Source organism: Cohnella sp. GCM10020058 (assembly GCF_042683485.1).
Classification (GTDB): Bacteria; Bacillota; Bacilli; order Paenibacillales; family Paenibacillaceae; genus Cohnella.
Genome location: NZ_JBHUJV010000010.1, coordinates 1 through 115343, shown reverse-complemented (window position 1 = coordinate 115343; position 115343 = coordinate 1). Strand labels below are relative to the sequence as shown.

Annotated in this window: 85 protein-coding genes and 1 pseudogene (1 of these 86 running past the window's edge); 24 read left to right on the top strand and 62 right to left on the bottom strand. The window is 57.8% G+C overall.

Annotation, left to right across the window (positions count from 1 at the left end):
- The 3 genes from ACFSR7_RS20500 to ACFSR7_RS20490 all read right to left on the bottom strand — a co-directional run.
- On the bottom strand, window positions 1-247 hold the beginning of the coding sequence (locus tag ACFSR7_RS20500) for a carbohydrate ABC transporter permease (RefSeq protein WP_378164813.1). It extends 650 nt beyond the left edge of the window; 247 of the gene's 897 nt are visible here — the first part of the coding sequence; its start codon is at window positions 245-247; its stop codon lies beyond the left edge, outside the window.
- Between the two features lie 4 nt (window positions 248-251).
- The gene (locus ACFSR7_RS20495; RefSeq protein ID WP_378164811.1) at window positions 252-1142 is read right to left on the bottom strand and encodes an ABC transporter permease; all 891 of its coding nucleotides are present in this window, start codon (window positions 1140-1142) and stop codon (window positions 252-254) included.
- 217 nt (window positions 1143-1359) lie between these two features.
- Complete coding sequence (locus tag ACFSR7_RS20490) at window positions 1360-3345, bottom strand: beta-galactosidase (protein ID WP_378164809.1); 1986 nt, start codon at window positions 3343-3345, stop codon at window positions 1360-1362.
- A gap of 117 nt (window positions 3346-3462) precedes the next feature.
- Here ACFSR7_RS20490 and ACFSR7_RS20485 point away from each other — a divergent pair, with 117 nt between their 5' ends.
- The gene (locus ACFSR7_RS20485) at window positions 3463-4305 is read left to right on the top strand and encodes an AraC family transcriptional regulator (RefSeq protein ID WP_378164807.1); all 843 of its coding nucleotides are present in this window, start codon (window positions 3463-3465) and stop codon (window positions 4303-4305) included.
- A gap of 156 nt (window positions 4306-4461) precedes the next feature.
- Window positions 4462-5607, top strand: a complete 1146-nt coding sequence (locus ACFSR7_RS20480; RefSeq protein ID WP_378164806.1) for a Gfo/Idh/MocA family protein — start codon at window positions 4462-4464, stop codon at window positions 5605-5607.
- Window positions 5608-5644: 37 nt separating this feature from the next.
- Here the strand turns inward: ACFSR7_RS20480 and ACFSR7_RS20475 are convergent, their stop codons facing one another.
- From ACFSR7_RS20475 to ACFSR7_RS20445, 7 genes are all read right to left on the bottom strand, one after another.
- Window positions 5645-6550: a helix-turn-helix transcriptional regulator gene (locus tag ACFSR7_RS20475; protein WP_378164805.1), complete on the bottom strand. Its 906-nt coding sequence runs from the start codon at window positions 6548-6550 to the stop codon at window positions 5645-5647.
- A complete protein-coding gene (locus ACFSR7_RS20470) occupies window positions 6547-7554 on the bottom strand; it encodes a zinc-dependent alcohol dehydrogenase (protein ID WP_378164804.1) in 1008 nt (335 codons plus the stop codon). The genes ACFSR7_RS20475 and ACFSR7_RS20470 overlap by 4 nt, the downstream gene beginning before the upstream one ends.
- Window positions 7555-7795: 241 nt before the next feature.
- Window positions 7796-11926 (bottom strand): RICIN domain-containing protein, encoded by a 4131-nt coding sequence (locus tag ACFSR7_RS20465; protein WP_378164803.1) that lies wholly within the window; start codon window positions 11924-11926, stop codon window positions 7796-7798.
- Between the two features lie 128 nt (window positions 11927-12054).
- A complete protein-coding gene (locus tag ACFSR7_RS20460; protein WP_378164802.1) occupies window positions 12055-16617 on the bottom strand; it encodes an S-layer homology domain-containing protein in 4563 nt (1520 codons plus the stop codon).
- A gap of 157 nt (window positions 16618-16774) precedes the next feature.
- Window positions 16775-22396 (bottom strand): carbohydrate-binding protein, encoded by a 5622-nt coding sequence (locus ACFSR7_RS20455; protein WP_378164801.1) that lies wholly within the window; start codon window positions 22394-22396, stop codon window positions 16775-16777.
- 118 nt (window positions 22397-22514) lie between these two features.
- Window positions 22515-23588, bottom strand: a complete 1074-nt coding sequence (locus ACFSR7_RS20450; RefSeq protein ID WP_378164800.1) for a glycoside hydrolase family 130 protein — start codon at window positions 23586-23588, stop codon at window positions 22515-22517.
- 207 nt (window positions 23589-23795) lie between these two features.
- A complete protein-coding gene (locus ACFSR7_RS20445) occupies window positions 23796-24944 on the bottom strand; it encodes a GntR family transcriptional regulator (protein ID WP_378164799.1) in 1149 nt (382 codons plus the stop codon).
- Between the two features lie 181 nt (window positions 24945-25125).
- On the opposite strand from ACFSR7_RS20445, the gene ACFSR7_RS20440 reads away from it, so the two are divergent.
- The 10 genes from ACFSR7_RS20440 to ACFSR7_RS20395 all read left to right on the top strand — a co-directional run bounded on the left by ACFSR7_RS20440 (window position 25126) and on the right by ACFSR7_RS20395 (window position 37524).
- Window positions 25126-26937: a cache domain-containing sensor histidine kinase gene (locus ACFSR7_RS20440; protein ID WP_378164798.1), complete on the top strand. Its 1812-nt coding sequence runs from the start codon at window positions 25126-25128 to the stop codon at window positions 26935-26937.
- Window positions 26930-28264, top strand: coding sequence for a response regulator (locus ACFSR7_RS20435; RefSeq protein ID WP_378164797.1), 1335 nt, complete (start codon window positions 26930-26932; stop codon window positions 28262-28264). The genes ACFSR7_RS20440 and ACFSR7_RS20435 overlap by 8 nt, the downstream gene beginning before the upstream one ends.
- A 103-nt stretch (window positions 28265-28367) precedes the next feature.
- Window positions 28368-29240: a carbohydrate ABC transporter permease gene (locus ACFSR7_RS20430; RefSeq protein ID WP_378164796.1), complete on the top strand. Its 873-nt coding sequence runs from the start codon at window positions 28368-28370 to the stop codon at window positions 29238-29240.
- Complete coding sequence (locus ACFSR7_RS20425) at window positions 29237-30115, top strand: carbohydrate ABC transporter permease (protein WP_378164795.1); 879 nt, start codon at window positions 29237-29239, stop codon at window positions 30113-30115. The genes ACFSR7_RS20430 and ACFSR7_RS20425 overlap by 4 nt, the downstream gene beginning before the upstream one ends.
- A gap of 56 nt (window positions 30116-30171) precedes the next feature.
- Entirely contained in the window at window positions 30172-31569 is a 1398-nt protein-coding gene (locus tag ACFSR7_RS20420; RefSeq protein ID WP_378164794.1) for an ABC transporter substrate-binding protein, read from the top strand.
- Between the two features lie 321 nt (window positions 31570-31890).
- Window positions 31891-33351, top strand: coding sequence for an ABC transporter substrate-binding protein (locus ACFSR7_RS20415; protein ID WP_378164793.1), 1461 nt, complete (start codon window positions 31891-31893; stop codon window positions 33349-33351).
- A gap of 73 nt (window positions 33352-33424) precedes the next feature.
- On the top strand, window positions 33425-34243 hold the full coding sequence (locus ACFSR7_RS20410) for an SDR family NAD(P)-dependent oxidoreductase (protein WP_378164791.1): 819 nt from the start codon (window positions 33425-33427) through the stop codon (window positions 34241-34243).
- Window positions 34240-35439: an enolase C-terminal domain-like protein gene (locus ACFSR7_RS20405; protein ID WP_378164789.1), complete on the top strand. Its 1200-nt coding sequence runs from the start codon at window positions 34240-34242 to the stop codon at window positions 35437-35439. The genes ACFSR7_RS20410 and ACFSR7_RS20405 overlap by 4 nt, the downstream gene beginning before the upstream one ends.
- A 255-nt stretch (window positions 35440-35694) precedes the next feature.
- Window positions 35695-36678, top strand: coding sequence for a ketoacyl-ACP synthase III (locus ACFSR7_RS20400; protein ID WP_378164787.1), 984 nt, complete (start codon window positions 35695-35697; stop codon window positions 36676-36678).
- A 126-nt stretch (window positions 36679-36804) separates the two neighbouring features.
- A complete protein-coding gene (locus ACFSR7_RS20395; protein WP_282907411.1) occupies window positions 36805-37524 on the top strand; it encodes a glycosyltransferase in 720 nt (239 codons plus the stop codon).
- Window positions 37525-37675: 151 nt separating this feature from the next.
- Here ACFSR7_RS20395 and ACFSR7_RS20390 read toward each other — a convergent pair whose 3' ends face one another.
- The 21 genes from ACFSR7_RS20390 to ACFSR7_RS20290 form a co-directional block, all read right to left on the bottom strand.
- Window positions 37676-38458 carry a glycosyltransferase family 2 protein gene (locus tag ACFSR7_RS20390; protein ID WP_378164785.1) on the bottom strand — a complete coding sequence of 261 codons (783 nt, stop codon included), beginning with the start codon at window positions 38456-38458 and terminating at the stop codon, window positions 37676-37678.
- A 75-nt stretch (window positions 38459-38533) separates the two neighbouring features.
- Window positions 38534-39487, bottom strand: coding sequence for an SDR family oxidoreductase (locus ACFSR7_RS20385; protein ID WP_378164783.1), 954 nt, complete (start codon window positions 39485-39487; stop codon window positions 38534-38536).
- Complete coding sequence (locus ACFSR7_RS20380; protein ID WP_378164781.1) at window positions 39463-40380, bottom strand: dTDP-4-dehydrorhamnose reductase family protein; 918 nt, start codon at window positions 40378-40380, stop codon at window positions 39463-39465. The genes ACFSR7_RS20385 and ACFSR7_RS20380 overlap by 25 nt, the downstream gene beginning before the upstream one ends.
- Window positions 40377-41360 (bottom strand): SDR family NAD(P)-dependent oxidoreductase, encoded by a 984-nt coding sequence (locus ACFSR7_RS20375; protein WP_378164780.1) that lies wholly within the window; start codon window positions 41358-41360, stop codon window positions 40377-40379. The genes ACFSR7_RS20380 and ACFSR7_RS20375 overlap by 4 nt, the downstream gene beginning before the upstream one ends.
- On the bottom strand, window positions 41353-42444 hold the full coding sequence (gene wecB, locus ACFSR7_RS20370; protein ID WP_378164778.1) for a non-hydrolyzing UDP-N-acetylglucosamine 2-epimerase: 1092 nt from the start codon (window positions 42442-42444) through the stop codon (window positions 41353-41355). Before wecB ends, ACFSR7_RS20375 begins: the two co-directional genes overlap by 8 nt.
- A gap of 4 nt (window positions 42445-42448) precedes the next feature.
- A complete protein-coding gene (locus ACFSR7_RS20365) occupies window positions 42449-44038 on the bottom strand; it encodes a glycosyltransferase family 4 protein (RefSeq protein WP_378164777.1) in 1590 nt (529 codons plus the stop codon).
- A 26-nt stretch (window positions 44039-44064) separates the two neighbouring features.
- Window positions 44065-45210 (bottom strand): CgeB family protein, encoded by a 1146-nt coding sequence (locus ACFSR7_RS20360; RefSeq protein ID WP_378164775.1) that lies wholly within the window; start codon window positions 45208-45210, stop codon window positions 44065-44067.
- Window positions 45203-46321, bottom strand: coding sequence for a CgeB family protein (locus tag ACFSR7_RS20355; protein WP_378164774.1), 1119 nt, complete (start codon window positions 46319-46321; stop codon window positions 45203-45205). Before ACFSR7_RS20355 ends, ACFSR7_RS20360 begins: the two co-directional genes overlap by 8 nt.
- A 235-nt stretch (window positions 46322-46556) precedes the next feature.
- Window positions 46557-51491 carry a glycoside hydrolase family 78 protein gene (locus tag ACFSR7_RS20350; RefSeq protein WP_378164773.1) on the bottom strand — a complete coding sequence of 1645 codons (4935 nt, stop codon included), beginning with the start codon at window positions 51489-51491 and terminating at the stop codon, window positions 46557-46559.
- A gap of 1085 nt (window positions 51492-52576) precedes the next feature.
- A complete protein-coding gene (locus tag ACFSR7_RS20345; protein ID WP_378164771.1) occupies window positions 52577-53776 on the bottom strand; it encodes an S-layer homology domain-containing protein in 1200 nt (399 codons plus the stop codon).
- A gap of 389 nt (window positions 53777-54165) precedes the next feature.
- Entirely contained in the window at window positions 54166-54450 is a 285-nt protein-coding gene (locus ACFSR7_RS20340) for a hypothetical protein (protein WP_378164769.1), read from the bottom strand.
- Window positions 54451-54610: 160 nt separating this feature from the next.
- The gene (locus tag ACFSR7_RS20335) at window positions 54611-54901 is read right to left on the bottom strand and encodes a hypothetical protein (protein WP_282907399.1); all 291 of its coding nucleotides are present in this window, start codon (window positions 54899-54901) and stop codon (window positions 54611-54613) included.
- The gene (locus ACFSR7_RS20330) at window positions 54898-55236 is read right to left on the bottom strand and encodes an alpha-helical endospore appendage domain-containing protein (RefSeq protein ID WP_378164767.1); all 339 of its coding nucleotides are present in this window, start codon (window positions 55234-55236) and stop codon (window positions 54898-54900) included. Before ACFSR7_RS20330 ends, ACFSR7_RS20335 begins: the two co-directional genes overlap by 4 nt.
- Window positions 55237-55266: 30 nt before the next feature.
- Window positions 55267-55554 (bottom strand): nucleoside-diphosphate sugar epimerase, encoded by a 288-nt coding sequence (locus ACFSR7_RS20325; RefSeq protein ID WP_282907397.1) that lies wholly within the window; start codon window positions 55552-55554, stop codon window positions 55267-55269.
- Window positions 55555-55917: 363 nt separating this feature from the next.
- Window positions 55918-57291 carry a glycosyltransferase family 2 protein gene (locus ACFSR7_RS20320; protein ID WP_378164765.1) on the bottom strand — a complete coding sequence of 458 codons (1374 nt, stop codon included), beginning with the start codon at window positions 57289-57291 and terminating at the stop codon, window positions 55918-55920.
- 37 nt (window positions 57292-57328) lie between these two features.
- The gene (locus ACFSR7_RS20315) at window positions 57329-58333 is read right to left on the bottom strand and encodes a GT-D fold domain-containing protein (RefSeq protein WP_378164763.1); all 1005 of its coding nucleotides are present in this window, start codon (window positions 58331-58333) and stop codon (window positions 57329-57331) included.
- The gene (locus ACFSR7_RS20310) at window positions 58330-59055 is read right to left on the bottom strand and encodes a sugar phosphate nucleotidyltransferase (protein WP_378164761.1); all 726 of its coding nucleotides are present in this window, start codon (window positions 59053-59055) and stop codon (window positions 58330-58332) included. Before ACFSR7_RS20310 ends, ACFSR7_RS20315 begins: the two co-directional genes overlap by 4 nt.
- Window positions 59056-59068: 13 nt before the next feature.
- Window positions 59069-59728: a glycosyltransferase family 2 protein gene (locus ACFSR7_RS20305; protein ID WP_378164759.1), complete on the bottom strand. Its 660-nt coding sequence runs from the start codon at window positions 59726-59728 to the stop codon at window positions 59069-59071.
- On the bottom strand, window positions 59694-60815 hold the full coding sequence (locus ACFSR7_RS20300) for a hypothetical protein (protein ID WP_378164757.1): 1122 nt from the start codon (window positions 60813-60815) through the stop codon (window positions 59694-59696). Before ACFSR7_RS20300 ends, ACFSR7_RS20305 begins: the two co-directional genes overlap by 35 nt.
- Window positions 60812-61735 (bottom strand): glycosyltransferase family 2 protein, encoded by a 924-nt coding sequence (locus ACFSR7_RS20295; protein ID WP_378164755.1) that lies wholly within the window; start codon window positions 61733-61735, stop codon window positions 60812-60814. The genes ACFSR7_RS20300 and ACFSR7_RS20295 overlap by 4 nt, the downstream gene beginning before the upstream one ends.
- Window positions 61736-61906: 171 nt before the next feature.
- Window positions 61907-68560: a WIAG-tail domain gene (locus ACFSR7_RS20290; protein WP_378164753.1), complete on the bottom strand. Its 6654-nt coding sequence runs from the start codon at window positions 68558-68560 to the stop codon at window positions 61907-61909.
- A gap of 220 nt (window positions 68561-68780) precedes the next feature.
- On the opposite strand from ACFSR7_RS20290, the gene ACFSR7_RS20285 reads away from it, so the two are divergent.
- Window positions 68781-70130 (top strand): Nramp family divalent metal transporter, encoded by a 1350-nt coding sequence (locus ACFSR7_RS20285; protein ID WP_378164751.1) that lies wholly within the window; start codon window positions 68781-68783, stop codon window positions 70128-70130.
- A gap of 78 nt (window positions 70131-70208) precedes the next feature.
- Here the strand turns inward: ACFSR7_RS20285 and ACFSR7_RS20280 are convergent, their stop codons facing one another.
- Window positions 70209-71342 carry a glycosyltransferase family 4 protein gene (locus ACFSR7_RS20280; protein WP_378164749.1) on the bottom strand — a complete coding sequence of 378 codons (1134 nt, stop codon included), beginning with the start codon at window positions 71340-71342 and terminating at the stop codon, window positions 70209-70211.
- A gap of 243 nt (window positions 71343-71585) precedes the next feature.
- Between ACFSR7_RS20280 and asd the strand changes: the two genes are divergently transcribed.
- Complete coding sequence (asd, locus tag ACFSR7_RS20275) at window positions 71586-72386, top strand: archaetidylserine decarboxylase (RefSeq protein ID WP_378164747.1); 801 nt, start codon at window positions 71586-71588, stop codon at window positions 72384-72386.
- 286 nt (window positions 72387-72672) lie between these two features.
- Here the strand turns inward: asd and ACFSR7_RS20270 are convergent, their stop codons facing one another.
- The 4 genes and pseudogenes from ACFSR7_RS20270 to ACFSR7_RS20255 all read right to left on the bottom strand — a co-directional run bounded on the left by ACFSR7_RS20270 (window position 72673) and on the right by ACFSR7_RS20255 (window position 76418).
- Window positions 72673-73353 (bottom strand): hypothetical protein, encoded by a 681-nt coding sequence (locus ACFSR7_RS20270; protein WP_378164978.1) that lies wholly within the window; start codon window positions 73351-73353, stop codon window positions 72673-72675.
- A gap of 87 nt (window positions 73354-73440) precedes the next feature.
- Window positions 73441-73611: pseudogene (locus ACFSR7_RS20265) on the bottom strand (transposase); the annotation flags it as partial.
- Between the two features lie 331 nt (window positions 73612-73942).
- Window positions 73943-74728, bottom strand: a complete 786-nt coding sequence (locus ACFSR7_RS20260; RefSeq protein WP_378164745.1) for a helix-turn-helix domain-containing protein — start codon at window positions 74726-74728, stop codon at window positions 73943-73945.
- Window positions 74721-76418, bottom strand: a complete 1698-nt coding sequence (locus ACFSR7_RS20255) for an aminotransferase-like domain-containing protein (protein WP_378164743.1) — start codon at window positions 76416-76418, stop codon at window positions 74721-74723. Before ACFSR7_RS20255 ends, ACFSR7_RS20260 begins: the two co-directional genes overlap by 8 nt.
- A gap of 112 nt (window positions 76419-76530) precedes the next feature.
- Here ACFSR7_RS20255 and ACFSR7_RS20250 point away from each other — a divergent pair, with 112 nt between their 5' ends.
- Both ACFSR7_RS20250 and ACFSR7_RS20245 read left to right on the top strand, forming a co-directional pair.
- Window positions 76531-77145 (top strand): pyridoxamine 5'-phosphate oxidase family protein, encoded by a 615-nt coding sequence (locus ACFSR7_RS20250; protein ID WP_378164741.1) that lies wholly within the window; start codon window positions 76531-76533, stop codon window positions 77143-77145.
- Between the two features lie 150 nt (window positions 77146-77295).
- Window positions 77296-78609: an aminotransferase class I/II-fold pyridoxal phosphate-dependent enzyme gene (locus ACFSR7_RS20245; RefSeq protein ID WP_378164739.1), complete on the top strand. Its 1314-nt coding sequence runs from the start codon at window positions 77296-77298 to the stop codon at window positions 78607-78609.
- A gap of 81 nt (window positions 78610-78690) precedes the next feature.
- On the opposite strand, the gene ACFSR7_RS20240 is transcribed toward ACFSR7_RS20245, so the two are convergent.
- The 6 genes from ACFSR7_RS20240 to ACFSR7_RS20215 form a co-directional block, all read right to left on the bottom strand.
- On the bottom strand, window positions 78691-80247 hold the full coding sequence (locus tag ACFSR7_RS20240) for a diguanylate cyclase domain-containing protein (RefSeq protein WP_378164737.1): 1557 nt from the start codon (window positions 80245-80247) through the stop codon (window positions 78691-78693).
- A gap of 196 nt (window positions 80248-80443) precedes the next feature.
- Window positions 80444-81712, bottom strand: coding sequence for an ABC transporter permease (locus ACFSR7_RS20235; RefSeq protein WP_378164735.1), 1269 nt, complete (start codon window positions 81710-81712; stop codon window positions 80444-80446).
- On the bottom strand, window positions 81705-82490 hold the full coding sequence (locus ACFSR7_RS20230; protein WP_378164733.1) for an ABC transporter ATP-binding protein: 786 nt from the start codon (window positions 82488-82490) through the stop codon (window positions 81705-81707). Before ACFSR7_RS20230 ends, ACFSR7_RS20235 begins: the two co-directional genes overlap by 8 nt.
- A gap of 225 nt (window positions 82491-82715) precedes the next feature.
- Window positions 82716-84563, bottom strand: a complete 1848-nt coding sequence (locus ACFSR7_RS20225) for a DEAD/DEAH box helicase (RefSeq protein WP_378164732.1) — start codon at window positions 84561-84563, stop codon at window positions 82716-82718.
- A gap of 40 nt (window positions 84564-84603) precedes the next feature.
- Complete coding sequence (locus ACFSR7_RS20220; RefSeq protein WP_378164971.1) at window positions 84604-85380, bottom strand: SDR family NAD(P)-dependent oxidoreductase; 777 nt, start codon at window positions 85378-85380, stop codon at window positions 84604-84606.
- Between the two features lie 203 nt (window positions 85381-85583).
- Window positions 85584-86042, bottom strand: a complete 459-nt coding sequence (locus tag ACFSR7_RS20215; protein ID WP_378164730.1) for a chemotaxis protein CheX — start codon at window positions 86040-86042, stop codon at window positions 85584-85586.
- Between the two features lie 244 nt (window positions 86043-86286).
- Here ACFSR7_RS20215 and ACFSR7_RS20210 point away from each other — a divergent pair, with 244 nt between their 5' ends.
- Window positions 86287-87228: a zinc dependent phospholipase C family protein gene (locus ACFSR7_RS20210; RefSeq protein WP_378164728.1), complete on the top strand. Its 942-nt coding sequence runs from the start codon at window positions 86287-86289 to the stop codon at window positions 87226-87228.
- A 27-nt stretch (window positions 87229-87255) separates the two neighbouring features.
- On the opposite strand, the gene ACFSR7_RS20205 is transcribed toward ACFSR7_RS20210, so the two are convergent.
- The 4 genes from ACFSR7_RS20205 to ACFSR7_RS20190 all read right to left on the bottom strand — a co-directional run bounded on the left by ACFSR7_RS20205 (window position 87256) and on the right by ACFSR7_RS20190 (window position 93151).
- Window positions 87256-88521, bottom strand: coding sequence for an MFS transporter (locus ACFSR7_RS20205; RefSeq protein WP_378164726.1), 1266 nt, complete (start codon window positions 88519-88521; stop codon window positions 87256-87258).
- Window positions 88522-88601: 80 nt separating this feature from the next.
- Window positions 88602-90341, bottom strand: a complete 1740-nt coding sequence (locus ACFSR7_RS20200) for a methyl-accepting chemotaxis protein (RefSeq protein ID WP_378164725.1) — start codon at window positions 90339-90341, stop codon at window positions 88602-88604.
- 634 nt (window positions 90342-90975) lie between these two features.
- Window positions 90976-91593 (bottom strand): PadR family transcriptional regulator, encoded by a 618-nt coding sequence (locus tag ACFSR7_RS20195; RefSeq protein WP_378164723.1) that lies wholly within the window; start codon window positions 91591-91593, stop codon window positions 90976-90978.
- 4 nt (window positions 91594-91597) lie between these two features.
- Window positions 91598-93151 carry an MDR family MFS transporter gene (locus ACFSR7_RS20190; protein ID WP_378164721.1) on the bottom strand — a complete coding sequence of 518 codons (1554 nt, stop codon included), beginning with the start codon at window positions 93149-93151 and terminating at the stop codon, window positions 91598-91600.
- 204 nt (window positions 93152-93355) lie between these two features.
- On the opposite strand from ACFSR7_RS20190, the gene ACFSR7_RS20185 reads away from it, so the two are divergent.
- From ACFSR7_RS20185 to ACFSR7_RS20170, 4 genes are all read left to right on the top strand, one after another.
- Complete coding sequence (locus ACFSR7_RS20185) at window positions 93356-94258, top strand: LysR family transcriptional regulator (RefSeq protein WP_378164719.1); 903 nt, start codon at window positions 93356-93358, stop codon at window positions 94256-94258.
- Window positions 94259-94301: 43 nt separating this feature from the next.
- Entirely contained in the window at window positions 94302-95117 is an 816-nt protein-coding gene (locus tag ACFSR7_RS20180; protein WP_378164717.1) for a histidinol-phosphatase, read from the top strand.
- 181 nt (window positions 95118-95298) lie between these two features.
- Window positions 95299-96237: an EamA family transporter gene (locus tag ACFSR7_RS20175; protein ID WP_378164715.1), complete on the top strand. Its 939-nt coding sequence runs from the start codon at window positions 95299-95301 to the stop codon at window positions 96235-96237.
- A gap of 110 nt (window positions 96238-96347) precedes the next feature.
- Window positions 96348-96656: a winged helix-turn-helix transcriptional regulator gene (locus ACFSR7_RS20170; protein ID WP_378164713.1), complete on the top strand. Its 309-nt coding sequence runs from the start codon at window positions 96348-96350 to the stop codon at window positions 96654-96656.
- 97 nt (window positions 96657-96753) lie between these two features.
- Here the strand turns inward: ACFSR7_RS20170 and ACFSR7_RS20165 are convergent, their stop codons facing one another.
- From ACFSR7_RS20165 to ACFSR7_RS20125, 9 genes are all read right to left on the bottom strand, one after another.
- Window positions 96754-97554 carry a sensor domain-containing protein gene (locus tag ACFSR7_RS20165; RefSeq protein WP_378164711.1) on the bottom strand — a complete coding sequence of 267 codons (801 nt, stop codon included), beginning with the start codon at window positions 97552-97554 and terminating at the stop codon, window positions 96754-96756.
- Between the two features lie 33 nt (window positions 97555-97587).
- A complete protein-coding gene (locus ACFSR7_RS20160) occupies window positions 97588-98082 on the bottom strand; it encodes a hypothetical protein (protein ID WP_378164709.1) in 495 nt (164 codons plus the stop codon).
- On the bottom strand, window positions 98063-98623 hold the full coding sequence (locus ACFSR7_RS20155) for a MauE/DoxX family redox-associated membrane protein (protein ID WP_378164707.1): 561 nt from the start codon (window positions 98621-98623) through the stop codon (window positions 98063-98065). Before ACFSR7_RS20155 ends, ACFSR7_RS20160 begins: the two co-directional genes overlap by 20 nt.
- A 77-nt stretch (window positions 98624-98700) precedes the next feature.
- Entirely contained in the window at window positions 98701-98904 is a 204-nt protein-coding gene (locus tag ACFSR7_RS20150) for a hypothetical protein (protein ID WP_378164705.1), read from the bottom strand.
- Window positions 98870-99346, bottom strand: a complete 477-nt coding sequence (locus ACFSR7_RS20145; protein WP_378164703.1) for a TlpA family protein disulfide reductase — start codon at window positions 99344-99346, stop codon at window positions 98870-98872. The genes ACFSR7_RS20150 and ACFSR7_RS20145 overlap by 35 nt, the downstream gene beginning before the upstream one ends.
- A 15-nt stretch (window positions 99347-99361) precedes the next feature.
- Entirely contained in the window at window positions 99362-101161 is a 1800-nt protein-coding gene (locus ACFSR7_RS20140) for an ATP-binding cassette domain-containing protein (RefSeq protein ID WP_378164701.1), read from the bottom strand.
- Window positions 101161-101637 (bottom strand): hypothetical protein, encoded by a 477-nt coding sequence (locus ACFSR7_RS20135; RefSeq protein WP_378164699.1) that lies wholly within the window; start codon window positions 101635-101637, stop codon window positions 101161-101163. The genes ACFSR7_RS20140 and ACFSR7_RS20135 overlap by 1 nt, the downstream gene beginning before the upstream one ends.
- Window positions 101638-101652: 15 nt before the next feature.
- Complete coding sequence (locus ACFSR7_RS20130) at window positions 101653-101937, bottom strand: helix-turn-helix domain-containing protein (protein ID WP_378164697.1); 285 nt, start codon at window positions 101935-101937, stop codon at window positions 101653-101655.
- On the bottom strand, window positions 101880-102233 hold the full coding sequence (locus tag ACFSR7_RS20125) for a sigma-70 RNA polymerase sigma factor region 4 domain-containing protein (RefSeq protein ID WP_378120050.1): 354 nt from the start codon (window positions 102231-102233) through the stop codon (window positions 101880-101882). The genes ACFSR7_RS20130 and ACFSR7_RS20125 overlap by 58 nt, the downstream gene beginning before the upstream one ends.
- Before the next feature lie 208 nt (window positions 102234-102441).
- Between ACFSR7_RS20125 and ACFSR7_RS20120 the strand changes: the two genes are divergently transcribed.
- Complete coding sequence (locus tag ACFSR7_RS20120) at window positions 102442-103440, top strand: M15 family metallopeptidase (RefSeq protein ID WP_378164695.1); 999 nt, start codon at window positions 102442-102444, stop codon at window positions 103438-103440.
- Window positions 103441-103915: 475 nt separating this feature from the next.
- On the opposite strand, the gene odhB is transcribed toward ACFSR7_RS20120, so the two are convergent.
- The 5 genes from odhB to ACFSR7_RS20095 all read right to left on the bottom strand — a co-directional run bounded on the left by odhB (window position 103916) and on the right by ACFSR7_RS20095 (window position 111706).
- Complete coding sequence (gene odhB, locus ACFSR7_RS20115; RefSeq protein ID WP_378164693.1) at window positions 103916-105181, bottom strand: 2-oxoglutarate dehydrogenase complex dihydrolipoyllysine-residue succinyltransferase; 1266 nt, start codon at window positions 105179-105181, stop codon at window positions 103916-103918.
- 6 nt (window positions 105182-105187) lie between these two features.
- On the bottom strand, window positions 105188-108061 hold the full coding sequence (locus tag ACFSR7_RS20110) for a 2-oxoglutarate dehydrogenase E1 component (RefSeq protein WP_378164692.1): 2874 nt from the start codon (window positions 108059-108061) through the stop codon (window positions 105188-105190).
- A gap of 426 nt (window positions 108062-108487) precedes the next feature.
- Entirely contained in the window at window positions 108488-109261 is a 774-nt protein-coding gene (gene sdhB / locus ACFSR7_RS20105) for a succinate dehydrogenase iron-sulfur subunit (protein ID WP_378164690.1), read from the bottom strand.
- A 3-nt stretch (window positions 109262-109264) separates the two neighbouring features.
- Window positions 109265-111022 carry a succinate dehydrogenase flavoprotein subunit gene (gene sdhA, locus ACFSR7_RS20100; protein ID WP_378164689.1) on the bottom strand — a complete coding sequence of 586 codons (1758 nt, stop codon included), beginning with the start codon at window positions 111020-111022 and terminating at the stop codon, window positions 109265-109267.
- A gap of 18 nt (window positions 111023-111040) precedes the next feature.
- Complete coding sequence (locus ACFSR7_RS20095) at window positions 111041-111706, bottom strand: succinate dehydrogenase cytochrome b558 subunit (protein ID WP_378164687.1); 666 nt, start codon at window positions 111704-111706, stop codon at window positions 111041-111043.
- A gap of 144 nt (window positions 111707-111850) precedes the next feature.
- Here ACFSR7_RS20095 and ACFSR7_RS20090 point away from each other — a divergent pair, with 144 nt between their 5' ends.
- Both ACFSR7_RS20090 and ACFSR7_RS20085 read left to right on the top strand, forming a co-directional pair.
- Window positions 111851-112759 carry a LysR family transcriptional regulator gene (locus tag ACFSR7_RS20090; RefSeq protein WP_378164685.1) on the top strand — a complete coding sequence of 303 codons (909 nt, stop codon included), beginning with the start codon at window positions 111851-111853 and terminating at the stop codon, window positions 112757-112759.
- A gap of 180 nt (window positions 112760-112939) precedes the next feature.
- Window positions 112940-113578: a 3D domain-containing protein gene (locus ACFSR7_RS20085; protein ID WP_378164684.1), complete on the top strand. Its 639-nt coding sequence runs from the start codon at window positions 112940-112942 to the stop codon at window positions 113576-113578.
- A gap of 87 nt (window positions 113579-113665) precedes the next feature.
- Here ACFSR7_RS20085 and ACFSR7_RS20080 read toward each other — a convergent pair whose 3' ends face one another.
- Together ACFSR7_RS20080 and ACFSR7_RS20075 are read right to left on the bottom strand one after the other, a co-directional pair.
- Window positions 113666-114505, bottom strand: a complete 840-nt coding sequence (locus tag ACFSR7_RS20080) for a polysaccharide deacetylase family protein (protein ID WP_378164682.1) — start codon at window positions 114503-114505, stop codon at window positions 113666-113668.
- Window positions 114506-114585: 80 nt separating this feature from the next.
- Window positions 114586-115242 (bottom strand): potassium channel family protein, encoded by a 657-nt coding sequence (locus ACFSR7_RS20075; protein ID WP_378164680.1) that lies wholly within the window; start codon window positions 115240-115242, stop codon window positions 114586-114588.
- Window positions 115243-115343: the final 101 nt, after the last annotated feature.

Sequence of the window (115343 nt, the reverse complement as noted above, 5' to 3'; positions counted from 1 at the left end):
CCAGGATCGTTCGGCCGATCGTAATGAGGTAGGAATTTCTTATTACCTCGTTGCCGAGCACGATCTCGTAATTGATGAGCGTGAACGATCTCGGCCATAGATAGACGCCGCCCTTCGCCGCATCGGCGCCTTCATTGAGCGAGATCGCCAGCATATAGAAGAACGGATAGAGCACCGAGAGACAGAGCAATGACAGCAAGGCAACGATGACGACTTGGATGACCTTTTCGATACGCGAGACTCTCATCCGATCACCACAGCCCTTCGCCGTTGATTCGCCTGGATAGCTGATTCGTTGTGAGCACCAGGATCAACGCCAGGATCGATGATAGCAGTCCTACGGCGGTCGCCATGCCGAAGTAGCCTTGCTGCAAGCCGCTGCGGAGCACGTAAGTGTCCAATACGTCCGCAACTGCCATGTTCGCCGGGTTCATCAGGGGATAGATCTGGTCCATTCCGACCGAAATTAAGCTTGGGATGCTGAGGATTAGAACGATCGTAATCGTCGGCATGATGCTGGGCAGCGTAATATGGCGAATCTGCGCCAGCTTGCCAGCCCCTTCAACCTTCGCCGCTTCATAGAGCTGCGGGTCGATCGTCGTGATTGCGGCCAGATAAAGAATCGTATTCCAGCCTACTTCCTTCCACAATCCGCTTCCGACGATCATCGGCCGGAACCATTGTTCCGACCCCAGGAAGAAGATCGGTTCGCCGCCGGCCTTGGCGATCAGGTCGTTGACCAATCCGCCATCCAGCGTCAAGAACGACTGAAGAATGTAGGCCACTACGATCCACGAGAAAAAGTGCGGCAAGTAGCTGATCGATTGCACGAAACGCTTGAATCCCGAATGGGTGACCTCGTTGATGAGAATCGCCAGCAGGATCGGAGCCGGAAATCCGAAGATGAATTTCAATACGGAAATAAACAGCGTGTTGACGACGACAACCCGGAACTGCGGCTCCTGCAAGAATGCAAAGTTGTCGAAGCCGACCCAAGGGCTGCTCCAAATCGAAGCGCCGATCTGAAAGTCCCGAAACGCGATCTGAATGCCCGCCATCGGGACATAGTTGAACAGAAACAACAGCAGCACGGCCGGCGCAATCATGAGATACTGCCAACGGTATTTATAAAGTCTGCCCACCAGGCTCCCCCCTCTGAGCTCTATTTTACGGGGCTGAACCGAAGGGAACCATACAACAAACGTTGGTTATCTATCGTGAATATTAGATATATCAAAGCATGTCGCCAAGCGAACAAGCAGCTGACACGCCGCCATCGAGACTTCTGCCGACAGAGGTAAAAAGCCGTCCCTCAAGGTATTCCGCCTTGTGAGACAGCCCTTTGAATGGCCGCTGAACTTATAAAGCTAGAATATCTACGCCCAGAGCTGGCAGGGTTATCTTCTGCTCCGATCTCTCGCCCGTCAACAAGCTGCGATAGGGAACCTCAAGCGCAACCTCTCGTTGCTCATTCGTCAAATTAATCAGGAACAGAAAGCTTTCCTCACCCTTCGTTCGAATCGACAGCTCGACACCATCCGGCAGTTGGAGCCCGGGCGCCAGGTCCTTTTCATTCAATATGCCTTCGAATAGCCGATAAAAATACGATGGTTCCGGCCAAGTACCAACATAATACACTTCCCCTTCACCAAGCTTATTGAGCGTAACCGCCGGTACACCTTCGTAAAAGTCGCTGTCATACCATGCAATTGGTTCTGCTCCTCGCAGTTCCAGCAGATCGCACCATTGTTTCACTGCGAATGTCTGGCCCTCCGCATTCCGAATCCGATGCTCACTGTCGCCGATTGCATCATATTCACTAACGACAACACCCGCTGCTTCCGCCAGCAGTCCTGGCAGAGGCAGCATCTCGCATACATTTCTCATGTTCTTGACACCTGTCCGGTTGGTGAGGACGACCGTGCCGCCCCCGGCTGCGAACCGCTCCAGGCGCTGCGCGACTTCTTCATTTAACAGAAAGAGAGAAGGGACAATGACCAGCTTGTAGCCATCGAGCTCCTCGGTCCAGTTAATTACGTCCGTACCGACACCCATTTTTAAAAATGCATGATGCATAGCGGACAAGTTATCTATATAATGCATTCCCCCCTCCGCCTGCGCCTGAAGGGAAAGCGCCGTATGCTGATCATGCGAATGCAGAATCGCAACCTGTGTAACGACTGTCGAGCCTGCTAATCGTTCTCCTACCTGATTTACCTCGCGAGTAAGCTCCGCGAACTCCCTGAACCTGCGTCCGGGAACATTGCTATGGTCGATAAGCCCGTGCCAGAACTGTTCGGCTCCGACGGCAGCGCTCCGCCAGCGGAAATGGACGACCATATCGGCGCCGCGGGCAATTGTCTGCCAGGAACGAGCTCGAATCAGTCCGGGATACGGGGTGCGTTGAACCGGCATCCAGCCGCCCTGCGCGCCGCTAAGCTGCTCCATTACCCAGAAGTTGCGGCGCTTGATGCCGCGAACCAAGTCTAACGACAGTGCTCCGTTGCGCGGAAACCGATCGCCATAATCTCGGTACAGCTCGTTCGGATAATAATCGATAGAGGCGAAGTCCAGCTCTTTGTAAAGCTCATAATAGTCCAGGCTATTCGGATATTGCCACATGTTATGCGTCACGAATTGACCTGGACAGTTGCTGCGCAGAATTTCAAGCTGCCATCCCAGCAGATAGCCTACGCTGTCCGAGCAGAACCGCTTGTACTCCAGAAGATAGGAAGGATTCATCATTTTGCTGGTACCTATCGGCGTCGTTATCTCTGCCCAACTGCTGTACCCCCCGCCCCAGACGACCGTGCCCCATTCCCGGTTCAACTCTTCCAGCGTGGAATAACGCTTCTGCAGCCAAGAGACAAACGCACGATTGCACGTATCGCAATGACATTCCTGGTAGTGCATCTCATTATCGATTTGCCATCCAATGACGGCGGGATGCTTCGCGTATCGCCGTGACATCGCTTCAATAAATTTGGAGCCCAACATTCTCAGGGAATAGCTGTTGTTGCAACGATGTCCTCGCACGCCTGGCCGGATTATTCGACGTTGCTCATCCATTGGCAGTACATCCGGATAACGGGTTGTCATCCAGTTCGGCGGCGTATTGGTAGGTGTGCATAACACGATCTCCATGCCACGCGCGGCGAAAACTTCTATCGCCGCATCCAACCATTCAAAGCGGTAATCCCCCTCGGTCGGCTCCATTCGACTCCATGCAAACTCCGCCATTCGCACAAGAGCAACACCGGTCTCTTGCATAAGCGCTGCATCCTTCTCCCATAGGTCAGGCGTCCATTGCTCTGGATAATAATCGATTCCGATCTTGATCGCCATCTTCCGTCCCTCCATTATCCATCAATATATTGCGATTATATGCTATAGTAATTACAGTGAATATCTTAAATAATTAAGAAGATATAACGATATTAAGATAACTGGAGAGTTGGACGAATGCCTCATCCCAACCGCGCTTTTCCGGTCCTATCCGGCCGAGACAAGCTGCTCCCTTTTTATTTGCTTGGCATTGGTCTGCATCATGAACAGGAGCACATCCGCCGAGACATGGGCATTCAGGATTATCAGTGGATTCAATGCCGCAGCGGAGAGGGCAAGCTCAAGCTGGGCGAATCGGAACATATCGTCAAGCAAGGCATGGGCATGTTGCTTTTCCCCGGCCAAAAGCATGAATACTATGCTTTATCGGGGAGTTGGGAAGTCGACTGGGTCATCTTCGATGGCAGCGGGTCAGCGAGCTTGTTTGAGACAGTCGGCATTGCAGAAACATGCGTATTCACGCTCGCATCGCCCGAATACCTGCAAGCCCGAATGCAAGAACTGCTGCAAGCAGCCCTTACGCCGCAAGAGCGAACGTTAAGCAATTACGCCTGCTCCGCTATCCTCTATACTTTGTTGACAGAGATTATTCAGCGCGTCTCTGTCGAGGGCAGCGATACGGTCGGACAACAGTATGAGCGGTTAAAGCCAGTCCTGGACTATATCGACGAGCATTATGCCGAAGAGATTACTTTGCAGACGCTCGCCGGACTGTTGTGCGTCACACCGGAATACTTTTGCCATTTGTTCAAGAACACGACGGGCATTCGTCCCATCAGCTATGTCAATCAGGTAAGGATCAATAAGAGCAAGGAACTGCTGCTCGACAATGTGCAGCTTGGGATGCAGCATATTGCTCATCAAGTCGGCTTCGAATCTGCCAGCTATTATGGAACGGTCTTCAAGAAGATGGAACGGCTCACACCCGGCGCCTTCCGCCGCAGCTATCAAAAGTCGTAACCTATACGCATTACTGTCAGCAATAGAAGCGCATGGGCGAAAACCTGATCAAAGTACAGGTTTTCTAATCGAATGTGTATTCAATTGTCCTGCCTGTATTTTCATAATGAATAGTGAAAGGTGAAAGGCACTTATCACGCAAAGGAGTATAACCCGATGTCCGAACCAAACAAGAAAATTCGCGTTGCCGTCGTTGGATTGCGGTTTGGCGGCGCATTCGCGCCGATCTATCATGCCCATCCCGATGTGGAGTATGTTGGAATCTGTGATCCCGACGCGGAATTGTTAAACCAATACGGAGATAAATTCGGATTTGAACGGAGACATACCGACTTGAAGGAGATCCTCAGGTCCGACGACTATGATGCCGTTCATCTGGTCACCCCTATTCCCCAGCACGCCAAACAAGCAGTCGAGGTTCTTCGTTCCGGCAAGCACTGCGCTTGCACGGTTCCGGCCGCCACAACCATCGAAGAACTGCATGCCATCGTCCAGGCGCAGCAGGAAAGCGGCAAAAACTATATGATGATGGAAACGGCCGTCTATACTTATCCGTTTCTCCATGCCAAACGACTGCTGGAGCAAGGCGAATTCGGCCGTCTGCAATTTCTGCGAGGAGCCCATTATCAGGATATGGAGAATTGGCCGGTCTACTGGAAGGGCCTTCCGCCGATGCATTACGCGACACATGCGGTCGCTCCGCTTCTTTCCATTGCCGGCGCTCGAGCGACGAAGGTCCATTGCTTCGGTTCGGGCGTCATGAGAGATGAACTGCAGCAGCAATACGGGAATCCGTTCCCTGTCGAAACGGCCATCTTCCAGCTTGACAAGCCCAATCTCAGCGCGGAAGTGACGCGCACCTTATTCCATACTGCCAGAAGCTATATGGAGAGCTTCAATATTTACGGCGAACGATCATCCATGGAATGGCATATGGAGGACGAAGATCAAGTCCTGTTCCGCATGGGACCTCTGGAGGAGAACCGCGGGCGATCCATGTCCGCCGAACGGATTCGGCCCGCCGCGAGACCCGATCTGCTGCCGCCCGAGTTGGCGCGCTACATTACGGACCAAATCGATCTCAACCCGGACGATCCCCATCAATCCGTGCTGCAAGGCAACGGCCATCACGGCTCCCATCCGCATCTTGTGCATGAATTCGTGCGCAGCATCGTCGAGGGACGAACGCCGGCTATCGATGCGGTGACCGCTGCCGATTGGACGGCTGCTGGCATTTGCGCCCACGAATCCGCCATGAAAGGCGGACAGGAAGTCGCGATCCCATCGTTCGTCCAACAATAACGCAAACCTCCTTCCACACAGACTCGCCGCAGGCGAGTCAATGCAGATGGCGATCAAGCTCGTTGTTCATCCTGTAAACGTTCCTGAGATATTCGGAAGGCGACTCTCCCATTACCTTCTTGAATACGCGACTGAAATAATAGGGACTTTCGAATTGAACCTCATAGCTGACCTCGGTGATGTTCATCGAGGTTTTTTTCAATAATTCGGCCGCCTTTTGAATCCGCAGTCTCTCGTGGTACTTGGATAGGGCCATGCCGTATTTGGCCTTGAACAAGGTCGTCAAATACCGGTAATTATGTTGGAAATGTGCTTGAATTCGTTCCGTATCCAACTTCTCCCCGCAGTGTGCTTCCAAGAAAACAGCAAGCTTCTGTGCGAGTGCCTCCGACTTATTACGCGGATTTCCAGGCTGGGAATCACGATGCAATCCAAGCAGCAAAGCCATTAGTTCCATGCTCAAATAAAGGTGCTTCAACGATTGAGGAGCATAGTTCAGCGCATTGATCTCGGTTAACCGCTTCATCGACTGCGGCATACCGCCGACCCTGATCGTCTTGGGCAGCAGGATTGTAAAATCATAGTCTCCTGGCGTCAGGATGCCTGGAGCAGGCATCTTCGGCAGCGGCCGCGGAGCGTCCCCCTGCTCCCGCGATTCGGCCCCCCCGCAAGAGTCGTAGAAATGAACCCATACCGTAGACGTGCCGGGCATCGTTCCTTCCCCACCCCAATGATGCTTACCTCTCTTTAGAAAGAGGATTTGGTTATCCCTCAGCAGGTATTCCGTATCTGCTTCGAAGACTTGCAATTGTCCTTGAATACAATAGATCAGCACATTATAATCCGCTACGCGATTAGGATGAATCCATCCCGGCTCTGTCAGCGTCGTTCCGATATCACGGATATATGGATAGTGCATGGCGGATATACGGACTTCGTTCACGAAGACGCACTCAACTGAGTCCAGTCGAAGAGTACGCCCATCGCGGCGGTTCGGTTGGCGGTTAACGATTCGTACGCTTGAACCGCGTCTAATGGAGAGTAGCGATGCGTAACGAGATTCGATGTGTCCATTCGTCCCTGGCCGGCAAAGGTTAAGAATAGCTCCGCCATCTTGGGATGATTCCAGGACTTGTAGTCCATGCCGGCATGAATGCCCTGAATGGATAAAGAGTCGGATACGACGTTTCGTCCCATTTCCTGCAGGGAAGGCGTCGCAGTATCTCCCAACAAAATAATTCTTCCCATAGGCTTCACCAGCCGGGTCGCTTGCGCGAGAACGGTCGGAAAGCCGGTAACGTCGAACACGACGTCGAGCATCTCGCCATTCGTAGCCTTTCCGATCTCTTCCCGTGCCGATAAGGCGTCCATATGCAACGGGCGAATGCCGGGATATGGCGGCACGAATCGCAGACGATCCGCCGCAGGATCGATCGCGTAGATGGTCTTCGCCCCGGACAAATACATGTATCTCGTCACAAGCTGACCCAACAACCCGAGACCGATTATTCCTACCGATTCTCCAAGCTTCAATTCCGCTCTTCTGGCGCCCAACTGCGTTGTTTTGGCTAGATTGATCCATACGCCTTGTTCGTTACTGATTTCTTTAGGCAAAAGGATTGCGTGCGACTCTTCGATCTTGTGATATTGCCTGTGCGGAACCTCCGCGAACACGCGATCGCCTTTGCGAAAGGCTTGAACATCGGATCCGACCTCGATCACTTCCGCGACCATGCTATACCCGGGGCTAAAAGGATATTGAACCCAATCCGCCCAATTCGTATCCTTATCGAATACGCCTCGCAAGCATTGCAGCTCCGTTCCCGTACTTATAAGAGAGTAGACTGACCTGCATAGCAATTCATGGGCTCCGAGCGTCGAATCGATTTGTTTCTTCTTGACTTCGACTTGCTGTTTGTCTGAAAAAACAATATTTAGCGATTCCATCATGCCAGCCTCCCGACTTAGGGGCTCATGTCCCCTCGACCCCATCTTACTGCCATTGGACTAAATAACGTAGCGCATTAATTGGCGTAAAATGAACACTTCTACAGGCTTTTCTGTAATTCATTGCACGAAGAATATGGATGTCGAACATCTGAAGATGGATAAAGCCTGCGACTCGATTGTTTTGAGCACAGACTTTATTCGACGTTTGGGTTACCGTCTTACAGCTCCATGCGCGATCTTAGGAAAGGGAATAAAAGTTGAATTTCCATTTTTGCGCATTCGATCCGTTGATTGTATAGACTTGTACGGGCGTACCGTTCGCAGTACCGGAGCCGCTAACATCCAATGCCAGACCTGCGGCATTTTTCGGCGAGAGTTGGTAATACCCTTCTTGCGTTAGTTTCAATTTCCACAAAACCGCGTCGCTGCCGTCGTCCGTCCCGATTTGCGTTTGCGTTCCCGAAGCGGCCCCGCCTTTGTCGTTTAACGCGAAGTTCGTCGAGCTTTGCGGGTAAAACTTCCAATACCCGGAGCCTGCGTTTACCGCTTTCCACTTCATCGTGTTCGCCGATCCCCACCATGCGCCTTCGTTCGTGAGGGATGTTTTACTGCCATCGGCGGTTCCGCCCACGTTCAATAGCAATCCCGGCGAACTCAGGGCTTCGATGGTGTAGATGGCGTTGTTGACTAGACTTGGCGCATGGAAAGTAGCGTAGAGCGACGGTTTGCCCGCAACGGCCGCGCTGGTCGGGAATGCGGCAGGAAGCGCGCCGTAAGTTCGCGTCGCGTTGCGGGTGATGCCCGTCGACGCGGTTTCATAGGCAACAGCAAGAGAGTTGCTGCTTGGCTGGTAGGCGAGCCAGTAAGTACCGCCGGATAGCAGCGCCGGAGACGATACGGCGACGGTATTCCATCCTGCTGCCGGCGCGAATTCCGGCGTGGAGGCGACCAATGCACCCGGAGCGCCGCCGTTGTCCGCGTAAACGCCCATCCGCACGTTCCCTGCAGCCGTCTTTACGTATAGGCTCAGGCTTCTCACGAATGCGTCGCCCGCCAAGAATACTTTCTCCGCGAACAGCTTGCCGGAATTGGCGCTGCTCGAACCGCTTTCCACCGCCGTATCTCCCAGGATTGTCGAATTGGACGCGGCAACCTCTTCCGGATTAAACGATCCTAGAGCGCCTACCAGATAGACGGGCGCATACGTTAGCGTGCTTGGTATCCCGATCGCATTGCCGAACATATCGTAGGCTTGCATATTAGCCGCCGTTGCGCCGCGAATGCCGATCGGCACGCTGGCATCGTCCAGATTGAACAGTACGACGATATCCTTGTTGTCGGCTGCTCTCGTAAATTTGATCATTCGAACCCTGTCGATATTGGTGGTACTTTGGTAAACCGCCCCCTTCAGCATGGCGGTTGTCGCAGCATACGAGACATAAGATTGTTTAGCCGAGTACGGCACCTCAGTGAACGCCCAATTCCTGATCAGACCCCAATGCAGCTCTTTATCGTTCGGATCCGTACCGTCGTCCTGGAAGTCGTACTCAAACATTTTCGAGATGCCGCCGACGGCCTGGCTGTTGGCCATCCCGGTTACAAACGCTCTGGCTTCGTAAGCGGCCTGGTGAGGCTCGTCGATATTATAGCCGTTGACGGAAAAGGTGGACCATCCGTACTCGGACAGCCAAATCTTTTTCGGCGTATAGCCTTGATCCGTAAAGGTTTTGTTTACGCTTGCGACGGAGCTGGGAATAGAGTACCAGCCCGCATTGCCGACTTCGGCGCTTTTGGGGTCCGCATACGGATGATAGGAAACGGAGTCCATGTAATTATATCCGCCGCTCGACAAGATGCCGCCGATGAAGCTCTCGTCGACCGTGCTGTTCACGCCGCCGATGATGATCGCGTTCGGGTTAGCGCCTTTGACCGCGGTATACGTGGCCTTGAGCAGGTCCGTATAATATGACGGGCCGTACCGTTCCGGATTGCCCATGCCCCCGTTCCACTCGTTCCACACCTCGAAATGGTTAACTCTCCCCGCGAAGTGCTGCGCCACCGCCGCCGCGTAATTCGCGAACGCGGTGTACTGCGCCGCCGTGTGCGGCGTTGCCGTTCCGTCCGCTTGATAGAGGCCGTTGCTGTAACACAAAACAAGCAGCACCTGCATGCCGGCACTTTTAGCCTGGTTGACTTCGTCTTCCAAATTGGCCGGAAACGTGTAGACGCCCTGGACCTGCTCCACGTTCCTCCATTCGATCGTGTCCCGGATCCATTGAACGCCGGCCTTTTTCGCCAGGGCGATATTGATGGTGTTATCTCCCTTGTTGCTTTGATCGGCGTGCATGTTCACCCCGAACAGTCCGTCTCCGACGCTGCCGCTTAGAGGAGCGACGACGCTGAAAGGAATCGATTTGGTCAGGGTCAGCGACGGATTAGTCGACACAGCCGTCACTTCAAGCGAATAGGTTCCCTTTAACGAAACGGAAGGAGCGATCGTTTGTGTCGCTGTCCCGTGGGCCGCAATCGTCTTCGCGAAACTGCCGCTATTGGAGGTCTGTCCGTTCCAATCCTTGACGGCGTATGTCGCGTTAAGGGTATAGGAGGATGACGTGTCGTTCTTAAATACGAGCGGGATGGAAACCGACTCGTTCGCGGCAAATATGTTGCCCGGATTCGTCTTGCTGATCCCGGATAAGTTTACGGGGCCCGTCGTCAGCAGTGTATTCACCGTCGCGTCGAGCGTAGCCGGTTCCCACCAATACTGGTGATCGCTGCTGACGAACAGGATGTCCTGCCCGGCATACACCGTGACGTTCAAATCGAAATCTTTGCTCGTTCCGGTGTAATCCAATAACGTATCGTACGGACCGTTCACGGCGTTCGGGTTATATTCTTTGGAGAGCAGGATTTTGAGATGACCGGAGCCGACCGCACGATAGGCACCGTGAACGCGCAGCGTTTTCCCGGCCTGATCGTTGCTCGGCGTGTAATTATAGGCAATCTGATTGTAGTCCGTGCCCATTTGGCCGTTCGCCTTGACGAACCCGACGTGGTTGGTGTTATTGATATCTTTCGCCCACTCGTCCGCGGCGAATTTCGTGCCGTCCCCTTTGCTCAAGAGACCCGGAGCGCCGCTCGCGGGAACTTGCAAGTAGGACCACCTTCCCGCCTGTATCGCGTTCGTTGCCGAATTGTAATCGGCGATGTTATTCGTCGACAGATTGATCAGCGTATCCACCGTCGCGTTGAGCGTAGCCGGTTCCCACCAATACTGGTGATTGCTGCTGACGAACAGGATATCTTGCCCGGCTGTCAAAGTGACATTGAAATCGAAATCGGTGCTCGCGCCGGTGTAATCCAGTAACGTATCGTATGGACCGTTCACGGCGTTCGGGTTCGCGTCTTTGGAGAGCAGGATTTGGAAGCGGCCGGAACCGACAGCCTGATAGGTGCCATGCACGCGCAGCATTTCTCCGACCTGGTCGTTGCTTGCCGTGTAATTGTAGGCAATCTGATTGTAGTCCGTGCCGATTTGGCCGTTCGCCTTCACGAACCAGACGTGGTTGGCGTTATTGATATCCTGCGCCCACTCGTCCGTGGCGAATTTCGTGCCGTTCCCTTTGTTCAGGAGCCCCGGCGTGCCGCTTCCTGGAACCTGGAGGTAGGACCAGCTTCCGGGCTTTATCGCGTTCGTCGCGGAATTGTAATCGGTTACATTGTTTGTCGAAACTTTGACCAGAGAATCCACCGTCGCGTTGAGCGCAGCCGGTTCCCACCAATACTGGTGATCGCTGCTGACGAACAGCAGATCTTGCCCGGCTTCCACCGTGACGTTCAAGTCGAAATCTTTGCTCGTACCGGTGTAATCCAATAACGTCACGTACGGTCCGTTCACGGCGTTCGGGGACGTGTCTTGAGAAAGGAGGATTTGGAAATGGCCGGAGCCGACGGCATTATACGCACCGTGAACGCGCTGTGTTCTCCCTGCTTGATCGTCGCCCATCGTAAAATTATAGGCAATCTGTTTGTTGTCCGTGCCGATTTGGCCGTTCGCCTTGACGAACCACACGTGATTCGAATTATTGATATCCTGCGCCCACTCGTTCGTGGCGAATTTTGTGCCGTCCCCTTTGCTCAGAAGTGTCGGAGAGCCGCTCGCCGGAAGCTGAAGATATGACCATCTACCCGGCTGGATCGCGTTCGTTGCCGAATTATAATTGGTCACGTTATTCGTCGTAGCCTTGATCCCCGAGGACGCCGACGCTTCCCCGATGCCGATCGAGCGCCAGCCGAGCCCCAATCCCCCAAGCATAACGATGACAGCCAGCAATATCCTCCACACGCGCAGCTTTACGATACGTTTCATAAACAACGCTCCTTCGATTCTCAAATGGTTTCTTGCCCCGGAGTGAAAGAGGATGACCGTCGCTTGCCATCTGACGGTCATCCTCTGTCTCCTAATCGGTATTGACATAAGCCGCTCTTAGACCGATTCTATAACCCCAATAACTTGGCAATCACTTGCGCGGTTTCCGCTCGCGTGGCAAGTCCCTTCGGCGCGAATTGATTATCGCCGCGTCCGTTAATGAAACCAAGCGACTGAGCTGCCGAGACTGCCGCTTGCGCCCACGGACTAATCCGGTCGCGATCGGCAAACGTATGGACTGCTTCATTCGAAGATACGACGCCTTTGCCGTAATCGTAAGCATGAATGAGCATAACGGCCATTTCTTCGCGAGTGATCGAAGCGTTCGGATTAAACAAGAACTCCCCGACCCCGTTCACGATGCCCGCTTCGTTCGCCGCCGCAATATCGCTTGCAAACCAATCGGAAGCATTTACATCGCTGAATGGCGCGGCTCCCTTGGCTTTGAGATTCAGGGCACGAACGATGAGAGCCGTGAACTCCGCACGCGTAATATTTCGTCCGGGAGCAAACTCGGTATCGCTTATCCCTTGTATAATGTGCTTGGCTGCCATCTGCTTAATGACATGCGAGGCCCAATAAGTCGCCCCGACATCGACGAACGATTTGTCGTAGCTCAGAATCGCATATTTGCTAAAATGCGTAACTTGAGCAACCAGATTGCCGTCGACCCGTTTGCCGCCTACATAAGTAAGCGAACCATCGTTCGCGATGTAATAGATGCCTAGCAGATCCGTCGATGCCGTTGGATCTACTTGGAGCGTTAGTGTAATCGGCTCGTCAAACTGAGTCAGGCTTCGTTCCTGTCCGTCTTTAGAACGAATAGAAAGCGAGAAATCATAGATTTCTCCGGCAGCCGTTACGGCGGCGTTGCTCGACTCGCTTGCATGAGCCAACAAGGAAGAGCGATCGGATGCGGGAATCGGCACCATAGAGAAAGTAATCGTAGCATCCTTCAATTCGTTCGCTGTTAACAGACCTTGAAGCTTCTTCATGACGCTGCCGGGAACCTCCAACGTACCCGTTGCATTGCCAACCTTAATCTTGCGATCGTCATTCACGGTCAGATTGGCCGGGATGGACGCCGTATGGGCTCCGTTGGCGATTTCCACCGTAAAATTACCGTCTTGATCGACTTTCGGATCGGTTACCCCCTCCGTCGTCGGCGCCCCGGTAGAGGTATTCGGAGTTGGATTATTGTTTCCCGGGGTTTCATTGCCCTCGTTACCGCTAGTGGCTTCCAACGTACGAACGATCGCGCTCGGACCCGAATTGCTCCGATTGCCTGCTGCATCCACAGCCTTCACCGTAAACGTAAATTCGGTTGCCGCAGTCAAGCCCGTGATCGTTGTCGTAAGCTCTGCGCTCGTCACGGATTTCATATGGCCTGTGCCCCAGCTAATCTCATAGTTTGCAACGCCGACATTGTCTTCCGCAGGCGTCCAAGTTAACGTAAGCTCCGTTTGCTTCACGTTGGAAGACGTCACGTGGCTATTAGCCGGCCAACTTGGTTTCACCGTATCCATCGGCGCAGTAGAATTCGGATTCTCTGCAACGATATAAAAGATCGTTTCGTTACCGGTCGCATTAATCGCGCCTACTTCAGGATCCGTATCCTTGATTGGTACAATAACCTGCATGCTTCCTGCGGAACTGGCGTCGTTCCAAGCCAATGGCTTCTCGTTGCCGAACAGATCGACCCGTTTCACCGTCCAATTCTCGTCGATGCCACTGAATTCGGCGGAAATGGTTGACGTATCCAAGCCCAAGTGAATCGTGTCTCCCGTGCCGTTCCAATCCGTAAATATATTGGCATCGCCTTGGTTCTTGAGATGAACGGCCACGACCACTCGTTTGCCGTCAAGCATAAAACCTTCCGCGGAAGATAAATTCTCGTTAAGTTCCGGTTTCAGGTACGGTGCCGTCGTGAAGTTCGAATAAGTTGTAACTTCTGTGCCTCTGAATAACTTGCTTAGGATATCAAGCGTCTTCCCCTTGGGCGATAGGCCATCGCCGCTATGCAAGGAACGGTTGTAGCCGTACGCGGCAGGATCGTTCGGAGCCCAGTTGGCGAAATAAAAGAGCTTGAATTGATCGGGGTTCGAAGACTGATGATCTAACGCCCAATAAAAAGCCCGCGGATACGTATCGGCGACGAATTTGTCATTCAGAGAGAACCCGAGTTCCGTTTGCCACACGGCCGGATTCGCGATCCCGCGCTGAACCGCCGCACGATACAACTGATCAATCGCCTCGAGCGGCATGTAATGCATATCGAAGACATCGACGGTTTGCCATGCGTCCTTGCGATCAAGCAAGCTAATATAATCGTAGATCGGAGCGCCGCAGATCCAACCGCCGTAGACGACCTTCTTGCCTGCATCATGAATGACTTGAGCTGCCGGAAGATGGATGAGATCCATATACTGGTCTAGTCCGCCCCACCAGAATCCGGATTCGGGATGAGCCTCGTTCCATACTTGGAAATATTCCAGATTATACGGCGCCGCACCGAAAGTCGTTACGATAAGCTGAACGAATTTCTTCCAATCTTCCACATTCTCGGGTGGCGTTTTCGAGATTTCAAAATCCCTCGTTGTCGTACTGACGACTGCGCCTTTTGCGTTTTTTTGTACGACTTGACGTCTGAAGTTGTTATTTTGCTCGGATAGTACAGGGCCCACCTCATACGTATAACCGTTATATTCATAGGTATATCCCGACCGGTTAGCCGCCCAGCCGGCCGTATAGGCAAGCACGGGAATAATCGTAATTCCGTTGTTTTTCGCTTCCAGAACCCGGCGTTTTAGCTCGTTCAATTCGTTCTGATTGATCTGCCCTTTGGCGGGCTCGATGCCTCCCCACGAGAAATCAAAGCGATTCCAAGCCATATTTCCGATCAAATCCGCATCGGGTCCTTGATTGATTCCATTGAAATTGCGGAACTGCTCTTTGACAATAAACTTGTGCGCGGAAATATCGCTTGGCTCCATTCCGTCCTTGACCGCAACCGCTTTAATGACGGTATCTTGGTTGATTCGAATAGCGTCCGTATATTCCTTCTTCGTCTCGGAGTTCAGAGGATCGGTATTGTCCGTCGTATAGTAGATGGTGGCCCCCTCCGTAGAAGAGGACAGACTGATCGGCGTCTGAACGCCGGCAGGGATAGAGCCGGCACCCGGATCGCTGGTTACTCCCTGAACTTGAGGCACGTTTTCCGTGACGATCGTTGCATCCAATTTACTTGGCTCCCACCAATATTGATGGTTGTCGCTCACGAATACGATATCGTTGCCGCTCGCTACTACCGTTTCTAGTCTGAACGTTGTATTGTTGCCGGTATATTCGAACAAGGTCTCATACGGTCCGCTCACTGCATTGGGATTCGTGTCCTTGGATAGCAGAATTCTGAAATGTCCGGATGGGTTGGCCGAATATTTCCCCTGCAGCCTAAGCGGCTTCCCGAGCTGATCGTCGCTAACCGTGTAGTTAAACGCGATCGGCTTCCAGTCCGTGCCGATTTGGCCATTGGATTTGACGAACCATACGTGGTTTGAATTGTTGATGTCCGCAGCCCATTCGTCCGAAGCAAATTTATCGCCATTTCCTTTACTCAGCAACCCAGGAGATCCTGTTTCTGTTGTTGGCATCTGCAGATAGGACCACTTTCCGGGCTTCACGACATTCGGTCCTGAATTGAAATCGGTTACATTATTCGTGGACGGATTCACGCCAGTCGGTGGATTCTCATCCACGATAAGGGTGTAGGTGAGCGTGATCGGATCGCTAGGCAGCCAGCCGTCTTTGACGGCAACGGCTTTAATCACCGTATCCTCGGTGATTTGAATCGGGCTAGCATATTGCAATTTCGTCGCGGAAGTCAGCGGGTCGGTGTTATCGTTCGTGTAATAAATCGTGGCTCCCTGGGTTGTTGAACTCAGAGAAACAGACGCGTTCTTGGCGATCTCTCCGGAAGGAACATCCGCCGCAACTTGCGCCACTTGCTCCTCCTGCACCTCGTCGATGGTTGCATTAAGCGTAGAGGGTTCCCACCAATACTGATGTTCACGGCTGACGAATACAATATCGTTGCCTTCTTCGGCCGTTACCTTCAGATCAAAATCCGTACCGCTCCCCTCATATTCAAACAAGGTCTCGTAGGGCCCTTCCACTGCATCGGAATTCGTATCTTTGGAAAGTAGAATGCTAAACTGACCCGAGCCTGCAGCGGAATAATGTCCGTGAACATTTAGCGTTTTCCCTGCTTGATCTGCGCTGACCGTGTAGTTGAACGCGATCGGCTTCCAATCCGAACCGATTTGGCCATTTGCTTTGACGAACCATACGTGGTTTGAATTGTTTATATCCGCAGCCCATTCGTCAGAAGCAAATTTATCGCCATTTCCTTTATTCAACAGTACGGGAGATTCCGTTTCCGTTGTCGGCATCTGCAAATAGGACCAAGTTCCAGGCGCTACTACATTGGAATTCTGATCGTAATCCGTAATATTATTGGTCGTGAATCCGGCGTTTCCCGACTCCTCGGCGCTCGCGGAACGGACGAATGACGATCCGATTCCCGAGTACCCCAATAAAATAGCTGCAATGATGACCGTCTTGAGCCACTTCATTTCTAATTCCCTCCAATTTTTATGTTATAAAACGTGGTACGCATGAATCATATCAAGAAGACTTCTGGACAACGATGTGCATTCCGGGGAGAAGTGTGCTCTAAACGACTAAAATGAAATCGCTTTTATTGTTAAATAATAAAATAAAAGGGTTTTCTTAATTAAAGGCCGTCATAATCTCGTAAAGGATCTTGGCAAATTCAGCTCTGCTTGCGGCGTGCGTCGGCAGAAGCTTACCGTCGGTTCCGGAGATGACGCCCGACTTTACAAACGCCGTCGCGGCTGGATTGGCAAAGCTCGATACCTCTGCCGCGTCCGCAAAGTCATTCAGATCCTTTGCCGCATTTTCGGCCGGCAGTTCTCCAAGGCTGTTCAGCGTGTTATAAACCAGGGTGAACATTTCCTGCCTGGTCACCTGCCGATCCGGCGCAAACCGGTTGCCTCCCAAGCCATTGGCAAGTCCCAATCGTTTGGCTGCCGCAAGGTAACCTGTGTAGTAGGCGCTGCCTGCATCGCTGAAGTTGTCTGCCGCCCCCTCATCGGCATCGATACCGAAAGCCCTCATGATCATGACCAGGCTTTGCGCTCTGGTTAGATTTTCGTTTGCTCCGAAAAGATCGTTGCCTGTGCCGTTGGTGATGCCTCTTGCCGCCACAAAGGTTATTGCATCGTAATACCATGCCCCGCTTGCCACATCCTTGAAGTCCACCGGATTGTACCCCACGGCATAATTCGAGAAGTGAGGCGTCTTGAAGGACAGCGTCCCGTTTGCAGCATGATACTTGCCGTTCTTAACGGTTTCGAGGCTGCCTGCAGCATCGATATCGTATGAAACGATCGCATCGGGCTTTTCGCCGGCCTGCAAGGTATACGGAATGGTTAACGTTGCATTCGATCCAAAGCCGGAAATCGCGCCGTGATTGATCTCGAAGCTTACGACAGGTCTGTCCCCGACCTTCTGCCGAACTTCCGCCGACAGTGTGGATGCGTCCACTTTAGCAGCCGTAATGGTAATGGCTCCTGTTGCCTGCTTGGAAATGCGCGATACGGCGTTTTTATCGAACGTGATCGTGCCCAGCGGCGTTGCAATCACCAAAGAATCGAATTTGCTTTCCACAAGCTTGTTCAGCGATTGTTGCGTTAATTCCAGTTCGACGGCTTTCGCTGTCGCCGGCGCCGTCAAATCAAGCTTGATCGTAAAACCGGCAGCGCCATTCAGTTGACCGGCTCCTGCAGCCGCTTTTCCGATGGCATCCTCGATTACCGCGTAGCCGACCGCAATCGTTGCCGTCCCCTTGTCGTTTACAACCGCTTCAGCGCTTATGGTCGAAGTGACGCGCTTACCTGTAACCGTTGTAATCGTAACATTGTCCGGATCTTTGGCAGGCCCGGTCGTAACCGCAGGCGTAGGTGTCGGTGAACCCGTCGGCGTCGGTGTACCCGTAGGTGTCGGCGTTGGCGTCGAATTTGACGGAATCGACTCAAACTCCAGGTAAGTGGGCTGCTCGGTGATGGTTAGCGTGACGTGCCCGTCCGTCACCGGCAGTTCTTCGCTGTTGCCGTACATGTCGTATCGGATGACTTTGTCGCTTGCAGCGGCCAGCTTTATTTCCTGCGTAGGCGGCGCTTGCAGCTCGCCCGACTTCCATTGGTCGTCGTTCGTCCACAGCATCAGCAGTGGGTTGCCGTTCGGACGCATGAATTCATATACATTTGCGCTTGGAATATCGTTTGCGAGCGTGCCGTTATCGTAATCGCCGGAGCGATCCGCTACAAACTCGCCAGGCGTAACTAGCGCGTTATAAGCGCTGAGCGCGACATACCCCGATTTTGCCGACCACGGTACGGTTTGGGATATCTCATCGTATTGATAGGAATTAATCATGCCGAATTCTTCTTCGTCATTATTCGGATTCGTGCCGTCGTCCATGAAATCGTATAAGGTGATTCCGCCGATTCGTCCGGTATTTCCCGGTGCGGCATTCGCTTTTCCATAAGCGATCGTCCTCGAGAGGTAGGCGGCTGATCTTTCTTGCGTGGAGCCCTTATAATTCAAGCTTGTCGGCCAGCCTATTTCGGTGAACCATACGGGTTTTACTGCTCTGTCCTTTCCGTCCTGCGCCTTGAGTTCAGTCACGATCGCCTGCATGACGCCGATTGCCCGATCCTCGTTGTCGACGACACTTCCAAAATCCGAAGTGTGGAATTCGGGGCTCATCGGATAAGAGTACGGATGCATGGATACTGCGTCAACCAGGTCGTAGACCTGAGCCATGGTATATTTGGCGTTGCCTCTCAGCATGCCGTTCAGCCACGACCAGTCGCCGCCCACCGTCGCTCCGGCGACGATTTTTGCGTCCGGATTGACGGCTTTAATAGCTTCTGCGGTCGGAACAAGCAGGTTGACGTAATATTCCGGGTACTTCAGCTCCGCGGGCTGACCTGAAGCCGACCCCAAGCTGCCGCCGCTCCACTCGTTCCAAACCTCGAAGTATTGGATATCGTCCTTGAACGTTTGTGCGATATTGGCTGCGTATCTTGTATAGGCGGCAATCCCCTCGTCCGTACGCGGATAACCGGCATCGTAGAGGCTGTTGCCGTAACCGAGAACGAGCAGGATGTTAATCCCTCTGTCCTTCGCCGCTTTTACGTACCTTTTCCATAGGTCCTCGATAATCAGGTTGCCTTTTGGATTTTCGGACCAGTACATTTCGTCGCGAATCCATTTGATGCCCGCTTTTTGCAAGATGTCCAGATTGTTATTGATGATTTGGTCCTGCTGTTCTTTACTCATCCAGCCAATCTGCGCAAAGTGGGTGCATACGCCCATGATGCTGTCGCTGGAGATCGTGTCGGACGTTACCGATAAAGAGCGGCTGAACGGGAATGAAGTTTCCTGCACGATGCCGTCATATTCGAGCTTTAAGTCCACATCAAAATTGCCGTATTTGATGATGGACGAAAGATCCAGATCCATTTTGATTTTGCCTTCGTCTCCCGGCAGTACGGTTTTATTTTCGTCGTCGATCAGCGTTACCGGATCCATCCAATTCGGATCCTGTGATTTTACCGTTGCCGTGATGTTGACGTCTTTCTGCGCGGCAGTGCGGTTTTGCAATTCAAGCGACAAATCGTAGGCTTCGGCGTTGACAAAGATGTTGCCGACTTTTCCGCTTGCGCTTTCGATCGTTGCGACGAAAGGCCTTTGTTCTACGGTAATATCGGACGTTGCCGCAAAGACCTGGTCGTCGTATCTGCCTTTATCGGCGGCCGTAGCGGTAATCGTCGCATGGCCGGGGCTTACGGCGTAGACTTTTCCGGATGGGTCAACGGTAGCGACGCTCGTGTCCGAGCTTTTCCAGACAACCGACTGATTGGTTGCGTCGGCGGGAGCGAGCTCAGCTTCGAGTTGAAGGTTGAATCCCACCATCATATTGGCATGGTCCTGATTAAGCTGTATGCCGCTGACCCATTTTGGTTCGGGAACGGGCGTGAATATTAAGGAGTGCGCATTTAATCCCCAATGTAAAAACGCCACTTTTAATAGATAGGAACCTTTCTGCGCATAGATGATATGCGTATTGGCAGGGTCAAAGGAGCCGACAATTCCCCAGCCGGCTGTGGTCTGGTTCCCGGTAAAGCTCGTTTTGAGCGCGTCGCTCAAATAAATATTCGTTTGCTTCAGCCGCGCATCGCCGGAATCGTACAAGAACCCCAGATCAAACCAGCCCGATTCCTGAATCTCAACGTTATACAGCGCATAACGATCTCCAAACTCGGGGATTCCGATATATGTATCGTAAGGCGCGGTTCCGTCCGATTTGACCTGAACGACACTAAGGGTCTCATAATCCTTGGCCAAATGGATCTCGGTAGGCGCGCTGCCGCTTATCGGATGCTCTCCGATACCGACGCGGGTGAATTCCAAACTTCTAGCATTAAACGCATCCGTCGACCCATTGAACGCCAGTACGAAGCTATAGGTTCCGGCCGTTAAGCCGATCGTGCTGTCCTTGGCGGCGACAGGACGGAAAGTCGTCGATCCGCCCGTGACTGCGCTTGTCTCGAACGCCGTTGCCGATTCGCCGAGATCGGCAAAGTCTATATCTGCAGAACTACCGCTTAAAATGTAGATCTGCGCCTTCAAGTCCGGTTTCACACCGTTATAGGCGTAATAAAGCGTTGGCGAATAGTTGCCTCCTTCTGCGACTTCGACTTCGTAAACGGCATAATTCCCGGGTTTTGCAGAAATATGACTGCCCGGCGTTACGTCAATATCGTTTGTTTTCGACTTCAAATCATCGGCCAGCTGTACGACGGAAGTGCCGTAAGGCTTGATTTTCACGCTTTGTCTGATGGGTTCGAATTTCAAATGCTTTGTGTTAAACTGACCGGATTCATATTTTAATTGGAGTACATAATAACCTGCTTTTAATTCGACGTCTTTGGATTCCATCGGTTGGAAATCGAGCCAGCTCGGATCGGTTGCTTCATGGTTGGAAAAGGTGCCGATCTGCGCGGAATCCAAATACAGACTGAGCTTGGGTGCATCATTAGCAACGCTGGTGGCGTAATCCGGGGTTATTCTGTATACGCCGTCTTGCTCGACTTTGATGTCATATAACGCATAGTCGCCCGAATCGCCGTTATTTAAGAAGGTAGGATCGCCGGACCAAAGGTCAAGTCCCTGCCAATCGCTGAATTGATCCCATAGTCTGATCTCCGTCGTGCTGTGTTGATTAATCAAAATATCGGGTTCGGCATTCAGACGGGTGAATTTCAGCGTTCCGGCATTATAGCCTTCCGTCGGTCCAAAATTCACCTTGATTTCATGGGTGCCTTTTGTCAAGGAGATCGTTTTCGTAGTCGATAATGGTACAAAATCATCCCAGTTCCCCGTACTGTCGTGGCTGCCGGAAAACGCGGCGAGCGGGTTCGTATCTCCATCCATGTAGACTTTTACGTCCAACGAACCGGTTTGAGCGGTCGCAATCCCGAATGACAATTGATAATCGCCATCCGCCAACACATCGATACGGTAAAGCCCCCAGTCTCCCGATTGCGCCCAGAAATAGGGTTCGCCGTTCGCGGTTTTACCGATTATATTTTTCGTATAGATGTCGCTGTAATCCCCCGCCAGGAAGATCGTGGACGATCCGTACTTGTTAATGGTATTGGTTTTACCTTCATCGGGATCTCCGCTGCCGTCGGCGATCGGGGCGAGCGTAAGGGAACGCGCATTAAAGTAGTAGTTGTTGAACACGTATTTGATCTGATGGGCGCCCGCGGTCAGCGTCACCGGAACCGGTTGACCGGGGAAGGCCGTGAAGTTCACCCAACGATCGTCGGTATCGGCGTTGCTCGTAAAGACGGCAGCGGCGGTCGGACTGCCGTCCAGGTAGATGCTGGCTCCGTAAGGGGCGGACTTGTTCCCGGAGGCGTAGTCGGCGGACAGGTTATAGGTACCCGCTTGGTCCACGTTGATATCGAAAAGCAGATAGTCATTGGGTGCGACATTGCCGACAAACGTCTGGCTTTCAACGGTTTGGACGCCTAAGTGCGACGTACCCCAAGGACGATCCGAGCCGCCTTCCGTCATCCCGGAATTTTGCGTAGCCAGATTAATGACGGTAGGACTGTCGCCCGATATTGCGATTGGCGTCGCTTCCCCAGCTGCCGCGCTAATAGGCGCAACGGCCAGAGCGGATATGATCATGGCGAATGAAAGAAGAAGCGATATTGCCCTTTTTCTATTCCTCTGCTTAATCATGCGTCCCATCTTAATACCAACCCCTTCCATGTGCGTATTGGATAAAATGCGATACGTTTGCATCATATCAAGTAATTTTCCCGACAACTCTTCGTGACGATGAAGGATGAATGGACGATCCGTCCGACTACAGATCGGCCAGGCAGCGGGCGACTGCGATTTTCGAATCCGCGGTTCCATAATAGAGCAGCCAATGGCCTTGATGATAAACCAGGCCTTCCGCGAAGCACACATGATTCACCTGGCCGTCGATCTCGTAATCCTTGTCCGGCACCAAGAACGGGTCCTCGGCTCTATCCAGCATCGATAGCGGATTTGCCGGATCCAGTAACGCCTGTCCGGCGCAATAGGCATGAACCGCATACCCGGGATCGCCGCCATCCGCATGGTTTTTGCTATTGTAAATGAGCACGATGCCGCGGTCGGTCAAGATCGACGGCGGTCCCGGCTCGATCAGAAGGCTGTCAAACCGGTGCGGGCGAGGCTTCATGACCGAGAGTAGACCTTGACCCTCCCCGTTCTCCCCGGGCTCTTCCGTCTCTACGGGCGTCCAATGTATAAGATCCTCGGACGTCGCGGCGAAAATATCGGACTCGCCCCAATACATCCAGTACTTGCCTTGGAGCTTAGCGGCAACGAGGCGATCGCCGTCCCGACGGGTAATGATCGAGCCGGATTTGGACCACCAATTCGCGTATTTCCCGTCTATCGCCCGACCGAATACCGGACCGTGCTTGGTCCAACGCCTCAGGTCGGTTGAGGTTGCGATGCACAATATCGCAATGGTTCCGTTGTAGGCCGTGTAAGTGATGTAATAGGTTCCCGACTCGTCCATCACGATGCGCGGATCCTCGCAGCCGCCTTCCCATTCCAGCGCCTCTAGCCCGTCGGGTCCGGGATAGAGCACCGGCTCCGCGCCTTTGGTGAAGTGCAGCCCGTCCTCGCTCTCGGCTAGGCCGATACGCGAGGTACCGGCATGCTGGCCGACGGTGTCTTCCGCCCTGTACAGCAGACAAACACGTCCGTCATGGACGATCGCAGCCGGGTTGAATACGTCCTTCTCTTCCCACCAAACTTCTTCCCCGCGCATCGTACAGCGGAAGAAGCTGTCCGTGGTCGGCTCCAGGCAAGGATTGGCCGCGTCCGCCTTCACGAAAGGACCGAGCTCCCAGCTTGATAATGTTTTCAGTTCGGTTCGCATCCTATGATTACTCCCTTATCCAAATTATGTTTGCAGGTCATCCTATTTTTCCTGTTTATCGACGTGCTTCAGAAGATACTAAGCGTATAACGAACGAACAGGATACGCCATGTGCGATCCACGCATAATGATGTGCGCAAACAACAATCGAGAACGAAAAACGACGCCAGCCGAATTAAGATTCGGAGCAGGCGTCGCTTTTTTATGTTATTGGCGGGGTATACCGAGAAGCCGTTCGTTATGCATCCGACTTCTGTGCGGCACAGGGCCCGTAGAAGCGCGAACGACCAGCTTGGTCGGAAGTACGATTCGAGTGCGAGAGGATCCCTTGCCTCGACACATGGAAATCACAAGCTCGGCAGCTTTCTTCCCGATTTCCTCCTCTTGCTGGATCACGCAGGTCGGCGGCACACGCGACAGCTCGGAGTTCTCGAAGTCGTCGAAGAATACGACCGAGAGATCCTCCGGCACTTGAACGCCAGTCCCTTCGAAGGCCCGAAGAATACGAGTACCGATCGAATAGTGGCTTGCGAAGAAGGCGGTGATGTCCGGTCGGTCCGCCAAGAAGGAACGGATCGTCTCCTCGGCTTCCTCCGTATCCGTAGTCGTCAGTTCATAAATGCGGGCCGAAGGCGTCCCTCCCATCGCTCTCAAGTAGCCATTCTTCCGATCTTCAAGGCTTGTGGTGCCCGGAATGACCGCGGAAGCATACGCGATGTTGCGATGTCCTGAATCCAGCAAGTAGCTGACCGCCTCATAGGCGCCTCCTTCATGGTCGGACAGAACGCAATTCGTCTCCACGCCTCGTATATAACGGTCAATAACGACGATCGGGAAGCCTGACAACGTCAGTCGAAGGATTTCCTCGTTATAGTTTTCGCAATTAGACGGATAAATAATAATACCTGACGCGCCCCATTCCAATGCTTCGGAGATAAGCTGAGATTCCTTCTCGGGATCATCGTTGGCCGTTCCGAACAGCAGCTTGGCTCCCGCTGCTTGTACGGCTGCCTCGATCCCCATCAGCAGATTTCCGGTATACTGGTTGTTCACTCGCGGCATCACAAGGGCGATGATCGGCTTCGCCGCGTTCGTACGATTCTGCTGCTCGTATAAGACCGGCTTTCCGTCAGCCGATACGAAGGAACCTTTGCCTTGAATCCGATATACGATACCCTCTTCCACAAGCAGATCCATGGCCTTCTTGATCGTGATTCTGCTTACGCCGAATTGAGACGATAATTCATTCTCCGAAGGCAGGGCTTCATTTGCCTTCCATCTCCCTGCCTGTATGCCATCCAGCAAATACGATTGAATTTGCATGTATAGCGAATCCGCTTTTCGCTTTTTAGCCATCTTTAGCTCCATCTTCCATTTAATGATTACAAGTATACATGTCAACATTACGAAACTCAATTATTCCTTTACTTATCGGCATTCGTGATGTAAATTTTACTCAAAGTTATACATTACAACCATCAACAGATTGCATACTTGTAACATAAATAAGCAGATGCTTGAAACGGGGTCCTCGCGAATGTTCAACTGGTTTAGCGGACTCAGTCTGCGAACGAAGACTTTGCTCTACTTAATCATGATCATCACGCCGATTCTCGTCACCAGCTGGGTTGCGAACATGTTATCGGCGCAGGAGACGAAGGCCCAGGTCGGTCGTACGATGCTGCAGCTTGCGAAGCAAACGCATACGACGCTCGACCGGGATTTACTCGGCATCGACGAGAGCACGATCAAGCTGATCCAGGAGCCTCTCGTGCAAGATATGGGCGAAGTGCAAGAGGGAACGACCGACGACTTCGTCAAACGCTACATCGCATTAGGGAAAGTCGTCGAGAAATATAGCGTCGGCGAAGCGTTCTACAAGGGCTTGAAATACTCCTTGTTTTTCCCGATGCAGCATCCTGAAAACTTTCAGTTCGCTCCGAGCTACCAACAGCTTGAAAGCGGTATCTTTTTTATCGATCCAAAAGAGAGCGATTGGTATCAGCAAGCGGTATCGCTCAAGGGCAAAGGGTTCTTGCAAGTGCTCGATCATTTCGGCGTCGCGCAGCCGGGCAAAACGCTGACGTTCCTCCGTATCGTGAAGGATCTGCAGAACGGGCCGGACATCGGCTTGATTGCCGTCGCGGATTTACAGAAGACGTTAACGAACGAGTTGAACGAGATCCAGCTGCCGTCCAATAGCGAAATCTATTTAACGGACGACGCCAACCATATTCTTACGAGCGTAACCAACCAGAGTCTCGGTACGCCGGTGCGGATTCCCGACGACTTGCTCATAGGAAACGGCGGCAATTCCATCGTGCGTCTGGACCATGTCAATTACTTGCTGGCGTATCACTATAGCTCTAATTACAATACAAAGCTGATTATACTGACGCCGCTTGCGGACATTACATCCCAAGGGAATCTATCGCAGCGGGTCATTCTCTATCTGACTCTCATTTATTTGTTCATCGTCGCGATGACGGTCGCCCTCTTCCTGCGTTCGATCCTGTCGCCGCTGCGCAAGCTGAGCGCATTGGTCGGATCGTACGTACCGGGCAAGGAAACGGCGTTCAAAGTGATTAACCCAAGCCGACGTCTGGACGAAATCGGAAGTCTGACGTTCTCCTTCTCCAAAATGATGCGGCGTTTAAATGAAATGGTCCAGACGCAATACGTACTGGAGATCAAGCAGAAGGAAACGGAGCTTTCCATGCTTCACCAGCAGATCAACCCGCACATGCTGTACAACACGCTGGAGTCGATTTATTGGCATGGCGTCGCCATTGGCGAAAACGAAGTCGCCGAAATGGTCAAGGACCTGTCGAAACTGATGCGGATCGGACTCAGCTCGGGCAGGAATCTCATCGCCATCGCGGAGGAAATCGAGCATGCCGAAGCGTATATTCGCTTGCAGGAGAAACGCGACAAGCAGCGGTTCCGCGTGAAATGGGAGATCGACGAGACCGTTAAAGCCGTGCTCATTCCGAAGATCACGCTGCAGCCGCTGTTGGAAAACGCCATTCTGCACGGGATCGCCAAAATGGGGGACGACGGAGAGATCGTCGTGCAAATTCATGGCGATCACGAAGGCCATGTCATCCTTAGGGTATCCGACAACGGTTATAAATTCGTCGATATCCGACGGCTAAACGAAATCGTTGCTGGCCAAACCGGTAAACCTGTCGGTTACGGCATTCGCAACGTACGACAACGGATCCAACTGCACTTCGGCGACGCCTACGGTCTTTCCTACGAGGCGCGTCCAGGAGGCGGCGTGATCGCCCGGCTTATCATTCCGAGTCAAGCCCCATACACGGAGAACGGAGGAGAACAACATGAGTAACGTACTGGTCGTCGATGACGAATTGAACATTTGCGAGGGGATTCGCACCATCTTGCTCCAATCCGATTTGGGCATCGACAACGTGTTTACGGCGCACAACGGCTACGAAGCGCTCGACTACCTGCGAATGGAGCCGATCGATCTGATGATCTCGGATATTCGGATGGATGAGATGACCGGGCTTGAGCTGCTCGCTGCCAACTATATCGAAAAACCGGATTTGCCGATCATTTTGATCTCCGCGTACGAGCGCTTCTCTTACGCGCAGGAAGCCATGCGGCTGGGCGCCAAGGATTATTTGGTGAAGCCGCTCGACGTGCCGCAGCTGCTGCAATCGGTGAAGGTTTGGCTAAATGCAAGCGATCGGTCGATGCAAGAGCTGACGCGCGTCTCGCTCGCGAAGCCGTTCGCGTCGTCCGAGTCGACCCTGCAGGAGAACTATTTGCTCAACGAAGTGTTGGACACGCCGAACTTGCGCGAGGAAGAAGTGCGCGCGGCGCTGGACGAAGCGCATGTGAGCCTGGAAGGGCCGTATTACTGCTTGATGCGTGTCCAGCTGGACCTGAACGCGGGCGGCAATCAGCAGGGCGCCATCACGAAGCTGAAGGACAAAAACTTGTTTAAATTCGCCGCGGCGAACGTCATTTCCGAGACGCTCGTCGATTGGAGCCACCTCGTCATTCCGCAGTTTGGCGGAGAGCTGGCCGTCCTCCTGCAGCTGAACGAAGCGGAACACGCTTCGCTGCTTTCCCATCATGGCGTGAAGCTTGGCATTGTCAGCCAGCTCATTCACGAGAACATCCGCCATTACTTGCACATCGGCAACCTTATCGGCATCAGCGGCTTCAAGCGCGGCCTCGATTCGTTATACTCGCTCAAATGCGAGGCCGTTAAGGCGTTATCCTGGAGCGAGATGATGCCGGATCAATCGGTCTTCTTCGCGCAGGATTTCGAGTCTTATGCCGCGGAACCCGACAACTCGGATAAGGGACAGGAGCAATTCGGCAAGGTCAACCATAGCATCCTGCTCGAGATCGAGGCGTTTTTACAGCAATCGTATAGCCTTAAGGGGCTCAAGCTGCAGAACATAGCGAACAAGGTGCATCTCAGTACGAACCATATCAGCTATTTGTTTCGCAAATTCAAGAAAATGACGGTCTGGGATTACGTGCTTAAACTGCGGATGGAACAGGCAAAGCACCTCTTGATGACAACCGATATGAAGCGATACGAGATATCGGAAGCCATCGGCTACGAAACGCCGGAGCATTTCAGCAAAATATTTAAAAAATACTACGGAGTCAGCCCTTCGGAAATTCGAGGCTGATCAAATCCCCGGATAGACCACAGAACGCCTCGCAACGCACATCGTTCTTTTGCGTCGGCGCCTCTATAATACAAGCATTCATTCGTATTGGAGGTGCCGAAACATGAAAAAATGGATTTACAAGTATCGCTGGGGGTTGCTGTTTCTGCTCCCCGAAGTCATCGTATTCTTGTTGTTCTTGTGGGTCCCGATCGTAAAAGGCTTCTTTTACAGCTTCCAGAGCGTGGACTTCGTCAAGGGCATGCACTACGTCGGACTGGCCAACTACAAAGATATTCTGCATCGTACGGAGATCGGGATATCCGTTCGCAACACCGTCTATTACATGGCGTTATGCCTCCTGCTCGGCTACTGGGTACCTTGCTTCTTCGCCATCGTCGTATCCGAGCTGCGGAAGTTCCAGGGCCTTGCGCGTACCGTTATGTATCTGCCCATGCTGATTCCTTCTACGGCGTTGTACAGCATGTGGCTCTGGTTCTACGACGGTACCGGTCCGTTCAACTCGCTCATGACCAAGCTGGGGATGAACCCGATCGGATTCCTGACCGATACGAAGTGGGCGATGCCCTCCATCGTGCTGATGGAGACCTGGCAACAATTCGGCGGCGCGTTCATCATTTACATCGCGGGTCTTGCCGGCATTCCGCGCGACTTGTACGAAGCGGCGGAAATCGACGGCGCCGGCGTATGGGCGCGCGTACGCTTCATCACGCTGCCGGGCATCCGCCATCTGCTCATGCTGATGCTCCTGCTCCAGCTGATCGGGACCTCGCAAGGCTACCAATCGCAAAAAGTGCTTACCGACGGCGGTCCGGTGAACTCGACGTTGACTTACGGTCTCATGATCATTCGCGAAGCCTTCACGTACCAAAACTACGGCACGGCTTCCGCGATGGGCGTTATGATGCTGATCGTGCTAGGCATCCTCTCGTTCTTCTACATGAAATGGGATAAGAACGGGGTGTTCGCCAAATGAAAAAAAATCCTTTCGAGCGCGGGATTTTCTCCCGTTACGATTTCAGAAAACCGTCCATCGTCGTTAGCTACGCTTTAATGATTGTGCTTATCGCGATCTTCGGGCTATTCACGCTCATTCCGTTCGCAGTGACCTTGTTGAACTCGCTCAAGACGCGCCAGGAGGTTTTTGTTTTTCCCGTACAATATATTCCGCATAAGTTGATGTGGCATAACTATGCGGAGGCTTGGAAATTCCTTGATATCTGGCATTACCTTAAAAATACGTTGGCGATCATGATAGGCAATCTCGGGTTTTCCATGGTCATCATGGGCTTTGCGGCATATGCCTTGTCCCACTTGGAAGTACCGAGACGCCGCTTCTTCGTTCTGTTCTTCATGACGACGCTGCTCATTCCGCCGACGACTTATATCATTCCGAACTTCTTGAACCTGAAGAGCTTGCATTTGATCAACACGTTTTGGGCTTTCTGGTTGCCTTCGGCGGCCAACGCGTTTAATCTACTTTTATTACGCAGTTTTTTCAATACGATTCACAAAGAATTGTTTGAATCGGTTCGTATGGACGGCGCTTCGGAATTCCGCGCGTATTTTCAAATCGCGGTGCCGCTGTCCATACCGGTATACATCACGCTGCTGATCTTCAGCTTCAATTCGTCGTGGAACGATTGGTTCTGGCCATGGATGGTCTTGCAGAAACAAGACATGTGGCCGCTTGCGACCGCCGTGTACAGATATGTAATAGGTTCGCAAGTTATCACTTGGAACGTTAAATTCGCGGTATCGTTTTTATTGGTCATTCCGCCGATTTTGTTCTTCGTTTTCTTTCAGAAATATATCGTGAAAGGCACGAATTTGGGCAGCGTGAAAGGCTGATATCCGCCTCGGCCATGCAAACGTACGCTCACTGAAATGTTTCGGAGGGGTTATACATGAAGCTGCGCAATGTAATGGCTTACGGCTTGGTTTCGTTGACCGTCGTATTCGCAGGCTGCGACACGAATTCGGGAAATTCTTCGATCTCCGCCCCGGGCGCATCCGAATCCGGTGCCGGACCGGTCGAAATTCTCATTCAAGCCGCAAACCCGAACAATCCGACGCAAATCGCTTCTTTCAACGACAAGCTGGCTCGTTACAAAGCCGCATATCCGAATGTAACGGTCAATACGACCGACTGGCAGTATAACCCCAACGAAATCGGTATAAAGATGGCTTCCGGCCAAGCGCCGTCCGTTTACGCGGCATTCGCGACGGACGGCAACTTCCTCGCGGGCAAAGGCTGGATCGCCGACCTGACGAACATCCTTAAAAGTTACACGCACAAAGACGACTTCAACCCGATTCTTACCTCTGCTTACACGATCGGAGACAAGGTTTACGGGATTCCGGACTACGGATACGTGATCGGCGTAACGATCAACAAAAAGCTGCTCGCCGACAAAGGAATTGCGCTTCCTTCGATGGACTGGACTTGGGACGACTTCGCGAACATCGCGAAACAAGTCAGCGACAAGGCCAAAGGAATCGCGGGAATTGCCGTACTGGGTAAAGGCAACGAAGCCGGCTGGGGCTTCACGAACTTCCTCTACGAAGCAGGCGGCGACGTACAAGCCGTAGCGGACGGCAAAGTAACGGCAACGTTTAACGGCGCCGCCGGCAAGCAAGCGCTCGACTTCTTCAAAAAGCTGCAGTGGGACGACCGTGCGTTCCCGATTTCTTGGACCCTCGACTGGGCAGGCGCAACGGGCGCGTTCACGCAAGGCCGTGCGGCTATGGTCTACGTAGGGCCTACCGACGCTGTCACTGCCGCTCTGAACAACGGCAACTGGAAAGTCGATGACTTTGCAGCCTATCCGATGCCTGCCGCGCAGGCCGGCGGCCAACACGTCGGCATTCTCGGCGGCAACTCCTACGTTATCAACGCTAACGCTACGGCGGAACAACAACAGGCGGCGTTCGACTGGATTACGTTCGACTACTTCTCGGATCAAGGCATTAAGGCGCAAGAAGCTCTCGTGAAACAACAAAAAGACGAAGGCAAATTCTTCGTCCAGGGTCAACTTAGCTATTACAGGAGCGACTCCGACTACGCGAAGAAGATCGACGCGATCTATGCGAAATACGACAACGTATGGAAATACGACCCGCAATTCTATCATTACGCGGTCGGTAAACCTGAAGCGCAATATGAAGCGCAAGCGTACTATGGCGCAATGACGGTTGCCATTCAGTCCGTTCTGTCGAGCAAGGACGCGGACACGCAAAAACTGCTCGACGAAGCCGCTTCCAAAGTGCAATCGGAAAACTTCGACAAAGTCGCCGTTCAATAAGAGATCGTCATAGGGGACAGTTAAGACTGCCGAATATAAAAATGGGATGCCTTTTCCGATTCAACGGAATGGCGTCCCCTTTTTTATTTGTTATTGTCCGTCCTTGCGAGACCGAACAATTACCCGGATCGAACACAGAACGCTTCGTATTGCACATCGTGGTTGAGGGCCGATAGCAGTCTGTTTTTTACAAATGTAAGTGTTTTCTACATTAATCGTATTAAGCACATTTTTCCCCGGAACGCACATCGTTGTCCAGAAAATTTGTTGTTATGATGCAGTTGTACCACAGTTCATCAAACATATTCGGAGGGGTTACACATGAAGTTGCGCAATGTAATGGCTTTCGGTTTGGTTGCGTTGACTGTCACAATGGCAGGTTGCAGCTCTAACAACAACGGCAACAACGCAAGTAATTCGGCAAGCTCGCAAGCGCCTGCCTCGGCATCGGCATCGCCAACTGAGTCGGCATCGGCACCTGCCTCGGAAACAACGAAGCCCGCCGGCCCCGTCGACATCCTCGTCGTAGCGCCGGATCCGAACAACAAGGTGGCAGTCGCTGCATTCGACGACAAGCTGGCTCGTTTTAAAACGGCTTATCCGAACGTAACGGTCAAGACGACCGACTGGCAGTATAACCCGAACGAAATCGGGATCAAGATGGCTTCCGGCGATGCGCCGACCGTTTACGGGGCATTCGCGACGGACGGCAACTTCCTGGCCAGCAAGGGCTGGATTGCAGACCTGGGAGATATCCTCGAGAATTACCCGCACAAAGACGACTTTAACCCGATTCTGACCTCTGCGTATACGATTGGCGGCAAGGTTTATGGTATTCCGGATTCCGGATACGTGATCGGCGTAGCGATCAACAAGAAGCTGCTCGATGACAAAGGAATCGCGCTTCCTTCGATGGACTGGACTTGGGACGACTTCGCCAACATTGCGAAACAAGTCAGCGATAAATCCAAAGGAATCGCGGGAATCGCCGTCATGGGTAAGGGCAACGAAGCCGGCTGGGGCTATACAAGCTTCCTCTACGGAGCAGGCGGCGAAGTAGAAACCGTGGCTGACGGCAAAGTAAAGGCAGCGTTCAACGGCGCCGCCGGTAAGCAAGCGCTCGACTTCTACAAAAAGCTGCAATGGGAAGACCAAGCGTTCCCGATTTCCTGGTCCCTCGACTGGAGCGGCGCAGTAGGCGCGTTCACGCAAGGCAGCGCGGCTATGGTCTACGTAGGACCCTCTGACGCTATCAATCAAGCGCTGAACAACGGCAACTGGAAACTCGATGACTTCGTTGTCTATCCGATGCCTGCCGCGCAAGCCGGCGGCCAACACGTCGGCGTACTCGGCGGCAGCTTCGGCGTTATCAACGCTAATGCTACGCCTGAACAAAAGCAAGCGGCGTTCGACTGGACGACGTTCGATTACTTCAAGGACCAAGGCCTTCAAGCTACGGAAGATCTCGTGAAGCAGCAAAAAGACCAAGGCAAATTCTACGTTCAAGGCCAACTTAACTACTACAAGAACGACTCCGACTACGGCAAACAAATGTCCGCGATCTATGACAAATACGATAACGTATGGAAATACGATCCGCAATACTACGATTACGCAGTCGGTAAGCCGGAAGCGCAATATGAAGCGCAAGCGTATTACGGCGCAATGACGGTTGCCGTGCAGGCCGTTCTGTCGAACAAAAACGCGGATACGCAAAAGCTGCTCGACACCGCTGCTGCCAAAGTGCAATCAGAAAGCTTCGACAAAGTCGCCGTTCAATAATGTGATGACGTAGCGCAAGAAGCAGGCTGTTTCGGCAGCCTGCTTTTATAGCGTAAGGAGCGTGAACATAAAGATGAAGACAGCATTGGTGACCGGCGGCAGTCGCGGCATCGGGCAAGGCATCGCGCTTCGGCTCGCGAAGGAAGGTTACCGCGTCGCGTTCGGCCATTGGAACGACGATGAACGCGCGGCACGAACGGCAGCGGAGATCGAAGCCATTTCGGGAGAGCCCTGCCCTGTATTTCCGATCGATCTCGGCTCGCAAGACGGCGCGCTCGAATTGGCGAAGCAAGCGATCGACGCGCTGGGCCATGTCGATTTGCTCGTCAATAACGCGGGCATTTGCGGGTTTGCGGAATTCGTGAACGAACCGATCGACATGATGGATCAGATGATCGCGATCAATTATCGCGCGCCGATCATACTGATGCGGGAGTTCTCCGATCGGATGGTCGATAACGGCATCAAGGGGGCGATCGTCAATATCAGTTCGTCCCGCGGCACCCGTGCTTACCCGGGAGACGCCGTCTACGGCGGGTTAAAAGCCGGCCTGGAGCGATCGACCGAATCGATCGCGCTTTCGCTCGCGCCTTATGGCATTCGCGTGAATTGCGTTGCGCCCGGCGCCATCCACGTAAACGCTTTTCATAAGCCGGGAGTGCTTGGCGAATGCATTCCGCTCGGCCGTATCGGTGAGCCGGACGATGTCGCGCAAGCCGTGATGTGGCTCGCATCCGAGCAAGCTTCTTATGTTACGGGCATAACGCTGCGTGTGGACGGCGGCTTGATTCTTCCGGGCATGCCGGAAGACGGGAAGAACAACTGGGGCACGGCGGTCAAGCCTGCGTCTATGCCTTCGTCGAAGAACAATCAGGAGGGGAATCGCAGATGAACAACTTGAGAATCACGAACGTAAAGACGATTCTGACTGCGCCGGACAACATCAATCTGGTCGTCGTGAAGGTCGAGACGTCCGAGCCGGGCCTGTTCGGATTAGGCTGCGCGACTTTTACGCAACGCTATTTAGCCGTTGCCAGCGCGATCGAGGATTACATGAAGCCGTTCCTCATCGGCAAAGATCCGCGCCGAATCGAAGATATTTGGCAAACCGCCATGGTCAGCTCCTATTGGCGTAACGGGCCGGTACTAAATAACGCGGTTTCGGGCGTCGATATGGCGCTTTGGGATATCAAGGGGAAGCTGGCGAAATTGCCAGTGTACGAGCTGCTCGGGGGAAAGGTTCGCGAAGCGGCCGCGGTATACCGTCACGCGGACGGACGCGACTTCAGCGAGCTGGAAGACAACGTCCGCAAATTCATGGCGGACGGCCTTCGCCACATTCGTTGCCAATTCGGGGGCTATGGCGGCCGGCATGACGTAAAGCCGCCGGAAGGTTCGCTGTTTGGTGCGTATTTCGATCCGGACGCCTACGCGCGCAGCGTGCCGAAGATGCTCGAGCACATCCGCGTGAACGTCGGGGATGAACTCGAATTGATTCACGATATTCATGAACGGCTGTCGATCAGCGAAGCCGTACGCCTCGCGAAGAACGTCGAGCCCTATCGGTTGTTTTATTTAGAAGATGCGTTAGCGCCGGAGCAATGGGATGGATTCAAGCGAATCCGTGCGCAATGCGCGACCCCAATTGCGATGGGCGAGCTGTTCGTGCATCCGATGGAATGGGTGCCTCTCATTTCGCAAGGGCTGATCGACTTCATCCGTTGCCACGTCAGCGCCATCGGAGGCATCACGCCGGCACGGAAACTCGCGGCGCTCTCCGAAGCGTTCGGCGTGCGCACCGCTTGGCACGGACCGGGCGACGTATCGCCGATCGGTCATGCCGCGAACCTGCATCTCAACTTGGCGACGCCGAACTTCGGCATCCAGGAATGGAACCAATTCTCCGAGCGCGCGCAAGAAGTGTTCGTCGGTACGCCGCAGCTTCGCCAAGGCTATGCCTACGCGAACGACAAGCCCGGCCTGGGCATCGAGCTGAACGAAACGCTTGCGGCGAAGTATCCGTGCCGCAACGACTTGCCGGAATGGACGCTGGCAAGGCTGCCGGACGGTTCTCCGGGACGCCCTTAATCAGATTACGCAACGACCGCTTGCCTGATATTCCACAGGTGAGCGGTCCTTTCACTTTTCCGGAGCAATAAGAATGCTTCGAAAAGGAAGATCCGCAGCCGGGCAAGAATTAGCTGGCCATAAGGTTGCTGCGTTAAATGGCACGAGTGATCTATAATTATGACGCCACGCAATTGACTCTTTCTTTTCAAAGGCGTACAATAAAATTAAAACCTGGTACTAATACCTGACGCTAAACCGAGGAGGGAATTAACAATGCCGCTCCAATCCCGCTCCGCTATTACTGCCATCGGCAGCCACGTACCGCAGCGCATTCTGAACAACGACGAGCTGTCCGCCATGGTCGATACGAACGACGAGTGGATCGTCCGCCGCACGGGAATCAGCGAGCGTCGCATCGCTGCCGAAGACGAGTTCACGAGCCATCTCGCGATTGCCGCCGTGCGCGATCTTTTAAGCAGATACCCGACCTCGACCGACGACATCGACGGCGTCCTCGTAGCCACCACGACGGCCGACAATCCGTTCCCGTCGGTCGCTTCGCGCGTGCAGGAGGCGTTCGGCTTCAAGGCCGCGCTGGCGTTCGACCTGAACGCCGCATGTGCAGGCTTCGTCTCCGCGCTTCAGACGGCGAACGGCTTGATCCTGACCGGCATGTACCGCAAGATCCTCGTCATCGGCGCCGAGACGCTGAGCAAGATCACGGATTACACGGACCGGTCCACCTGCATCCTGTTCGGCGACGGCGCCGGCGCCGTGCTCGTCGAGCGCGCGGAGGAAGGGCAGTTCCTGGCGTCGCACGCCATGACGGACGGCAGCGGCGGCATCCACGTGTATGCCTCGGGCCTGTCCAGCGATTGGAACGGCCAGCCGCTCGCCGGCGACGGACGCATCGTGCAGAACGGCCGCGAGGTATACAAGTGGGCGCTCTCCACCGTTCCGGACGGCGTGCGCAGCCTGCTGCAGGACAGCGGACTCTCCGCAGAGGCGCTCGACTGGCTCGTGCCCCACAGCGCGAACCTGCGCATGATCGAGGCGATCTGCGAGCGGCTCGATATGCCTTACGAGCGCGCGCTGACGAGCGCCGCAGCGTACGGCAACACGTCGGCGGCGTCGATCCCGCTGGCGTTGGATCTCGCCGTAAAAGACGGACGCCTCGCTGCGGGACAGACGGTCGCGCTTTACGGATTTGGCAGCGGCCTGACGCAGGCGGGCCTGCTGCTTCGCTGGGCATTCTGATTTAACCGCACCCCGTCGTTAGCAGTCGGCCATCCGTGACGCTTGCCCCCGGTCAAGCGTCGTGCCTTCCTTTCCCTCTTGGACATAGACTGTTATGTAGAAGAGGCGGGGAAAGGAGGGCATGCGATGTCGAGCCCCTTGGTTAGCATTATTATCCCTTTTTATAACGACGGCTACGTCAATCAGGCGGTCGCCAGCGCGCTGGCGCAGACCTATCCGCATATCGAGATTATCGTCGTGGACGACGGATCGACCGCGAATCAGCATCTGCTCGATCCGTACCGGTCCCGGATTCATTACCTGGGCAAGGCGAACGGCGGCACGGCGAGCGCGCTGAACCACGGCATCCGCATGTCCAATGGCGAATATATCGCATGGCTCAGCTCCGACGATATCTTTTATCCGCACAAGGTCGCGGGTCAGCTTGGCCATATGATGACCCGAGGCGCGCTGATCAGCAGCACGGACTTCGACCTGATCGGCGCCGGCGGCGAGCTGCTCAAGCCGCAGCTGGCCGTGAAGTTCGCGAGCGCCGGGGCTTTTTTGCGCGGACTTCACACCTTTTGTCCGATCAACGGCTGCACCGTCATGATGCATCGCAGCGTCGTCGACCGCATCGGGTGGTTTAACGAGGCGCTGCGCTACACCCAGGATTACGACTATTGGATGCGGGTGATTTTGACGGGCTTCGACTTTCACTTCGTCAACTCGCCGCTCACCGCCTACAGGTGGCATGCCAACTCGGGCACCTCCCGCCATCTGGACCAAGTCAATGCAGAGTTCGCTATGGTTCACAACTGGTACGTTCACAGCCTGAACGGGCTGATCGCCCGCGTGGGCGGATGATTGCGCGATAAAGGGACGCCGCGGCGACAAAAGCCGGGCGTCTTTTTTGATGTTGCGCTTAAAAATGAGCCGCACCCGCCGCACGCAAAAAGCCGTCCAGCCGCACTTGCCCGGCTGAACGGTTTCCATTTTGCGCGAGCCTCCCTTATCTCTACCTGCCTACCGGCGGCCGCAGCGCGGTGAGCAGCCGGCTCAGGCTTCCCCTGTACTTGGCCGCAGTCGCCATGAATTCCGCCGCCGCTTCCGCTTTGTGGAGAATGGTCCCCATCCCGGCATGCTTGCGGTATTCCGTCAACGGCTCGTTCAGATAGGAAGGCGGGTACCCGGCCAGAATCGCCCGGACCCATAAGTCATAATCGTGCGTAAAAACCGCGCCTTCGTCAAAGCCGCCCAACTGCTCGAACAGCGATTTGCGCAGCATGACCGTACAGCCGTTGATCGCGTTCGAGCGCAGCAACGACCGGTAGAAGTCGTACCGGCTCTCAAATGCGAGCCGTACCGGCTTCGAGCTCGGCACGCCGGCGGCGTCGATCGTGCGGAAGGCGGTGTGGCTGAGCGCCGCCCCGGTCCGCTCCATATGCTCGATCTGGCGCGCCAGCTTGCCCGGCAGCCAGCGGTCGTCCGAGCTGAGCCAGGCGACGTACTCGCCTCGCGCCATGCGGAAGCCGTGGTTGAGCGCGCTCGCCGTGCCGCCGTTCGCTTTGCCGAGCACATGGATGCGACCCGTATACCGGTCGAGCCGCCACGCTTCGCGCGTGGAGCCGTCGTTCACGACGATGACCTCGAGCCCTTCGAAGCGCTGCGCCAGCACGCTTTCTACCGCTTCCCCGATATACGGATCGTTATAAAAAGGGATGACGGCAGTCACCTTCGGCCGTGCGGCGTCCTGACCGCCGCCCGGGCTGCCGCCCTTGCCCGCACCTGTGCCGCTCATGCGCGGTTCCCCCTCCCCGGTGAGACTGATGCGTCCGGTCATTGGCCGTACAAGCATTCAAACCGTTCAAGCCGTTCAAGCTGATCCGGCCAGTCGCTCCCGCTCCGATTGCAACGTATCCGCGATCGAACGCTCGAACGGCACGGACGGCTGCCAGCCGAGCCCGCGGATGGCGTCCGCGCGCCGCGCCTGCGGCGAAGGGCCGCCCGCCGATCCGATCTCCCAGCGCAGCGGCACGCGGCTCGCCTGATCGAAGGCCGCCTTCACTTCGCCCAGGCTGCGCAGCGTGCCCGACTCCAGCGCGTAGCGAATGCCGGGCGTCCCGGCCTGCAGCAGCGCAGCGTATGCCGCGGCGGCATCGCGCACGTCAAGAAAATCGCGGCGCTCCTCCAGCGAGGACAGCCGGAACGCCTCCGGCTCGCGGCCCTCGCCCGCGTCCCGCTCGCTAGCCGCGGCCCAGCGCGCGATCTTGCCGCAGATGCCGGCGCTGCCGCCGGGACCGATGAGGTTGCACGGCTCGGCGACGATAACCTGCTGGCCATACCAATGGTGCCAGGCCAATGCAGCCGTGACCTGCAGCGCCTTGCTGAAGCCGTACGGATGCAGCGTGCGCGTCAGATCTTCGCTCGCCCGCGGGCTCAGCATCGAGCCGACGACAAGCGTTCTGCAGTCCGGGAGCGCGCGGACGCCTTCCAGCACGTAGACCGTGGACAGCAGGTTGGCGGACAGCACGACGTCCGGCGACCGCCACGATTCGTCCACCGCGTTGCGACCGGCCAAATGGAGCACGGCATCGGGCCGTACCTGCTCGAGCATCGAACGGACGGACGCGCGGTCCGTCAGATCGCAGGCGAGCTCGGCCGTCGCGCCCGATACGGGCGGGCGCGTGCCGGCCGCCGAAGACCGCGGAGACACGACAGCCGTCACCTCCATGCCCTCCCGCGCCAGCCGTTCGCACGCATGCCGGCCGCTGAAGCCCGCGGCGCCAGTGACCAGCACCCGCATCAATCCGCCTCGCCCTCCATCCACTGCCGCAGCTCCGCCAACATCTGCGCGTATCCCGGAGGCCGGTAGTCGAAGCCGCTTTTCGTCGGCGCCAGCGTGCGGTCGATCGCGGGCTCCGCTTCCGGCACGATTTTCACGTCCGTCCGTCCGAACGTCTCCGCGAACAGGCCGAGCAGGTCATGCTTGTTGACCGCCTCCGGCGCCGTCAGATGCACGAGACCGCCGACGTCCGGGTGCTCCATCGCCCACTCCACCGCCTTGGCGAGCTCGAGCGTCGTCACGCCGTTCCATTGAACGTTGACGTAACCCGACACGCTGCCCGAGCTGCCCAGAAACCACTTGAGCAGACCGATCCCGTGACTGCGCAGCTCGGGCCCGATGATGGACGTGCGAAGCGTCAGACACGCAGGGTCCGTAATTTCGCCGAGCGCCTTGCTGCGTGCGTACACCGTCTCGCCGTCCGGCCGCTCTTCTTCCGTATAGCCGCCCCGGTCTCCGAGAAACACGCAGTCCGAGCTGATATGAATCAGCCTGCCGCCTCCGCGTCTGCACAGATGGCGCAGCCAGTGCGGCAGGAGGCCGTTTACAAGGTACGCGTCCAGCGGGAGGTCCTCTGCCTGCCGATTCAGCACGCCCACCGCATTCACGATGAGATCGGGCTGCGTCTCGGCAAACAGATCCGCGACCTGCTCGAAGCGCCGAACGTCCAGCACGCGGACGGCAAGCGCCGTCCGGCCGCCGTCTTCCGCAGCTCCGGCCTGCGCCGCGCTATCCGCAACGCCGCAGGCTTGCCGTACGACCGGGATATCCCCGGCCGTCCGTACCGTGACGGTCACCTCGTGCCCGGTGCGCTTCAGCAGATAAGCCGCGATCACATGCCCCGCCATTCCGCTTCCGCCAAGCACCAGCACCTTCATTGGAGGAACCCCCCACGCACCAGCATGCTGCGGATCTCTTCATGATTCATGAGTCCGGTCCCCGAGCTGTAGCTGTGGAGTTCCGCGCGCGGGTAGGCATCGTAATGGGCTTGCAGGCCTTCGAGCTCCAGCGTCGGCAGGATGACCAGGTACTGATCGTCGTACTCGACGGTGCTCTGGCTCTCGTACTCGGTGAGCAGAATCTCGTCGAGCTTTTCGCCGGGACGCACGCCCGTCTCCACGACCTCCGCGGACTTGCCCATCGCGTCCATCAGCACTTCGGCCAGGTCGATGATCCGGCAGGTCGGCATCTTCATGACAAAAATCTCGCCGCCTACGCTGACCTCAACCGCTTTGAACAACAGCGTAATCGCATCCTCCAGCGTGAGGAAGAAGCGCGTCATGTCCCGGTGCGTCAAGTTGACCTGGCCGCGGTTTTTGATATGATCCATGAACAGGTGGATGACGCTGCCGTTCGTACCCAGCACGTTGCCGCCGCGGACGCAGACGAACTTCGTGTCGGACTTCAGCAGGTTTGCGTACACGATAAGCTTTTCGCCGATCGCCTTGGTCATGCCGTAAAAGTTGGACGGATTCGCCGCCTTGTCGGTCGAGATGTTGATGACGCGGTCCACTTTATTTTCGATCGCCGCTTCAATGACGTTTTGCGTCCCGAGCACGTTGGTCTTGAGCGCTTCGTACGGCTGGATCTCGCATACGGGCACATGCTTCAGCGCCGCCAGGTGGAACAAGATATCCACGCCCTGGCAAGCTTTGGAGAGCGCCTCGCGGTCCCGCACGTCTCCGATGAAAAAGGTCAGTCTCGCGTCCTCGAACTCGCGGCTCATCGCCACCTGGTTCGACTCGCTCCGCGAATAGACGATGATCTCCTTCGGTCCGAGCAAGAGCAGCTGACGTACCAGCTCATGCCCCCACGAGCCGGTGCCCCCGGTTACGAGGATGCGTTTGCCTTCATACATCCATAATCCCTCCAAGCACGTATTTGGCCACCTTTGCAGATACTTGACGGTCTCCATAGCCTTCCGGCAGCTGCCAGCCCGTGCCGAGACGGATCATCGCGTCCGCGGACCGCGCGATCGCGCGCGCCTCGACGCCGGACACGATGTTGCTCCCGCAATCGACCGTCTCCGGCCGCTCCGTCGTCCGCCGCACCGTGACGGCCGGCACCTGGAAGATGCAGCATTCCTCCTGCACCGTGCCGCTGTCGGTCAACGCGCAACGCGTGCTGCGCTCCAACTGGACAAAATCGAAAAAGCCGAACGGCTCGTGAAACTCAAGCAGCGGGTGAATCAGCTCCGCCATGTCGGTCGTGAGGCGCGAGCGCGTCCGCGGATGAAGGCTGCAGATGAGCCGCATCCCCTGCTGCTCAGCCACCATGCCGAGGCCGGTCACGATTTCCCGCAGCCGTCCCGGATCGTCGACGTTTTCCGCGCGGTGGATCGTAGCGAGCAGGTAGCCGCCGGGCTGCAGCTTGAGCCGTTTCAGCACGTCGCTTGCATCGATTTTCGGCTTGTAGTGCTCGAGCACCTCGAAGATCGGATTGCCCGTCTTGAAGATTCGTGCGACGGGGAAGCCCTCGCGCAGCAGATTTTGCTTGCTGTTCTCCGTATAAGGGAGATTGGCGGTCGATACCGCGTCGATAATACGGCGGTTTTTCTCCTCCGGCACGGCCAGGTCGAAGCAGCGGTTGCCCGCTTCCATATGCACGACCGGGTAGCCGAGCCGCTCGGCAAGCACCGCGCACAGCGCGCTGTTCGTGTCGCCCAGCAGCAGCACGCGGTCCGGCCGCTCGCGCAGCAGCACCTCTTCGACTGCGGCGAACGTGGCGGACAGCTGCGCGCCGACCGTTTCTTTGCGTGCGGTAATTTGAACGTCGGGCTGACGAAGCTCCATTTCCTCGTAGAAAATGTCGTTCAGCCGCGGCGAGAAATTTTGCCCGGTATGCACGATGACGTGACGACCTGAGAGATCGTCCAGAAGGCGCGTGAGCAGGCTGAGCCGGATGACCTCCGGCCGCGTGCCCAGGATCGTGACGACTCGCATGCCATCATCTTCCTTTCCTTTTCCTCGCTGATGCGGATCTTCTTCTCTTGCGGCCGGCGCTTCGCACGGCGACGCGCCTGCGGCTGCGCCCCCGGCGCCTGGACACGCGGACGCGCGTCCCGCGAATGCGCGAGCGGCCGCGCTTTCTCAGCCGGCTGCGTCCCCGGCCCCGCCGCGGCCGGCGTCTTCCCGCATGCGCTTCGAGCAGCGGCTCGCCGTCCGGGATGAAGTCAAGGACCAGATCCGGGACGTTGCGGACGTCCTCGAAGCGGAAGCCGTGGTCCCGCAGCGCCTTCGGCGAAACGAAGGGACGCTTGCGACCGTGCTGAATCAAGTAGACCGCGCCGCTGCCCGCGCCGCGCACGAGCCCGTGCTGCGGAATCTCGGGCGGCGGGGCTTCCGGCTGCATCGACGCCGGCGGCGGCAGACGGCGCAGCCAGGCGCCGAGCGCCTCGCGGAATTGCCGGACGCCGAAGCGCTCTGCCGCGACGCTGGCGTTGTGCGCGCCGAGCGATTGCCGCAGCGCCGGGTTGCTCATCAGCATGTGCAGCCGTTCCGTCAGCCCTTGCGCATACCCGGTCGGCACGAGCCAGGCCCCTGCTTCCGCCTGCTCGAAAATCTCGCGCAGCCCGCCCGCCGCGAAGGCGACGACCGGCTTGCCGAACATCATCCCCTCAAGCGCGGTCATGCCGAAGCCCTCCGGCACCAGGCTCGGGACGACGACCGCGTCCATCGGAGCGTAGATCTCCTCAATCCGCTCGCGGAACTCCATCCAGGCGAAGCGGCTGCTGAGACCCTGGCGCCAGATCAGATCCCTGCAGGCATGAACGTACGGTTCGTCGACCGATTTGCCGACGATCATCGCTCGGACGCCCGAATGCTGCTTCATAAGCGGGATCATCGCATGTACGAATTCGAGCAGCCCCTTGTTCGGGTAGATCGTGGCGGCGACAAAGCCGGTCACGAAGTCCTCCTCGCGGAAGCCGAGCCGGCCGCGCTGCCGCGCACGGATCTCCGGCCAACGCTCGGGCGCGTGCGCGGCCGGCTCGACGTAGGGACGCAGCACGGCCGTTTTGCCGGCCGCGCCGGATTCGAAGTACGGCTCCAGCACGCTATCGGAGATGCCGACGATCAGTTGGCTGTATAGACTGACGATCGCCGCCGCTGCCGGCCGGTTCGGCGTAGCCCGCATCGTCTCCATGACCGACCAGATCGTCGGAATGCCGAGGGACGTCGCGGCCATCGCCGGCATCGGATGCACGGTCGTGTTGGTCCACACATAGTCCGGCGATTCGCGGAGCATCAGAAAAACGAGCGGCTCCCATGCCGGGTGCGAAGGCAGCGCGCCGACCTCGGCGTCGACCTGCGGCAGCGCGCTGAACAGCGCCAGGCTGAGCGGCAGCTCCATGGCAAGCGTCCCGATCCCGGCGGCGCGCGCCTGCACGGCCAGCACGCCCTCCTGCGGCACGACCAGCCTGCAGTCAAAGTGCGATGCGAGCTCCCGGATAAAGAGCAGGAAAAGCTTTTCCGCTCCGGTCATCACGTCGACGCCGCTGAGATGGGAGAATAGAAGCAGCTTCGGCTTTCCGCCCACAGCCCCTCATCTCCTTTGGAAAAATGTTACGCCAGCGGGATCGTGGCCAGGTCCAGCAGCTGCGACAGGCGGGACACGTAGGTGTGATCCCTCAGCGTCCGGTACAGTCCGCGAAGGGCGATCTGCCGGCGCTCTTCTTCGTGCGTGAGATAATAATCCATCTTGTCGGCCATGTCCTGCGCCGAGTCGTAGGTGACGATCTCGACGCCCGGCGTATAAAACTGGGCCAGGTCTTCGCGGTTGTCGCTCATGAGCAGCGTGCCGCAGGCGGCGATCTCGAAGGTTCGCGGGTTCGGGGAGACCGCCGGGATATTGTAGAGATTGCGGTTAAACGTGCTGTCGTCGTGCGCCCGATGGACGTTGATGACGATCTTGTGCGCATTGTATTGCTCCGCGGTCTCGAGCGGTCCCATCCATTTGCCCAGATCGATCCGGTCCCGCCAGCGGGGATAGTCGGACAGCCGATCCCACCAGAGCCCGGACAGCCTGAATCTGCGTCTCGACAGGCGCGGGAGCAGCTCCTCGAACAGCCGGATCCGATTCCAGTAGGCGCTGCCGATGAAGCAGATGTCGCCGCGGATTTCGTGCCGCGGATTACGCGGCCGGAAGTCGGCTGTGTGGACGCCGAGCGGCAGGTAGTGAACCCGGGCGCAGCCTCGCTGCTCGTAGAACGGCACGCAATTGCGCTCCAGCGTGAACACGAAGTCGTAGTGCGGCGCCAGATCCGCCGTCACCTCGGTGTAGTAAGGATCGTCCGTGAACCAGATCGCGGTGCGAATGCCCAGGGAGCGGAGCGTATCGATCGTGGATACGGGAAAATCCAGTCCGTCCAGCACGATGGCCAGCGTCGGCATCTCGCGGGAAGCGAAGCCGATGATATCGTCCTTCGGCGACATGACGGACAGCCGGGATACGAGCTGCATGAGCGTCTGCCCGACCGCTTCGTCCAGCGGGCTGTACGGGAAGCCTTTGCCCGAGGTAATGAAGAGCACGTGCAGCTCCCGAATATAGGAAGGCACGATCGTACGCTGGATGATCGATTCGCATTGGCCGTACCAATACCCGTGCTGCCATCCCAGGCCGAAGCCGTCGACGCCGGCCGTGGCGCGGCTGCGTCTCTTTCTCGACGCCGCGACCGCTTTTTTTCTGCTTACTCCGACGATCTTAGCCAACCGTCCATCCCTCCCCTGCGGGCGGCTCCGCGGGATCCGCAAGCCCCATCGTATCGAGCAGCCGCTTCACCCGGCCGACAAACGTGTGCTCGGCGCGCGTCCGCCGGTAGCCGCGGGCCGCCACCTTGAGCCGCTCCTCTTCGTTGCGCAAATAATAATCGATGATTTCCTTCAGCTCCTGCGAATTGGAAAAGGACGCCATCTCCTGCCCCACCCGATAGTATTCGGGAAGCTCGGGACGCAGGTCCGTCAGCTGCAGCGTGCCGCAGGACGCGATCTCGAACGTCCGGGGATTGATCGAGTGCCCTTCCCAATGGCGCGTGTTTTTGTTGTCGCTGAGCGGCTCCGTCGTCCGATGCATGTTGATGACGATCTTGGCGCCGTTGTAGTACTTGACCGTCTCCGGCACCTCGATCCAGCCGCTGCGGACGAACTTCGACAGCTGGCCGTAATGGCGCAGCCGGTCCCAGTGGCTGCCCGCGATGAGCACCTTTTTGTCTTTCAGAAAATCCGCGATGCTGTCGAACAGCTCGACGCGGTTCCGAAAAGCGACGCCGATAAAGCAAATATCCGTCCTGTATGCCTCTTCGACGGCCATCGGCTTGAACAGCTCCTGATCGGCCGCGAGGGGCAAATGATACGCCTGCGCGCATCCAAGCTCCGCGTACCGCGCCACGCAACTCCGCTCGTGCGTGAACACGAAGTCGTAGCTGGGCGCGATCTCTGCCGAATCGCCCGATACATAAGGATCATCCACGAACCATATCGCCGTCTTGATGCCGAGATTGCGGATTCCCTCGATCTGTTCCCGTTGATTGGCGGGAAACGTATGAAGGCCGTTCATCACCAGCACCGCATCGGGCCGGTAGATCTCCGCGTACGACAGCATCTCCGCCTGCGGCGCGACGATGAGATGCGTCGTCTCCCCAAGCGCGGCGACGACGCCTTGATCGATGGCGTCGAAGCCTTGGGGCACGTACATCACGCGCCAGGGCCTGCGATGCGCGGCGGGCGGCGGCGTCTCGTCCGCGATCCGCCGGCAGGCGCCCAGTCTCCAGCCCTCCAGCCAGCCTTGCCTGCGTCCGGCCGCGACGTGCAGACCGGACCGCATACGCCTTCGAATGCGTCTTCCTCTGTGTCCGCGCTTGTACGGCATGTTCATCACCCGGATACAATATATGCGCCTCTCTCGGACAGGACGTGGACGCATATCCATCCGCAAGCGCCAATTCGGGGCGATCGGCCCCCGGACAAGTCGCCTGGTTCGCGGGACAGATGTCCGAGCGCATGCAAAAACAGCCCCGGAAAAGGCGCGATCCCTTTCCGAAGCTGTTTTTCACTGTTTTTTATTGAACGCGATGCACGTTCACGAAACCGTCCGCCGTGCCGGTCACGCGGACGACGACCGTCGATTTCTTGACGACGCCGTTCGTATACACCGCCGTGAATTCGAACGTGTAGTCGCCCTCGGGCAGCGCCTTGAGCGGACCTCCGTATTGCTCGCTGCCGAGCTCGCCCTTCCACGACGTAGGCTTAGCAGGCAACACGGCTTGCAGCGCCGCCTTCAGCTTCGGTCCCGCCTCGGCCGTGACGGTCGCGGCCCTCGTCGCCGAAGCGCCGGTGTCCGTCGTCGCCGCTTCCAGCATGAACAGCTCGCCCGCCCAGAACCAATGAGCCGGCCGCTCCTTGCCCGGATGGTCTGCGTTGTAGCGTTGACGATTGTCCTCCCACGCCGCAGTGTGCAGCACCCGACCCGTCACGCCCAGCGGCGCGACCGGGATCGTCTTGACGACGGCGGCCGCAGGCGCCTTGCCGTCGCTGACCGTCAGCCGGACCTTCCAATTGCCCGGCGTTATCGCGACGAACGTCGGTCCCGCCCCGCTGTAAGGCGGCACCCGCTGTTCGTTCACGGTGCGCTTCGCGCCGGTCGGCGATTCGATTTCATAGACCACCTCGAGCCGGTCGCCGTCCGGATCCGACATCGTCGGCAGCAGCTTTACCGTATCGCCCTCCCAGACTGGAGACGGCGTCCACGCCAGGTCCGCCGTCGGCGGCTTGTTCGTCACGATCCGGAAGCAGTGCGGCGCGCTCCAATCCGACCAATCCACGCCGTCCATCACGCGCACGAACACATAATAGGTCGTGTTGTCCGCGAAGTCCGCCGCCGCTGTCCAGGCGAGATCGGAACCGACGATCGTGCCGGAATCCCGGTAGAACGTACCGTCGGCCTTGTAAAAATGAAGCTGATACTGCGTTTGCGGATCGCCGTCCCCGTCGCTGTACGTCCACTTGAAAGCCGGCCGAAGCGTTTCGTACAACGTCGGCGCGGCGGCGTTCGTGCTGGCCGGCGCCGTCAGATCGGCGGCCGGCTTGCGGTTTACGATCGATACATTGCGCGTAGTCTCCGCGTAAAGGCCGAAGCTATTGATGACGATCTGCCGCACCTGAAAAATGCCGAGCGAGCTGAACTCCTTCGTCCAGCTTGTCCTGACGTCGCTCTGCAGCGATTCCGGCCCCCCTGTCGTCAAGTTCTTTATATAGTAAGCATGCTCCACGTTTTCCCGGGCCCCGTCCTGCGGATCGCTGGCCGTCGAATTGAACGTCACGGCCGTGAACCGATACTGCGTCGTCGGCGCGATCGTAAAGCCCGGATTCGGAGGCAGCGGCGTGGAGCCGCCGGCGACGATCGTCTGCGTGGCCCATTCAGACCAGGCGTTGTACTCGTCGCGGACGGACAGCTCGATAATATACGAGCCGCCGAACAGCTTGGCCGGTTTTAGATCGATGTAAGTCGTGCTGCCGGCTGCGCGGTACCGGTACCGATACTCGAGCACGCCGCGCGTCGCCTGATAGTTGATGCCGGTGTTTTCCATCGAGTATGAGCCGTTCGCCGGATTGTATCGATCCGGATCGTAGGAAGCGTCCGCATAGGCGATCGTGCCGTTCGAATTCCAGGTCGCCGTAAAGTCCGCAATTGGCCGGCGATGCACCCGGATCTTTCCCGTCACCGTATTTGATTCCTGGCGATAGGTGCTGAATGCAGTGTCCGGATAGCGATGCGACGGATGCGGGTCGTCCTTGGTTTTATACATGAATGTATAGTCACCTGGGTACGGGAAGCTCGTGACCGGCGCATTCAACGTCTGGCCGCTAAAGGATGCCGTTCCCAGCGGCTGCAACAGCGCGTTCGGGTTATGCGTGTATACCCATGTGCTGCCTGCCGTCAGCTGCGGATCGCTTTCTTCATCGGCGTAGGACAGTGAATAATCGACCTGCTGTCCCACTAGCGCGATGCCTTCTATCTTGCCGTAGCCGGCCGGTGTCGTCTCGGTGGACGCAGCCAGGAACGATACGCTCGGCTGGCCCCGATTGACGATCCCGAACTTGCCGTCCAACCATACGGATTCATTAATCGTAGCCTGGTAAATCCGATTCACGTACACATCGAACGTGCTGCTCGCCGGTACCAGCTTGATGTCGTATACCTGGTTCGCCACCATCGGGTACGACTTGTTCCATACGATCGTCGCCGTGCCGTTCACCGTCTTCTTCACGCGCAATTCGCTCGCCTCGAATTCGACGCTGTAGTAGTTTTTGTCGTCCCGGATCCGGTAAGCGATGCCTGCGCCCTTGCCGTCCGGAGCAGATGCTCTAAGGCTCGCCTTGACGGTCTTGCTTGCCGCCACCTGCTGTCCTGTGACGAGATCAGGCGTTGACTCGCCGACATCGATGATCTTGGGCTTCGTTGCCGCCCCGTTCGAAGTCAGCGTGTAAAGAAACAAGTTTTCGTAGTCGTTTCCGCCTCTCGAAACGACGAGAACGCTCTGGTCGGCTCGCGGATAGAAGTAAGCATACCGGTTAATACCGACGTAAATTTGCTGGTCCACTCTGCCGCTGGTGATCAGGTTCAAATCGGTATCGTAGGAGGCATAAGCAATCGTTGCATAGTTATCTAGATACTGCGAAGAGTCCATGTAATAACCGAAAATATTAACTGTACCGTCAGCCCCAACGTACATTTGCGTATAATTGAGCTGATAGGCGCCCCCTTTGGACGAATAATACGGATACGGCGTCAACTGCTTAAGAAGCTTACCGGAGGAATCCGAAACGTTAATCACGACGTCTGTCATTGGCCATCCGTTAGTCGAGGCCTGATAGATCCTCTGTTTATTATCCATACCGAATACAGAGCCCTTGTTGTTCGTATCGAGGTCCGAAGAGTATGTGAAAGTCGACGTCCCCATATTGAACTTCGCGACCTTGCGAGTGAGCGTCCACCCTTCCTGCGACTCCACCAAATAGTACAAATGGTTAGCGTTGTCCGCCCCCAAGTAATAGTGGTAGCTGGAGTAATTCGTATTACTCGTGTGGTTGCCAAGAATCGCTCCGTCCGAAGTCCGGATCACATAGCTTTTTCCGCCGTCAAAAACAGTTGAGAGCATCGCGCCATATTTTTGCGAAATGCCGTCGACATAAGGATAAGTAAGCTCTCCAAGGCTGCCGCCAGTGGAGTTATACCTATATTTGCCGTACGCAAAACCGTCTGGCAACTGGAATGAGGCCGTGTATCCTCCAGCATAGAACGGCAGAGACGAATTCCGAAACAACTCTTGCCCCGTATCGCGATCCAGGCCGACAGCCAAGCCGCTACCCGGTCCATTTTCTCCGATTGCAACTAGCGTATTCCCATATGACAATAACTGCTGGGCATATCCATTAAATACATTCTTTTGCCACACCAATTGCATGGATTTGTTGTAGGCATAAACCCAACCATTGGTACCCACATATGTGTACTTGTCGTCGTCTAACGGCACAAGCACGAAGCCCCCGGCCGTATACGAGATTGGCGTCAACACCGGCGATGCTTGCAGCCCGGTAAAGGGGGACATCAGCGGCACGCCATCAACGCCATATGAAGAAGATAGCATCCATGAACCCCAAGTACCGTAATACTGCCTCGTATTGTTGGTCAGCGGCATTCGGGCTTTGGAAGTCAGAATTCCCCCGGTATCTAGGTTCCAATTCGACTTGTCCCCGATCGCGCCGCTACCGATATTGTAAAACCGGCCGGTATTGTAAAGATCGCTCATCAGAATGGCCGAAGATTCCGGGGGATCCGATATGTCGGACTCCGTTTTCACGTCGGCGATCGGAGCAATGTTCGTCACGTTCAGCGTGCGTTCTGCTTCCGGCTGGCTGTTTGTATTGCCGCATAGACCGTAGTCCTCGCAGACCGTCTCCTGGAATAAATACTTGCCTACGCGGCTCGGCGTAAACGTGAAGCTGTCGGCGTTTCCGTTCCCGTTGACCACCGTCTGCCAAGCGTCGTTGGCGAAGCCGTCATTATTGGCATCGTATTTCATCTCGATCTTGTGCGAAACGAGGTTGTCATAGTCCGGACTGTACGCGTTACTTTGAATCGTGGCTGTGCCCAGCCTCGTGCCCTGCTCGGGAACCGCCAGCGTATCGATCGGAGGCTCGTCAGGGATGACGTTCAGCAGCTTCGACGTCACATCCGACCAGCGATTCTCCTCGTCTTTCACCTTCAGCGTAATCGTCTCCGCGCCCGGCGTCATGTACTTGGTCTGCACATTGGTCCAAACATAATCGACAATCTTCTTGCCAATGGGGCTGTAAGACAAGAGGCCGTCAAAACCTGTTGGCAGTTGCCTACCTGCCTTCACCGAGGAAGGACCGCGGATAACGGCAACGGGCTTGGAATCCACGACATTCAGCGTCGCGTATGCGGTATACGTTGCGCCCTTCAAATCCTTGACGGTAAGCGCGACCTTGTGCGAGCCGATCCCGGAAGCCGTAATATTCATATAACTGTTCTGTTTGATGTTGCCCCCAAAGCCGTCCGGTACCGACTTCAGCCAATCCGTGCTGGCGGTAAAGTCCCAATGATCGACGTCAACCCAATCATCCGGATAATCCGGGTCGCTAATATCCTTAATTATGAGATCGACCTTCGTTCCCTCTGGGATAATACCGGTAGGCGTCGTCGTCCCCGCCTTCACCCATGCAATTGTTGCCGTTGGCGGACGGTTTTCACCCGGAGGCGCTGTCGGCGTCGGTGTAGGTGTCGAGCCCCCGCCACCGAAGTTCGGGTCCATCAAGTAAAGCTGCTGCGGTCCCACCCAGTCGCTGCCGCAGCTTGTGTTGATTTGCATATACACGTCATGCGTTGCGCCAGCGGTAATAACGTACGGGTATTTGGCAAGCGTGTATGTATCGTCCGAAGTCTTGCTGGCGAGCGCGTTTCCGGTATACACTTGTCCGTTCCGTTCGATCCGGAATTTAATCGATTGGAATGTGCAGCTACCTGTCGTCTCTATGTCCTTCGGATGCAGTTTAAAGGTGTCTCCGTATGTAAGCGTGCTGTCTGGGAGGATGTCGAAGTCTCCGTCAACGCCATTGGTTGGTGGAATTTTAGGTACGTAGTTGATTGTAATGCTACCCTGATAAGCGTAAGTTGTAGCTTCCCAAGAAGTATCGAAAATAAAATCGTACTTTCTTTGTTCAGCTGAACCTCCCCCATCAACAGGGACTTTATAATCTATACCTTTAGTGTCAGTTATATCATTTAGATTACGACGCCCCACAAGTTTACCTGTACCACACTCTTCTCCTGGCCCCTTGCTTACAAGGACTGTATTTTTAGATGTTGGTGCAGCAGCAGTTATTGTAAGGGTGCACGCTGCAATATAAGGCCAAGCCACCTCTATACCCGAGTTCCAACTGTTTAAGTACATATGCTCAACATGTGGCACATTCTCCGACCAACTCAAATGTTGCCCGGTTGCTGTATCGCGAACAAAAGAAATATCAGTAGCTGTGTAAGTTCCACCGGACAAATTGGTCACGGTTGAAGGGACCAGACCTGGACATGCTGAAATGCTCCCTGACATACACCCACTCCCAGCTACTGGGGTGTATTCAAACTTGTAAATTTTCTTATCGGAAGGATTCATGGCACCCACCCGCCACCTTTTTCCATCCGATGTTCTGTCTACAGTAAATGCAGGATTCGAATAGCCTTTGCCATAGACTTTTGTGGCTTTACCACTTAGATCCAACTTAATATAACCGCCCGAGGTACTCGGATTACTAACGTTTATCGTTACCCCATTAAATACGAGTTTATAGCCTGCTACAGTTCGATTTGAGTAGATCGGAATGTTTTGCTTTACTGTTGCCGTTGGAAAGTAAGTGACCCCATCAATAACCTGTTTGGAATTAGCTCCAAAATTCAAAGGTATCGTTTGCGTATCTGAAGATGCAGCCTCTGAAGGGTACAAGGGCCACATTCCAATTAAGAAGGTTATTAGAACTAAGATTGAAAACGTACGCTTCACGGTCATTCACCTTCACTATTAAGTTGACCAAGTCGATAAACCAGCCCGGTGTAGGTAACAAGGAAAGGAATCTTCCACTCTGGATGCTTTTGCAAAGTAGTTTTTTCAACGACAACAATATGCCATCCATTAACAGTAGCAACCTTGTCCAGCACGACATCGGGAACTACAGGGAAATCAGATTGATTCTCCAGATCATAAGCAACACGCTGGCCCCAATCTGTATTGGTACCAACTTTATCACTGTGAAAGGACCAAGTATTTTTCCCTTGAACTTTGGTGTTTTTTAAGACAATATGCATAGCAATCGCGTAGGCGTCTTTGGTCATGACCTTAGTGTCAGGGTATTGGGTAAGTTTTTTGAACTTATTGCGTAGTGGTGCTTTAGGATCATCAAGATCCACGACAATCATCCTATCCATAGTTACATCCATTTTAGAGTCAATATCCAGCTTGAACGGTAACGACACAGGTTTTGTGCCCCAAGCTTCCTCCAGGTTAGTTCCCTTGTAGATAATAGCCGCGTTCTGCACCGCATGTTTTTCCGCCGTCAACTTGCCCCCCGCCCGAACCGTCGAAAGACGTTCAATAACAGCCACGGCTTCCGCACGTGTCGTCGTTCCTTTCTCGTTCAACGTACCGTCCGCGACCCCGCCGATCAGCCCGGTCAAGGCCGATTTGTACAGCGCTTCGCCATCCGTTATCTTCTTACCGCGAACGGAATCATCTGTGCCGCGAACAAGCAGCTTGGACATTTCCGTGCGGTTCATCTGACCATCCCAGGATGCGCCTAAGTCGCTATCCTGCAGAAGCGCAGCTGCTTTCAGCGCCGATACGTACGGTGTGTACCACTTCGTACCTGAAGCGGCGGGCTTAATTGGAAGGTGCAGCGAATCCGAGACCATTTTCACAAATTCCGCGCGCGTAACTTCTTTGTTCGGCTTAAACGTGCCGTCCGGGTATCCCTTAACGTAGCCTTTGCTAACTGCGGTCTCGATCGCTTGCTTGGCCCAGTGACCGCCGATGTCGTTCAACGGAACGGCTCCATTAGATGTTATTCCAGCTGCCAGGTGGTTTGCCGTTGAAGCGCCGTATGCATCAGCCGTGTGCATAAGTACCGCCGTCAACATAAATGTAATAAATATGAGTCGCAAGGCGTTCCCCTTTTTCTTCATCCGTTCGAATTGTTCCATACCCAACATTACAAATCCCCCGTTTCTAATGATTGATGATTTGCAAAATCTAATTAGTTGTTAGAAGACATCTATTCCTGCTCAAACCCTTTGCAACCGGTCCGACAGTTGTTAAAAGGCATCTATTTACCGGATATCGCGCCTCCCGCACCTTATTCGGAACAATTAAATGCTTTTTGACAACTATTCGTCGCACTCCCACCATGAACGTTAAAATTAACTGCCTTTCAGCACTTATCGCACATGGAAGCGGGACAGCGACGATGCGGCGACACGTAAATAAGCATAAAAAAGGAAGCACGAGAGATATCTGGCTTCTCTGCGGGTGCTTCCTCGCAATTGTTTATCCTATTTTTGGATAGTATATAATCAATCGGCAAATTTCGTCAATAGTTCATTTAAACCTGCTGATCGTACGCCAGCTGATGTCCATCTTCGAAGCCTTTGGCGAAGCCGGCGTTGTACCCTTCGTTGTACGCCTGGTTGAAGCTGGTACCCGGGTTCGTCGTTTTCCGTCTCCGGCTTCTTACACGGCTGATCCGCCGTTTGCCGACGGCTCCAGCGCGCTTCTTCAGACCGCTTCTCCGCTTGACCAAACCGGCTTTACGCCGCAGCGGACGAACTCTTCGTCCCGGTTTCGCCCGACTCTTTTTACGCAGCGCGTGTACCCCCAGCGTCTCCATAGCCGCTTCCCCTCCAAGATCGGATTAAGCTCTTATTTGCCAACGCCGATGCCAACGCCAAACGCACCAACCTTGCCTCCCTGCCGAAAAGACATAGTGTCTCCCCCCGGTCTGCCGCCAGCATCGCGAGCGCACTAGCGCCCGCCCGGCTGCCGTCGCCTCAGCGATCTCGCACAACGGTCAGCCGAACCGCCGCCGCCTTCTTCAACCAAGGACCTGCCGGCCTCCCCTGCTTGGGCGGCTTCCAGGAAATGCCCGCCACGCTTCTCGCCATCTCGGCCTGCAGACCCGTCAGCACGCGAACATGCTCGCGAAGCGCAGCGGCTGACGGCATGCCCGCCGCGCTGATGTCGGCCGCGCTTTCCAGCATGCGCGCCATCGCTTCCTGGCTCCTCGCGATCGCCTTGAGCATGGCGAGCTTGGCTTCCCACTCCGCGTTCAGCCGGCTCATCCTTCCGAGCTGCTGCCTCCGAAGCCGTCGAGCAGTCCGGTCAGACCGCCTTCCTCTTCGTCGCCGGCGGGCGTGAGGATCGTTTTCATGCTGCGATTCATGCCCTGGCACAGCTTGGTCAGACTCTCAAGCAGCTCTACGTTCTGCTCGTGAATTTTCAGAGAGGTAGACAGGTTGGACGCATGATCCGGGATCGAGTCAGTCGTGACGTGCATGCACAGCCAGTTGCGCACCTTCTCCGCCTCGAAGGCCTTCGCTTCCAGGATCATCGCCATGTTCCACTGCATTTTGGCGATCGCGTTTAATGTATTGTAATAGGCTTCCTCTCTCGTCATCGCCGATCTCCTCCCTGCGAAGTCCGCCCGTTATTCCTCGTCGGGAATGTTCGCCGCCTTCACGATCTGCTCGAGGCTGTCCGCCAGCGCGTCGTGCATATCGGCCAGTCCGACCACATAAGCGATAATATTTTTGGTGACGTCGGCCGAACCCTCCAGCAGTCCGTCCAATCCGCTTAATTCAGGGTGCATATCCGGTATAGCCGTGACCATCTGCGACATCCGGACCGCGACCTGGCGTTTCGCATCCATAATGCGTGCCATATGCTGGTGGGAATGGGACAGGTGAACCGCCACTTCGGTCAGCAAATCTTGCATGGTTCCGCCTCCCCGCCTCCGCTCATTGCCATCGTATTCGTGCCGTTCGGCGTTGATTCATGCCTCCAACATCTTATGCGGCGCTTGCCCGTTTGCCACACGAAGACCTCTCGCTTCTGGGAAAATGGAGTCTAGACGACATGGCGAAACTTCCATCATCAAGCGCATATAAGGCCATAAAAGCCAAAAAGCGAGCCGCTCGCATCGGCTCGCCTCGCATTCCGCCATGTCGCTTATCCGCCCCGTCACTTTCCGCACGCGCTTATGCGTCCTGCCACTTTCCCGTACGCATTTATCCGCCCCGTCACTTTCCCGCGCGCTCCGCCCCGTCACCTTCCCGCACGCGCTCATCCGAACAGTCGTTTACAACGCTTGAAGCAGCTTCGGCAGCGCGATGATCGGCGCGCCTCTGCGCCATCCGGCAAGCGCGCCCTCCGATACCTCCGCCATCGGCTTGAGGTGAAGATTCCAGCTCTTGAGCGCGGCGGGACCGAGCACGCGCCGGGCCGTATCGCCCTCCAGATGATAGGCGGTTCCGTCCGGCAGCAGCGCGACGGCGCACGCCCGTCCGTCGACCGGCTCGGCGTCCTTGCCGTGCCAGCGGGAAGCCGCCTCCGCCGCTTCGATCGGGTCCCCGACGGGCCACCGGCGCATATCGATTCGCGAGAGCTTGACGGCCTCGAACGGCAGTACGCCCGTGACGAGCCTGCGCAAGCCGCCTTCAACCCAATAGACGTCGGCATCCGCAGCCCGAACGGCGACGCCATTTGGAAACAGCTCGCTGATCCCCAGCGCCTCCGCGCGCTCATCCGCTGCAGACGTGGAAGCGGCGATGCCCGCGTACTGCTGCCAGCCCCGCCATTTATCTAGATAGTAGCGCTCGTTTGCCGTATGAATGCGGAGGAACCCGTCGCCCAGCGCCCGGATGCTCACGCTTCCGAAGTGATGGATGAACGTGTCGCCCGCGATCACGAGACGCTGGCCGAGCAGCCGTACGCGGATGTCCCAATCGTCGTCCTCGAAGTTGCCGAGCTCGAAGCCTTCGTCCAGATAGCCGATTTTCAGAAACGTCTCCCGACGCATCAGCACGCAGAAGCCGACGAGCCGATCCGTATCGTGCCAGCGATCCGGGTCGTGACGGTTGAAGCCCGACGCGAACGACTGCATATCTTGGATGTCCGTATACGGAACCGGAATTTGCTGTTCGCCGCTGATGAAGTTCGTCACCGGCCCCACCATGCCGATCGCCGGATCGCTGTTCAGACAGGCGAGCATTTGATCCAGCCAATTTCGGGTGACGAGGATGTCGTTGTTAAGCAGCATCAGCGTTCGTCCCTTGGCCATCATGAGTCCGATATTGCAGGCGCCGGCAAAGCCCAGATTGCGTTCCATCAACCGATACCTTACGGATCCGCCGAGACTCGCCAGATATTCGGCCGTCCCGTCGGTCGAGCCATTGTCGATGACGATGATCTCGTAGGAGGGCTCCGTGTACCTCACGATGCTGTTGATGCACTTTCCGAGCAGCTCCCGCTGGTTGTAAGAGGGGATGATGATACTCGTGCCGTCGAAAAGCGTGTCGAAGCTCGCAAGTCCCGCCTGCACGCCTTCGCGATACCCGTTGCCGTAGCCGCCCTGATAGCCCGGCGTGGCCCGTACGCGTGCGCCGCGGCGCCGAGGCCGATGCCGCGGCCTGAAGGCGCGTCTGCCTCCGCGAGATGCCCGATTTTTAACCATCCGCGCCTGCCTCCTTTCTTGAAGATTCGTCCCGACGCTACTCCCCCGCAGGAACTGCCGTCCCGCCTAACCTGTCTGCCATATGACCGAAGTCGAACGCGGCTTTGCCCGTTCGCTCGGCCAGCCAGACGCAAATCGGGACCGCCGCGACGCCCGCCGACACGAGCGCCAGATCGAACGGCACGGCTGCCGCCCGCTCCACGGCGCTTGCATAATCCCCGATGCCGTCCACCGGCACGACCGTATGAACGACTTCGAGACCGGCGCCGCGCAGCGCACGAGCCAGCGCCTCCGCGCTGTTGCCGACGATGACGATCCGCTTGCCTGCGGCGAGCCTCATCAAATGGCCCGACTCGTGCAGCGCATAATTAATCATGGAGCTTGTGAGGCGCAGCGACTCCGGCGGCACGCCGTTGCGCCTGAGCCCCTCGAACAGCAGCGGCTGGTAATTCGGCTTGCGCGATAGCGGCACGCCGACGACCGTCGCTCTGCGAATGGCTGCCGCGAGCACGTCTCTGGCCGCGCTGTCCGGCGCATCGACCCCTGCATACGAGAGAAAAGGACTTTCCCGCGCAATTTCCGCCGCCGGCTTTAAAGTATCTTGCGCCAGCGTGAGCAATTCTCCGTCTCCCAGCCTAACGACGCTGTAAGGCCGGCCCGCCGACAGCGCGGCTTCAAGTTCGTCGCACAGCTCCTGCGGACCTAGCAGGCGGATGCTTCGCGTCAGAACATGCGGAATGCCGGCGGCGAGAACTTCCGCTACCGAAATGTCGGGCACGATCCGGTCACCCGGCAAAACAGCTTCGAGCAAGCGCTCGCCGCCATCGTAAAGCCCCTCCCGGTAGCCTTCGTCGTAGCCGGAAACTTCCCGCCGCTGCGTTTCGTTTGCAGCGCGGACCGAGGGCCGCGGCTTCCTGCGCCGCATCCGACCCTTGCGACCGGGACCGCCGACGCCGCGCCTGGCGCTCCATTTGCTCCTGCGCAAACCCGCTCTGGACCGCTTCAAAGCCGCTCCGCCGCGCCCGCGGGCGATCCTTTTCAAGGCAAGACGCCCTTCAGCTTCCCGCTCGCTTCCTCGAGCGATTCGAAGGTTCCCGCGTCATTCCACCAGCCCGACAGCTCGCGGAACGTCAGCTTGCCCGCGTGGGCGTAGGCATTGTTCACGTCCGTGATCTCCAGCTCGCCGCGCTGCGAGGGCTTGATCCCGTCGATGATGTCGAACACGTCGGTATGATACATGTAAAGGCCTGTCACGCAGTAAGTGGAGGCGGGATGCTCCGGCTTTTCTTCGATGTGCAGGATCTTGCCTCCAGCCTCATCCATCTCGGGCACGCCGTAGCGGCGCGGATCGTCCACCGGGTACAGGAGGACCATCGCACCGTCCGCCTGGCGCTGAAAATCGTCAAAGTAAGGCGCAACCGACTCCGAGAACAAGTTATCTCCGAGCAGCACCGCGAACTTCTCGCCGGGATGCAGTATCGGGCGCGCCAGCTCCAGCGCTTGCGCAATGCCGCCCGCCTCTTCCTGCACCCGGTATACGATCGAGACACCCCAGTCCCGACCGCTGCCCAGTACCTCGACGAAGCCGCCGAGCGAGCTGCGCCCCGTCACGAGCACGATATCCCTGACGCCGGCATCGCGCAGCCTCGCGATGCCGTAGCAGATCATCGGATACCTGCCGACGGGCAGCAAATGCTTGTTCGTCCAGTACGTGAGCGGCTTCAGCCGCGTTCCTGAGCCGCCTGCCAATATTACGGCTTTCAAGGCCACCCCTCCTTCAGATTTTCGCGAGCGATTCCAGACTCCACTTCTCGGCAAATGCCCGCCTGTCCAGCGCCATCGCCCCGATAGAATCGTCCCTATCGCCGTGATCGCCCTCGTCGGAGCGGCGGACGATTTGCCCCCGTACAGGCTGCGGATCGCATCCGTTCAGCCTTGCGCGCAGCGCATAGTCCGCGAATGCCCAAGCCCCGCTGCGAAAACGGACGTCCAGCAGCCCGATCTTCTCCATCGCCTGCCTGCGAATTGCGAGGCAAGCTCCGCCGTTAAACGCCTCCAGGGCGCTCGTCCCGTTAAAAGCATCTTCAGGCGAACCCGGGAGGATCGCTACCCCTCCGCGGCTGCCTGCGCCCAGCGCCTCCTTGAAGCTGGAGAGCCAGCCGGGAAGTAATATCCAGTTTTCTCCGAGCAGGACAATCCGGTCCGTCGACACGAGCCGCATTCCTTTGTTGCAAGCTTCGGCGAGCCCGATATCGCCGGGCAGCGCAATATAAGCGATGCCGCTTCGCGCGCACCAGGCGGCCGTTTCCGACGAACGTCCCACGGCGACTACGATAATTTCCACCGCGCGTTCGGCATGCTGCCGGACGGCACGAATGCAAGCTGCGAGCCGTTCCGGACGGTTAAAGCTGGGGATGACGACCGTCGTCCGTACCATGGCCTCCCCCTCCGATCGCCCGGCGGTTGCGCTTGTTATCCGGGAAGCCGAGCCTCGCGCCCCGCGTCGTCAAGCAATCCCGCCAGGCAGCGATATGGGCGCTTCCGGCGGATGCCGGCGCATCCCGTTCGCCCGAGAAAGGTACGCCTTCGCATACCGATACGCGCAAGCCTTGGACGAGCGCGGCCGCATGCGCTCTCGTGGGAATCCCGAGCGCTTCCGTCCCGATCGCGTCAATCGCCCGCCGCGACAAGGCGAAGGGCACGCCCCCGATGGCGTCCGCGCGAAGCTCCGGCCTGCCGAGGGAAACGTTGAGGAACTCCCGCAGCCAGGAAGCCTCGCCCCTCCGGTCGAAAGATCCTTCTTGCGACGTTCTGTCGCTCAGCACGACGTCCTTGCCTGCGTCCGCCCGGACGAGCAGCGCGCCAAGCATTCTCGCAGGGCAGGGCTTCGCGCCGTCCGCGAACAGCACGGTGTCCGCGCCCGTCAGCCTTGCGCCGGCAGCGCGAGCCGCGTGCGGGCTCTCATACCCCTGCGGGGAATGGACCACGACGATTCGAGGATGAGACAGCAGCGTCTCAAGCATCGGCTCGGCGTCTGTTCCGAGCACAACGACAATCTCTTGGAGCGGCAGCCGTTCAAGCTCGGCCAGCACCGCCTGCAGCTGTGCGGCCCTGCCATTCGCATACAAGACGGCGGACGCCGAGCCTTCCAAGGGCAGCAGCTCGCCCTGCATCTCCATGCCGGCGCCCTGGCGGATGCCGGCGGCATACGCCGGGCCATACCGGTACAGCGGCACACGATCCGCTGCTCCTGCACCCGCATGCCGGTCCGCCTTTTCCGCCCATGCGCGCTGCGCATAGTCTCTTAGCGCTTCGACCGTCCCTTCGGGATGCGCCGAGCGCCACGCGGCGCCGTCGACCGCGCCTTCGCGCCGCCAATGCATCGCAGCCTTGCTCGTCAACTCCGACGAAGCGGCGACTCTTCTAACGACTCTTTTATAGACACGTCCGCGCGCAGCGGCTTTCCGTCGATAGACGCTTTTACGCGCAGGTTTAGCGACTCTCGAAGCCGTTCTTCTCCTCATGCGCCGTCCCCCCCGCGCGCGCCGATGTCTTGCGGCTGCCCGGCGGCTCCGTCGCTCTTCAGCCACCAGCCGATCGCCTCGAGATGGTCTCCGATAATAAGCGGCTCCAACGATCCGGTGCGCTCTCGCTTCGTCCGCGGCCTGTTCAGCATGCCCACATCGATATGACGCACGCGACGGACGTTCATGCCGGCATGCAGCGCCTTCGTCATCGCAAGCGGCGGCACCGCCAGCGCCTCCGTACCGATCGCAGCCAGCGCGCGGCGGCTGATCGCGTGAGGCACCGCGGTCATCGACGCGCCCTCAAGATCCGGCCTGCCGATCAGCGCGTTAAGCGCATGTTTAGCCAAGATGACATTGTGGACGACCGGACGCTTGCGCGGACCGGAATAATCGTTAAGAGCGATATCCGTCCCCTGCTCAATCGCTTTGACAAACGCGCGCAGCCGCGCGGCGGGAATGACCATATCGGCATCAATAAACAGCAGCGTATCGCCGGATGCCTCCCGCGCGCCGACAGCCCGGCCGACGTCATGACCGAGAGGACGGTCGAATACGAGGACATGCGCGCCGCTCGCTTTGGCGATGGCCAAAGAGCCGTCCGTGGAGCCGTTCAGCACCGCGATGACCTCGGTACGCGGATGAATGCGGTGCGCTTCCCGGATGACGCGCGCCAGCGTCCGCTTCTCGTTCATCACCGGGATGATGACCGAGACGGCCGGCGGCCGCCACGCTTCCTCTCCGCGAGCGCCTGTCCGGCTCGCTTGCGCGCGGAAATCCGCCGCAGGACGCGTCGACGACGCACGCAAAACTTTGCCTGGCGCCCTGCTCTGACGAGCGGGGCGAGCCCGCTTCCGGCGAACGGGCGGCCGGATGCGCTTGGGACTTGCGGGTCTGTCGCTGCCGGTCCGGTGCTTCATCGAATCCCCCCCTGTCAGGCAGCAGTGTACAGGACATCATATGTGCAACGTGTCCATACGCAACGGCACCTGTACGACAGACAGAAGCCCGTACCATTTGGAAAAAAGGGAAGGCGGCGAAAAGCCCTCGCCGCCTTGTAGGCGGAACGAGGGCTTGCGAGTCGTGACGTATCAGTTGGCTTTGATGCCGGCGGCCATCCATTGGATGCGGCCGTTCGGAGCGGGCGTCAGACGCGTGCGGCAGACGTCGAACGTCGCTTTTTCCGCCGATTTCTCCTTGAGGGAGCAGATGCAGCCCGGGTGATCCGCCATCGCAAAGACGACATAGGAATCGTCCGCGTACGGAGCGTCGAACGAGACGGACACCTCGATCCGATCCTCGATGCCGGCGAACGCATAGTCGACTTGACCGAACGCCAGACCGACGCCGGGAACGGTCGCCGCGACAGCAAGCATCGGGAGCGCGGGCGATTCAGGCTTGATCTCCGTTTGCGCGAGCTGCAGCTTCGTCGTCTGGAGCGCGCCGCTCAGATCCGAGAGTAGTCCGCCAACCTCGGGCGCGAGCTTGTCGAAGGTAACGGCGCCTGCAGCCAGATGCGCGTTATTCACGCTCTCGGCTTGCAGTTTGTCGCCGCCGACAGCACCGTCGGACAGCTGTTCGCAGCCGATCGCACCGGGCGCGATCTTGCTTGCGGTCACGCTCCATTCGCCAAGCGCTTCCCGCTCGACGCTACCCTCGCCCAGATGGTAGGCCAGTACCGCGCCTTGGCGGATATGCCCCGCGTCGACGCTGCCTTCGGCCAGCTTGCCGCCGTCGACAGACCGCTCCTCGATGTGGATGTTGCCGACACTCGAAGCCGCCAGCTTGTCGAAGGTAACCGCGCTGTTTTCAAGCTGGTTCGTGCCGACCGCAAAAAACGCGATCGCGGACGTATCGACACTACCAGCAGCCAGCTTGTCGGCCGTCACACTGCCTGCGTCCAATGCGAAAGCTTCGAAGCTGACAGCGAGTTTTTCGAGCGTGATGCTGCCGTCGGCCAGCGCGGACGTGTCAACGCTGCCTGCTGCAAGTTTGCTTGCCGTTACGACACCGTCGGCCAAGCTCGCAGAGTCCACGCTGCCTGCGGCCAATTTGCTCGTTGTTACGCTGCCGTCGGCCAGCTTCGCTTCGTTAACGCTACCGTTGGCCAGGGCCGACGAGTCCACGCTGCCTGCTGCAAGCTTGGTCGTCGTTACACTGCCGTCGTCCAGCTTCGCTGCGTTCACGCTGCCATCGGCCAGGGCCGACGAGTCCACGCTGCCTGCTGCAAGCTTGGTCGTCGTTACACTGCCGTCGTCCAGCTTCGCTGCGTTCACGCTGCCATCGGCCAGGGCCGACGAGTCCACGCTGCCTGCTGCAAGCTTGGTCGTCGTTACACTGCCGTCGTCCAGCTTCGCTGCGTTCACGCTGCCATCGGCCAGGGCCGACGAGTCCACGCTGCCTGCGGCCAACTTACTCGTTGTCACGCTGCCGTCGGCCAGCTGTGCAGCATTGACGCTGCCTTCAGCCAACTTATCAGTGTTCACACTGCCGTCCGCCAGGGCCGGCGAGTCCACACTGCCTGCTGCAAGCTTACTCGCCGTCACGCTGTCATCCGCTAGCTTTGCTTCGTTCACGCTGTTGTCCGCCAAGATCGTGGTATCTACGCTGCCCACTGCAAGCTTGCTTGTCGTTATGCTACCGTCTGCCAACTTTGCTTCATTAACGCTACCATCGGCCAGCTTTGCCTCATTTACGCTGCTATCGGCTAGGGCCGACGAGTCCACACTGCTTGCTGCGAGCTTGCTCGTCGTTACGGCACCCTCAGCAAGCTTTTCCTCATTTATGCTGCCATCCGCTAGGACTGCCGAATCCACGCTGCCTGCTGCGAGCTTGCTTGCTGTCACGCTACCATCGGCCAGCTTTGCTTCGTTTACGCTGTTGTCCGCTAGAGACGCCGAGCTCACGCTACCCGCTGCCAGTTTGCGCGCCGTCACGATGCCATCTGCCAATTTTGCCGAGCTTACGCTGCCATCAGCCAGAACTTCCGAATCCACACTACCAGTTGCCAACTTACTTGTTGTCACGACGCCGTCCGCCAGCTTCGCTGTATTTACACTACCATCTGCCAAGATTGTACCGTTTACACTGCTTGTTGCCAGCTTACTTGTCGTTACAACACCGTCCGCCAGCTTAGCTTCATCCACGCTACCATCGGCAAGAGATGCAGAGTCCACGCTGCCTGCTGCAAGCTTGCTCGTTGTTACGGCGCCGTCGGCCAGTTTCCCTGCGTCCACACTACCATCGGCTAGCGCCGTCGAGCCCACGCTGCCTGCCGCCAGTTTGCTCGTCGTCACGCTACCGTCGGCCAGCTTCGCTTCATCCACGCTACCATCGGCAAGAGATGCCGAGTCCACGCTGCCTGCTGCAAGCTTGCTCGTTGTTACGGCGCCGTCGGCCAGTTTCCCTGCGTCCACGCTACCATCGGCTAGCGCCGTCGAGCCCACGCTGCCTGCCGCCAGCTTGCTCGTCGTCACGCTACCGTCGGCCAGCTTCGCTTCATCCACGCTACCATCGGCAAGAGATGCCGAGTCCACGCTGCCTGCTGCAAGCTTGCTCGTTGTTACGGCGCCGTCGGCCAGTTTCCCTGCGTCCACGCTACCATCGGCTAGCGCCGTCGAGCCCACGCTGCCTGCCGCCAGTTTGCTCGTCGTCACGCTACCGTCGGCCAGCTTCGCTTCATCCACGCTACCATCGGCAAGAGATGCCGCGTCCACGCTGCCTGCCGCTATCTTGCTCGTCGTTACGGCGCCATCAGCCAGCTTTCCTTCGTCCACACTACCAGCTGCTAAAATTGCAGAATCAACGCTTCCTGCTGCAAGCTTGCTCGTCGTTACGACCCCATCGGCCAGCTTTGCTTCGTTCACGCTGCTATCTGCCAAAATTGCAGAATCGACGCTTCCAGCTGCTATCTTGCTCGTCGTTACGGCGCCATCAGCCAGCTTTCCTTCGTCCACACTACCATCTGCCAAAATTGCAGAATCAACGCTGCCTGCCGCTATCTTGCTCGTCGTTACGGCGCCATCAGCCAGCTTTCCTTCGTCCACACTACCATCCGCCAAAATTGCAGAATCGACGCTTCCAGCTGCAAGCTTGCTCGTCGTTACGACGCCATCAGCCAGCTTCGCCGCGTCCACGCTACCATCGACAAGCGCCGTCGAGTCCACGCTTCCTGCTGCAAGCTTGCTTGTCGTTACAGCGCCATCCGCCAGCTTCCCTTCGTCCACGCTTCCATCGGCAAGGGCTGCCGCATCCACGCTTCCTGCTGCAAGCTTGCTCGTCGTTACAGCACCATCCGCCAGCTTACTCGCTGTCACGTTGCCATCAGCCAGCTTACTCGCCGTCACGCTGCCGTCGGCCAGCTTCGATGCGTTCACGCTGCCTACCGCCAGCTTGCTTGCGATTACGCTGCCGTCGACCAAAGATACAGACTCCACGCTCCACGGGGCCAGTTTGCCCGCAGTCACACTGCCTGCAGCCAATTTTGCGGCATCCACGCTGCCGACGGCTAGTTTACCGGAAGTAACGCTGCCATCAGCCAACGCGGCTGTGCCTACGCTTTCCGCGGCCAGTTTGCTTGCGTCTACGCTGCCATCAGCCAATGCCGGCGTATCGACGCTTGCCGCGGCCAGCTTGCTCGCCGTGACGCTGTCTTCGGCCAACGCGGACGATCCCACGCTGCCTGCCGCCAGTTTACTCGCAGCAACGCTCCCGTCCGCCAGCGCCGCCGAATCCACGCTATCTGCGGCCAGCTTGCCAAACGTCACGCTGCCCTTGGCCAGCGCCGACGAGCCGACGCTGCCGGCAGCCAATTTGCCGGACGTCACGCTGTCATCCGCGAGCGACGCCGATTCGATGCTTCCGGCAGCGAGCTTGTCGGCCGTAACGCTGCCTTCTGCCAGAGCCGACGATCCCACGCTGCCTGCAGCCAGTTTGGCCGAAGTGACCGCCCCGTCCTGAAGCTGGGCGGCGCCGATCGCATTCGCCTCCAAGCGTTCCGCGCCGATCGGCGCGCCCGCCTCCGCAATCGCGGCAAGCAAGATCGGATCAAGCTGGCCTGGACCGATGGCGCCGGATGCCAAGTGCCCGCGACCAATCGCGCCGTTCGCGATGCTCGAAGCCGTGACGCTCGCGTCGGCAAGCTTGTCGACCGTTACCGCGCCGTCTGCGAGCTTATCCTCGTTTACGATGCCGTCTGCGAGCTTATCGGACGTCACCGAGCCAGCCGCCAGCTTCTCGGCCGTCACGGCGTTGGAGCGAAGGTGGTAAGCCGTTACCGCAGCCTCCTCAATCCGCTCCGCATCAATACGGCTCTCCGCGAGCGCCGCGATTTTCAGCATATCGGACGATAAGTGGCGGAGTGATACCGTGCCCCTGCCGAGATGGATCCCCCTCACGGCTTCCGGCTGCAGTTGGGCTTCCCCGACGCTCATGGCATCCAACTGCGCCCAGCCCACAGCGCGCTCGGCCAGCGCTTCCCGCGTCACGCTGCCTTCGCTCAGCTTATCGGACGTAATCGCACCCGCTGCGAGCGCTGAGGCGTTTACGCTGCCCGCGCTTAAATGACGGGCTTCCACCGCACCGCTTGCCAGCTTGCCGCCCGTTACGCTCGATTCGTCCAGCTTATCCGTCGTGACCGAACCCGCGATGAGCGAATCCGTACCTACGCTGTCGTTCGTCAAATGGTGCTCAGACACAGCGCCCTCAGCAAGCGCATCGCCGGTAACTGCGCCGTAGCGCAACTGCTCGGCGCCCACCGCGTCCTGCGCGAGCTTCGAATGTCCGACGCTGCCTTCAGCCAGCTGTTCCGGTCCGACTGCGCCCGGTTGGATCGCTTCCCTGCGCACGCTGCCGGCAGCCAAATGCACGTCTCCGACTGCGCGATCCGCGAGCTCGTTTCCGCCGATCGCGCCTTTGGCGACAGCCGATCGGCCGACCGCGCCCGGTACGATTTTCGCCGCGGAGACGCTGCCGTCCGCGAGCTTCGCGCCCGCGACTGATAAATCCGCGAGCTTTTCGACCGTAACCGATTCAGGCGCCAGCTTCAGCGAAGTGACGACATGGTCGTTCAGATGGTGCGCCGATACCGATCGGATGGCCAACTGCTGCCCGCCGACCGCGCCGTCCGCCAACTGATCCGCAGTCACCGCGTTTGCGCGGATGGCTCCCGTGTCCACCGCGCCAAGCGCGAGCTGATCGCCGCCGACGCTGCCTTTGGCAAGGTGGCCCGCTTCGATCGCGCCAGGCGCGATATGCGGACTTTGTACGGCCCCGCCCGCGATTTTAGGCGCGACGACTGCGCCAGCCGCAAGATGCGCGGAGCCTACTGCACCGTTTGCCAGCTGGTCCGCAAGCACCGAGCCGGCCGCCAGGTGCGCCGGTCCGACGGCGCGTTCGGCGATTTTGGCGCCGTTCACGGCACCGTCCGCCAATTGATCGGCGCTGACGGCGCCGTTAGCCAGACGATCGCCGCCGATCGCCCCGGTTGCGATATGCTTGCCTTGCAGCGTTCCGTTCGCGACATGATCGGCGAGAATAAGCCCCGCCGTCAGATGCTCTGCACCGATGGCGCCTGCAGCGAGTTTCGAGCCGCCTATCGCGCCGTCTCGAATCTTTAACCCGGTCACGGCGCCGTCCGCCAGCTTGGCGGTATCCACGCTTTCGTGCGCCAGATTTTCAGTCAGCACGGAGCCGCGTTTGATTTTGTCAGAAGTTATCGATTGTTCCTGCAGCAGCTCGGACGTGATGATGGACAACGACAGATGCTTGGCTTCAATAGAGCGCTCAGCCAGTTTGTCGCCGCTGATGATGCGGTCGGCCAACTTCTCCGACGTGATGCTGCCGTCCTTGAGCTTGTCGCCCGTGACGGACTTGTCGCGCAGCTTCTGGCCCGAGACGGCGTTTTTAGCCAGGTGCTCGCCCGTAATCGTCTCTTGCGCGATTTTCTGGCCACTGACCGAACGATCGGCCAGCTTAATCTGGGAAACGGCGTAATCGGCCAATTGCGCCGTCGTTACCGCCTCGCTATCGATATGGGATGTACGTACGGCGCGAGGCGCGAGTTTGCTCTCCGCGACGGAAGCATCCGCGAGGTCGTCCGTATAAACGAGCGGCTTCGGCTTGCCCGGCAGCCGCTGTTCGAGCAGTCTGTCGTAACGCGCCTCACGGTCGAAGGCAGGGGAAGGCGCTTCGCTCGGCCGGCTCTTTTCATGAGGGATAGGATCGTTTAAGGACGCTGCAGCGGCACGCTCGGCGTCTTCTTTATTGGTATCCTCAATAACAGGTGCCGTCGTTTCGGATATGGACACGAATTCATTGGCGCCGGAGGCAACAGCACTCGGCTTAATCGTCGGCGCGAAGTTGTCTAGCGTATCAGGCGTCACAAAGTCGTTCGTCAGACCGGACGAAAAATCGTCGGCAGGCACGCCGTCGATTCTTGGCCGATACTTCGTGTTGCGTCTTGTCTGGCCTTCGTCTGTACTTCTCTTCAAAGCAGGTTGCGCGGCTTCCTTCGAAATGAGCGGCCGGTCCGCCGTAATCCCCGGCTCCTTGCGGATGGCCGGAAAATCCTCTGCAGCGGGCGCTTGGTGTTCCGCCGCAGTTGCCGCGCTATGCAACCCGACCTTCTCCGATTCCTCCGAGCGCAGCTCTTCGACCCATTGCAATTCCTGTTGGTTAGGGTTATCTACAAAGTAAAGCGGTTTTCTTGTCGGCCGCTTCTTTTTTCCCGATTTGGACGTCTTCATGTGAGGCTCCTTCCCGAATATGATCTGCCTCATACTATGCAGGCATCCGGGCGGGTGTCACGATGGCTTCAAGACCCTGCAAAATTGCAGTTTACTTTTTCAGGGTTCGGGCGTATATTAAAACCTAACAAGGGTTTTGCCTTAGTGCAACTTTATGTCCCGTATGCCAAAATTATTGCCTTATGCAGATTATATTTAACTCAACAAGAGGTGATCCGTCATGAAAGAAGAAGCCGCGCTCAGCACGCCGCCAACCGGCGGCTGGCGCAACAAGGAAGGCATGCCGTCGCTGCCCGAGGCCCACAGAAGTCTTAAAGTACCGCACAAGGGCTCGGTGATCCGCAAATTTTTGGCCTTTGCCGGCCCAGGTTATCTTGTCGCAGTCGGCTACATGGACCCCGGCAACTGGGCCACGGACCTGGCAGGCGGCTCCCAATTCGGATACGCCCTCCTGTCTGTTATCCTGCTGTCCAACCTGATGGCGATGGTACTCCAGGCGTTGTCCGGCAAGCTCGGCATTGTCACGGGCAGAGACCTTGCCCAAGCGTGCCGCGATCATTACAGCAAGCCTGTGGCGGTCGGCCTTTGGGCGCTTTGCGAGCTCGCGATCGCTGCCTGCGACTTGGCTGAGGTCATCGGCGCCGCAATCGCGTTGAACTTGCTGTTCGGCATTCCGTTGCTATACGGCGTTATTTTAACCGCGTTTGACGTCCTTATCATTTTGTTCCTTCAGAATAAAGGCTTTCGCTACATCGAGGCATTCGTCATCGCGCTCATCGTACTTATCGGGGCTTGCTTCGGCATCGAGCTGTTCCTGTCGCACCCTTCAATCTCGGGCATCGCCAAAGGCTTCGTCCCGAGCACGGAGATCATTTCCAATCCAACCATGCTCTATATCGGCATCGGCATTCTCGGCGCGACGGTTATGCCGCACAATCTTTACCTGCACTCGTCGATTGTCCAGACACGCGATTACGAACGCACGCCCTCGGGCAAACGTCAAGCCATTAAGTTCGCGACTTGGGACTCATCGATTGCATTGTTCTTTGCCCTCTTTATCAATGCGGCGATTCTGATCATTGCAGCCGCAGCGTTCCACACGAGCGGCCATTCCGAGGTAGCGGACATCGACGAAGCCTACCATCTGCTTGCGCCACTGCTTGGCACTGCCGCGGCATCCGTCTTGTTCGGCGTCGCGCTGCTCGCATCGGGACAGAACTCTACGCTGACCGGCACACTCGCGGGCCAGATTGTCATGGAAGGCTTCCTGAACTTCCGGATGAAGCCCTGGCTCAGACGCCTTATCACGCGACTCATCGCGATCATTCCGGCAGTTATCGTGACAGCCTTGTACGGTGAAAAGGGAACGATGGACCTGCTCATCCTAAGCCAGGTTATTCTATCCTTACAGCTGTCCTTTGCCGTCGTCCCGCTCGTCAAATTCACTTCCGACCACGTCAAAATGGGCGAGTTCGCTAACAAGGCGTGGCTGAAGTGGCTGGCCTGGATCATCGCTGCCGTCATTATGGTTCTCAACGCATACTTGCTGTACCGCACGTTTTTTGGTTAATTTTACTGTTAAAAGCCCGCGCGGCCTGGCCGCGCGGGCTTCTTCCTTGCGTGCTTTTTCTTGCTATCCCCTGCTATCTCACGTCTCCAGGTCCTGCTGGAGCTCAAATAGCCATCGATCCGCCGTATGCCGCCAGGTAAACCGCTCCAGCACGCGTTCGCGCCCCAAAGCGCCCATTCTAAGGCGAAGCGCTTCATCCTCCAGCAGCAGCGAGATCCGATCCGGCAGCTCGGCAGCCAGACGTTGAGGATCGACCAGAAAGCCTGTAACGCCATCCTCAACGATTTCCTTCATGCCGCCGACACGGCAGGCGACGACCGGCAGCCCCGAAGCCATGGCCTCAACGTTGACAAGTCCGAAGGCCTCGCGGCGCACGGAAGGAACGACGGCCATGTCCGCCATGCCGAACCAGGCCGGCATATGCTCGTGCGATACGTAAGGCTCGAAGTGAACGTGGCGACGCCACGGCTTAGCCATACGCAACAGCTTGCGCGAGTAGGCGGAAGTACGGTTGGAGCCGTAAAAGGGAGAGCCTACGATGACCAGCAGCACGTTCGGATGTCGGCGAACGAGCGCCGGCAGCGCCGCGAGCAGATGATGCACGCCCTTCAACGGGATCAGACGGCCGGCGAACAAAACGATCTGGCGGTGCTGCCAGCCATGGGCGCTCCGTACGGCCTCTCGCAAGACTCGCCCGCCGAACCAAGCAGGATCGACGCCAGGGTAAACGACGCCTAGCTTCGTAGCCGAACGAGGCGACCTTTTCTCGACATCCGCCTTCAAAAAAAAGCTGTTAACGAGAATCCGATCGGCCGCCCCAAGGCACCTTCTAAGCTCCCTTGGAGAAATTGCCTTACCCGAGATGAAGGTGTTCGAATGCAAATGCAACCACACGCGCGCCCCGGGAAATTGACGTTTTAACAGCGGTACCAGGCGCGGCCGGTTCTCCACTTCGATGAGCTGCGGCCGGTACGTACGCAGTCCCGCGACGACGCCCGACAGGTAAGCCCGCTTCCCTGGTGCGCTTACGCGTTCGCAGCGGGCGCCGTGGAGCATCCCTCGCCGGGGCAGTCCCTTCGCGGTTTTTCCGTAAATACGAACCTCGAGGCTATCCGCGAGCAAAGGCACGAAGTTCTCAACGACACGCTCCACAGACCCCCCGCGCGGCGCAGGGACCGGGTACGCGCCAGGCGTAACGAATGCGGCTCTCACGGGTTCACGCCCCTCGTCCTGTATATTTTAGACAGCATACACCTGGAAGCGGTGATAGGACACGGCAAATACCCGCGGCAAAGCGGATCATCCGCAAATAGGTGTGACAAAGCCCTTCTTAAAAAATTCGCCGCTCAGGCAGGTTGAAGTTTATGCACCGATATGTCACACTAGGGAACGACTGCGCCCGATTTGCGTTCGCAGTCCTGAATTCTATCTATGAGGCAAAGGAGTGGCCGTACGATGAACCGTTGGCTGCTGCGCGCCATGACGGAGCTGTCTTCGCGCAAATTCATTTCCCGGTTAGCAGGGAGCATTGCCAAGTCGCCGCTGAGCAGGCGCTTTATTCCCCGATTCGCAGCGGTATACCGGATCCCGGTTCACGAAGCGGAGAAGCCGCTTGCAGAGTACGCAACGCTCAACGAGTTTTTCACCCGGCGGCTAGTACCCGGCAGCAGGACCATCGATGCTACGCCCGACGCACTGGTAAGCCCTGTGGACGCGCGAATCGCCGCTTGCGGACCGATCGAGAATGGTCTGCTTATGCAGGTAAAGGGACAGGACTACTCTCTGGAAGAGCTGCTGAACCGCTCTCCCCGCGCGAGCCAATATCGCAGCGGTTATTATTGGGTTCTTTACCTGAGTCCGAGCGACTATCATCGGATCCATACGCCCTGCTCAGGCGAGATCGTCGAGACCGAGCACATCCCGGGCCGGGTCTATCCCGTGAACGACCGAGGACTGACCTTGATGAGGCGAGTACTATCGCGCAACGAGCGGCTCATCACCTACCTGCGCCACGGCAGCGGAGAGGTCGCGGTCGTAAAGGTCGGCGCGTTTAACGTCAGCAGCATCAAATACATAGAGCCTCTCCCTCGCTCGCTCGAGCGCGGTCAGGAGCTGGCCTACTTCGAGTTCGGCTCCACCGTCGTACTGCTGACCGAGGACGACACCTTCCTGCCGCTGCCAGGATTCAAGACTGGCGATCAGGTGCGGGTAGGCCAACTGCTCGGCACGCTGGTCGCGGACCCTGCCAGAGAATAAACGACCAACGGACCGACGCTGTCCTGAGGCGACGAGTAGGCTTCTCGTCGTCTCTGTGGCAGCCGTCGGTCCTTCTTATTGCCGGGGCAAGTTTGCATCCAAACCACCCTTTTCCTCATTAACACGATATCCCATTCGCTCAGGTTGGACGCCTAATGAAACAACTTGGATGTCAAGTTAAACAACTTCTACGGACCGCTTAAAAATCAAATGATTCAGAATGTAGAGATGTAAAAGACATAAACATCGCAAGGGCGGACGAAGTTAAGCTCTTGTACGTGGGCCGTCAAGAAACGCAGAGTGAACGAGACAGCTTTGCTGCGTGCGTATGGGCGATCAAGCGGATGGAGCGGACACCACACCTCTTGCGCACAAGCTCCGGTTGTGTGATCGTACCGGTCCGGCCGCAGAGGGACAACAATGCATTAAAACCGTCCGTTCGTACATTAACGCGGAAGCAGTACTCGTCCAAATAAGCCTGCAAATGCTTGGGCCCAATGCCTCCGAACGTCCGAGCGAGCCAACCGATCGCGCCGCGCCATACGACGCCCAATGCCGTCACGCCTTCGCGTCCCGATGCCTTAACGATCTCGATCTGCCGATCTCCTGCCCGATCTTCTGTTGCATGCCGCCACAAAAAGCTGCCGAACGAATCGATCTCAAACGTGCGGCGATTAAATGTCTTAGCAGACACTCTTTTAATTTTGACCTCCGCAATCTCTCCGCTCTCCGGATCGATCGATGCACCTGCGACGGCAGGCTCGTCCCGGTATGTCAAAGGATCCGAAGGCCGATGGGTCACCGGCCGTGCATAGAAATCTCCCAGAAGCTGCAAATCGCCTGTCAGCGGCCGGCCCTCATCGTGCATTTGGATCGCAAAACGAAGCTTATGATTGATGAGCCAAGCTGTCTTATATGTAACCTGAATAAGCTCGGCCAAAAGTACGGCCGAGATGCCCGTCTGCATCAAAAACAACGCCTGAAACCATTTGACAAGCGGCGTGCGGGTGCCTTGCAAAATCGTGCCGGCGGTAAGCGAGGTTTGACGGGAGCATGAGCTGCATTCGAACAGTCTGCGACCGCGGGAAACAATGCGATAATAGTCGAGTCCTTCGCATCGGGGACAACGAAAGCCATCAGGCCATTTCGCACGAAAAAGAGCGATCTCGCAGTCTTCTTCGTTAAAAGTCGGTGCCCGCTCGCACAAACGGTTCAAAGCGCTCATCCCCATTTCCCCCAGACCAAATAAGATCATATGTTCGTATTTTAACTGTTTCATCCTATCCGTTGCAAGCTTTTTATTCCAACTTTTTCAAGAAAAATAATTCCCTGCGCGAAGGGGATAGCTTATTGAGCTTGCAAGGCGTCTAACTTCCAACCACTAGCGCGTTACCGGCTCGTTTCCTGGGCGTTTCCTGAGCGTTTCCTGGGCGTTTCCTAAGCGTTTCCTGGGCGTTTCCTGCGCGAAGGGGATATCGTTGTAATGTCAAAATTGAACCATCGGACTCATCCGATAGGCGGCAGTTATATAGGCTCAACGTAAAAAAAAAAGAGCCCTATCGGATCTCCGAGGGGCTCTTGCCTGTGTATTGTTTGAATTGGCGGCTGAAAAAGAAAATATCGCGGTAGCCGAGCGCGTCGGCGACTTCGGTCACGTTCATGCCCGCGTGCAATAGCAGATGCTGCGCCCGCTCGATCCGGGTGCGAATCATATAGGTCTGAACCGACGATCCGATAAGCTCCTTGAACTTGACCGAAAAGTACCTCGGCGACAAGCCGGCTCGCGCTGCCAGATCGTCCACTCGATGGGACTCTCCGGGATGCTGGCGGATGTAGTTGGCGACTTCGTGGATGCTCTCTGTCAGCTGATTGCTCGCTTTGCGCTCGACGGGCTCCTCTAGATCGTTGCGCAGCAGATGAATGATGAGCTGCTTAAGCACGAGCCTCGCTTCTTCCTCCGCTGCGAATGTCTTGACAAGGAAGAGCCGCACATACCTCGCGAGCAGATGCTCGAATTCAAACGTATCCTTCAAAATTCGATACGGCTTCGGCACGAGCTTCACTGGTACGCTCACATCGAAGTGAATATAGGTCAGCACGAGCGGTTTCTGTGGATTATGGGTAGCGCTCGTCCGGTCTCCGGGTCTGAAAAGGAAGCAGCTGCCTTTTTCTACGGGGAATGGCTGGCCGTTAAGGATAACCTCGCCTTCTCCGCTCCAGACGTAAAATAAGTCGTAGTTCGCAAGCGGCTTTTCTCGTTTCTGCCACTTCCAGCCCGGCTCGCATACGATCTTGGCCAGGTAAAGCTTGAGCTCGTAGGCATCAGGCGACGCGTCAAGCATCTTCCGCCTCCCCTTTCCTTGCTTGGTTCTCGTGCCATGCAGTTTCACCAAGCTGGCGCTCGTCTATAAGTCCGATCTTCTCGGCCGTTGTGCGAATCGTCTGTATCCCTCTGGCAATGCCGGATTCATCCAGGTGCGCAAAGCCGAACAATGCGGTGCGTTCGTCGGGCCGCTGCTCGACCGCATAAATCGAACCGTCCCCCCAGCTCACGCCCGCTTGCTTGCAAGCCGACGCTAGCCGGTCGTACCGATCCGGCTGTCCGGTCCAACTAGCGAACAACAGCAGACCCGCGTCGGCCGGATGTACGACAAATAGAGGCCCCAGCTTCGACAGCTCCTTGCGAAGCTGGCCTTGCAGCCGATTAAAAATACGGCGGCTGCGTCTTAAATGGCGGTCATATTCGCCTTGATTCATCCAGTCCGCCAGCGCGCGCTGCTCCGTCAGGCCCGCAGGATAAGGATCGTAGAGCTGCTTGGCCAGCAGAAACGGCTCGTGAATCCCAGGCGGCAGTACCGCGTAGCCGATCCGCACTTCCTGACGCATCACTCGAGAAAACGATCCGATGTAAATGACGCGTCCCTGCCTGTCGAGCGACTTGAGCGGCTCGATTGGACGACCCGACCAGCGGAACTCGCTGTCATAGTCGTCCTCTACGATCCAGGCGCCTCGCTTGGCGGCCCAATCCAGCAATGCCATTCTGCGCTCGTAGTTGAGTACGGCGCCGGTAGGGAACTGACGCGTCGGCGTTACGAACAGCAGCTCGGCCGGCCAATCGTCGGGTATGATGCCGTGCCGGTCTATAGGCGCTGGAATCAGTGTCGCGCCGCTTGCGTGAATGGCGCTCTGTATGCCGCTATAGCAAGGATCCTCCGTGACGGCCGACTTGCCGGGCTCGAGCAGCAGCTGTGCCAGCAGCGCGATCGCTTGCATCGAGCCGCCCGTCACGACGATGTCCTCCGCTTCGCACAGGATGCCCCGTTCGCGTCGCAGCCTCCCTGCGATCGCTCGCCGCAGCTCCGCGCTGCCCGCTGCCGTACGGGTCCCTTCCGCAAGCGCGGGACCGCGTCTGCGCCATTCGGCCGATACGGCAGCCTTCCACGACTTCCAGGGGAACCATTGCTCGCCCATGCCTCGTGGCTTGAAGGAAATGGATTCGAACGGCCCCTTGGAAGAAGCACTGAGGGCGGCGTATTGCGCATCTTCCAGCATTGGATTGGCATGCTGAGACATGTTCGGTTGAGACATCCCCCTGTAATCCGCGTCCAACCGTGCATCTCGGATAAGACGGATCCCCCAAGCCGACAGTCCCGAATTTGAAGTGGTCAAACGTTCCGTCGCCTGTTCCACATCGGGGCCGGGGGACCCTGCATATAATTTGGACTTCGTCATCATAGCCGAGTCCGGCTGCGAGACCGAGACCGGATTCGAGACGCGCGCCTCTTCCCCAGCTACATAGGTGCCCCGCCCAACCGATGCGCGCACGTAGCCCTCTGCAGCAAGCATCTCGTAAGCGATGCTCACGCTGCCGCGGGACAGTCCGTACGATTCGGCCAACGTCCGCGTTGAGGGGAGCTTGGTCCCGGGCCGGAGCTGGCCGCCGACGATACTGTCGCGAATTGCCTGGTACAAGGCGAGGTGCTTGACGCCGCATACGGATAAATGCACATTGTAGGGAACCTGGATACTCATAGCAGCCAACCTTCTCTTTGCAATGGACCAATATTTTTAATGTAAATTGGATCTTTTGACTTGTCAATGATGGGCTTAGAATAAAACTCACACGAAGACAGGAGGCGGCAATATGCGCAGAAAAGAGTTTAATGTGGAAGATCGCGAAATATGCGAAGCGTTCCTGAACGAACGGGACGACGGCGTGTTGACTTTCAGGGGCAACGATGACTGGCCGAAGGCAGTGCCGCTAAATTACGCTTACTCGGATGGCTCTGTCTATTTTCACGGGAGCAAAAAGGGGGAGAAAATGAACGGCATCGCTGAGGACGACCGGGCGGAGTTCGTCGTTTACGAGGCGCACGCTTTTATCCCTTCCTATTATAGCGATCCGCTGATGGCCTGCCCCGCTACGCTATACTTCCGCTCCGTCCGGATTCGTGGCCGGGTCGATCAGGTCGAAGACGCAACTGAGAAAGCGGAGGCGCTATCCGCGCTGATGAGCAAGCTTCAGCCGGAGGGCGGGCACCTGACGATCGATGCCAGCCATCCGAAGTATGCTTTGCAACTTAAGGGCGTAGCCGTGATGCGCCTAAACATCGAGGAGATGACGGGCAAGTTCAAATTCGGACAGAACCTCTCTGAGAAAAAACGCGGTGACGTCGTCGAAGGCCTGGAAGGAAGAGGTCGCCCGGGAGACCCGCTCACCGTCGCTTTCATGAAGGAATGGGCCCCGAAGCCAAAATAAGCACATTCACGCAAAATCGCTTATGGATTGTTCAACTTCCAAACAGCCGCGCGGGTGACGCGTATGGTACGATCGTGTATAATAGCAACTGATGCCCTGCCTGAGAAATTTTCTCACCAGGGAACTCGATCATGTGGAAGGATGACGGCAATGAACCCCCTCGCGCAACAGCTCAACGACACCATCGCCAAGGAACAGCCTCGATTCGCGGAGATGCTCTCCGGACTCGGCAAGGCCATTTATTTTCCCAAGATAGGCATCCTGAGCCAATCTGCCGAAGCGAAGCAAAAAGCGAAAAGGTATAACGCGACGATCGGTATCGCGACGGAAAACGGGCAGCCGATGCACCTGAAAATGATCCAAGACAAATTGTCCGCTTTTAACCCCAAGGACATTTACGAATATGCGCCGCCGGCTGGCAAACCTGAGCTCCGTACCGCATGGCGCGAAAAAATGCTGAAGGAGAACCCTTCGCTGCAGGGCAAGACGTTCAGCCTGCCCGTCGTTACGAACGCGCTGACGCATGGCCTCAGCATCGTCGCCGATCTGTTCGCCGATGTCGGTGACGCCGTAATTATCCCCGATAAGAACTGGGAAAACTACGAACTCACCTTTGGCGTTCGCCGCGGCGCAGAGATCGTGGAATACCCGCTTTACGGCGCAGACGGCCTGTTCAACGCACAAGGCTTGCGCGAGGCGCTGCTCTCCCGTAAAGAACAGGGCAAAGCGATCGTGCTGCTCAACTTCCCGAATAACCCGACCGGCTATACGCCGAGCCGCGCGGAAGGCGCCGCGATCGTCGCGGCGATTAAGGACGCCGCCGAAGCCGGCATCAACGTCGTGGCGGTGACCGACGATGCGTACTTTGCGCTATTCTTCGAAGACTCGATGCACGAATCGCTCTTCGGCGCACTGTGCGGCCTGCACGAGCGTGTACTCCCGGTCAAGATCGACGGCGCCACCAAAGAAGAATACGTCTGGGGCTTCCGCGTCGGCTTCATTACCTATGGCGGAACTTCGGAAGCTGCGCTCGCCGCGCTCGAGCAGAAGACGCTCGGCATCATCCGCGCGACGATCTCCAGCGGACCTCATCCGTCGCAAACCTTCGTGCTCGACGCGCTCAAATCGCCTGATTTTGAAGCGCAAAAAGCGGAAAAGTATGCGATCATGAAGGGCCGCGCGAATAAGGTTAAGAGCCTGCTCGACAGCGGCAAGTATGCAGGCGTCTGGAGCTATTATCCGTTTAATTCCGGCTATTTCATGTGCCTGCGTCTCGACGGGATCAGCGCGGAAACCGTCCGTCAACGCTTGCTCGACCGCTATGAAGTCGGCACGATCGCGCTGGGCGAGAACGATTTGCGCGTCGCATTTTCTTGTATCGAGGAACCGTACCTGGAGGATCTGTTCGATCGGATCTACGCAGCCGTATCCGAGATTAAAGCCGAAGCGGCCGAGCAAGCATAATCTCCGCTGCCATGCTCAGCCATGTGATGCAAAAGGCCTTGCCCTTCTCATCTTCCGATGACGGGCAAGGCCTTTTGCCGTTTATGCGCTTGTTCCGGCATACTCGTTGGCGTACAAGCTATAGCGATTGCGCCCAAGGTCCTTGGACTTGTACATGGCAGTATCCGCCGCGTGCAGCAGGGAAGTCGTATCGTTTCCGTGTGCCGGCCAGAGGGAGATCCCGATGCTGACCGTTACGGGAGAGTCCGACGAGATCGCGCCGCGATGCCCCGTCAAGCCGTCCAACAGATGCTGCGCAGTCGCCGCAGGCTCCCAAGTATCGCCGACATCGGGCAGCACGATTGCGAATTCGTCGCCGCCAAGCCTGAACAGCATCCCGCTGGTAGGCGTGCACTCTCTTAATTTGGAGGCAATCTCGCATAAAAGATTGTCCCCGGCTTGATGACCATGCCGATCGTTCACTGCTTTGAAGCGATCCAGATCAAGCAGCAGCAGCGCGCCCTCCGAACCATTTTGAAGGAACGAGGAGATGGTCTCCTGGAAGTAGAGTCGATTGCCCACGCCCGTCAATGCATCGTGGTAGGCCAGATACCAGATCTCCTCTTCCGCTTTTTTGCGGCCCGTCTCGTCCTGCAGTACGACGCAGTACATACGCTCGCCTTCGGCTGTCACTTCGCTGAGATGGACAGTCATACGTTTGGACTCGCCCGAAAAATCAACCATACTGATCTCCATCATCGTCGATCCGATCCCGTCCAGCGGTAATCTTTCGCCTTTGTCGAGAAACATGGACACCGGCTTGCCGATGAGCTCTGCCGGCGGCAGGCCGAGCAGCAGCTTAACGACCGGATTCGCCTCGCGAATCGCTCCGTGTGCGTCCAGCAGAAGCACGCCGAACGGAGACAGCTCGAACAGTACTCTGTACTTTTCTAAAACAGAGGGCATAAGTCCATAATGCAAAATCGCTCTGCGAATGAAAAAAGCAAAGAGCAAAACGGCGAATAATCCCATCAGATGCGCGCATTCCGCCGGCATTCCGTTTAGTCTCGCCAACACGGCGGCTGCTGTCACGACCGCTCCGGCCAAGATGGCGAAACCCGCCTGAACATGCTGCGAGCGGATCGAACCGGCAGTTTTTCGGGCCGTTTTCCAACCGATCAGCCAGACGGCAGAAACGTATAGCCATACCGTCGTCGCCAAGATGATCAATCCTGAACGCCCGCCCGCTCCCTGATCCAGCTCCCCTGAGTATTCCGCGTACGCACCATAGACGCTCGGCTGGGAAATAACCAACACAATAAAAACAAGAGGTACGGCCAACGCGATGTCAAGATAGCTCGCAGGAGGTTTGAACTTGCCTGCCTGATTGCTAAGCTGGCGAACGAAGAGCATCATCAGGAAGCCAAGCACACAAGTCGGAACGATCAAGAGTCCGTTGACGAGCTTTGCAGCGTCTGTCTCGGGAAAAAAAGAAGCCAGAAACGAAGCGCCAAACTGTAACGCCATTAAAGCGAACAGAATCGAGGCCAGACGATTCAACCGGTGCAGCGGGTTGCGAAGAAAGACCTCGGCCGAAAGCCAGCCGAGCATCGCGCCGGGGATGACGTGCAGGGCGAGGTTTGTCAAAAATCCGCCCATAGATCGCTCCTTCCAGTTACTGCTATTCGTTTTAATTTGTATTTATTTCGGACCGTATCCGGATTTATTCGTTCATACACATTTATGAACGGGCTGCACTGCGCCATTTGAAGGAGATCAAATCCGGATTTATTGGTTACAAAGTACTATTCGCTAACAGGGTCTGATTTCCTTCTCTTCATTTGTATGTTGTACGTTAAAGCTCTTCATCTTCGTCTCTCGCGGCTAATCGTCTCGGCAGCAGCCACCCCGTCCATCCGAGCGCGAGCGCAAGCGCGATCAGCCACCAAGTCGGCGAGGAAGCGGCGTGCGGCACCCAAGCGATCAGCCAGAGAAGCGCAGCGGCGGCGAGTCCCGCCGCCCGGACGACCGCCGACGCTGCCTTATTCCTCCCCTCCGGGGAGAGCGGCACGACGGAAGCATGCTCGGCAAAACGGATGCGTCCAAGCTCGGTGAGCTGCAGTCCGCCGACGACCAATCCTACGACGTACACCATCACGTCGACAGCGGTCGAACGGGCAAACAGCGCGATGACGGCCATCAGCGTGCACCAGCGCCAGAAGGCGCCGAACGCGTCGCCGCGCAAAAACGTTTTCGCATATAGAAAATGCCATGCGAATCGCCGACTCCGCGGCACCCGATCCGCGACCCAAGCGATCCAGGCCCGCGAAGAAGCGGGAGGCGCCTCGGTCGGGATGTCCACGAACCAGCCGAGGAAAGACAGCCAGCGCCTGCGCGCGGCGCCTTCCTCCGCGATCAGGCGATCCCACGGCAACCGGTGGCGGGGCGTGAGCAGCGCTGCCGCCGACACGGCGGCCGCGGCAAGCAGCGCAAAGCCGGCTGCAAGCAACAGCGGCTTGGTCAGCAGCGCGGCTGCGGCAAGCAGGACGGCCGTCCAGCGGGCAAAGCGCAGGGCCAGGCGGGCGGTTGCCGACACGGCTCTGCGTTCCTGCCAGGCGGCATATGTATTCCAGGCAGCCAGCAGCGCGATCGCAGCCGCCAGCGAGGCCCAAGCGGCCGGCTGAGACGGCGCAGCGTCGGCCGTGACCGGCGCCTTGGCGTACAGCGGCGCAAAAATAACGAAGACGACCAACGCGCGAATCGCGCCAAAGAGGGCCGATATGCGCAGCGCCGGAAACAGATTGGCCGATAGCACGCGTGATTCTGCCGGCAGCAGGAACACGGTATCGGCCGGCTGGAGATAGCTGCGAAGCGGCGTGTAGATCGAAACGAAAAAAATGAGAACGACGCCGACGACGTCGGCGGGCCAGGCCGGCGGCATATCGGACAACAGGCCGGCATAGCCGGCGAGCAGCGTAATGCCGATCGCGGCCAGCAGCATTGCGAAGCCGCTCTGCGCTACGTAACGCAGATAGGGGAATATCTCGTGCCGGAACGCCGACGCCCGTCCGCGCCGCCATTCCCCGACTTCCCGGAGCTTTTCCCTATGAACCGGATCAGCCACGGGCGGCGCCTCCTTCCGGCGGCGCGGCCTTCTCGTCGGCGGCCAGGATCAATCGCTCGAACGCATCGTCTAGCGTATAGTCGGGGCCTGCTGCGCCAGCCGCTTGCTTGACCTCGCTCGGCGTGCCGCTGGCCAGGATGTGTCCCTGGTGCAGGACGACGATTCGATCCGCGTTACGCTCAAGCGCAGGTAAAATATGCGAGCTGAGCAAAATAGCCGAGCCTGCCGACCTCGCCTCGTTGAGCGCCTGGACGAGCGCCCGCGTCGCGAGCGGATCGAGCCCCAGGAACGGCTCGTCGATGATGAGCAGCGGCGGCGAGACGAGCAGCGCGTTCATCAGCATAACCTTCTGTCGCATCCCTTTGGACAACGTCCCGGGCAGCGCCCCCATCGCATGCTTCATGCGGAACGTCTCGGCAAGCGCCTCGGTCCTGCGCGCCGCCACCTGGGCGTCTATGCCATAGGCCGTCTCCGTCCAGCGCAAATGCTCGGATACCGTCAAGTTGGGGAACAAGGACGGCTGCTCGGGTACGTAAGCGCAGGATGACCTATAACGGTCGCGGTCGTCCTCCAGCCGCAAGCCTGCGACCCGCACTTCGCCCGACTGCGGCAGCATCAGCCCCAATACATGCTTAATGGCGGTGCTCTTGCCTGCGCCGTTCAGGCCGATGAGCCCCATCATCTCTCCAGGCTGTATATCGAAGCTGACTTCATGAAGGACAGGCTTGCGGGTGCTGTATCCTCCTGTCAGCTTGTCTAGCGTTAACGCGGTTGCCATCGGTTCGCAACCTCCTCAAATGGACGGATATCTATTCATTATAGCGAAGCCGCAACCCGCTTGCATCTCTTCTCCTATTCGGAAAAATGGAAGCTCAGATTTTGGTACGCTTGTCTCATGCTGCGCTGCGCTCCGATCGTTGACCAACAGCTCGCACTAAGAAACCAAAACAGGGCGATGCGGCATGGACAGCCGCATCGCCCCGTTCGCCCGAAGGCGCCGCTTCTATTCGGTTGGCGTGACGTTGTTCGCCCGCTTTTCCTTCAGCCAGCGCGGCGCCCCTTTATTTTTGCTGTCGCGCTCCCGATCTTGCTTGACCTTGCCCTTGGCGGCCGGACGCGCGGGCGGCGTCGATTTGCCGCCGCCTTTCCCTGCCTTGGGCGTGCCCGCTGCGACCGCATCCCGCTTTGCCGGCTTCGCATTCGCTCCAGCCGACCCGCCTGCAGTTCCGGCCCGTGGCCCTTGGCCTGATCCTGCGCTGCCGGTTCGCTTCGCTCCAACGGCTCCGACCGTCCGCTTCGGTCCGCCGGCGATCGTCTGCTCGGCTGCCGGCTTGCCGCCTGCGGCTCCGGACGGACGCTTGGCCCCGTCGGCTTGGTACCCGGCTCCGGCCTTCTTCGAGCCGGCCTCCGCTCCCGTATGACCGCCGGCCGCAGGTCTCGGAGCCCCCGCTCCGCCTGCCGGGGCCCTTGACGTCCCCGTGCCGCCGGCAGCTGTCCAGGCGCCGGCAGCACCTTTTCCTCGCGGACCGGACCGATCGTCCTTCAAGCCTTCGAGCTTACCGTGCGCGAGACGCCGCTCGCTGATCTCGATGCGCAGCTGCTTGCCCAGCTTGTCCATGATGAACTGCTCCTTGGGCGTCACGATTGTAATGGACGTCCCGCTCCGCCCCATCCGGCCGGTGCGTCCCGCCCGGTGCACGTAGTGGTCCGCGTCGAGCGCCGGCTCGAACTGCAGCACGAGCGCGAGCTCCTGCACGTCTAGGCCTCGAGCGGCCACGTCGGACGCGACCAGCAGCTTCGTTTTACCCTCGCGGAACTTGCGGAGGACCTCCCCGCGCTCCCGTCCGGGCGTGTCGCCGTATAGCGCATCCACCGCGAAGCCTTCGAAGCGCAGCTTGGCGAGCAGCTCGCCGATTCGCTCGATGTCGTTCACGAACAGCAGCGTCGAAGCCGGCTTCATCGTGCGCACGAGACGCCGAACCAGATCGATCTTGTCCCGAGGATCGCTGACCAGGTACAGATGCTCGATCGTCTGCGGCAGCCCCGGCTCCTGCTCCTGCCGAACCGTCGTCTCCCACGGGTCGCGCAGCCATTTGGCTTCGGCGGCTCTCATCGTATCCGAGCGCGTCGCCGACACGAACACGGTCTGCTTGTCTTTTGCGGCGCCCTTCAGCACGAACTCGACATCGCTCTTGCCCCCCAGCGAAAAGACGCGGTCGGTCTCGTCGACGACCACATGCCTGACCGCATGAAGCGACAGCTTGCGGAGCGAGGCGACCTCGCGAATCCGTCCCGGCGTGCCGACGACGATCGCCGGCTTGCCCTTCATACGATCCAACTGCCGCGACAGCGCGGCGCCGCCGATCAAAGCGACCGTCTTGACGCCGAGCGGCTCGCCGTACTTCTCCGATACGCGCACGATCTGCATCGCCAACTCTTGCGTCGGCGCGATGACGACGGCCTGCGTCTCGCGCTTCGCAGGATCGACCCGCTGCAGCAGCGGCAGCAGATAAGCCAGCGTCTTGCCCGAGCCCGTCGGAGACCGCAGCACGCCGTCCCTGCCGGCCAACAGCTCGGGAATGACGCCCGCCTGCACCGGGGTCGGCTCCAGGATGCCTGCCGCGGCAAGCGCGTCGCTCAGCGCCGCTCCAAGCCCGAGGCCGTTAAACGTGCGCTTCTTAGCGATTTCGGCACTTCCTTCGGCACTTCCTTCGGCACTTCCTTCGGCATTTCCCTCGGCATTTCCGCCGACGCTTTCTTCCAGGTTCCCCTCAGTCGCTTTGTCCTCAACCTGCGTCTCGGCCGAAGCGCCCCCCAGTTCTTCCTGTCGTTCTATTTGTTCTTCCGACATCGTCCATTCTCCTTTGCGGCCATGCTCATCGGCAGGGCCGTCATTTCTTGTTCAGCAGTCGGGCTGCGACGCCCGCCGTAAGTACCGGGAACAGTTGGATCAGCTTCGCGCCGGCGGCGGACACCCAGGGCAGATCCCGCTCCGCCTTGCCGGTCTCCAGCAGCCGCACCAATGCCTGCGCGACTGTATCCGGCTGCATTAGAAAACGCCGGATATTGCGCTTGTACGTCCCCCCCGGATCCGCACGATCAAAAAAAGGCGTATCGATCGGCCCGGGATTGAGCGCGGAGATCTTGATGTCGCTGCCCCGCAGCTCTTGCCGCAGCGAATTGGTGAAGCCCAGCACGGCGTGCTTGGAAGCGGCATAACCGGTCGCCTTGGCCGTTCCGATCTTGCCCGCGATCGAGGCGACATTGACGATGTGACCGGCTCCCGCCCGCTTCATGGCCGGATACACGGCTTTGCAGAACCGCACGGTACCCATATAATTGACGTCCATCATGGCTTCAAACCGCGACAGTTCCGTCTCCTCGAAAGGAAGGAACTCTCCGTACCCGGCATTGTTAACCAGCGCGTCGATGCGCCCGAAGCGCTCGAGCGTCAGCGCGACGGTCTCGTCGACGGACGCCGCGCTCCGCACGTCGCATTCGAATACGGCGTGCTCGCCCCGGATTCCATCCGAGACGGCTGCCAGCTTGTCCGCCGAACGGGCGGCCAGCACGGGCACCGCGCCTCGTTCCGCCAGCATGCGGGCGGCCAGCGCGCCGATCCCGCTCGAGGCGCCGGTCAAGAGCACGATCCGGCCGCGCAGGTCTATGGATGACATGGCCATTCTCCTTCTCGCCGCCCGCTGGATCGGACATCGACCGCAGCCGAGCTATTTATAGGTGCATGGATCCGGCTTGCGCTCCTCCATTGCAATTGGGCGTTAAAAAAAAGCCCCAACGGGGCTTCCTTATTGTAGCATATCGATCGGTACGACGATATGTCACGCCGCCCGGAAGGACGGCACCGCGCGAACTAAGCGATCAATACCTGAATTTCCATCTCGCCGATTCCGTCCATGATCAGAGGAACCGCCAAAGCGCGGCGAACCTCTCCGTGACTCTCAAGCATCGAATGAACGATGCGCGGCGGCGTAATATCGACATGGACGCCTTGGTTGAACAAAATGGTCGATGCATTGCCGCTGATCATGTTCCCCAGTTCGGAGATGGCGCTCTTGCCCATATCGTCGATCTCCGTGATGGTGAACCCGCCCATCATCGCGGATATGATCTTCAGCGCGACCGATTCGCTTAAACCGAATACGATGTCGCCGCTCATGTGGCCCGTGAGCCCGATCTGGATCCATACGTGATTGTCTACGAACTGGATATCCTTGACCGCCAGCTGGCCGGTGCTGGGCCTGATCTGTACCATTTGCTCGATGACCATGCGGGCCGATTCCAGGAATGGGTTGATATATTCCGCCTTCATTCGCGAGCGATGCCTCCTTGCGAGCCGATTCTATAAGCCGGAACTCGTTGTCTTCGCTTCGTTTCGACAAAATACCGCTTCTCTTGCCTTGTTGCCATCATTATACTTAAATAAATAGGACAAGTATACTTATTTTCGTTAAATCGCGGTACTTTTGACCGATAATGGGCCAAAAGACCCTATAAAAAATCGCCTGAAAACGACACCATTAGTCATGGTTTCTCAGAAAACCCGGAGGATAAACATGCCAAATTTGTGGGCGCACATTCAATTCGGAAGAGAGCTCGCGGAGGAACTTGAGCTTCCGTACCTTAGCGATCCCGCGCTGCGGAACGCTTTTCAGCTCGGCTGCCAGGGTCCCGATTTTTTATTTTACGACCGGTTCCTACCCTGGCAGCGGTCGCACACGGCGGCCAACCGGTTAGGGAGCCTCATACACAACGTATCCTGCGGTCCCTTCCTGGTCGACTTGTTCGACGCTGCGCGCAAGAGCACCGTCAGCACGGAGGCCGAGGCTTACGCCGCAGGCTTTTTGCTGCATCACCTGCTGGATCGTCATGTTCACCCTTATATCTTCAGCCTGTCCGGATTCGGAAAATGGAAGCATCAGCAATTCGAGACGGCGATGGATTCGGTCGTCATGTGGCGCCGGGCAGGCATCCATACGGGAAAAACGCCCGTATCGAAAGAAATCGACACGGGCGGGAAGCTGCCCGGAGGCATGACGAATATCTTGCTCGCGCTATCAGGCAGGCATTATCCGGGACTCGCAAGCGTGCTGACCGCCGAGATGCTGGATGCGTCCGTGCGTCAGTTCGTCGCCGCGCAGCGCCTCTTTTTCGATCCGCTGGGCTGGAAAGGCAAGCTGACGTTCGGGATGCTCGCCCCTTTTTCGCCGCCCCGCGCGATTCCGCCCTGGGACGTCCTGAACGCGAGGCGCAGCGGCTGGATCGATCCGGTCGACCGGACGCGCATCCGGCAGGAGAGCGTATACGATCTATGGGACGACGCCCTCGAAGACGGCAGGCGGACGCTCCGCGCCGGTCTTCAATGGCTTGGCGCCAGAAGCACCGGCGAAGCCGCAGCGGCAAAGGCAGCGTTCGAATCGCTGGTCGGCAACGTTTCCTACGAGACCGGCTTGCCCTGCGGCAGCGCCTGGATCACCTTCGCAGAGCCGGTCGTCTAAAACTTGAAGCATGCATGCGTCCTTCGTTTATTCCGTCGCTTCGCGCCAGCCTTTCTCCAGCTTGACCAGGGCGAGCAGCGCGATGCCGACGAGGAAAAAGAGCGCGATCGCGAGCAGCGCCGCGCGGCTCGAGCCGGTGAGGACGCCGACGACGCCGAATACGAGCGGGCCGCCGAACGAGAAAAACCGGCTCGTGAAGCTGAGAAAGCCGTTGAACTCCGCGGTGCGCCCCGGCGGAATGAGACGGCTGTAAATCGCCCGCGACGTCGATTGCGCGCCCCCTTGGACGAGCCCCACGAGCAGCGCGAGAGCGAAGAAATGGTACTCGTTTGTCATGAAATAGCCCAGCAGCACGATGATCACGTACACCGACAGCGCGCCATAAAGCATCTTTTTGCCGCCGATCCGGTCCGCCATTCGACCGAACAGCCAGGTCGCGGGGAATCCGACGAACTGCGTGAGCAGAAGCGCTCCGATCAACGCGGTTTGCTCCAAGCCGATGTCTGTCCCGTAGCTTGTTGCCATGACGATGATCGTATTGATGCCGTCGAAGAAAAACCAGTAAGCGACCATAAACTTGAACAGCTCGGGATAACGCCGAATGCTGCGGAAGGTTTGCCCGAGCCGGGCTAATCCCTCACGCACGCTCTCAGACGCCGATCTGCCGGGCATGCCCTTCGCTTCGCGTACGTGCTTAAATAAAGGAAGGGAGAAAAGCGCCCACCATACGCCGACCATGGCGAAGGAAACCTGCGAGGCGCCGGCCGAATCCTTGAAGCCGAATGCCTTATACCCGAGAATGAGCGCCAGATTGACCGCAAGCAGCACGCCGCCGCCCAGATAGCCCATGGCGAAGCCTTTGGCGCTGACGCGCTCCCGCATCGCGGGCGAGGCTACGTCGTTGAGCAGCGCGTCATAGAAGGTGCCGCCCATTCCGAAGCCGATCATGCCGACGATCACGAGCGCCGAAGCCGCGAGCCAATCGCCTTCCCCAATAAAGGCCATTCCGATGCACGCCGCCGCGCCCAAGAGCGTGAACACGCCCAGAAAACGCTTTTTGCCGCCCGATCGGTCGGCGATCGCGCCGAGCAGCGGCGACAGAACGGCGACGACGATCGCCGCGGCCGTCTGCGTGAATCCCCAATAGGACGTCGCTCTCCCGTCTCCCAAGCCGCTAGCCGCGACGCTAGCGTAGTAGATCGGCATGACCGCCGCCATAATCGTCGTTGCGAACGAAGAGTTTGCCCAGTCGTACATCGTCCACGCGCGTATCGCTTTCTTATCGTCCAGCACCGCATCGCCCTCTTCTGTCGAATTTATGCTTCCTCATCAATTCGACGCGGGCGGGGCGCAACTCCTTTGTGTCTTCAAAATTACTGCGACGGCAGCGCCTCGGCGATCTCCGCCTCGCCCAGCTCGAACTTGCCGATGGCCAACCGAAGCTCGGCCGCGAGCAGGTTCAGCTCGTCGACGGAGGCAGCCGCCTCTCTCATCATACGGCTCTGGCCCTCGCTCTCGGCGGACATCTCCTGAATGCCGGCGGTGCCTTCGGCCGAAAAAGCGCTGAACAGCTTCATGCTGCCCGCCACGTGACGGGAGGAATCCATCGCCTCGGTCGAGGAATCGGCAACCTCCGCCAGCTTCTGCTTCACGCCGCGGATCGCCCGTTCGATATCTCGGAACGACGCCGCCGCCTGCCCCGTCCGGTCGACGCCGGTTCTGACGCGCCTGGCCTCCTCGTCCATCGCCGCCGACGCGCGTCCCGTCTCCTGCTGAATGCTTTTCACCATCTCGGCGATGCGCCGCGAGGCGCGCGAAGCGTCGTCCGCAAGCTTGCGGATCTCGTCCGACACGACGGCGAATCCCCGTCCCGCTTCTCCCGCCCGCGCGGCCTCGATCGTCGCGTTCAGCGCGAGAAGATTCGTGTGCCCGGCCATCTCCTCGATCGTCGTGACAATAAAGCCGATCTCGTCGGATCGATCTCCAAGCTCTCGTATCGTCGCCTGCGTCTCGAACACGCTCCGCTGAATCTCTTCCATCTGGTGCATGGCTGCCTTCACCGCTTCAAGCCCCTGCACGCCGGCGGTCGCCGCTTCTTCGGACATCGCTTGCACTTGACGGCTGTCCGATTCCACGCCGGTCAGCAATACGGCCATCCGGTCCGTTGCTTCGGTCAGGCCCGTAACCGCGTCGTTTTGCTCCAGGAAGCCCGTGCTCAATTGCCCTGCGGCGATTGCGATCCGCTCGGAGGCGTTCGATGAGCTGCTGACGTACCCTTGCATGCGGGCCGATGCGCCGCTGAGCGCCGCGGCGCCGTCGCTCGCTTTGGCTGCGAGCTCTCGTATGCCGGCGATCATGTCGTTAAACGAGCTAGTCAACTCGCCGATCTCGTCCAAGGAGCGATAATCCCCGCTGACGGTCATGTCGCCTGCCGCCGCCCGCTTCATCCGATCGCGCAGCGCGCCGAGCGGCTTCGTGATGGCGCGGCTCATCAGCCACGATACGACGCTCAGCAGCACCAGCGCGGCGACGATCATGGCAGCGGTAATGTAGCTGTTGATTCGCGCGTCCTTTTGGCTTTGCGCGTACAAGTCGTCCGCGGCTTGCTGCGTCTGCTCGGCCAACGATGCCAGCGCCTGCGTCATCTGTTCGCGAAGATCGCCGGTATCGTCCGCATAGATGGCGTATGCGCCCTCGCCGTCGCCCTGCAGCGCTTGCCCGCCGGCCTTTGCCTGGACGTCGCGATAGGAGGTAAGCAACTGCATATAGTCGGCCAGCTCCGACAACATGGCGTCATCCTTTACAATCGACGCGTATTGATCGATCAGCGCGTCCGTCTCGGTCAGCAGCTGCTGAATCTTCGAAAGCTTGGCCTGACGCGCGGCAGAATCCGAGATCAGCATCAGCTCAAGCGTGTATGCGTCGACCGATCTTTCGTTGGTCTGGATCTGCCGCAGCCAGGACAACGGAAGCAGACTTTTCGTATAGCTGTCCTCCACGTTGCCGGCCATCGTCCGCGTCATTTGGTTTCCGCCCAGCCCGACGGTCAGAATAAAAACGAGTGCGATAACGATAATGATTGCGAGCTTGCCCGACAGCTTCAAATTCCGCATAAAGACGTCAGCCTCCCTGTGACTGATTGGATGATTGTTCCAACAATATGTACAGGGACTACATTAGCTTGTTTGGCTGAGGCATCTATGAACGCAAACTGAATGTGCGCTTAAAAACGTACTTGTGCTGACGGTGCGCGGACTAGCGCAAATAGCAGCAACCTTATACTTGATTTATGCGGAACGCCTCCTATGGCTCACCTGACAGCTTTTCCGATATAACGTCCTATCTTCGTCCGCGTCTATTTGCCGTTGATCATCGTCCATCGCCGTTGATCGTCGTCCATCGCCGTTGATGGCCATCCATCGCCCGAAATGCCTGCAAACCTACATCTTTTTTCGCCGCGAACGCCCCTTTTGGACAGAATAGTTGCCCAAAAGCATTTAACTTTCCCATATCAGCCCGATTTCCGGCTAGCACTATGCTTTACCTGCACATTTGCAGGTATTTCATCCAGTGTCGTTGGCCGGCAGAAAATAGATGTACAAATGCAGGCTTTTCGACCGACCAAACATTCGACAAACGCGGCACTTGCGCGACTACCTGTCCGTAATTCGCCGCTGCCCCTGGCAGAAAAAAATAAAAGCCCGCTGCGCGCTCGTTGCGCGCAGACGGGCTGCTCGTCCGACCTATCTACTCTTGTACCGGCGGAGCGGGCGGAGCGGGCGGTCTCGTCTTCCGGATCCACCCGCCCGATTGGTCGCGTTCTTCTTCGTAAGTGCCGCTCCTGGCTTCGGCGACGATCGTCTCCAGCCAGACGCGCTCCGCGCGTCCGAAGGCGAGCATTCCGTCCATCATCCGGAGCGCGCTCGCGGGAATCCTGCTTGCCTTGACCTCCAGCACCTGCTCCAGCGTGGCGATCCGCTCGTCGCACGCCGTGAGCTGCTGCTCTGCGATGTCCGCGACGCGCGCCTGATCGGCGAGGCGCAAAAAGGGCATCGCCATCATCATCGGATGCTGCGGAAAAGCGGGTTGTTCGAGCTGGGCGTACATCAGCTTGTCGAACTCCCGCCGGCCCGAGTCCGTAATGCGGTAGATCGTCTTGTCCGGACGATGCTCTCCCGGCACGGGGACGGTATGAACCGCTTCGATCAAACCGCGATCGCGCAGTTGGTCCACCGCATAGTACAGAGAGCCGTCGCGCAGCCTAAACGCATAGTTCCAGTTGCGATTGATCATCGTCTGGCGGATCTCGTAAGGATGCCGGTCCTTCTCCATCAAGATGCCCAGGATGAGCAGCTTCATCGACATGGCGTCAGCCGCGCTCCGGCGCGCCCTCCGGCTTGCTCGCGCCCGGCTTGCCGGCGCTGGAAGGCGCCATGCGCGCCTTGCCCATCAGCAGCGCGAACACGAATGCCAGCACGGGCAGCAGCGCGGCCCACTGGAAGGTCGTAATGATCGAATCGCCTAACTCGTTCAGCAACTTCTGCAAAACGTCTTGCGGAATTTTCATAACCGCCTGCACCGCCGGATCGAGCAGCGCCTGACCGCTCTTGATCTGAGCCGCCAGCTCGGGGCTCGAGCCCGGCATCGCAAGCACGTCGGACTGGAAAGCATGCTTCTGGATGGCGCCGAACACGGTGATGCCGAGCGCCGAGCCGATCGTCCGGAAAAACGTGATAAGCGATGATGCGGAGCCCTTGTACTGCGGCGGCACGGATCCGAGCGTCGAGATGTTGAGCAGGGAGAACGAGACGCCGATTCCGAGGCCCACGACGACCATATACAGCGTGATAATGCCGCGGCCCGTCGTCAGATCCATTGCGAAGCCGAGCAGCGCCGCGCCGATCGTGAGCACGATCGAAGAGACGACCATCGTCGTCCGGAAGCGGAACTTGCCGGCGACCAGTCCTCCGACCTGGCTGCTGATGACGACCGCAATCATCATCGGCGTCAGCACGAGACTCGTCTGCGTCGCTGTCTTGTGGAAGACGCCCTGGATGAACAGCGGAATGTAAGTCGCGCATGCGATCATGACACCGCCGTACAGGAAGCTGATCATCATGCTGCTTGTGAACAGCGACTTCTTGAACAGACCGAGTGCGATGATCGGATCCTTGGCCATACGCTCGGCGATCAGGAACAGAATCAGCAGCACGCCGGAAGCCACAAACAGGCCAATTGTCTTAAACGAGTCCCAGGCCCAGCCGTCCGAGCCGCCCAGCTCCAGCGCGAACATGAGGGACAAAACGCCGGCCGTCAACAGAATCGCGCCGAGCCAGTCGATGCTCTGCTTGCGCCGGGCAGCGGACTCGTGGTAAGCGCGGAAGATGAAGTAGAACGACAGAATGCCGATCGGCACATTGATGTAAAAAATCCAGCGCCAGCTGATGTTGTCGGTAATGACTGCCCCGAGGATCGGTCCGAATACGCTTGACATGCCGAACACGGCGCCGAAGAGTCCCATCATCTTGCCCCGCTTCTCCTGCGGGAACAGGTCAAAAATAATCGTGAATACGATCGGCATGAGCGCGCCGCCGCCGATGCCCTGAATCGCGCGGTAGATAATCAGCTGATCCATGTTCTGCGCGGTGCCGCACAGGATGGAGCCCAGCAGGAACAGCGTTACGCCGAGCAGGAAAAACCGCTTGCGGCCGAACATGTCGGACAGCTTGCCGAAGATCGGCGTGGCGACGACCATCGCAATCATGTAAGCGGAGTAGACCCAGATAAACTTGTCCAAACCGCCCAGCCGCTGGATAATGGTCTTCATTGCGGTGGATACGATCGTCTGGTCGAGCGCGGCCATGAACAGGCCGAGCAGGAGTCCGGCGATCGCGAGTTTCACATTGCTTTTTTTCGCATCCATGGTAGGATAGCTCCCTCTTTCTTTGCTTCACAATTTGGAGTTCAAATCGATTATACTCAAATTTGAGTAAGTTGCAATGCTTAATCTTTGCTTCCTTCCCTTTGCTTACCCGTCGGATTCCTTCTATAATAAATGAAGGCTAGAAAAACTTCTTATTCGTGCACTCCTGTCGATAAATTATTCAAATAGGATGGAGTGACAGGATTGAATATCAACCAACTGGAAACGCTGCTGACGATCTCGAAGACGCTCAGCTTCCGCAAGGCCGGCGAAGCGCTCAACCTGACGCAGCCCGCCGTGTCCGCCCAGATCAAGAGTCTGGAGGACGAGTTCAAGACGATCCTGGTGGATCGGAATCATCCCGTTACGCTTACCGACCGCGGTCAAGTATTTCTGGAGCACGCCCAGCGCATCTTATCCATCGTCGAAGAGCTGAAGCAGAAGCTGTCCGATCTGGACCAGAATCCCCAAGGACATATTGTGCTCGGCACGACGACTTCCATCGCGATGCAGATACTTCCGCGGGTTCTATCCTATTTTCAAAACCAATATCCGCTTATTAAGACGACGATCCATACGATGCCTTCCTCCCAAGTGCTCACCAGCGTGGAGAACGGCTTCGTCGACATCGGCATCGGCTATCTGGCCGAGCGCAGCGCGCATGTCGAGACTTCGGTGCTCTATTACGATACGTTCGAGCTCGTCGTCGCGCCGGGCCACCCGCTTGCGTCCCGCAACCGGGTTACCGTCGGCATGCTAAGAGACGTTCCCCTGATTTTGTTGTCGCCCGACACGCTCGGCCGCAGATTCGTCGACCGGATTTTCAGAGAGCATCACATCGAGCCCAACCCCGTCATGGTGCTTAGCAGCAGCGAAGAGGTCAAACGGATGGTGGAGCTGAATCTCGGCGCGGCGATCGTATCCAAGCTATCAATCGCGAGCGAGCTGCGGCGGGGCTCCCTGAAGATGATCGCAGTCGAAGAGCTCGAGGTCAGCCATCCCGTCGGCGTCATCACCAAGTCCGGCCGCTATGTCAGTCACGCGATGAAGCAGTTTCTCAACGACTTGAAGGGCATGCCGGAGGATCAATTCACCGGCAGCGAATAAGGATAAATATACAGATAGGTCGATCTTGAGGAGGCGGAACACCATGGAAAAATTCGATTTGCATACGCACCACGAGCGTTGCGGCCACGCTTCCGGCGTGATCGAGGATTATATCCAGGCCGCGATTCGGGTTGGCATAACGGCGATCGGCATCTCCGATCATTCCCCTTATTTCGCCCGGGAGGAAGACCGTTACCAACCCGGCATCGCGATGGCCAAGAGCGAATTTCCGAAATATATTGCGGAGGTGCTGCGACTCAAGGAGCAGTACAAGGATCGCATCGAAGTGCTGCTCGGCGTCGAATCCGACTATTTCCCCGAGAGCGTCGAGGTCTACCGGTCGGCCTACGCGCCCTACCCGTTCGATTACCTGATCGGATCGGTTCACCAGACCCGCGGCATCAGTATCTTCAACCGCAACCGTTGGCAGCAGCTGGACAAGTCCGAGCATACGGCCGAGAAAAAGCTGTATTACAAACTGATTACCGAGTCCGCGAACGCCGGCATGTTTCAAGTGCTTGGTCATATTGATGCCATGAAGGCTTATTATCCGGACTTCTCTGACATTCGGGGTGCCGAGGACGACATCGACGAAGCGCTTCAAGCGGTAGCGGTAAACGATATTGCCCTGGAAATTAATACGAGCGGCAGCACGAAAGACGTCGGCGGCTGGTATCCGTCGGACGCCATCCTGGAACGCGCGCTTCATTTTGGCGCGGACGTGACGTTCGGTTCGGACGCCCACATTCCGGAGCGGGTCGGGGACGACTGGGAGCAAGTCCGCAGCCGTCTTAAGGAGATCGGCTTCAAGCGCTGGGTTTATTTCCGTCAAAAGCAAAAGGTAGTCGTTCCGCTATAACGCTAAACGGACAAAAAAAGAGGCCCGCCACCGCTGGCGGGCCTTCAATAATATGAAAAAGGGGGTCTTGGTCGTTATTGTAACCGACGTCCAAGACATACCGGTAACAGCAATATTGCAATTGTGTTACAAAAACGAGTTTGTTATCGGAATGCGCTAGCCGCAGGAAGGAGCACGACGCTTGCATTGGTTTGCCGTCGCCGTTCTCAGCGCGCTTGCCTTCGGTCTGGCCGGCTTCTTCATGAAGGCGAGCCAGATGCGCGGCGGCGCGCTGTCTTCGCTTTTAATCGGCCTGTATGCCGCCGGCACTGCGGGCTTCTGGATCCAAGCGCTGCTGACGCGCGCCTGGCAGCCGTTCGATTGGCGCATTTGGACCGCCGGCGCGATCATCGGCCTCGGCTCCGCCTGGGGCAACCTGCTCTTCATGCGCGCGCTCGCTCGCGGGCCGGCGAGCCTCGTCTCGCCGCTCACGAACGCGAATATTTTGATCGTCATGGCCGCAGGCATCGTGTGGTTCGGCGAGACGCCGCACGCGACAGGCCTCGTCGGCGCCATCTGGCTGCTGGCGGGAATCGCGCTTTTGTCACTGCGGAGCGGCGGCGGGACGACGACGCCAGACGCCGGCGCTGCCCGGGCGCAGCGGATCGCAGGACGCAGCTGGTATCCGCTCGCGCTGGCCGCGATGGGCTTGTTCGTGCTGCGCAACGGCGGCTTGAAGGTCACCGACCGCCTCGGACTGGACAGCGCCAATGTGCTGTGGGCCGGCTATCTGCTGTCTTTGCTGTGGTTCATGGCGGCTTCCTGGCGTTCCGAGCATTCCAAAGGCGAAGAACGGAAGGCCTCCGGTTCGCAAATGAGCGCCGACGTCGAAGCACAGTCGAGTGCCGCCCGGATCGGCTTCCGTTGGGGGCTGGCGGCCGGCGTTTTCTCCTACGGCGGACTGCAGCTTTATGCGGTTGCGCTAGCTCGGGGTCCCGCGCATCTCGTCGCGCCTATTTTTGCGGCCAACAGCCTGGTGGTGGTCGCCCTCTCGCTCGCCGTTTACCGCGAACGGTTGTCCATTGCTCAATTTGCAGCCTTGATTTGTTTGCTTGGAGGCCTCGTCTTAATTCGCATTTAAACATGACAAACTCTAAACTAACTTTTATTTAGTTATATACAATTGTATTGTTTCTTCTATTCATTTAGAGCTCATTATGTTAAAATAAAGGGACGAAAGGGGTGAGCCGCATGGACTACTCCAGAATGTGCCCTAAATATGAGCATGCTGCCGAACTGCTCGGCAAGAAATGGACGGGCCTGATCGTTCGCGTGCTGATGGGCGGTCCCAAGCGCTTCAAGGACATGAAGGAGCAGATTCCGGATATGAGCGACAAGATGCTCACGGATCGCATGAAAGAGCTTGAATCGTGTGGACTCGTCAAGCGTACCGTGTACCCGGAGATGCCGGTGCGCATCGAATATGAACTGACGGACAAAGGCCGGGATCTGGAGGACGTCATCGAGTCCATTCAGAACTGGGGAGAAAAATGGATGTAGGTCCATCCCCGCATCAAAAAGAGCAGCTCCGAGGCCGGCAATCGGCGGGGCTGCTCTTTTTGATGCGTTCTTTTGGATGTGTTCTTTGTGCTCCGGGTCAGTGCGCTTGCGGCGTCTGGGTCTGGCGAGCGTCTTCGTCGTAGCGGCTGATCGCCGCTTCGGCGCGGGCCAGCCAATCCCCTGCCGCCTCGGCGACGGGCACGGCAGGCGCTTGAACCGGCAGGCTCGCTGCCGCTGGCGTTGCGATCTCGGACTGCCCGGCAAAGAAGCCGAGCCAGGCCGCGTAAACGCGCCCGCATGCCCGAAGCAACGCCGGGACGAACAGCATCAGGACGACGCCGATTCCAGAGACGACCAGCGATCGTTCGAACGGCGACAGCGGCGGAAGCAGCATGCGCATTGTCTCGTCGTCGTACAGAACGTAGCCGTACAAGTAGTCGCTCACTTTGAAGGCGGCGGGCGCCAGCATGACCGCGAAGACGGATAACGGCACCGTCAGCGAGATGACAAAAAGCGCGATGCGAATCGGAAATCCGAGCAGCTGGTGCGCGGCGGCGCGATAGCCGAGCGGGTTGCCCAGCGACCGGAACCAGGATCTCCAGGAGGAGCGGACCTGAACGGCCGCCTCGCCTTCCGGAGGCTGCTGCGCAGCATAAGGCTCGTCCTGCGCTTGGCCGCCGTTTTGCCAGGCATCCCAGCGTCGTTGCTCGCGTTTCATGCGCGCGGCGCTCCAAGCCAGCGTGCCGGCCAATATCGGGATGCCGATGCCGACAATCGTTAGACTCAGACCGAGCACGACACCGGTTAGTGTCAGAACAAAGGCCGTCACGCCGAGCGGCAGCAGACCGAGCTGCAGCTTCCAGGCTCCATAAGCGCTTGCGCGCGGATTGGATTTCATAGGGGAACAACCTCGCTTTCCGAACCATTTGCTTCATTGTAGCAGGCGGTCCACAGCGGCATCAGCGGCTGCGGAAGGGGATTCGACCCCGACCTTTGGCCAGGGCGGGCCCAGCCTCTCCATGTAGGGCAGCAGCTCATAAACCAGCTCGAAGCGCCGGCCTCGGCGCATTGCCAGGTATGAGCGTTCATTCAGGGCTCCCCTCCGGAATGGCAGCAGCTCCTTCCCGCTCACCGGTCTTCGCCAAGCTGCGCGCTTCAGTTCGGCCAGCCACGATGGGCCGGCCACGATGACATGCCAGCTTCGCGGGGCACTTCTTATCCGTGCGACAAGTTCCGCGTCCGCGCCTTGCTGCGGCTGCACGACGAGCACGGCTTGCGGCTCGAACCCCGCGACGGCAGCCGCCTGCGCGAACAGCTCCCGCAGCAAGCGATGTCTCGCCCGCGCTGACCGACGATACGTCAGCCATGCCATCGCTGCGACGATACCGGCCAGAACGGCAACCGCCTTATCCGGAGACATGCCCATCCCCAATCCTCCCTTCTCCGCTTTCCTTTTGCAGCTTGTGCGCTTCGAGCAGCCAGACTGCCGCCGCGACGGCTAGCACGAACGCCGCGCCCCCCGCTCCCGACGCAGCCGGCCGTTCTGTCATCCAACCGGCAATGGCGATCACGACGAAAATTGCGTTGCGCAGCATCGGGCGCTTGCCGAGAGGATGGTTCGCGCCGAAGCAGGCACAGCGATCCGCCCCGCTTTCTAGTTCTGCGTTCCCTCTTGCATTCCGCTTGCGGCGCCGGCTCAACCCTGTCATGCCCAGCAGGACAAAGATTGCAGCAGACTCTTTAACCCCCTCAAGCCTTCCGCCTGCAGCGAAGGCTGCCGCAAGCGCCCATTCCAAGACCAGCACCGACCACGCCGCACCCGGCACAAAGCGTGCGGGCAGCAGCTTGTATGCCATTATTTCCAGGCGCATATCTGTCATGGCCTGCCCTTTGCCATAAGCCGAAGCCGCAAAAACGGCAGCCATTGCAAGATCGCAGAGCCAGGCCATTTCATTTTCCCAGAACATCTTGCAATTCCTCCCTCAATCGCGAATGTTCGAAAAAAAGCAAGAAGCCGGGCTTTCGCCCGGCTCCCGTCGCGCCATTAAGCGCAGCAGCCGCCCTGTTGGTCGCAGTTCACATACGCTACGTCATAGGGCACGTAGTTGTTGACGCATTGGATCGTCTTGTTGATCCAGTATTCCTTCGGGTAAGTCGTGCCGTTTGCGGAGCAGGTTTTGGCGACGCAATACGTGTATTGCGGAATCTCGCCGTCAAGCGTGTAGTTCGTCGGGCATACGCAAGCCATATTTTTCACCTCCTTTCATGAGCAGTCCTTCGGCAAGCCGCCTGATCTCGGCCTCGTCGTGAACGGCAGCAGCACGTGCGACCTTTCCGTCGCCGAGGTCAAAGATGGCCAGCGGATACGTCCGCACGCCCAGTACGTCGAGCATGTCTCTGGCATTAACCGGATACACGGGGAACGTCCACGCGAAATAGTCCGACATTTCGCGAACGTCGCCCGGATCGCCGGCAACAATCAGGATGAACCGATATTCCGGAAGCGCTGCGCTTGCCTGCGCCAAATGCGGGAACAATTCGATGCAATCGGCGCAATAAAGCGAAGCGAACACCAATAACCTCGGCTGTCCGTTCGGCCCCGGCGCTCCCGCCCGTCCCAGATCGGGAACAGCCATACCGGGCCGCGGAATGTCGGGCGTTCGCCCGCCCGGTTTTAATCGCAAACTCATAGCAGTCCACTCCTTTTATAAAGTCGGTGTATTGTGAAGCTCCTGCTGCTCCTGCCATACTTGGGCATAGCGCGCTTTTAATTCCATCAGCGACTCGTGATTGCCGTCCTCTACGATGCGTCCCTCTTCCATCACCCACACCCTGTCCGCTCTTCGAGCCAGGGCAACGCGGTGCGTGACGAACAGCACGGTTTTGTCCGCGCAGCGTTCCCAGATTGCATCGATCAAGGCGGTCTCGCTCAGCGGATCCAGCGCCGAAGTCGGCTCGTCCAGCACGAAGAGTTCCGCATCCGCATGCAGGAACATTCTTGACAAGGCCAGCTTCTGCCACTGCCCGCCCGACAAATAAATCGAGCTGCCGTCGATTTGACCGAGCGGCGTATCGGGACCGTGTCCCGTCGCCAGTTCGCCGAGCCCCGCCATCTTCAGCGAATTCCGAAGCTTTGCATCGTCTGTTAATGCGGCAGCATGGCCTGCGGCCATATTTTCCCGCACCGTGCCTTGATAGCGTACGAAGTCCTGGAAGAGCACATGGACACGTGCAAACATGCTGCTGCGCCCGAATGCGCCTACAGGTACATTGTCATAGCGAACGGGATTACCCTCGGGGACGTACAAACCCAGCACGATTTTGAGCAAAGTGGACTTGCCCGAGCCGTTACCGCCCAAGATCGCGATCTTTTCTCCCCTGCGTATCTGCATCTCGCCAATATCCAGCGCAGGCTTGTCCCGGTTCGGATAGGTGTAACGGAGGGCGGGGATCGAGATCAGCTTGTTGAAAACAAACGGCCTTCCCCCTTGGCCTGCGGTGACGGCTTGTCGGCGGCGAAGATCGAGGATAGATGACGCCGGTTGCTTCTGCTTGGACTCCGATAAATAAGCATGCGTCTCTGCAACATCGGACCAGCTCTGGAGGACCGCGGACAAGTTCGAGGAAATCAGACTCATCGCCATCGTAATAGCCATGAATTCGCCCGCGCCCAGTCCGCGTTCGCGGACGGCCCAGGCCGCCGCACATGCGGCTGCCGCATAGCCCGCCGCGGATATCGCTTCTCCGGCGAAGCCCGCCGACAGCTGCATCCGCTGAATGCGGGTCAGGATCGCATCGGAAACGCGCTTGGCGGACAGCCACCGGTCCTTGTAGTACCGTCGCGAGCCGTGGACCGTCAATTCCTTCTGCGCCGACGAAGCCGTCAGCAGACCGTAGAGGTAGGAGGGACGTACGGATGCGCGCTGGAGCTCCCCGTTCATCACCGTCTTGCGCTTCACGAGCATGAGCGACAGACCGCCCTTCAAGCATCCGACCGCGACGGCGAGCGCGCCGACGGCGGGGTGCACGCCCGACAGGTAACGGAATCCGAGCATCGCCGTGGCCAGCTTCATCAGCAGCTGCGTCGACTGTGCGTACATTTCGAAGGGCTTGGTGGCGGCGAACCGTCGCAAGGCAAGCCTCTCCTCGTACTGCGGATGCTCCTGCTCGGCCAGGGGGAGCGCACCGGTCTCCTCGATCGATTCCAATTCGCAACTGTTGGCGTACGCCAGATGCATCCGTGACGCGCGATAAGCGGCAAAGGCGTTCAGGCCGGCGCCGAGCAATTGTATGCCTGCGAGTGCGGCAAGCGGCGCGATGAAGGCTCTCGTGTCGCCTCCGACCGCGGCATTGATCGTGCGCTCCGTGAAGGCAAGCGTCCCATAGGACTGCAGTGCGTTGCCAGCGAGTACGCTGATAGAGAGCAGCACGCCCGTTTTGTCGAAACGATATACCCGCCATACGGATGCCGCAGCTTCCGATGCGATGCGCCCGAGCTTTTTCATCAAGCTTCGGCTTCTGCAGCCATACCGTTTGCACCTAATGTGCGAGCGTGAGCCGACGCGTCAAGCGTCGTATTGAACAAGCCGGACCCGACCGCGACGCCCTCGCGATCCAGCATTATCATAAAGGGAATGACCTTAATCGGCGTCCGGTCGGCGACAGCCGAGATCTCGCACCGCTCGACGCGGACCGAAAATGGAGCAAGCTCCTGTACGAGCAGTTCAAAATCCGCATCGTTCGCCTCCGCGAGCAGCAGATACGCAAGCTCTGGGCGCTCCTCCATGAACCCGACGGCCGCATCCAAATCGCAAGCCTCACAGCCCGCGCTCATGACGAACACCACCGACCCCGACGCCGTATGCCGAAGCCATGACAAGTCGGTTTCCTCTTCCCCGCCCATAAGCGCAAGACGTTCGGGAAACGCCGTTCCCTTCGGATAAGCAGGGACGCTGCCGCGCATAAATTTTCGATACTCCATGGTCGATCCTTCTCCTTATTCGTTATTCGCGACTGCATAAGCAGCCTGCGTCTCGGCGCACAGTCCGACCGCCGCCATCTCCTCCGCTTTGAGCCGGATCAGTTCCAGCAGTTCGAGCTTAAGCGCCTGCTTGGCCTCATCCCTCGGCATGCGCATGAAGCGTGACAAATCGTCGATCTCCTGTTCAAAAAAATCAAGAATCAGCAGTTTGGCGATCTGATCGCCGTCCCCCGCGGCCTTTACTAGTTGGCGAAGCTGCCCATTTGTCGGCGTATCGCCGCGACCGCTCTTTGTTTGCATTTGTTCACCGCCTGTTGCGTAATGCCCAGTTCGCGAGAAACTTCGCGCTCTGTTTTCCCGTCTACGATCAGCTTCTGCATGACGGTTCTGCTCGGATACGATGGAATCGCCAGCAGAACCTCCTGCACGAAAAGCATGGATATCGCCTGATCCGCAGGCTCTCCCCTATCGGTTTGTTCGGCCGCGGCGATCGCGAGCTCCCGGTTTAATCGGGATCGATTGCGATATTGCATGCGCCAGGCGGCTCTTGTCAGCCGCTGTCTGAATTCCGTGAACAAGGTCAGCTCGTCGTCCATTCCAATCCTCCTTTTACCGTAGCGTTTTTTCCTTCTCATCTATGTAGGAGACTGACTTTTCCATTATACAACCATAACAAGAACATTTGTTCCTATTTATTTTAGGGAATTGGTGGTGAAGTTGATTTCATCGGCCCATTTGCGGAGTTTGTCGAAACAATTCGAACTCTATCAACGTCTAAATAGTAGAATCGGGAGGGATCGAGAAATGAAGATAGGTAGATGGCTAATCGCGGGCGTAGTCGTCGCGGTCGTCATATGGAAAGCCGACGATATTATAGGAACGGATAAACAGCAAAGCGCAGCGCCGCCGGCCGTTACGGAGACGGCATCGACTTCAGCCTCGCCTTCGGGCAGCACCGGGGGGGCGAGCGAAGCGACGGAGAGCGCAAAACCTTCCGGCACCGAGTCTCCTGCAGCCGAAACGCCGTCGTCTTCCGAAACGGCAGATCCTAACGGAACGCCAACGCCAAAGCCGGCAGCGTCCGATGAACCTTCGAATGCCTCCGAAGAGCCTGATGACAGCTCCAATTCGGACAGCCTGGACGCGCTGCTTAAGGTCAATGCGCCGGACAAAACGATCGAGGTCGGCAAAAACGGCGTAGCCGTCGTAACGAATTCCGATAGCATGCTTGTCCTGGTCAATAAAAAGCGAGAGCTTTCATCCACTTATGCGCCGGACGATCTAGTAAAGCCGGATGTCGAGTTTTCGTTTTCCGGCGATTCGCCGAAGCAGAAAATGAGGAAAACCGCAGCTAGCGCGCTGGAAAAGCTGTTCGCTGGCGCCCAAAAAGACGGAATCACGCTGAAAGCCGTATCCGGCTATCGATCCTATGCGACGCAAAAATCGATTTTCACCCGCAATGCGGACCTTAAAGGCGAAGAAGTCGCGAATCGCACGAGTGCAAGGCCGGGCCAAAGCGAGCATCAAACCGGTCTCGCGATGGACGTCTCCAGCGCAAGCGCGAACTACGAGCTGGAGCAAAAGTTCGGAGACACCAAAGAAGGAAAGTGGCTTGCGGCACACTGCGCGGAATACGGCTTTATCATCCGCTTCCTTAAAGGCGAAGAGGACGTAACCGGTTATTCGTACGAGCCATGGCACGTCCGGTACGTCGGCAAAGAAGCCGCTAAACAGATTATGAAGCAAGGCGTCACACTTGAAGCCTATCTCGAGGCCGCCGCAAACGGTGCAACCAAAGCTTAATCGGAACGGAAAGAACGCTCGTCATCGCGGGCGTTCTTTTTATATTGTGGAAGAAGGAACGAAAATAAACTGTAATTTACGCATTTTAACGGTATCCCCTTTGCTCAGGGACAAGCTCACTTCCGCACATTTGCACGGTATCCCATTCGCTCAGGAATGACCCGATTTTTGCGCCTTTGAACGGTATCCCGTTCACTCAGGGTGCCCCTGATCATCCTTTCATCATTGCCTTTCAAATTTAAAAAATAGGTTCTGCGATTGCTTTAGAAGTGAATCTGTCGCTTCTAATTTCATATGAGCTGGTCACGCATTTTGGGATGCAACCACTTAATACGCAGCGTCCCTGTGTGAAGGGGATATCGTTCAAATGTCGAAAAAGGATGTTTTTAAACTAAATCAGTCCGAGGAGGTTAATTGGCCTGGAAAATCAAAAAAAGCCCCGCAAAATTAAGCGGGGCTCCAGTTTATAGACCAATCAGCCTTGCAGCAGCAGCGTTTCCGGATCTTCGAGCATTTCCTTGACAGCGACCAGGAAGCGGACGGCTTCGGCGCCGTCGACGATACGATGGTCGTAGGAAAGCGCGATGTACATCATCGGACGGATCGCGACTTCGGTGTTGTTGTTAACCGCGATCGGACGGTGCTGGATCTTGTGCATGCCGAGGATGCCGACTTGCGGCGCGTTCAGAATCGGGGTCGAGAGCAGCGAGCCGAATACGCCGCCGTTCGTGATCGTGAACGTGCCGCCTTGCAGGTCGGACAGTGCAAGCGCGTTGTTGCGCGCCTTGACGGCCAGATCGGCGATGGAGCGCTCGATCTCGGCGAAGCTCAGGCGGTCGGCGTCGCGAACGACAGGTACGACGAGACCTTCCTTGGCGGATACGGCAATGCCGATATCGTAAAATTGCTTGGCGATAATGTCTTCGCCGTCAATCTCTGCGTTAAGCAGCGGATACTGCTTCAGCGCGCCTACGACAGCCTTCGTGAAGAAGGACATGAAGCCGAGATTGACTTCGTTCTTCTCCTTGAAAGCGTCCTTGCGGCGCTTGCGAACGTCGAGGATTGCGCTCATGTCGACTTCGTTGAAGGTCGTGAGCATCGCAGCCGTGTGTTGGGCTTCGACGAGGCGAGTGGCGATCGTCTGGCGACGGCGGGACATTTTCTTGCGCTCGTACGGCTTGGCCGATTGGAAAGCCGCGGCTGCCGGAGCCTTGGCAGCAGGGGCCGCCGGAGCTGCGGGAGCTGGTGCCGCTGCAGGTTGCGAGCCGGCCGCGCGTACGTCCTCGGGGTAAATACGACCGAGCGGATCGCGCGCAGGCGTCTGGCTCAGATCGATGCCTTGCTCGCGAGCGAGCTTGCGGGCCGCCGGCGTCGCGGAAGGTTGTCCCGCGGATGGCACGGCAGCAGGCGCAGACGCTGCAGGAACCGCAGCCGGAGCCGGCGCTGCTGCAGGAGCCGGCGCTGCCGCAGGGGCAGGCGCAGCAGCAGGGGCCGCCGCTCCGCCTTCGCCTTCGGCAATGCGCCCGATGACTTGGCCGATTTGAACGTTATCGCCTTCGCCGAACAGCAGCTCGGTGACGACGCCTGCTTGCTCGGCGCTAATTTCCAGGTTAACCTTGTCGGTCTCGAGTTCGAGCAGCAGATCGCCCTGGCTTACTTTGTCGCCTGCTTTGACGGCCCATCGCGAGATGGTGCCTTCCGTAATCGATTCGCCCATTGCCGGTACTAGAATATCTGCCACTGCAGCTTACCTCCCCAAATTGTGAGTCAACGTCGGACTCTGCTTCAAAGATTGCGTCACGATATAATTCTGCTCATCCGCATGTACGTCAGCGAACCCGGTAGCAGGGCTCGCACGGTCCGGACGGCCGATATACTTGACTTCCGCGCCGGTCGGCGCGATCTCGCGGATGCGCGATTCCATAAAGGTCCAGGCACCCATATTGCGAGGCTCTTCTTGCGTCCAGACGACTTCCTTGAGTTTCGGGAAGCGAGCGAACACCTTCTTGATCTCCTCCGCCGGGAACGGATACAGCTGCTCCACGCGGATGATATGCAGCCAGTCCTTGTTGCTGTCCTTGTCCTTGGTCAGCGCGTCTTCCAGATCGATGGCAACCTTGCCCGAGCAAAGAACGATGCGCTCGACGCGGTCCGGCTTCGCACCGAGACCTGCCTGCTCGAGAATCGTCTTGAATCCGCCCTCTCCGAGCTCTGCGGCCGGCGAAGACGCGCGCGGATTGCGAAGCAGGCTCTTCGGCGTCATGACGACGAGTGGCTTGGCTTCTTCCGTGCCTGTGATCGCGGCCTGGCGGCGCAGCAGATGGAAGTACTGCGCTGCGCTGGACAGGTTCGCTACCGTCCAATTGTCCTCGGCGGACAATTGCAGGAAGCGCTCGAGGCGGGCGCTGGAGTGCTCGGGTCCCTGTCCCTCGTAACTGTGCGGCAGCAGCATGACCAGACTCGAACGCTCTGACCACTTGGCTTTGCCGGAAGAGATGAACTGGTCGATAAGCACCTGAGCGACGTTGACGAAATCGCCGAACTGCGCTTCCCAGAGGACCATCGTCTCGGGCGAATAGACGTTGTAGCCGTATTCGAAGCCGAGCACGGCGGATTCGGACAGCGGGCTGTTGTGCAAGGCAAAGGAAGCCTTCGCCTGCGGCAGCGTGTGCATCGGGCAGAACGTGTCGCCGGTATCGATGTCATGCAGCACCAGATTGCGCTGCGCGAACGTCGCGGTCTCGGCGTCCTGTCCGGTCATCCGGATCGCGCGGCCGTCCGCGAGGATCGAAGCGAACGCCAGCGTCTCCGCATGGCTCCAGTCGACTTTCTCGCCGTCGTTGAGCGAGGTGGCACGGCGCTCGAGAATCTTCTGCAGCTTGGGATACAGCTTGAAGCCCTCCGGCCACTTGAGCAGCCCGGCGTTAAGCTCGCGAAGCTTAGGCAGCGGGACGTTCGTCGGCGCGGAAGCCGTCGAAGTCTTCTGCTCGACTGCATGGGATTGCGGGCCTTCGTGGTGATCTTCGAGTCCCTTCATCTCCTCGTAAGCAGCCTTGAAAACCGCGAGCACGCCATTCTTCGCTTCCTCGAACTGCGGTTCGGTCAGCTTGCCTTCTTTGACGAGACGGTCTGCGTAAACGCGGCTTACGCCGGGATGCGCCTTGACCTTCTTGTAAACGGTCGGCTGCGTCGGCTCGGGATCGAGCGTCTCGTTGTGCCCGTGGCGGCGGAAGCCGATCAGGTCGATTAGAAAATCCTTCTTGAAGCGCTGGCGGTATGCGACCGCCATGCGGGCAATCGCGATCACGGCTTCGGGATCGTCGGCATTGACGTGAACGATCGGAATCTCGAAGCCCTTGGCCGGGTCGCTGGAATATTGGGTAGACCGGGAATCGACGCTGTCGGTCGTAAAGCCGATTTTGTTGTTGACGATGATGTGTATCGTGCCGCCGATGCCATAGGCGCGCAGCGTGCTCAAATTCATCGTCTCGGTGACGATGCCTTCGCCAGGGAACGCAGCGTCGCCGTGCATGACGATAGAAGCCGCTACATCCTTTTTCTGAACCGGATAACCGCGCTGCGTACGGTCGTCCTGCGCGGCGCGCGCGAAGCCCTGTACGACCGGATTGACATACTCAAGGTGACTCGGGTTGTTCGCCAGTACGACGCGCGTCTCGCCGCCCTGCGCATTTTTTAGTGTAGTGCGTGCGCCAAGATGGTACTTCACGTCGCCGGTGCCGCCCGGCTCGAACGTGAAGCTCCCCTCAGTCGGAGATTTCTTGCCGCTCGATGCGGAGTGCTGGAATTCGGCAAAAATCTTGGTAAGCGGTTTTTGCAAAATGTGCGCAAGCACGTTCAGACGGCCGCGGTGCGCCATGCCGATCGCGATGTCGCTGACGCCTTCGCCCGACAGGTCCTTCACCATGCGGTCGACCAATGCGATCAGCGCATCGTTGCCTTCGACGGAGAAGCGTTTGACCCCGATAAACGTCTTCTGCAAAAAGTCTTCGAACAGCTCGGCTTCAAGCAGACGCTTCAGCAGGTCGGCTCGCTCCGCTGCGCTCAACTCCTGCGCAGGTACCCGCTGCTCGGCAAAGTTGTTCAACCATTGGCGTTCTTCTTCGTCCGCAATATGGCTGAATTCGTAGGCGATGGTCCCGCCGTACACTTCCTTGAGCTTGGCAATGGCCTCGGCTCCGTTAGACACGCCGGCAGGCGCGCCTTCCCAGACGAGGTCGGCCGGCAATGCCGCCAGGTCCGCATAGGTCAAGCCGTAAGTCTCGGGCTCGAGCACTTTCGACGAAGCGACAGGTCCGATGTCCAACGGATCGATGTCCGCAACCAGATGCCCATAGGCGCGGACGTTCCAAACAAGCTTGCCCGCCAAGACCGCGTTGCGAAGCTGACGCACATCCACAGCGACAGCCGCACCCGGCGCCGAAGCGGCTGGGCTCCGGACCGAGCGCGGCGGCTCGCCCCACGCTTTGAATTGCTCGCGGTATTCTTGCGCGACCGATTCCGGATCGCGTAGATACAGTTCGTACTGCTCTTCGATGTAGCCAAGGTTCGGGCCATAATACTTCGCCCATGGGTTCTGATGGTCTTGCTCGCCATTAGCCATTTGTGTGATCCCTCGGTCTTCTATAAAAGTAAATGATCCAAACATAAACGGCAGCGTCGCCGCAAGAGCGGCTTCCGGCGTCTGCGATATCAGAAAGGGATGAATTGCATCAATCCCGCCGATTCGCGGACAAAGCGGTATCGCTTATCCTCAATGATTATAAAGCATTTGTTTGCGACATTAAAATAAGGATTTCCTATCGTTATGATCTCAAAATGAGAACGTTCGCCATCAAAAGCACACATGATGTTCAGTATGGCATTCGTATAGGAGAATTATCCCTGAACCCGCACGATGACGGGCGATTTGACCTCAACATGTCCTTACGATTACTGAAAGCGTTTAAAGCACTCATAGGTCGCGCGACAAAAAAGCCCGGAGACGGCCGACCTCGAGTCGGCGTATCCGGGCGAACGCAAGCTGCGATTAGAAGCTCAGCCAGCGCTTGAACATATGCTTGGTCGTATCGCGATTGATCGCCGCGATCGACGTCGTGAGCGGGATGCCCTTCGGGCAAGACCGCACGCAGTTCTGAGAGTTGCCGCAGCCTTCGATGCCGCTGTCGTCTTCCATGAGCGCCTCGAGGCGCTCGTGCGCGTTCATCTCGCCCGTCGGGTGCGCATTGAACAGGCGAACTTGCGAGATCGGCGCCGGACCGATAAAGCTCGACCGGTCGTTGACGTTCGGGCAAGCTTCGAGGCAAACGCCGCACGTCATGCATTTGGACAGCTCGTACGCCCATTGACGCTTGGTCTCGGCCATGCGCGGACCCGGTCCGAGATCGTACGTGCCGTCGATCGGAATCCATGCCTTGACCTTCTTCAGCGCATTGAACATGCGCTCGCGGTTGATGACCAGGTCCCGTACGACCGGGAACGTGGACATCGGCTCGACGCGGACCGGCTGCTCGAGCTTGTCGATCAGCGCAGAGCAGGCTTGACGCGGCTTGCCGTTGATGATCATCGAGCAGGCGCCGCATACTTCCTCGAGACAGTTGGACTCCCAGACGACCGGCGTCGTCTTGGCGCCGTCGGCCTTGACGGGATTCCGCTGAATCTCCATCAGTGCGCTGATGACGTTCATGTTCGGACGGTACGGAATCTCGAATTCCTCCGTATAAGGAGCGGCGTCCGGTTTTTCCTGACGCTTGATGATGAACTTGACGGTGCGCTTGGCGGTCGCGGTAGCAGTGTCTGCCATCGGTTAGCCCTCCTTCTTTTTGTTCGAGGAGTAGTCGCGAACCCGCGGTTTGATCAGGGACGTGTCGACGTCCTCGTAAGAGATCTGCGGGCCTTCCGACGTCCAGGTCGCCTTGGTCGTCTTCAGGAACTCCTCGTCGTTGCGATCCGGGAACTCCGGCTTATAGTGCGCGCCGCGGCTCTCGTTGCGCAGCAGGGCGCCTACCGTCATCGCCTCGGACAGCTCCAGCATGTTCCACAGCTGGCGCGTGAAGGCGACGCCTGCATTGTTCCAGCGGGCCGTGTCGTTGATGTTGATCTTCTGATAACGCTGCTTGAGCTCTTTGATTTTGCCGATCGTCTGCTCGAGGCGGTTATTGAACCGGACGACGGTCATGTTGTTCGTCATCCACTCGCCAAGCTCCTTGTGCAGAACGTAGGCATTCTCGTTGCCGTCCATTTTGAGGATGGACTCGTACTTGTTCGCTTGCTTGGAGCGTTCGCGTTCGAATACGGACTCGGCGACGTCGTCCGCCGACTTCTTGAGACCCTTGATATATTCGACAGCCTTGGGACCCGTCACCATGCCGCCGAAGATGGCGGACAGGAGCGAATTCGCGCCCAGGCGGTTCGCGCCGTGGTACTGATAGTCGCATTCGCCGCAGGCGAACAAGCCCGGAATGTTGGTCATCTGGTTGTAATCGACCCACAATCCGCCCATCGAATAGTGAACCGCCGGGAAGATCTTCATCGGGATCTTACGCGGATCGTCGCCCGTGAACTTCTCGTAGATCTCGATGATGCCGCCGAGCTTGACGTCCAGTTCCTTCGGATCTTTGTGCGACAGGTCAAGGAACACCTTGTTCTCGCCGTCGATGCCGAGCTTCTCGTCGACGCACACCGCGAAAATCTCGCGCGTCGCGATATCGCGGGGAACGAGGTTGCCGTATGCCGGATACTTTTCCTCAAGGAAATACCAAGGCTTGCCGTCCTTGTACGTCCAGATGCGTCCGCCTTCGCCGCGCGCCGATTCGCTCATGAGGCGGTTCTTGTCGTCGCCGGGAATGGCCGTCGGGTGAATCTGGATGAACTCGCCGTTGGCGTAGTGAACGCCCTGCTGATACACTGCGCTTGCAGCCGTACCGGTATTGATGACCGAGTTGGTCGTCTTGCCGAAAATAATGCCCGGACCGCCGGTCGCCAGGATGACCGCGTCGCCGCGGAACGTGACGGTATCCATGGAGCGCAGGTCCTGTGCAGCGATGCCGCGGCAGACGCCGTCGTCGTCGACGACGACGGACGTGAATTCCCAGTGCTCGAACTTCTGGACGAGACCCGCGACTTCCCAGCGGCGGACCTGCTCGTCCAACGCGTACAGCAGCTGCTGGCCGGTCGTCGCGCCCGCGAACGCCGTGCGGTGATATTGCGTACCGCCGAACCGGCGGAAGTCGAGCAGGCCTTCAGGCGTACGGCTGAACATAACGCCCATCCGGTCCATCAAGTGGATGATGCCCGGCGCCGCTTCGCACATGGCCTTGACCGGCGGCTGGTTCGCCAGGAAGTCGCCGCCGTATACCGTATCGTCAAAGTGCTCCCAAGGGGAGTCGCCTTCACCCTTCGTATTAACCGCTCCGTTGATGCCGCCCTGGGCGCATACGGAGTGGGACCGCTTGACCGGCACGAGCGAGAACAGATCGACCCGCATGCCGGCTTCCGCCGCCTTGACCGTCGCCATCAGACCTGCGAGTCCGCCGCCGACGACAATGATTTTCTGATTAGCCATTGCTGATTCTCCCTCCGATCAACCTAACAAACCGACGACAGCCGTCTGTGCCGCCGCGAACTCGTCGCTGCGGAACGCGAACAGCGACAGCAGGAACAGAGCCGCCACGATCGCGAAGATGCCCATGCAGATCCGCGAAGATACCCGCTGCGCGCGCGGACCGACCGTAATTCCCCATGCCACAAGAAAAGCCCACAGGCCGTTGGCGAAGTGGAAGACGGCGGCGAGAACCGCGATAAAGTAAATGGCGAAGAATACGGGCTGGGTCACGATATCGTGCATGTGCTGACCGATCTCTTCGTTGGTCGTGTTGCCGAGCGCCACCTGCACGCGTGTCTGCCAAATATGCCATGCGACGAACACGAACGTAATGACGCCGGTAATCCGCTGCAGCGCGAACGCCCAGTTGCGTCCGTAGCTGTACCGGCCGGTGCTGTAGTTCGACGTGAAGGCGAGGTACAGGCCGTAGACGCCGTGGAACAGAATCGGCAGCCAGATGACGAACAGCTCGAGGAAAAAGATGAGCGGCAGGCCATGCAAGCCCTTGACGCTGTCCACGAAGCCCTCCTTGCCGTGCTCGAACGCGGAGTAATTCGTCAGGGCGTGTTCGATCAGGAACAATCCAAGCGGAATCACACCCAAGAGCGAATGAATCTTGCGCGCGTAAAACGAGTTTCCTTTCATATCGGTGAGCTTTCTCCTTTCGATCCGTGCGTTGTCACGAATTCTTCACGGTTTATAGGTTACTCCATTTTCGCTTATAATGGAACTGCTTATTTATTATTAAAACTTATAACGAAACAACATAAGCGCGGAGGAACCGTCCATATGCTGGAAGATATGAGAGTATTCGCAACCGTCGTCGAGCACAGCAGCCTGAATCGGGCAGCGGAAAGGCTGAACGTTACGCAGCCGGCGCTGTCCCGCAGAATCGCGCGTCTGGAGCGAGAGCTCGGCGTCGATCTGTTCCGCCGTATCGGCAAGCGTCTCGAACTGACCCCAGCCGGGCAGTTCACCTACGAGTTCGCCCTCGAGCTGCGCAGATTCCACGGCGATTACCTGCAGCGGCTCAATGCGTTCAAGACCGCGGAGGCACCGGTCGCAACGATCGGCGCGAGCCTTACGACGCTGCAGACGACGCTTCCCGAGCTGATCACCGCCATGACGGAGAAGCATCCGAACCTCGAGATCAAGGCCGTCACCGGAAAAACGCACGAGATCGCGACGCTCGTTAAAGAAAGAAAGGTAGACTTCGGACTCGTCGCATCTTCGGTCGAGGACGATCCGTCGATCACGAGCACGCCGCTGTTCGACGATACGGTCGTCCTGGTACTGCCGCGCTCGCACTTCATCGTGGAGCGTACGCATCTGTCCATGAGCGACCTGAACGGTCTCCCGATGATCTTATTCGCACCCGGCACCTGGTATCGCAACCTGACGGACGAGCTGTTCCGCCAATACGCCGTCAAGCCCGACGTCCGCATGGAGATCGACTCGTTCGAGGCCATCGTCCGGCTGCTCGGCGCGAGCCGTGCCGGCACGATGCTGCCCAAGTCGTATTTGCGCCCGCAAATGCTGAGCGACAACGATCTCTATATCGTCCGCATCCGGGAGCTCGAGGAGTTCAAGCGCACGACCTCCCTTATTTACGGCGACCTCGCGTGGCTCGCGCCTTCGACGCGCTATTTAATTGAAGAGACGATCGCGCTGTTCGGCAGGGGCAGCCGTCAGAGCTAGCGGGGCGAATTTTCATTTTTCTCATCGTCGTCCCGTTTTTCCCGCGGTAACGCAAATGCCGGATGAGAGCGCCTCTCAGATATCCTTGGTTATCCAAGGGTGGCGTCCTTTACCACTTAACCCGATTCGAGGGATCATGCTACGCTAGGCGCATGATTTCGAACCGGAGGGTGAATACATATGCGTTTTCGTTTGGGAATGCGAGCCGCCGCGCTCGCGCTTGGAGCGGCCCTGCTGCTGCCCGCAGCCGCTTCTTATGCGGCCACGACCTATACCGCCACGGATGCCGACTCGTTCTGGACGCTGTCCAAAAAGTTCGACGTGCCGCTGGAAAAGCTGATGAGCTTTAACACAAACGTCGATCCGAAGAACATATACGCCGGCCTGAAGCTGTCGATCCCGGCACCGACAACGGCGACGGTGACCGCCAAGTCGGTCCAGAACGCTACGGTCTTGCAATCCGCGAAGATCGTCAAGACAACCTCGGGCGACTCGCTGTCCTACGCGACGGCCATCCAGATGAAGGCGACGGCCTACTCCGCCGCCATCGAAGAAAATGCCTGGGGGCCCGTCGATTACTTCGGCAACGCGCTGAAGCTGGGAACGATCGCCGTCGACCCCAAGGTGATCCCGCTCGGCACCAAGGTGTACATCACCGGCTACAGCGCCGAGGGACTGCCCGTCGGCGGCATGTACGCCGTCGCGCGAGACACCGGCAGCGCCATCAAGGGCAACCGCATCGACATCTTCGTCCCAGGGTCCCGGGACAAAGCAAGCAATTTTGGCATTCAATACGTCAATCTGTACGTCCTTAATTAGTCCGGATGCATCCGAGACCGCAGCCGCCTTTGCAAAAAGGCGATTGCGGTCTTTTTTGCGCGTCGGCCTCCGGCGGCTCTTAAGCTCTTAAGCCCGCTTCGGTCTGCGCTCCGGAATATGCAGCAGCTCCGGCACAGTGACCAATTCGTAGCCATTGGCGCGGAGCTGGTCGATGAGCTTCGGCAAGGCGTTCACCGTGCCGAACAAGTTCTGTCCTGTACCGCCGCCCGCATGCATGAGGACGATAGAACCAGGTCGCAGCCCCTTGATCGCGTTGCGCAGAACGACGCCGGCGGGAATCTGGCGCCAATCCTGGGAGTCGACATCCCAATTGACCACCGTGTACCCCCGGGACTTCGCCCACTCCAGCTGAGCGGGCCGGATGTCGCCGTAAGGCGGCCGGATCATCGTCGGCTCGAATCCGACGGTCGTCCGGATCGTCGTCCCCGTCCGCTCAATCTCACGCTTGACCTGCCCGAGATTAAGCTTGGGGAGCTCTGGATGCGAGTAGGTATGATTGCCTACCGCATGGCCCTCGTTCACGATTCTTTTCAACAGTCCGGGGTGCTTGGCCGCACGGCTCCCCACGACAAAAAAAGTGGCGCGGACCCGCTTGCGCTTCAGTACGTTCAGCACGAGCGGCGTATACCGCGAGTCCGGCACGTCGTCGAAGGTGAGCGCGACGCGACGCCCCCCCGAAGATGAGGCGCGCAGCACGAATACGCCCCTGTACCGGCGCTGCAGTTCCGACCAGCTCACGGGCGCAGATGCCGGCTTGCGCCCTTTGGACGCTGACGCGGTCACGGCAGGCGTATGTACTGACGTGCCGACGCCATTCGCTTCGGCCGGCACAAGCGTCGTGCCGGCAAACATCAGGCCGACCGTCAGCGCGGCCAGCCACCGACTCCATTTTTCTCGATGAAGCATGATCTCCATTCACTCCCGTCGCTTAGGCGGCACTGCCGTTAGCGTGAGCGAATGAAGCCCATATCATACCTTTCCCGCCTTTATTGGCCGATCGCGTCCTGAAACGCCTCGATCTGCTCGTTCGTGCCGATGACGACCATGACATCGCCTTCGGCCAGCGTGTCTGTTGCCGTGGGCGCAACGATCATGCCCTGCGGCTTGTTGAGCGCGACGATGCTGCAGCCGTAACGGCCGCGGGGATTGGTCTCCTCGATCGACTTGCCCGCAAGACAGGCCGGCACGCCCAGCTCGGCGATCGTATACTTGTCCGACAGCTCGATATAATCGAGCAGGTTGGGCGATACGAGCTGATGCGCGACGCGGATGCCCATGTCCCGCTCGGGATAGATAATGCGGTCCACGTCCATCCGCTCAAGCACACGCCCGTGCAGCTCGGACACCGCCTTGGCGACGACCTTCTTGACGCCCAGTTCCTTGAGCAGAATGGCCGCCAGAATGCTCGCCTGCACGTCGTCCCCGATCGCGACGACGCCGCAGTCGAAGTTACGGGCACCGATAGAGCGCAGCGTGTCCTCGTCCGTTGCGTCCGCGATGACCGCATGCGTCAGAATGCCGCTCATCTCCTGCACTTTCTCCTCGTCCCGGTCGACGCCGAGCACCTCGTACCCCAGCTCGATCAGTTCCTTGCCGATGCTGGCCCCGAAGCGTCCGAGGCCGATGATTACGAATTGATTCATTTTAATATTAATCATCCTTTAATTGTGGTGTGTCGAATGCACATATGGCGCGCTTCTGAACAACATGGTACAAGATTACCTATCACAATTAAAGGGTAATC

Bases quoted from the DNA above. Each gene is read 5' to 3' on its own strand.
- ACFSR7_RS20470 (WP_378164804.1), bottom strand. From the start codon at position 7,554: ATGGAATCGCTAAATATTGTTTTTTCAGACAAACAGCAAGTCGAAGTC.
- ACFSR7_RS20440 (WP_378164798.1), top strand. From the start codon at position 25,126: ATGTTCAACTGGTTTAGCGGACTCAGTCTGCGAACGAAGACTTTGCTC.
- ACFSR7_RS20135 (WP_378164699.1), bottom strand. From the start codon at position 101,637: ATGGAGTATCGAAAATTTATGCGCGGCAGCGTCCCTGCTTATCCGAAG.
- ACFSR7_RS20345 (WP_378164771.1), bottom strand. From the start codon at position 53,776: ATGTTGGGTATGGAACAATTCGAACGGATGAAGAAAAAGGGGAACGCC.
- asd (WP_378164747.1), top strand. From the start codon at position 71,586: ATGAACCGTTGGCTGCTGCGCGCCATGACGGAGCTGTCTTCGCGCAAA.
- ACFSR7_RS20300 (WP_378164757.1), bottom strand. From the start codon at position 60,815: ATGAGGAGAAGAACGGCTTCGAGAGTCGCTAAACCTGCGCGTAAAAGC.
- ACFSR7_RS20485 (WP_378164807.1), top strand. From the start codon at position 3,463: ATGCCTCATCCCAACCGCGCTTTTCCGGTCCTATCCGGCCGAGACAAG.
- ACFSR7_RS20165 (WP_378164711.1), bottom strand. From the start codon at position 97,554: ATGAAATCCAATCCGCGCGCAAGCGCTTATGGAGCCTGGAAGCTGCAG.
- ACFSR7_RS20430 (WP_378164796.1), top strand. From the start codon at position 28,368: ATGAAAAAATGGATTTACAAGTATCGCTGGGGGTTGCTGTTTCTGCTC.
- ACFSR7_RS20240 (WP_378164737.1), bottom strand. From the start codon at position 80,247: ATGGGCGGATTTTTGACAAACCTCGCCCTGCACGTCATCCCCGGCGCG.
- ACFSR7_RS20290 (WP_378164753.1), bottom strand. From the start codon at position 68,560: ATGAAGACGTCCAAATCGGGAAAAAAGAAGCGGCCGACAAGAAAACCG.
- wecB (WP_378164778.1), bottom strand. From the start codon at position 42,444: ATGCGAGTCGTCACGATCCTGGGCACGCGGCCGGAGGTCATCCGGCTC.
- ACFSR7_RS20455 (WP_378164801.1), bottom strand. From the start codon at position 22,396: ATGGGACGCATGATTAAGCAGAGGAATAGAAAAAGGGCAATATCGCTT.
- ACFSR7_RS20380 (WP_378164781.1), bottom strand. From the start codon at position 40,380: ATGAAGGTGCTGGTGCTTGGCGGAAGCGGAATGGCGGGGCATGTGATC.
- ACFSR7_RS20295 (WP_378164755.1), bottom strand. From the start codon at position 61,735: ATGAAGCACCGGACCGGCAGCGACAGACCCGCAAGTCCCAAGCGCATC.
- ACFSR7_RS20340 (WP_378164769.1), bottom strand. From the start codon at position 54,450: ATGGAGACGCTGGGGGTACACGCGCTGCGTAAAAAGAGTCGGGCGAAA.
- ACFSR7_RS20400 (WP_378164787.1), top strand. From the start codon at position 35,695: ATGCCGCTCCAATCCCGCTCCGCTATTACTGCCATCGGCAGCCACGTA.
- ACFSR7_RS20250 (WP_378164741.1), top strand. From the start codon at position 76,531: ATGCGCAGAAAAGAGTTTAATGTGGAAGATCGCGAAATATGCGAAGCG.
- ACFSR7_RS20285 (WP_378164751.1), top strand. From the start codon at position 68,781: ATGAAAGAAGAAGCCGCGCTCAGCACGCCGCCAACCGGCGGCTGGCGC.
- ACFSR7_RS20150 (WP_378164705.1), bottom strand. From the start codon at position 98,904: ATGGCTTGCGTATGCCCGACGAACTACACGCTTGACGGCGAGATTCCG.
- ACFSR7_RS20395 (WP_282907411.1), top strand. From the start codon at position 36,805: ATGTCGAGCCCCTTGGTTAGCATTATTATCCCTTTTTATAACGACGGC.
- ACFSR7_RS20270 (WP_378164978.1), bottom strand. From the start codon at position 73,353: ATGCAGACGGGCATCTCGGCCGTACTTTTGGCCGAGCTTATTCAGGTT.
- ACFSR7_RS20130 (WP_378164697.1), bottom strand. From the start codon at position 101,937: ATGCAAACAAAGAGCGGTCGCGGCGATACGCCGACAAATGGGCAGCTT.
- ACFSR7_RS20405 (WP_378164789.1), top strand. From the start codon at position 34,240: ATGAACAACTTGAGAATCACGAACGTAAAGACGATTCTGACTGCGCCG.
- ACFSR7_RS20435 (WP_378164797.1), top strand. From the start codon at position 26,930: ATGAGTAACGTACTGGTCGTCGATGACGAATTGAACATTTGCGAGGGG.
- ACFSR7_RS20425 (WP_378164795.1), top strand. From the start codon at position 29,237: ATGAAAAAAAATCCTTTCGAGCGCGGGATTTTCTCCCGTTACGATTTC.
- ACFSR7_RS20080 (WP_378164682.1), bottom strand. From the start codon at position 114,505: ATGCTTCATCGAGAAAAATGGAGTCGGTGGCTGGCCGCGCTGACGGTC.
- ACFSR7_RS20215 (WP_378164730.1), bottom strand. From the start codon at position 86,042: ATGAAGGCGGAATATATCAACCCATTCCTGGAATCGGCCCGCATGGTC.
- ACFSR7_RS20145 (WP_378164703.1), bottom strand. From the start codon at position 99,346: ATGAGTTTGCGATTAAAACCGGGCGGGCGAACGCCCGACATTCCGCGG.
- ACFSR7_RS20420 (WP_378164794.1), top strand. From the start codon at position 30,172: ATGAAGCTGCGCAATGTAATGGCTTACGGCTTGGTTTCGTTGACCGTC.
- ACFSR7_RS20090 (WP_378164685.1), top strand. From the start codon at position 111,851: ATGCTGGAAGATATGAGAGTATTCGCAACCGTCGTCGAGCACAGCAGC.
- ACFSR7_RS20490 (WP_378164809.1), bottom strand. From the start codon at position 3,345: ATGGCGATCAAGATCGGAATCGATTATTATCCAGAGCAATGGACGCCT.
- ACFSR7_RS20120 (WP_378164695.1), top strand. From the start codon at position 102,442: ATGAAGATAGGTAGATGGCTAATCGCGGGCGTAGTCGTCGCGGTCGTC.
- ACFSR7_RS20230 (WP_378164733.1), bottom strand. From the start codon at position 82,490: ATGGCAACCGCGTTAACGCTAGACAAGCTGACAGGAGGATACAGCACC.
- ACFSR7_RS20320 (WP_378164765.1), bottom strand. From the start codon at position 57,291: ATGGTTAAAAATCGGGCATCTCGCGGAGGCAGACGCGCCTTCAGGCCG.
- ACFSR7_RS20160 (WP_378164709.1), bottom strand. From the start codon at position 98,082: ATGGGCATGTCTCCGGATAAGGCGGTTGCCGTTCTGGCCGGTATCGTC.
- ACFSR7_RS20200 (WP_378164725.1), bottom strand. From the start codon at position 90,341: ATGCGGAATTTGAAGCTGTCGGGCAAGCTCGCAATCATTATCGTTATC.
- ACFSR7_RS20170 (WP_378164713.1), top strand. From the start codon at position 96,348: ATGGACTACTCCAGAATGTGCCCTAAATATGAGCATGCTGCCGAACTG.
- ACFSR7_RS20355 (WP_378164774.1), bottom strand. From the start codon at position 46,321: ATGCGGTCCGGTCTGCACGTCGCGGCCGGACGCAGGCAAGGCTGGCTG.
- ACFSR7_RS20095 (WP_378164687.1), bottom strand. From the start codon at position 111,706: ATGAAAGGAAACTCGTTTTACGCGCGCAAGATTCATTCGCTCTTGGGT.
- ACFSR7_RS20190 (WP_378164721.1), bottom strand. From the start codon at position 93,151: ATGGATGCGAAAAAAAGCAATGTGAAACTCGCGATCGCCGGACTCCTG.
- ACFSR7_RS20415 (WP_378164793.1), top strand. From the start codon at position 31,891: ATGAAGTTGCGCAATGTAATGGCTTTCGGTTTGGTTGCGTTGACTGTC.
- ACFSR7_RS20450 (WP_378164800.1), bottom strand. From the start codon at position 23,588: ATGCGAACCGAACTGAAAACATTATCAAGCTGGGAGCTCGGTCCTTTC.
- ACFSR7_RS20255 (WP_378164743.1), bottom strand. From the start codon at position 76,418: ATGAGTATCCAGGTTCCCTACAATGTGCATTTATCCGTATGCGGCGTC.
- ACFSR7_RS20155 (WP_378164707.1), bottom strand. From the start codon at position 98,623: ATGTTCTGGGAAAATGAAATGGCCTGGCTCTGCGATCTTGCAATGGCT.
- ACFSR7_RS20465 (WP_378164803.1), bottom strand. From the start codon at position 11,926: ATGAAACGTATCGTAAAGCTGCGCGTGTGGAGGATATTGCTGGCTGTC.
- ACFSR7_RS20330 (WP_378164767.1), bottom strand. From the start codon at position 55,236: ATGACGAGAGAGGAAGCCTATTACAATACATTAAACGCGATCGCCAAA.
- ACFSR7_RS20335 (WP_282907399.1), bottom strand. From the start codon at position 54,901: ATGAGCCGGCTGAACGCGGAGTGGGAAGCCAAGCTCGCCATGCTCAAG.
- ACFSR7_RS20460 (WP_378164802.1), bottom strand. From the start codon at position 16,617: ATGAAGTGGCTCAAGACGGTCATCATTGCAGCTATTTTATTGGGGTAC.
- ACFSR7_RS20375 (WP_378164780.1), bottom strand. From the start codon at position 41,360: ATGTATGAAGGCAAACGCATCCTCGTAACCGGGGGCACCGGCTCGTGG.
- ACFSR7_RS20110 (WP_378164692.1), bottom strand. From the start codon at position 108,061: ATGGCTAATGGCGAGCAAGACCATCAGAACCCATGGGCGAAGTATTAT.
- ACFSR7_RS20305 (WP_378164759.1), bottom strand. From the start codon at position 59,728: ATGGTACGGACGACGGTCGTCATCCCCAGCTTTAACCGTCCGGAACGG.
- ACFSR7_RS20480 (WP_378164806.1), top strand. From the start codon at position 4,462: ATGTCCGAACCAAACAAGAAAATTCGCGTTGCCGTCGTTGGATTGCGG.
- ACFSR7_RS20195 (WP_378164723.1), bottom strand. From the start codon at position 91,593: ATGTCGATGAAGCTGCTCATCCTGGGCATCTTGATGGAGAAGGACCGG.
- ACFSR7_RS20325 (WP_282907397.1), bottom strand. From the start codon at position 55,554: ATGCAAGATTTGCTGACCGAAGTGGCGGTTCACCTGTCCCATTCCCAC.
- ACFSR7_RS20390 (WP_378164785.1), bottom strand. From the start codon at position 38,458: ATGAGCGGCACAGGTGCGGGCAAGGGCGGCAGCCCGGGCGGCGGTCAG.
- ACFSR7_RS20075 (WP_378164680.1), bottom strand. From the start codon at position 115,242: ATGAATCAATTCGTAATCATCGGCCTCGGACGCTTCGGGGCCAGCATC.
- ACFSR7_RS20245 (WP_378164739.1), top strand. From the start codon at position 77,296: ATGAACCCCCTCGCGCAACAGCTCAACGACACCATCGCCAAGGAACAG.
- ACFSR7_RS20445 (WP_378164799.1), bottom strand. From the start codon at position 24,944: ATGGCTAAAAAGCGAAAAGCGGATTCGCTATACATGCAAATTCAATCG.
- sdhA (WP_378164689.1), bottom strand. From the start codon at position 111,022: ATGGCTAATCAGAAAATCATTGTCGTCGGCGGCGGACTCGCAGGTCTG.
- ACFSR7_RS20210 (WP_378164728.1), top strand. From the start codon at position 86,287: ATGCCAAATTTGTGGGCGCACATTCAATTCGGAAGAGAGCTCGCGGAG.
- ACFSR7_RS20180 (WP_378164717.1), top strand. From the start codon at position 94,302: ATGGAAAAATTCGATTTGCATACGCACCACGAGCGTTGCGGCCACGCT.
- ACFSR7_RS20410 (WP_378164791.1), top strand. From the start codon at position 33,425: ATGAAGACAGCATTGGTGACCGGCGGCAGTCGCGGCATCGGGCAAGGC.
- sdhB (WP_378164690.1), bottom strand. From the start codon at position 109,261: ATGGCAGACACTGCTACCGCGACCGCCAAGCGCACCGTCAAGTTCATC.
- ACFSR7_RS20125 (WP_378120050.1), bottom strand. From the start codon at position 102,233: ATGGACGACGAGCTGACCTTGTTCACGGAATTCAGACAGCGGCTGACA.
- ACFSR7_RS20085 (WP_378164684.1), top strand. From the start codon at position 112,940: ATGCGTTTTCGTTTGGGAATGCGAGCCGCCGCGCTCGCGCTTGGAGCG.
- ACFSR7_RS20260 (WP_378164745.1), bottom strand. From the start codon at position 74,728: ATGCTTGACGCGTCGCCTGATGCCTACGAGCTCAAGCTTTACCTGGCC.
- ACFSR7_RS20225 (WP_378164732.1), bottom strand. From the start codon at position 84,563: ATGTCGGAAGAACAAATAGAACGACAGGAAGAACTGGGGGGCGCTTCG.
- ACFSR7_RS20140 (WP_378164701.1), bottom strand. From the start codon at position 101,161: ATGAAAAAGCTCGGGCGCATCGCATCGGAAGCTGCGGCATCCGTATGG.